Source organism: Amycolatopsis circi (assembly GCF_003385235.1).
In the GTDB taxonomy this organism is placed as follows: Bacteria; Actinomycetota; Actinomycetes; order Mycobacteriales; family Pseudonocardiaceae; genus Amycolatopsis; species Amycolatopsis circi.
In genome coordinates, this window is sequence record NZ_PQIA01000010.1 from 57,672 (window position 1) to 145,965 (window position 88,294).

Below are 88,294 nucleotides of genomic sequence, written 5' to 3' on the forward strand. Positions count from 1 at the left end.
GCACGACGACGCAGGCCGCGCTCGGCCGCGCGCTGCTCGACCTGACCCGCGAGGCGCCCGAAGCGGCGGAACGCGTGGTGACGCTGTGCCCGGACGTCTCGTCCAGCACCAACCTCGGCGGCTGGGTCAACAAGGTCGGCGTGTGGTCGCCGCAGGAACGCGTCGACTGGTTCGCCGACGACCCGGAGACGATCCTGCACTGGCGCGAGCGGCCCAGCGGGCAGCACCTGGAACTGGGCATCGCCGAAGTGAACCTGGTGAGCGCGCTCGGCGAACTGGGCACTACGTGGTCGCGCTGGGGCCGTCCGCTGCTGCCGATCGGGGTGCTTTACGACCCCTTCGTGGAGCGCGCGCTGGAGCCGTGGTCGTTCGGCATCTACGGCGGCGGACAGTCCATTTTGGTCGGTACGCCGTCCGGTGTCACGCTCGCGCCCGAGGGCGGTGCGCACCAGTCGGTGACCACGCCGTCGGTCGGGCTGGAACAGCCGGGTTGCGTGACGTACGAACCCGCGTTCGCCTTGGACGTCGAGTGGACCCTGCTGGCTTCCCTGTCGCGACTCGGCCGCCCCGACGGAACTTCCGCCTACCTCCGCCTGTCGACCCGCCCGGTAGACCAAAGCCTGGCTGCGGTGCCGACCGATCCGGCCGCGCGGGAACGCCGCCGTCGTCAGGTCGTGGCGGGCGCGTACCCGATCCGCACCGCCGCGGTGGCGCGGCCGGACGTCACGCTGGTGACGATGGGCGCGATGGTCACCGAGGCGCTGGAAGCCGCCGACCGGCTGGACGCGCTGGGCAAGCACGCCGACGTGGTGTGCGTGACGAGCCCCGGCCTGCTGTTCCGCGCAGTGCAGGCGCGGGCGGGGCAGGACACGGCCGATACGTGGATCCTGGAGTCGGCGCTGCCGTCCGAACGGTCCGCGCCGATGGTGACGGTCCTTGACGGGCACCCGCACACGCTGGCGTTCCTGGCGAACGTCCACCGCGTGCGGGCGGCGCATCTCGGTGTGACGCGGTTCGGGCAGTCCGGGGACCTGGAGAGCGTGTACCGGCATCACGGCATTGACACGGACAGCATTATCCAGGCCGCGCTGGACGTGGCCGACTGATCGAAGACGGCCGGGACGCACGATGTTGACGCGTTCCCGGCCGGTCCTTCAGTCCCCGATCCGGATCAGCGAGCGAGCGCCCTGCCCTTGCCGCATCCGGTCGAACGCCTCACCCACCTCGTCGAGCGAAATCCGGTGCGTCACCAAGGTTTCCAGATTGAGCGCACCTGAACGGACCTCGTCGGCCAGCACCGGGATGTCGACGTCCGGGTCGGAAGCGCCGTAGACGGTGCTGGTGAGCGTGCGGGCGAAGTGGAAGATCTCCAGCGGGTTCAGCACGACCTGCTGGTCCTTCCGCCCGACGCCGACCACCGTGCAATGCCCGCCGCGGCGCACCGAACTCCACGCGGCACGGATCGTCGTCGCCGCGCCGACGCATTCGAACGCATAGTCCGCACCACGACCCTCGGTCAGCGCGCGCACCTGCTTGGCGAGTTTGTCGTCGCTCACCAGGAAATCCGTCGCTCCGGCCGCGCGGGCGAGCGCCTCCTTCTCCGGCGAAAGATCGGCGGCGATGATCTGTCCGGCACCCGCGAGCTTCGCCCCGAGCACCACGCACAACCCGATCCCGCCGAGCCCGAGCACGAGCACGCTCTGTCCTTTTCGGACCTTCGCGGTGTTGCGCACCGCGCCGACGCCGGTGAGCACCGCGCAGCCCATCAACGCGGCCAGATCGAGCGGCACCCCGTCCGGCAGCGGCACGACGGACCGCCCGGGCAGCACGGTTTCCTCGGCGAATCCGCCGACGCCGAGCACGACGTTGAGCTGCCCGCCGTCCAGTTCTCCGCGCGGCAACGTGGTGACGCCCTCGATCGCCGAGCACAACCAGGGCTCTCCGGCCAGGCAGAACCAGCATTCCCGGCAGGCGGCGGCCCAGTTGAGCACCACCCGGTCCCCCGGCTTCACGTGCGCGACTTCGCCGCCGACCTCCGCGACCACGCCGGACGCCTCGTGTCCCGGCACGAACGGGTACTGCGGGCGCAGCGTTCCGTCCACCATGGACAGATCGGAATGGCACACCCCGGCGGCGGCGATCCGCACCCGGACGTCCTCCGGCCCGACCGGCGGCAGCACGATGTCGCAGACCTCCGGACGACCGCCCTGCTCGCGCACGACCACGGCTTTGACCACGGTGTCTTCTCCTTCGGGTCGCGCTAGAGCTGGATGGATTTGAGTTCGGTGAACTCGTCGAGCGCGGCGCGGCCCATTTCGCGGCCGAGACCGGACTGCTTGTAGCCGCCGAACGGGGCCAGCGGGTTGAAAGCCCCGCCGTTGACGTCGATCTGCCCGGTCCGGACCTTGCGCGCGAAGGCCAGCGCGCGGTCCTGGTCGGCGGACCACACCGCGCCGTGCAGGCCGTAGCGGGAGTTGTTCGCGATCCGGAGCGCGTCTTCCTCGTCGTCGAACGGGATGATCGACAGCACCGGGCCGAAGATCTCCTCCTGCGCGATCGTCGAATCCGGATCCACGTTCGCGAAAACTGTCGGTGCGACGAAGTACCCTGTGTCGGCAGGAGCTTCGATGCCACCCGTCACGAGAGTCGCGCCCTCCGCGATGCCCTTCTCGATGTAGCCGCGCACCCGGTCGCGCTGCGCCGCGGAGACAAGCGGGCCGAGTTTCGTCTTGGGGTCCAACGGATCGCCCGTTGTGAACCCTTCGGCGAACGTCTTCGCGAGCGCCACCGCCTCGTCGTGCTTCTCGCGCGGGACGAGCATGCGCGTCCAGGCCGTGCAGGTCTGGCCGCCGTTGAGGAACGCGTTGGAGACGCCGACTTTGACCGCCGTCGCCAGGTCCGCGTCGTCGAGGATCACGTTGGCGGACTTGCCGCCCAGCTCCAGCGTGACGCGCTTGACCGTGCGTGCCGCCAGCTCCGCCACCCGGGTGCCAGCGCGCACCGAACCGGTGAACGACACGACGTCGACCTCCGGATGCGTCGCCAGCGCCTCGCCGACCGCCGGCCCGTATCCGGTGACCAGATTGACCACCCCAGGCGGAAAACCAGCCTCGTGGACGGCGTCGAACAGCTGGTACGCGCTCAACGGCGCGACCTCGCTCGGCTTCACCACGACCGTGCAGCCCGCCGCCAGCGCCGGGGCGATCTTGCAGGTGATCTGGTGCAGCGGGTAATTCCACGGCGTGATCGCCGCGACCACGCCCGCCGGTTCGCGCACGATCAGCGAGTTGCCGACCTTCTCCTCCGGCTCGTCCTGGCCGAGCAGATCGACGTACGTCCGCACGTCGGTCTGCGGCAGCGCGGCCTGGATCCGGGTCGCGATCCGCAACGGGGTGCCGACGTCCTTCGCGATCGTCTCGCCGATCTCGTCGGCTCGTTTCGCCAGCCCGTCGAGGAGTTTGCGCAACAGCTCCGCGCGTTCCGCCCTCGCGGTCGCGGCCCACGCGGGAAACGCCTCGCGCGCCGCCCGGACCGCGCGGTCGACGTCGGCGGCCGTGCCCTCCGGGATGTGCGCCTGGACCTGCTCGGTGGCCGGATTTTCCACCGGGATCGCGGCTTCGGAGTCCGAGCGGACCCATTCGCCGCCGATGTACAGCACGTCGCGCTCAGCCACCGAGTCTCCTCCGACCTAGGTTCTCGCCTTCTCGCCGGATTCTATAGAAAACGCTCCCGCTGTCTAGTGCGCTGCCAGGACGCCCTGGGCCGCAAGGAAGTCGACCAGCAGGTCCCCCGCCTCGCGGATGTGCGCCGCCATCGCCTCCCGCGCCGCGTCCGGCTTGCGCTCGTTCAACGCGGCGAGCACCCGATCGTGGTCGTCGCGGGCGAGGAGCGGCCAACCGGGAATGTCCGCATACGCCGAGAAGGGCACGTACCTGAGCGTCAACGACAGCATCCAAGTGAACTTGGGCGCGGCGGCAGCGTGATTGACCATGCGATGCAACGCGAAGTCGGCCCGCTCGGTCGCGTCGAGGTCGCCGTCGCGGACCGTCTTCTCGATCTCGCGTTGAAGATCGTCCAACCGCGCCAGCCCCGCCGGATCGAAGGCCTCCGCCGCCCGCGCGGCCAGCTCGCCGGAGACGTAGGCCTGCATCGCGTAGACGTCCACGACGTCCCGGCGCGTCACCGGGATCACCCGGAATCCGCGCCCTGGACGGAAATCCACCATGCCCTCGCCCGCGAGCGCCATCAACGCCTCGCGGACCGGGGTGGCGCTGACGCCGAGCCGCTCCGCCAGATGCTCCGTGCGCAGCCGCTCGCCGCCGCGGACCGCACCGGTCATGATCAGATCGCGCACCTGCTTCGCGACCCGCGGACTCAGCCGTTCGCGCGCTTCTCCCGCCACCGTCACGAAAACTCCCCGCGAGCGTCGATTTCCCGCCATCGTAGCCTTTCTTCGCCAATGTGACCCCCGTCACTTTTTGCTGATTCGAGAACCTGCGGCAGGGGTCGCTTCGACTATCCGGACGAACCCCATGCACCGGGGTGAACCGCACGGTGTCCTCAATGGACACGTCGAGGGAGGGAAACGGAATGTCAGTGAAGTCTTCGGTTCTGCGCCACAGCCGCCTGGTCGTCGGAGCGGCAGCCGCCGCGGCCGTCATCGCAGGCGGAACGATCGGAGTCGCCGCCGCGGCTACCGGCGAGCACCCGGCGGCCCCCGTCGCCGCAACCGCTTTGGCCGCTGCCCAGCCGCCTGCCGCCGAGCAGCCGCCCGAGGGCGCCCGGGCGATCGTGAAGGTCGACCCCAACCCGGCCGCACCCGGCGGAGAGATCACGATCACCGGCAACTGCGGCGGAGGCAAGGGCCTGAAGAAGGTGATCGGCGGCTTCCCGGGGCACCAGATCCTCAAGGACGTCAAGATCGTCGACGCGAACCCGGAAGCCTTCAAGGCAACGGCAAAACTCACCACGAAGGTCGGCAACGGCGTCGGCCCCGTGATGGTCGACTGCGACGGGGAAGCAGGCGTCACCCTGCTGGTGACCCACACTCCCCCGGCGGGTGAGTAACGATGACAGGGAAATTCCGCGGCACAAGGGTGACTCGGCTCGGCACTGACTGATTCGGCCAGAGCCCAACGCTGGCTCTAGCCGAATCGGCCCGACTCATGGCCGAGCAGATCACGCACCCCGTGTTGCGAGGGATGACCATCCGGCCGGGCACCCAGCCCGGCCGGATGGCGCCGCCTGAGCAGAGTCCCCGCGAACCGCCCCCAGCACGGCCCGACTGCCGCCGGACGAGCCGATCGCCCCGTCACACGGGTGCTTCCAACTCGGCTGGGAGACAGCCTCGCCGGGAGGGTCACTGCCTGACGCTGGCCGTGCCCGATCGCCCTGCCACGCGGGTGATCGGGCACGGCTAGGGCACAGCGCCGCCGTGTGGATCGCTGCCTGGCGCTGGCCTGCCCGGCCACATCAACGACCGAGCAATCAGGTGCTCGGCGCATCCGTCCGAAAGGAGACCCAGTCGGCCGAACAGACCGCCCCGCCAATGCGGATGATCACCAACTCGGTTCAGCGGAATCCCACGGGCAGCCGCGCCTTCAGGTGACCGGCCAGTCCTCGATGCTGGCCAGTCCCGTCCCACTGCCCGATGCGCTTGTGCCGCGAGATGGACGCCACCCACCTCGCCACACAGCAGGCAAGTGACCAGCCAGTCCTCCGAGCTGGCCAGTCACGCCTCGCTGCCCGATGCGAATCCACGGAGAGATCGACGCCTCCACCTCGCCACGCAACAGCCAGACCGGCCCCCGGGCTGACCGTCATACCCCGCCGCCTAAGGCGAATGCACCGCGAGATCGACGCGACCCACTTCGCCACCCAGCAAACAAGTGACCGGCCCCCAGACCGGACAGTCACACCACGCCACCCGTCACGAGCGCGCCGCGAGATCGACGCGACCCACCCCGCCACACAGCAGGCAGGCGACCGGCCCATCCTCCAGACCGGCCATCCCCCAAGCTGGCCAGCCACGCCCCGCCGCCGATGCGAATCCACCGAGGGACGGACGCCACCCACCTCGCGGCACAGCAGGCAGGCCAATCTCCCAAGCTGGCCAGTCACGCCCGCTGCCGATGCGAATCCACGGAGAGACGGACACCACCCACCTCGCTCGCGGCACAGCAGGCAGGCGACTGGCCAGTCCAACCCCTGCCCGATGTAAGCGCGCCGCGAGGCCGCACCCCACCACCTCGTCGCGCGCCAGCTCACCCACCCCCGCCAGGGTGGAAAATCTCGGGCGCGCCAGATCGAATTCCCTGCTGTGAGGCGATGTGCAGGCGCTGTGAGGTTGCTGTGCATCCGGCCGCACGGGATGCCCAACCGGCGTCGGCATGGTCATCTTGAAGCGTGAGAATCAACGTTTCCCGGACAGCGCTGATCGTCTGCGCGGCGGCGGCGGTCGTGGCGACCGGCGGCGCCAACGCCGTCGTCGACACCGCTGACGTCACCAGCCCGGTCAGCCAGGCGAACGGCGCGGGCACCCCGGCCGTCTCGACCGGCGATGATTCGCGCAGCGCGGGGGCGAACACCGCATCCGGCGCTACCGGCACGTCCCCCAGCGCCACGGCGACCGGCAACACCGGCACTGCACCCGGCGCGGCGGCGACCGGCAACTCCGGCACTGCGCCCAGCGCCGCGCCGGCCGCGACGGCGAGTCCCACGGTCGGCGCGTTGTTCTCCGGCGGCAACCACTTCTGCTCGGCCAGCGTGGTGCACAGCCCCGCCGGCGACCTGCTCCTCACCGCCGCGCACTGCGTCAGCGGCGACATCTCCGGCGTCACCTTCAAGCCCGGCTACCACGACGGCATCGCCCCGTACGGCACCTGGCAGGTCACCGCCTCGATCACCGCCGACGGGTGGAAGTCCTCGTCCGACCAGGATCTCGACTTCGCGTTCCTCAAGGTCGCCCAGCCGGGTTCCGCGAGCCTCGAAAGCCTCACCGGCGCCAACCAGCTGGGCACGAACCAGGGCTTCTCGCACACCATCACCCTCACCGGCTACCCCGACGGCACCGAACAACCCGTCGTCTGCACCGGCACCACCACCCAGTCCGACACCTACCAGCAACGCGTCGCCTGCCCCGGCTTCCCCGACGGCACCAGCGGCGGCCCCTGGGTGATCAACCAGGACCCGAACACCGGTGCCGGCACCGTCATCGGCGCCATCGGCGGCTACCAAACCGGCGGCGCCACCGCGGACGTCTCCTACAGCGCCTATTTCGACGACGACATCGCCCAGCTCTACAACTCGGCGATCAAGTGAACCTGGCTCCCGGCAAAACCACGTAGGCAAAGGCCCGAAGGTCTCCGTCCAGGCGCATTGCTCCTCCTGTCCGGCTGCACTCGGGCAGGAATCTCGGCCACGCGTGTTGAGCATCTGCGACGGTCGTCATGGATAAGCGTCCATGGGCACCCGATCTTGTTTCGTGCCGCCGGTCCGCGTTTCCTGCGTACGCTTCCAGCGACGGGAACTGTGTTCTGGTTCGGGGAGGACTGCGGTGAGTTCCGGATCGGCGATGTCGGCGGAGGACTTCGACGAGTGGTACTCGAATATGCGAGGCAGCGTCGCCCACGATGACATTCACCAGCGGCGTCTGGGGCTGCCGCCGCGACTGCTGTCGACCAGTCTGCTCACCTGGGACGGCATCGCGGAAGTCGTCGAGGCTCTGCGGCTCGCACCTGGGCACCGGCTGCTGGATCTGGCGTGCGGGCGCGGCGGCACCGGCCTTGAGATCGCTTCGCGAACCGGGGCCCGGTTGACCGGTGTCGACTTCGCGCAGTCGGCGATCGACCAGGCTCGGACGCTGGCTGGCCAGTTCAGCTCGGTGGACGCGGAGTTCCGTCTCGGCGATCTTGCCGCCACGGCGTTGCCGCCCGGGTCAGTCGACGCGGTCGTGTGCGTCGACGCGATCCAGTTCCAGGCGACGGCCGAGTCGTTCGGGGAGATGCGCCGGGTTCTCCGTCCGGGCGGACGCGTCGCGCTGACGACCTGGGAGGCGGTCGATCGCGCGGACGAGCGCGTCCCGGCGCGGATCCGGGCGGTCGACACCGAAGCTGGCCTCGCGGCCGCGGGCTTCGCCGACGTTGTCGTTCGGGAGCGTCCGCAGTGGCGCGCCGCGGAGCGTGCGATGTGGGAGGAGGCCGCGGCGCTCGACCCCGGCGTGGACCCCGCCTTGCGGTCCCTGCACGAGGAGGGGCTCCATGTGCTGTCTGTCTTCGATCTGATGCGCAGAGTTCTCGCCACCGCGACCGCGACCGGCTGAGGCTCGGTCGAGACGGCCCGCCGGTCAGCCCGAGCTAGGCGGCGCGGCCGGTGCCTGGTGCAGCGCAAGATTCTGCCCGGCCTTCTCGTCCGCGGCCCACGCGCCCGAGTCCGCCGTCCACGTCTGGCCGGCGAAGCTCACCCGGTCCACGCCCAGTTTCGCGGCGCGCGCGACCAGCCAGCTCGCGATCCGCCAGCCCTCCGCGGCCGGGTGCGCACCGCTCAGGCGCGCCGTGCCCAGTTCGGCGTTCGCGACTGTCACCAGGTTCGCCGGCGGGTTCAGCGTCAGGTTGCGGCAGGTCAGCGCCGCCGGGTACTGGCCGGTCAGCGCGCCGGTCAGCGCGGTGGCTTCCTCTTCCCACTGGGCGTACGCGTCGGGGGCGCCGGAGCGCTGCACCGCCTGCGCCGCTTCGGTGATGGGAATCGTCTGCCAGTTGTCGAGTTTCGCCAGCTTCTTGTAGAACTCCGTCGCCGAATAGACCGGGTCCTGAAGCTGATCGGGCGTGCCCCAGCCCTGGCTCGGGCGCTGCTGGAACAGGCCGATCGAATCCCGGTCGCCGCCGCTCAGGTTGCGAAGTTTCGACTCCTGCAAGGCCGTCGCGAGAGCGACCGTGACCGCATGCGAAGGCAGGCCCTGCTTGACGCCGACGGCGGCGATGATCGCGGCGTTGTTCATCGGTTCCGGTTGCAGCGTGTACTGCGGTGCGGAAGCGTCGTTCGGTCCCTTCGGCAACGCGACCGTGCAGCCGGGGGTCTTCACCTCGTCACTGCTCGAGAACATGACGACCACGACGACCACCGCCGCGAGCGCCACGACGACCGCCAGGATCGCCGCTCGCACGCCACACCCGCGCACCCGTGCCCGCCCTTCCCCACTGCCCACTTTAAGTGCACAGTCTGCCCGGGCGTCCCGGTCGCGAGACGGTCGGGTCGGGTCAGCCGGCGTCGGGCGCGCCCAGGAAGATCGGGTTCGACATGGCGACCATGGCGTTCGGCGTCGTCGTCTTCGGGCCGCCCGACGGACGCCGCACCTCGACGCGGACCCAGCGGCTGTAGCGCGGGTACGTCGTCCACGTGACAGTCGCGGTGCCGGACTCCGGGACGGTCTCGCTGTGTTCCGGGCCGAGCTGGTCGAGGAAGTTCACGGTCGTGCCGGGAACTCCGCGAACGACGGCGCGCACCTCGATCGGCGTTCCGGTTCCCGCGACAAGTCGTCCGCCGATGCCCGCGGTGCGGCCCGCGCCGGAGACCGAGAACTCGAGCTGCACGTCCTTCGATTCGGCGAGCCACGACCGGCCTGCTTTGAGCCCGGCGAGCAGTTCGGCTCGGCCGAGCCGGTCCGCCTGGACGACCGTGTGCGGGAGCGCCACGGTCTGGTCCGGGTTGTGCGCGTCGGAATCGCCGATCGCCGGGATCCACCGGCCGCCGCGCAGCAGGCCGTCCCAGTGCGTGACGCTCGCTTCGTCGTCCGCGGTCCACGGGCCGTTCCAGACCTCGACGAGGTCGGCGATCTCGTACGCGAATTCGTAGGTGCAGCCGAAGCAGTTCGCGAACGGATGCGCGGCGGTGACCAGACCGCCCGCCCGGTGCACCTGGTCGGTGAACCGCCGGAAGTCGCGCGGGTCGGACGCGCGGTAGCGCCAGTCGATCCACGTGCCGGCCGGGACGCCGATCGCGGGCCAGTGCCCGGACCGCGTGGTGACCTCCTCGCCGTTCAGGATCAGCAGGTCGTCGGTCGCGTAATTGCCCCACACCAGCTGCGAACTGGACGTGTTGTGGTCGGTGGACACGATGAAGTCGAGACCGGCCGCCCGCGCGTCCGCGACCAGTTGCTCGGGCGTGCGCCTGCCGTCGGAGTGGACGGTGTGCAGATGGGAGTCGCCGCGGTACCAGGACCGGCCGCGGTCGCGCGCGGGTGCGGTCTGCGGGGCGGGGTTCGGCTGGAACGGCTTCGAGGTGTCGCGGCCGAACGTCAGCGTGACGTCGACGCGGTAGTTCAAGCCCTGCGGCGCGACCGTGTACGGGCCGAGGATGACGTGCCAGCGGCCGGGCGTGATCGGTCCGGCGAGGTAACCGGGCGTCGCCTCGGCGGCGCTGATCGAGAACCGGTCGCGGAAGCCGCCGGACCAGCCGCGGAAGCCGCGGCGCGTGCCCAGTTCGTGTCCTTCCGGGCCGAACATCCCGATGTCGCAAGCATTTCCGCGCGTTCCGGCGGGCACCGACGGCTTGTCGTAGGAGTAGACGACGTCGATCTGCTTCACGCCGCGCGGCACGTCGACCGGGAGGTAGTACCAGTCGGGCACGTCCGGCCGGAACGTGCCGGTGACGGTCTTCGTCTGCTGCCCGGCGCCGGGCGCGGGCTCGGCGAACGAGACGCCCGGCAGCATGCTCATCGCCGCTCCCGCCGCCACGACCCCGCCAGCCCGGAACAGGTTGCGCCGGTTGAGTTCCCCAGTGGACATGCCTACCTCCGCAGCAAAGAAGTCGCGCCGACGCTAACCGTCGGTGCACCCCTCTTCAACGACGCTGCGGTGAACACTCGGCGACCCGCGTCGTCCGGCGCCGACCCCGTCAGCTCACCGTGCATCCAACCGGCGAGGACAATCGGCGGCGCAGAACCGCTTGCCTCCCAAGGAATCGCCGAAAGGCACTCGACGCCCCGAACCCGGCGAACCTCACGCATCACTCCCCTCCACGACCCGGTCCAGCCATTCCTCCAGCAACGCCTCGAACAACACCGGCTGCTCGAACTGCAGGTTGTGCCCCGCCCGGTCGAGCACCGCGTAACTCGCCCGCGGATAGTGCCCCAGCAATCCGTACAGCTCCGCGAATCCCGTGGAAGCGTCCTGCCGACCGCACACGATCAGCGCGGGTTTCCGGTACGCCGGACCGCTTTCCGGATCGGCCGACAACGGCCACCCCGCCAGCATCCGCCGCAGCGCGCCCCGGTCGGCGGCCGCCAGCCCGGGCGCGACGTCCGCCCGGAAACGCGCCAGCGTCTCCGCGGACTGGACCACCGCGATCTCCCTGTACTCCGCCGCCTCCGCCGGATCGAGGCTCGCCAGCAGCTCCGGATCGGCGCGCAGCACCTCGTGGTCCGGCACGTCCCGCTCCAGCACCGGCACCGGGCGGCCGACCGGGCACACCAGGGCGAGACCGGCGACCTGCGCGGGCCGCGCGCGCACCAGCCCCCGCGCCAGGTAACCGCCGTACGACTCCCCGACCAGCAGGAACGGCTCGTCGCCGATCAGGTCGTCCACCAGGTCTTCCAACGCGGCGACGAGGTCGTCCGACCCGCGCTCGGACCCGGCAGGCGACTCGCCCATCCCGGGCAGATCCGGGTAAATCCTCCGGAATCCCGGCCGCCGCGCGAAGACCGGCTCGAGACAGCCGGTCATCAGGCGGTGGTCCGGCATCCAGCCGTGGACGGCCAGCACCGGCGTGCCGGAACCGTGTTCGACGTAATGCATCGTTCCCTCCCTCTTCGCCGGTCACCGTTGTACCGCACGGCACCGACAATTCCGGGACGCCGGCGGCCGGGAGGAGGGCGAGGCCGGCCGCCGGGCGGCATTTCCGGGGCAATTCCCCCGGAAAGTCAGCCGCGGGAGCTGATCAATTCTCTTTCGGGTGCCGGGCGCCCCGGAGCGGGACGGCGCGGAACACAAGCGAGCAGAAGGAAACCTGCCACGACGCCCAGGAGCACGTGGCCGGCGACGGCGCACAATCCGCACAATGCGGTCCATAGGACGATCTTCATCCACCGAGTGTAGGACCGCGAAGAATCGCCGTCGGCGGACTTGGGGAAGACTTAGGGTTCGGTTAAGCGGAATTCCCCGAAAGAAGCAGAAAGGAAAGGGTTGCCTTTCCTTTCCGGTTCCCCTCCGGCGCGGGAGGGCCCTTCCGGTGCGGCGGCGGGAGCGGTCCGGCAGGATCGAAGCCGTGCCCACGCCCGGAACCAGCGCGCTCGTCGTCACGCTCCCGTCCGCCGCCGTCCTGCTCGAAACCGCCGCGGCCGTCGACCCCGGACTCGTCCGGCCCGGCCTTCCGCCGCACGTCACCGCGTTGTACCCGTTCCTGTCCGCCGACCGGCTCACCGACCGGACCGATGCCGACGTCCGGCAGCTCGCCGCGAGCTTCCCGGTAACGGAAGTGCAGCTGACCGACCTGGTCGTCGCGCCCGGATTCGTCGCCGCGGCAACGCCGGCGCTGCAGCCCCTCGCCGACGCCGTGTGCGATCACTGGCCCGACGTGCCCCCGTACGGCGGCCGTTTCGGGGCGCACCCGCCAGCCCACCTGACGATCGCCCTCGGCGGCACTGACGACCAGCGCGCCGAGGTCGCCGAACGGGCACGCGCCGCGCTGCCGATCACCGTCCGCGCGGAAACGCTGCACCTCGTGGTGCTCACTGAACAGGGTTGGCAGCTCCGGCTGTCGGCTCCGCTCGGAACGCCTGTGCGATAGCGCGCAGCCGAGCCACGTCGGCCGCGAAAGCGGTCTCCTCAGACGGTTCCGCCGACTCGTCCGGCACCGCCGAGGCCGAGCTGCGCAGCATCTGCGCGGCCGCGCTCGGCGACAGCTCGGGACCGACGCCGGACAGCAGCAGCCCGTCGTTGATCTCGCTCATCATGGTCAGCAGCCGTTCCCGGCCGGTCCCCGACGCGTCATCGAGACGGACGACATCCGGATACCGCGAAGCCAGGTGCTGTCGCAACGGCCGAAGCACCGCCCGCGTCCGCGCGTCGCGCACCGCCCGCCCCAGCGCAGGCATCGCTGGCACCGTCAGCCCCACCACGATCAGCAGTACCGAAACCGCCGGAAAGCCGACCGCGAGCGAACACCGAACCGTCGAAAACGCGCCGCGACACAGCTTCGTGACCGGATGCTCGGCAGTCAGATCGCTGAGCAGATCGACGATCTTCCCGATTAGATAAGCGAAAGCGAACACACAAGCCACGAGCATGATGCCCAGCCCGGCTCGCAGCGCGCCGGTACCCGCGCGTACCGCGCCTGCCGACACCACCGCGATATCCGCGACCGCTAAACCCAGATACAGCGTGTAGACAACGATGTATACGACCAGTGACGGATTAGACCGGTACAGCTCGTCGAAGAGCCCGACACCGATCGGCAGCCCGCGCGTCGCGAAGAACGACGCAGTGAGAACGACGAGCGCGACAATCAACGCCCCAAGCCGCGCGCGCCGTCGACGCTCTGCCACGCCACCGATCTCCGCGACAGTCACCTCGATGCCGTACGCAGCCACCATCGTCGCGAGGTTCGACAGCAGCCGGCCTAGGCTCGGGTACAGCTGGCTCTCGATCGCCTGCGCGCTGTCGGCGAGCAAGCACAACGCGACGCCGAGGGCGATCAGGCTGGTCGCCAGACCCGCGCCCGCACCAGTACGCCGCGCGCGGACCACGCGCCAGATTCCGACCGCGAGGGCGAGCAAGCCGACCCCGAAGAAAAGAACGTCGATCATCCGCGCGCTATCCCAGCAGCGACGCGAAGCGCCGCGCGCGATCCGCTGCCGGACCGGATGCGCCTGGCCGCAACTGGGCACCGTCCGCCGTAGCGGCGCTCATCAGGAACACGGCAATGAGCTCCGCTTCGTACTCGTCGGAATTCGTCGTGACGCGGGTGAGCAGATGCGACAGCAGGTGCGCGCTGAGATCAGGCGCGACCGTCGCCGCTTCGGCGTCGGTGAGCACGCATTCGCCGCGGTGCTCGCACAGCAAGTGAGCGATTTCGTGGGCGATGATGTGGTCCTGGTGCAACGACGACGTGCCCGCCGCGTACGCGATGAGGTCGAAGTCTTCGTGCCGCTGCCACGCGCCGGAGGGCTGGCCGGGCGCGTAGTCGAGGCCGATCAGGTCGATATCGCGGCCGCGGTGCTGCTCCAGCCGGTCGATCCACGCGTTCATCGACCACGGCCGCGGGGCGGGCACGTGCCGCAGCAGGTCGCGCACCCGGTTGCGGGCGCGCACGCGCACGGTCGGGTCGATGTCCCCTCCCGAGGCGATCGGCGGCTGGACCAGCCTGGTGCACCAGGGCGTCCCCGGTATTCCGGCCGTCGCCAGCATAGCCGCCCGGCTCACTCCGGCTTGCGTCCGCGCCGGGTGCGGTCGCGTCCCTCGGTGTAGCTGTCGAGCTGGTCCATCAGGGCGGAAACGGTCTGCCGGTCGCGCTCGGAAAGCCGCATCGCGCGCTGCGCCAGGTCGCGGGCCTGGGTGTCGCGCCAGGCGACGACGTCGGCGACCTGCTCGTCGACCCGGCCGGCGACCTCGTCGTCGAAGAAGTAGGTGACCGGCACGCCGAAGAATCGCGCGAGCGCCTGGATGTGCGACCGCTTCGGGTCGCGCCGGGCGCCGACGGCCAGCTGCTGCACGTGCGTGGCCGACATGCTGACGCCGGTCACGTCGGCGACGCCCTGGGCGATCTCGCGGTAGGAGTAGGGCTTGCGGTCCGGCGGGTGCACGGTCGCGATCAGGTGCGCCAGCCGTTCCGCGAAGCTGCGCTCCTGGTCCTGCTCGGCCATGCCGCCCCCATCACCGTTCCGTCTCCGTAACAGCGTTCAGCATAACCGTCCCGAAAACTTGACACCAGCCGTCCCGTTCCGGCTACACTCGCCCCGCGCATCGTTTAGAAAACTAAACACCGGGATCCGCGTGCGGTCGCTGGGGGTGCCCGCACGCGGTCCCGCGCTCGCCTGTGCCTTGTCCAAGCGAGGGACGCACAAGTGCCGCACAGGCTGCGGAGGTAGGTTGTGCGCCATGACACTCCCCCACAGTCCCGAAAGGACACCCGTCGTCGTCACCGGCGGCAGCGGTTTCATCGGCCGCGCTGTCGTGCGCGAGTTCCGGGAGCGCGGCTATCCGGTCACTGTCGTGGACCGCGTGCGCTACGAGACGACGGACGAGGGAGTGCGCGTCGTCGTCGGCGATCTGCGCGACGCCGAGACCCGCGAAGCAGCTGTCGAAGCAGGCGTCGGCGGGATCGTGCACCTCGCCGCGCTGACGTCCGTACTGAAGTCTGTGGAGCTGCCGCGCGACACGTACGCGGAGAACGTCGCGGTGACACAAGAACTTCTCGAACTGTGCCGCGTACGCGAGGTGCCGCGGTTCATTCTCGCGTCGACGAACGCAGTGATCGGCGATGTCGGCACTAGCACCATCACAGTCGACCTGCCCACGAAGCCGCTTACGCCATACGGTGCCACGAAAGCAGCCTGCGAGATGCTGCTGTCTGGCTACGCGGGCGCGTACGGCCTTACGACGTGCGCGTTGCGCTTCACCAACGTGTACGGGCCGGGCATGTCGCACAAAGACAGCTTCGTCCCGCGCATGATGCGCGCGGCGTTGAATAATGAAGGCGTGCGGGTGTACGGCACCGGCGCGCAGCGTCGCGACCTCGTGCACGTAGACGACGTCGTGCGCGCGATCGTGCTCGCGTACGAGAGCGGCTACACGGGCCGCGCGATCGTCGGCGCCGGACATTCGGTGTCAGTACTGGAAATGGTCGAGACCGTGCGCGCGGTGACCGGGGCCGAGTTGCCGGTCGAGCACATTCCCGCGCCCGCCGGCGAGATGCCCGCGGTGGTGGTGGACGTGTCAGCGAGCGCGGAAACCATCGGCTACCGACCGGAAATCAGCCTCGCCGACGGCCTCGCCACGGCCTGGAAGTACTTCTCCGGCCTGGACCGGGCCGAGGCGCCGTGACCGGATTCCTCCGCCGCCACGCGTTCCTGCTGGTGCTCCTCGCCGCGGGAACCACGCTGCGGGCGCTGGCCTGGGTCGCCTACCGTCCGGCGCTGCTGTACATCGATTCCTTCCGGTACCTGGACAATCTGCACGGCCTGCGCGCCGACGGGATCAACCCGGTCGGCTACGACCTGCTGCTGAAGCCGCTGCTCGCGGTCGGCGGGCTGTCGTTCGTCGCCGCCGTGCAGCACCTGACTGGACTCGCGATCGCGGTCGGGATCTACGCACTGGCCCGGCGGCTCGGCGCGCGCAACTGGGTGGGCGCGCTGGCCGCCGCGCCGATGCTGCTCGACGCGTACCAGGTGCAGATCGAGCAGAACATCATGGCCGAGGTGCTGTTCGAGGCACTGCTGTTCGGCCTGCTGTGGCTGGTGCTGGCCAAGGGAAAACCGAGCTGGCGGCGGATCGCGCTGGCCGGGCTCGTGGTCGGGTTCGGGGTGCTGGTGCGGCTGATCGGCGTCACGATCGCCGTGCCGTTCCTGCTGTACGTCCTCGCCGCGGGCAGCGCGTGGCGTTCGTGGCGGGGCTGGCGCGACGCCGGGATCGGGCTGTTGGCGATCCTCGTCGTGGTGGCCCCGTACGCGGCGCAAGTCAAGGCAGAGACCGGAAAATGGGGGCTGAGCGGGCCGTCCGGCAGCATGCTCTACGGCCGCACCGCCGCGGTCGCCGACTGCGCGAAACTCCGGCTCGACCCGGTCGTGCGGCAGTTCTGTCCCACCGAACCGGTCGCGAACCGGCTGGTCGACAACTACACGCACGCCGATCTCGACCCGGCGTGGCCCGGTCCGCTGCCGCCCGGCGCGGACAAGGGCGCGCTGGCGCACGAATTCGCGATGACCGCGCTGAAAGCGCAGTGGTGGGACGTCGCGACGTCGATCCTCGGCGACTTCGGGAAGAGCTTCCAGTTCACCCGCGACACCGCGGCCACCGACGTGCCGATCGACCGGTGGCAGTTCCAGCTGACCTACCCGCAGTTCGCCGATCCCGCCGCGGTCAAGGCGGTCACGCAGCAGTACGACGGCACAGATCCCGAGGTCAATGAGCCGATCGCGGTGTTCCTGCGCGACTACCAGATCAACGGCGGGTTCGTGCCCGGCGCGGTGCTCGGGTTCTTCGCGCTGCTCGGCCTGTTGACCTTGCTGCGGCGCAAGAAACCCCGGCACGTCGCGCGCAGCGGTGCGCTGTTCGCTGCTGGGACTGGGTTGTTCCTGCTGTTCGGGTCCGCGGTGTTCGAGTTTTCCTGGCGCTACCAACTGCCTGCGCTCGTCCTGTTGCCGGTTGCCGGCGCGCTCGGGTTCACCACGCTCACCGTGGCGAGCCGTCGTCGGCTCGGCAGTTATCCGGACACGGTCGACGAAGGCGCGATCGCGGACTTCCACGACCGGCATCCCGGCGCGAAGCTGTCCGAACTGACCGTGGTGATCGCCGCGTACAACGAAGCCGGTGGCATCGGGCAGGTGCTGGAGAAGATGCCGGACGAATGTCTTGGGCTGCGAGTAGACGTCCTGGTGGTCGTAGACGGCGGTACGGACAACACTGCGGCCATTGCGGAGGACCATGGCGCGTACGTGTGCGTCGCGCCGACTAACCGCGGCCAGGGCGCCGCGCTGCGTCTCGGATATCACCTCGCTGCCGAGAACGGCGCGAAGTACATCGTCACCACCGACGGCGACGGTCAGTACGACAACAGCGAAATGGCCGAACTCCTCGCGCCGCTGCTGGACGGCACCGCGGATTTCGTGACCGGCTCCAGGCGGTTGGGCCACGAAGAGGCCGACAGCCGGATGCGCTGGGTCGGAGTGCGCGTGTTCGCGTGGCTCGCGTCGGTGCTGACGTGGCGGCGGATCACCGACACGTCGTTCGGATTCCGTTCGCTGCGCGCGGAACTAGCGTGCGCGATCCCGCTGAACGAACCGCAGTACCAGTCGTCGGAACTGCTGCTGGGCGCGACCGCGCGAGGCGCGCGCGTGCTCGAACGGCCGATGAGCATGCGGCTGCGCAAGGCGGGCAAGAGCAAGAAGGGCGGCAGCGTCGTGTACGGCGCGAACTACGCGCGGGTCATGACCGGGACGTGGTGGCGGGGCTACGTGCTGCGCCGCGGTCGAAAACGAACCGGTCGAGCATCGTGAACTTCGCGACGAACACCAGCGCGTAGCTGAGCACGTACGCCGCGTCGAGCAGCACGACCCACCAGAAATGCGGCAGGTGCAGCGGCGCGAGCAGACGCCCGGCGAGCGTGGTCAGGCCGACCGAGGCGAGGCCGCCGAGCGCGATGACGAGGACGTAGGGCAGCAGCTCGCGGACCGGTTCGGGACGGCCGCGGCGGCCCCACACCCAGCGCCGGGTGAGGAAGAAGTTCAGCACCGCCCCGGCCGCGAACGCGCACGTGCTGGCCAGCCACGGGGCCCCTTCGGCGGCGAGCACCGCGATCAGCGCGGCCTGGCTGAGCAGGGTCGCGGCCACCGAACTGGCGGCCGCGCGGACGAACCGGGCCAGGCCGCGGCGGCGCGGCTTGGGCGATTCTTCCGTCGTGCGCGGGTTCGCCGGGTTGGTTACCGTCGTCATAGTCCCCAGTCTCCCCTCGGGCCGCCGGCTCCGCCGCGCGACCCCCCGGCCCACAGCGGATTCACAGCTCACTGCCAGCCGGAGATCAGCGGCCGGCGGTTAGGTTCGGATCTGCCACCGCGACACCGGGCTTCGTGTTAGAACAGAAGGCCGCGCTGGTCGCGAAAACGAAAGGAAAGGGTGCTCCGGATGCGAGTGCTGGTTCTCGGCGGTGACGGTTACCTAGGCTGGCCCACTGCGCTCCACTTGTCGGACAAAGGCCACGAAGTGGCTGTTCTGGACAACTTCGCGCGGCGGCGCTACGACGTCGAACTCGGAGCCGAGAGCCTCGTCCCGATCGAAGACCTGGGCACCCGCGCCGACGCCTGGCGCGCGGTGTCCGGCAAGCGGATCGCCTGCTACGAAGGCGACCTGCTCGACGCGGAATTCCTCTTCGGCGCGGTGCGCGATTTCCGCCCGTCCGCGATCGTGCATTTCGCCGAGCAGCGGTCCGCGCCGTATTCGATGATCGACCGCGAGCACGCCGTCTACACGCAGCACAACAACGTCGTCGGCAACCTCAACCTGCTGTACGCGATCGCCGAGATCGACCCGGACATCCACCTGGTCAAACTGGGCACGATGGGCGAGTACGGCACCCCGAACATCGACATCGAGGAAGGCTGGCTCGAGGTCGAGCACAACGGCCGCCGCGACCGGATGCTGTACCCGAAGAAGCCGGGCTCGTTCTACCACCTGTCGAAGGTGCACGATTCGCACAACATCGAGTTCGCCTGCCGGATCTGGGACCTGCGCGCGACCGACCTCAACCAGGGCGTCGTGTACGGCCAGCAGACTCCGCAGACCGCGCTCGACCCCCGCCTGGCCACGCGGTTCGACTACGACGCGGTGTTCGGCACGGTGCTCAACCGGTTCGTCATCCAGGCCGTGCTGGGGCAGCCGCTCACGGTGTACGGCAAGGGCGGGCAGACGCGCGGGCTGATCGACATCCGCGACACCGTCGAGTGCATCCGGCTGGCCGTGGAGAATCCGGCCGACCGCGGCGAGTTCCGGGTGTTCAACCAGATGACCGAGAGCATGTCGGTGCGGGAGATCGCCGAACTCGTCGCCGACCGCTTCCCCGGGCCGGTGCAGATCGAGAACCTGGACAACCCGCGGGTAGAGCAGCCCGAGCACTACTACAACGTCAAGCACACCGGGCTGGTCGGGCTGGGACTGGAGCCGCATCTGCTGTCCGACACGCTGATCGAGTCGATGTTCGACATCGTGGGGGCGAACAAGCACCGGGTGAACGACGAGCGGCTGCGCCCGACGGTGCGCTGGCGCGGGGCCGTCGAAGCGCCCTGATGTCGCTTCCTGAAGTCCGTGAAGGGAACCTTCAGGGACTCTGAGTCCCTCAAGGTGGCCCTCACGGACCGAACCCAGCACGCCCGCGCAGGCAGAAGTGCCGAAATTGTCGGTGGCGGGTGGGATGCTCTTCGAGTCAGCCCCGGAGGGGACGGAACTGGGAGAGCGGCAAGGAAAACGTGGGGGACGAAGCAGCGGCGCGGTGGAGCCCGGAGCGGGTGCTCGAACTCGCGCCGGACGCCGCGTCGGCGAAAGCCGGGCGCGGGCAGGCGGCGCCGGCGAAGTGGTCGGACGCGGGCGCGTCGGGCCGCGCGGTCTGGGGCGCCTGCCAAGGCAGCGGGAAGCGGCCGTACCAGACGGCGGTGGAAACGGCCGGGCCCGCGTTCCGGTGCACCTGCCCGAGCCGGAAGTTCCCGTGCAAGCACTCGCTGGGGTTGCTGCTGCTCTGGTCGGAGGGGCAGGTCCCCCGCGCGGAGGAGCCCGGATGGGTGCACCAGTGGCTCGACGAACGGGCCGCGCGAGCGGAGCGCACCGAGAAGAAGACGGACGCGCCGAAGGATCTCGAGGCGGCGGCGAAGCGGGCGCAGGAGCGGCTCGCGCGCGTCACCGCGGGGGCCGCTGAGCTGCGCGGATGGCTCTCCGACCGGGTGTCCGCCGGGTTCGCGACGTTCGAGCGCGGCGGCGCCGACGAACTGTCCGCGGTCGCCTCGCGGATGGTCGACGCGCAAGCTCCCGGACTGGCGAACGGCCTGCGCCGGGCGGCCGGCTTCGTCGGCCGCGGCCGGGACTGGCCGGATCGGCTGCTGGCCGAGCTGTCGCTGCTGTACGTGCTCGCGGACGCGGCGAGCAGGCTGGAATCGCTGCCGACCGGCCTCGCCGACACCGTCCGGACCCGGCTCGGGTTCTCGGTGAGCAACGCGCAGGTGCTGGAGGCCGGCGAGCGGGTGCCGGACCAGTGGCTGGTCACCGGCGCGGTCGACGAGGAGCAGGACTCGCTGCGCAGCAGGCGCACGTGGTTGCGGGGCAAACGCAGCGGCCGGGACGCGCTGGTGCTGTCGTTCGCGCCGCCGGGGCGTCCGCTGGACAGTTCGCTGCCGCCGGGGTTCGAGGTCGCGGGAGAGCTGGTGTTCCACCCGGGCGCGGTGCCGCTGCGGGCGGTGTTCGACCATCGCGAGGAACCCATGGCTCCGGCGAGTGCACCGGTTGGCGGCACGTTCGCCGCGGCGCTCGCCGAGCATGCTGCCGCGCTGGCGGCTGATCCGTGGCTGGATCGATGGCCGGTGCTGCTGTCCGACCTCCGTCCGGCGCGGCAGGAAGACGGCTGGGCACTGTCCGATGTAGACGGTGCGGCGTTGCCGTTGGCGCCGACGGTGGATCCGTGGCCGTTGCTGGCGCTCGCGGCCGAACGGCCGGTGACGGTGGCCGCGGAGTGGACGACGGCGGGGTTGCGCCCGTTGAGCTGCTGGCATCGCGACGGGATGGTGCGGCTGTGATTGCTTGGGACAACCTCTTCGGCACCGCTGCTGTCACTCCCGCAGCGGCGCGACTCGACCTGCTTCACGACCGGATGGTGCGCCCGTGACCGCCTGGAACGACCTCGTCGGCACCGTCCTGCTCGGCACCCGCCGCAGGACCCTCGATCCCGCCGGATTGCCGCCCGGGGTAAAGGAAATCGCCGAACACCGCACCGAACCCGCCGACCAAGCGCTCGTCGCCGCGGCGGCGTACACCGGATACCGGCGCGCCGGACAGCAACCCCTCACCGGCGTCGAACCCGAACCGGCCGCGGCCGCGGACAACCGGCCGTTCATCCCGGCCGTGGCGCGGGCGCGGCTCGTGCACCTGCTGTCCGCCAACCGGCCCGAACTGGTGGAGGAATGGCTCGCCACGGTGGCGGACAAGGGATTCCGCGTCCCGCCCGAGCGGTTGCCCGCGCTGGCCGACGCGGCGCGGACCCGGGTGTCGTTGCGGGCGCCGCTCGCGACGGTCGCCGGGCCGGTCGGGGCGTGGCTCGGCGAACGGAATCCGGATTGGGCGTTCCTGGTCGCCCCCGCCGACGACACCAGCGACAACGCCTGGCAGTTCGGCACTGCCGCGCGACGGCAGGCCTGGCTCGAACGCGTGCTCGTCGCCGATCCCGCCCGTGCGCGGGAGGCGCTCGCTGCGGCCTGGAGCAACGAACCGGCCGACATCCGGGCGACATTCCTCTCCCTGCTTGGCGAGCACCTCGCCGACGAGGACGAGCCGTTCGTCGAAGCCGCGCTCGGCGACCGGGCGGCCGGGGTGCGCGAGATTGCGCTGCGGCTGATCGGCCGGTACCCCGATTCGGCCTCCGGCCAGCGGATGATCGAACGGCTGCGGGCCTGCGTCACCGTGCGCAGCCGCGCGCTGCGGGCCGATGTCCTCGAATTCACGCCTCCAGAGCCGGACGACAGCTTGATCGGCGACGGCATCCGCGTCCCTGCCGGGCCCGGGCAAGGCACCGCCCGGCTGCGCGCGATCATCGCCGCCACTCCCCTGCGATTCTGGGCCGAGTACGGCACCCCGGGCGAACTGGCCGGGATGCTCGTCGAAGGGCCGCCGCTGAACGTGGTGCGCGAAAGCTGGGCCACCGCCGCGCTTCGGCAGCGCGACGAGCGCTGGGCGCAAGCCCTGGTGGAGGCTGAACCGGGCGGACGCAGCACCGCCGCGCTCATCGGCGTGCTGTCGCCGGAGCAGCAGGCCGCCACGGTCGCGAAGCTGACTCGCGGGCTGCCGGTCGAAGCCCTCACCCGCCTCATCCTCGACCTGCCGCGGCCGTGGCCCGCCGCGCTCGGCACGGTGCTGCTCGACTGGGTCGCCGGCCAGCGCGACCACCGGCTGGTCGCGCACGCGGCCGCCCTGATCGCGAAAGCCGTGCCCGTCGCCTGCCTCGGCCATCCGCTGGCCGAGATCCCGCTTCCCGGCGAGGCCGCCCCGTGGCGGCGCGCGGTCGCCGAAACCCTGTCCTTCCGCCGTGAAATGCATAAGGAGCTCGCATGACGTCCCCCGTCCTCCGGCCGCACGCCGAACAGGAATACGCCGGCGAACTGGCGGCTCTCGCCGCGGCCGACGACCGGGCGAAACCGCCGTCGTGGCGGCTTTCCCCGTGGGCGGTGGTCACCTACCTGCTCGGCGGGAACCTCGACGACGGCACCGAGATCAGCCCGAAGTACGTCGGCCCGCGACGGCTGGTCGAGGTCGCGGTCGCCACCCTCGCCACCGACCGCGCGCTGCTGCTGCTCGGCGTGCCGGGCACAGCGAAAACCTGGGTGTCCGAGCATCTCGCGGCGGCGATCAGCGGAGACTCCACGCTGCTCGTCCAAGGCACCGCGGGCACCGCCGAGGAGCAGATCCGCTACGGCTGGAACTACGCGCGCCTCATCGCCGAAGGACCGAGCGACCAGGCGCTGGTCGAGAGCCCGGTCCTGCGTGCGATGCGGGACGGCAAGGTCGCCCGGCTCGAAGAACTCACCCGCATCCCGGCGGACGTGCAGGATTCGCTGATCACCATCCTGTCCGAGAAGACGCTGCCGATCCCCGAACTGGGCGCCGAAGTACAGGCCCGGCCCGGGTTCACGCTGGTGGCCACGGCGAACAACCGGGACAAGGGCGTCAACGAGCTGTCGAGCGCGCTGCGCCGCCGGTTCAACACCGTCGTGCTGCCGCTGCCGGACAGCGCCGAAGCGGAGGTGGAGATCGTCCGGCGACGGGTCGGTCAACTGGTGGCCGCACTGTCGCTGCCCGCCGAAGCCGCCGATCTCGCCGAAATCCGCCGCGTGGTCACGGTTTTCCGCGAGTTGCGGGCTGGCCGCACGGAAGACGGCCGCACCGCGGTGAAATCTCCGTCGGGCACGCTCTCGACGGCGGAAGCGATCAGCGTGCTCACCGGCGGCCTCGCGCTGGCCGCGCACTTCGGCGACGGCGTGCTGCGCGCGCAGGACGTCGCGGCCGGAATTCACGGTGCGGTCGTGAAGGATCCGGTGGCGGACAGCGCGATCTGGAGCGAGTACCTGGAGACCGTCGTGCGCGAGCGGGAGGGCTGGGCCGACTTCTACCGGGCAGGCCAGGAGATCGCCGGATGACCACTCACCTCCTCGGGATCCGGCACCACGGTCCCGGTTCGGCGCGGGCGGTGGCCGCCCGGCTCGCCGAGCTGGAACCGGACGTGGTGCTGATCGAGGGACCGCCGGAGGCGGACCAGCTCGTCGATCTCGCCGCGGACGACGACATGCGGCCGCCGGTCGCGTTGCTGGCGTACGCGTCCGACGATGTGTCGCGCGCGGCGTTCTGGCCGTTCGCGGTGTTCAGCCCGGAATGGCAGGCGCTGCGGTACGCCGCCGCGGCCGGCGTCCCGGTGAAGTTCTGCGATCTCCCCGCAGCGCACCAGTTCGCGCTCGGCGAGGAGCGGACCGCGCCCCGCGCCGACCCGCTCGCGGAACTCGCCGCGGCGGGCGGGTACGACGATCCGGAACGCTGGTGGGACGACTTCGTCGAGTCGCGCCGGGGCGACGAATCGCCGTTCGAGGTGATCGCCGACGCGATGACCGCGCTGCGCGAGGGCGAACGTCCGGACGATCCGCACGAGCAGCGCCGCGAGGCGTACATGCGGAACGTGCTGCGCAAGACCAGGAAAGAAGGCTACGAACGGATCGCCGTGGTCTGCGGCGCCTGGCACGTGCCCGCGCTGGCCGATCCGCTGCCGCCCGCTTCCCAGGACAACTCTGTCCTCAAAGGACTCCCGAAGCGGAAAGTCGTGTGCACGTGGGTCCCGTGGACGCACGGCAGGCTCGCGTCGGTCACCGGCTACGGCGCGGGCGTCCACTCCCCCGGCTGGTACCACCACCTGTTCAGCACCGCCGACGACGTCACCACCCGCTGGCTCACCGCTGTCGCCGGAGTGCTGCGCGAGGAAGACCTGCCCGTCTCGACCGCGCACGTGATCGAAGCGGTGCGGCTGGCCGACACACTGGCCGCGCTGCGCGGCCGGTCGTCCGCCGGACTGGCCGAGGTCGACGCCGCCACCCGCGCGGTCCTCTGCGGAGGCGACGACGTCCAGGCCGACCTGGTCACCCGGCGACTGGTGGTCGGCGAACTGCTCGGCGAGGTGCCCGACAGCGTTCCGCAAGCGCCGCTGGCCGCCGACCTGGTCGCCACCGCCCGGCGGCTCCGGCTCAAGCGCGAACCCCAAGCGCGCGAACTCGACCTGGACCTGCGCACCCCCGGCGGGCTGGACCGCTCCCGCCTGCTGCACCGCCTGCAGATCCTCGGCATCCCCTGGGGCGAGCCGGAACTGTCCTCGGTGCGGAACAAAGGCACCTTCCGCGAGACCTGGACCCTGTGCTGGGAACCCGGTTTCGAGGTCGACCTGGTCGCGGCCGCCGTACACGGAACCACCGTGCCCGCCGCCGCCACCGCGGTCGTGCGCGAAACCGTCGCCGAATCTCCCCCGCTCGCCGACATCACCGCCGCGGTAGAACGCTGCCTCCTGGCCGATCTGGGCGACGCCCTGCCGGAAACCCTCGCCGCCCTGGACACCCGCGCCGCCGCCGATGCGGACGTCGCGCACCTCATGGCGGCCTTGCCTCCACTGGCGCGGGCAACCCGCTACGGCGACGTCCGCGGCACCGACACCGCACGGCTGCGAGAAGTCGCCGACCGGATCCTCACCCGAGTCTGCGCCGGTCTCCCGCCCGCCGTGCACGGCATCGACGAGGAGGCCGCCGCGCAGTTCTGCGAACTGGTCGACGACGTCCACGAAGCCACCGACCTCCTTGGCGACGCCGCCCGCGACCGCTGGTTCACCGCCCTCGCCCGGCTGTCCGCTCGCGACTCCCTGCCGCCGCTGCTGGCCGGCCGCATCGTGCGCCTCCTGCACGACGCCGACCTGCTGGACGGCGCAGAGGTCGAACTCCGGCTGGGCCGCATGCTCACCCCCGGCATCGCACCGGCCGACGGCGCGGCCTACGTCGAAGGCTTCTTCTCCGGCGGCGCACTCCTGCTGGTCCACGACGAACGCATGCTGCGCGTCGTCGACACCTGGCTGACCTCGATCCCGCCGGAAGTCTTCACCGAGATACTTCCCTTGCTGCGCCGCACTTTCGGTGTCTTCGCCGCTCCCGAGAAACGCGCGATCGGCGAACGCGCCGCCACCCTGTCCGGCACTCGCCGGGTCGAAGCACCGGTCGCCGAAGACCTGGACGAAATCCGCGCCGCAGCCGCCTTGCCGGTCTTCGCCACCCTCCTGGGAGCCGCCCCGTGAGCGCCGATCCCGAACGCCTCCGCCGCTGGCGCCTAGTACTGGGCGGAGATTCCGACGGCACCGGCCACGCACTGTCCGAAGGGGACGCTCGCGTCGACAACGTGCTGGCCGCCCTCTACGACGAGCGCCCCAAGAACTCCCGCAGCAGCGGCGACCGCAGCGGCGGCCTGCAAGCCTCCGCCCCGCGCGTCGCCCGCTGGCTGGGCGACATCCGGAAGTACTTCCCCGGCTCGGTAGTCCAGATCATGCAACGCGACGCCGTGGACCGGCTGGGCATCACCCGGATGCTGCTGGAACCGGAACTGCTGAGCGCCGTGGAACCGGACGTCCACCTCGTCGGAACCCTGCTTTCCCTCAACAACGTTTTGCCGGAGGAGACGAAGGAAACCGCCCGCACCGTAGTGCGCAAGGTCGTCACGGAACTGGAGGAACGCCTAGCCGAACGCACCCGGGCAGCGGTGCGCGGCGCCCTGGACCGCGCGGCCCGCACCCAACGTCCGCGTGGCGCGGACATCGACTGGGACCGCACAGTCCGCCGGAACCTGAAACACTATTCCCCCCAGCTGAAAACCATTGTGCCCGAACAGCTTTTCGGCTTCGGCCGCCGGGAACAAAGCGTCAAGCGGGACGTGATACTTGCTGTCGACCAGTCCGGCTCGATGGCAGAATCCGTGGTGTACTCGGGTGTCTTCGGTGCAGCCCTGGCCTCGATGCGCGCGCTGAGCACGAAATTCGTCGCCTTCGACACCGCGGTAGCCGACCTGTCCGACCACCTGGACGACCCCGTCGACGTCCTGTTCGGCACCCAGTTAGGCGGCGGCACCGACATCAACCGCGCCTTGGCGTACTGCCAAGGACTGGTGGAGCGCCCCGAGCAAACGCTGTTGGTGCTGATCAGCGACCTGTACGAAGGCGGAGTGCGAGACGACCTGCTGCGCCGAGTCGCAGACCTGGTCGGGTCCGGGGTGCAGGTGGTCACGCTGCTGGCGCTGTCGGACTCCGGAGCGCCGTTCTACGACCACGAGAACGCGGCCGCGCTCAATGAGCGGGGAGTGCCCGCTTTCGCCTGCACGCCGGATCTTTTCCCGGACCTGATGGCAGCCGCACTCCGAAGGGAGGACTTGAGCCGCTGGGCGGCCGCAGCGACCGCGCAATGACCCGGAACGCCACGGCCGGGTTCGCAGGGAGCGATTCGCCCTGGCGCGGACTGGGACGCGAGGCGGAAATGCCGGTGGCGCTCCGCGGGATCCGGCCGCCGAAGCTTTGTCTTCTGCGCGCGGTTCCGTCGATGCCGCTTGGCTGATGGGTGCCTTTCGTGCTCCGCCGACGGACGTCGGGCCGCCGCTTGGCCTCATCCGCAGGCTTCCGTGCCCTGTGCTGCCCTGCCGAACGGAATGCGTTGCCCGGCCCGGATTTCAGCCCTGCGATGAAGCGGGCACCAGACTCGCCCACCACTCGCCAGAACAAGCCGGCCAGGACCGGCCCGAAGGATCTCGGCATGACTGAGGCGGCTCACCGTCAAACCGGCACGAAAGCCAGCCACAAACCCAAATCCGCACGTCAAGCGCTGCGCCACGACTCCGCCCTTCCGAAGCGCAGCACCCCGTCGTCCACCCGGCTCAGCCGCAGGTCTGCCGCGTCCAGTACGTAGTTCTGGCGCATCAGCCACGGCCGTCGGTCGCCCTGCCGCGGCAGTACTGAGGCGGCGCGCGTCAGGTAGCCCGACGTCAGGTCCATGATCGGCCGCCGCCGGGTGGCCGGGGTCGCGGGCGAGTGGGGCACGCAGGTGTCGAAACCGTTGCGGGACAGGTGGTTCAGCACCCGGCAGACAAACCGCGAAACGAGGTCCGACCGCAGCGTCCACGAAGCGTTCACATAACCGAGGCACCACGCGAAGTTCGGCACCCCGCCGAGCATCATTCCCTTGTACACCAGTTGTTCCGACGGTTCGATCATCTCGCCGTCGACGCTCAGCTCGATCCCGCCGAACGCGATCACCCGCAGGCCGGTCGCGGTGACGACGACGTCCGCGGGCAGTTCCGCGCCCGATTCCAGCGTGATGCCTTCGGGCGTGAAGCGGTCGATCCGGTCGGTGACGATGTCCGCTTTTCCGCTGCGGAGCGCCTGGAAGAAATCCGCCCCGGGCGTCAGGCACAGTCGCTGATCCCAGGGCTGGTACCGGGGCGAGAAATGCGGGTCGACAGGAATCGAGGCGGGCAACTGCTTCGCGGCGGCATCCCGCAGGAACGCCGCCGCGCGCCGGGGCTGGCGTCGTGCGAATTGGTACAGCAGCGTTGTCACCAGGACGTTCTTCGCCCGCACCAGGTGGTAGAGAACCCGCGAAGGCAGGATTCCCCGCAATCGGCGGGCGAGGGAGTCTGTCCACGACCGGGCCAAGACGTAGCTCGGCGAGCGTTGCAGCATCGTCACTGACTTCGCCGCGGAAGCCAGTTCCGGCACCAGGGTCACCGCGGTGGCGCCGCTGCCGATCACTACGACCCGTTTGCCCGACAAGTCCAGGTCCTCCGGCCAGAACTGCGGGTGCACGATCTCGCCGCGGAACGAGCCACGGCCCGGGAAATCGACGACGTGGCCGTTCTCGTAGCTGTAGTAGCCACTGCACAAATACAGGAAAGAGCAGGTGTAGGTGACAATCTCGCCGTGGTGCGAAACTTCCACTGTCCAGCGGGCCGAGGCTGACGACCAGGTCGCGCGCACCACCCGGTGGCCGAATCGGATGTGCCGGGAAATTCCGTACTGTGCGGCGGTCTCCCGGAGGTATTCGAGGATCTCGGCGCCGGTCGCGATGGCCTGTTCCTTGCGCCACGGCCGGAACGGGTAGCCGAGCGTGAACATGTCCGAGTCGGAGCGCACGCCCGGGTATCGGAAGAGGTCCCAGGTTCCGCCGATCGAGCCTCGCGCCTCGAGGATGGCGTACGTCCGGCCCGGCGCCTGCTGCTGCAGCCGGCACGCCGCGCCGATGCCGGACAGACCGGCTCCGACCACTAGGACGTCGAAATGCGCCACAGATTCCTCCTGCGAGAGACGACCCCGCACACCTTACGGCCGGAGCCGCCTCAAGTGGGGCCCCGCCGGGCCAGGCCGGGAACCACCGGCCCGGCGGGGAAAACCGTGCTCACCGCAGGGAAACGACTTTCGTGGCGCCGAAGGTGTCCTTGAGGGGAACCTCCACCGTGCGCCGCCGCACCGTCACGCGGACGCTGTCCTGCAGCTGCGTCGGGTCGGAAACAGCGAGGCTGGTCCGGCCGAGCGCCACCGAAGCGGGGCCTGAGACGGATACTTCGTCCACGGTACCCGCACTGTAGAAGTTTGCGAGCAGTGTGTTATCCCACAGCCGCAAGGCCTGGACAGCGGCCGTGTTCGCCCGGACGCGCCACGAGAGCACCGACGCGACGGTCCCCATCACCGACGCTCCGGGCAAAACGGCGTACGCGTACTTCGCATCCGCCAGCTTCGCGCCGTGCTCGATCACCAGCTTTTGGTACCGCCGCGTGTTCGGCGTCGTGGTGCCCTTGGTGTTGGCGCCGGTGTCGACGTCGCGCCACGCGCCGGTCCGGTCTTCGCGCAGTGCGGTGACCTCGGCGTTGTCGAGCAGGACGTACCCGCCGACGCGGTCGAGGTGCAGCCAGCGCGGCCGGTGCAGCGCAGCCGAATCGCCGACGACACGCGCGTCGGCCAGCAGCGTGCCGCGTCCGTTTTCGCCGAGGTTGCGGTTTTCGATCGTGGTCCGGACCGCTTGCCCGGACGTGTCGGTGATCCCCGCGCCGAGGCAGACGATGCCCGCTGGAGTGAAGAACCACGACTTCTTCGCCGTCAGTGAACCGTCTTCGGAGACGAAATCCATCGCGTACGCGCCGTGCCGGGCGTCCCAGCGCACGCCGCCGACGTGCGCTTTCGTCGTCAACGGCGTCGCCGCCAGCGGTCCCGGCGGACCGGCCTTCGCGGTGGTGCCGGGCAGCAGGGACGGATCGACGGTCGGCCAATAGGCGTCCGAGTAGTGGCCTTTCGCGTTGGGAAGGAACAGATACAGCACACCGTCGCCGACGTGCCAGCCGTGCAGGTTCATCCCGTTGATCGACTCGTACCGCGAGATCCGCGTGGAGCCGACGCCGAGCGACGCGGACCAGCCCTCGGTCACGTGCACCATCCGGTCCTGCTGGCCGAAGATCCGGTGCGTCGCGACGATCGGCGCGGGCCGCACGCGTCCGGCGAGCATGTCCTGGGCGAACTCGATGCCCGGCGTGGCGACGAGGTCCGGCCCCGGCGCGAACCGTTCGGGATCGGGGATTTCCAGGAACGGCGCGTACGTGCCTTCCTTGATCCACTTCGCAGCGAGGCCGGACAGTTCGGTCTTCACGGTTCCGGTCGCCGACCGCGCCAGGATCAAAGTCGCGACGGTCAGCTGATGTCCGATGTCGTGCGCGGTTTCGCCTTGGCGCGACAGCATCCGCCCGCGCACCGGCTCCATCAGCGCGCCCGCGTAGACGAACGGCGCGAACGTGTCGCCGACCAGCGCGTACACCTTCTGCTTGAGGTCGTCCGGCAGCGCGTACTCGGTGCCTTCGGTGACGTGGATCGTCCCGGCGAGCGCGGTCAGCAGGACGATGCCGTAGTGGCCGGGGTACGGGATGGTGTCGTGCTGGATGAACGAGCCGTCGGCGTGGAAGCCGTCGCCCGCCGCGCGGTCCAGCTTCGCCAGGACACTGGCCGCTCCCCCGCCGGCGACGTCGGTGATCGCGTCGATGCCGGTGCGGATCCACGCGGTGTCGCCGGTCAGCGCGCCGGACACGATCGAGATCAGCGCCTTGTCCGCCCGGTTCGCACCGGTTTCGACGACCTTCGGGTTGTTCGCGCGCAGATTCGGATTTCCGACGAACCGCTTGACCGGGCTGACGTACCGCGCCAGCTCGTCGGCGGTCAGCTGGTCGGCGACCGTGACGAGGGTGTGCAGCAGGTAGTACGGCACGCCGATCTCGTAGGTGTACCAGTTCCCGATCTCGCCGACCTGGGGGTTGTACTGGCTGGTGTAGATCAGCTCCAGCGCCTTTTTGATCCTGTCGAGCACCTTCGGGTCACCGGACAGCGTGCTGCCGGGTGTCCCCCAGTCGACGGCGATCGCGCGCAGCCGGGCGTACATCGACGTGGTGTAGTCGCTGCCGGGGCCGAGCGGGAGGTCGGTCCACAGTGGACCGTTTCCGGAGACCGTCATGCTGTCGTAGTACGACTTCGCGACTCGGCCGAGGTTCTTCAAGGCGGCCGAGCGTTCCGGCGACGGACGGTTGATGCCTGTCTGCAGCTCGCGGTAGCCAGCCACGATGCTCTTCAACGGATCAGCGGAAGGTGCGGCGAAGGCCGGGCGCGCGGTGCCGACCAGCGCGGCCGACGCGGCGGCGATGGCACCGCCACGCAGTGCGGTTCTGCGGTTCACGGGCATGACGGTGCCTCCCAGTGGGGTTGGTTGTGAGTGGCGATCCCGGTTAGAACCGGGATCGCCACTCACGAGGGGGTCTGCTCAGCGCGCTCCGTCGACCCGGCGCGGCAGCTGCCACGGGTTCGCTTCCTGCAGGGCTTCCGGCAGCAGCGCGTCCGGGAAGCTCTGCCACGCCACCGGGCGGAGGAAGCGTTCGATCGCGGCGGTGCCGACCGAGGTCGTGGTCGGCGCGGTGGTCGCCGGGTACGGGCCGCCGTGCTGCTGCGCCCAGCTGACCGTGACGCCGGTCGGCCAGTCGTTCCACAGCAGCCGTCCGGCCAGCCGGGTCAGCGAAGGCAGCAGCGGACGCACGAAGTCGGCGTCGCTCTCCTCGCCTTGGACCGTCGCGGTGAGACCGGGTTCGAGGCTGTCGAGCACCTCGACCAGTTCGGCCTGGTCGGAGTAGGTGACGATCAGCGACGCGGGCCCGAAGTGCTCCTCGCGGACAGCCTCGCCGCCGACCAGGAATTCCTTCGCGGTGGTCGCCAGCAGCGAAGGCGTGAACGCGTCGCCGTCCTGTGCGCCTTCCACGACCGACTCGACGCCGGACACCGCGCGCAGGTCCGCAAGCTTCTGTGCGAACCCTGCCGCGATGCGGTCGTTCAGCATTTCCTGCTGCGCCACCGCGCTGACGGCTTCGCGCAGAGTGTCGTCCAGCTCGTGGCCCTCGGGCAGGAACAGCAGGCCCGGCTTGGTGCAGAACTGGCCCGCGCCAAGGCTGAACGACCCGGCGTAGCCCTTCGCCACCGCTTCCCCGCGCGCCGCGACCGCACCCGGCGTGACGACGACCGGGTTGACGCTGCCCAGCTCGCCGTAGAACGGAATCGGCGTCGGCCGCGACACCGCGATGTCGAACAGCGCCCGCCCGCCCGGCACGGAACCGGTGAACGCGGCGGCGGAAATCCGCGGGTCCTTGAGCGCTGTGACGCCCTGCTCGACCCCGTGGATCACCGCGAACGCACCCTCCGGCGCACCCGCATCCGTCAGCGCCTGCGCGACGATCTCGCCGGTCCGCGTCGAAAGCTCTTCGTGGCCCGGGTGCGCTTTGAGCACCACCGGACAGCCGGATGCCAGTGCCGAAGCGGTGTCGCCGCCCGCGACGCTGAACGCGAACGGGAAGTTGCTCGCGGCGAACACCAGCACCGGCCCGATCGGCACGAGCACCCGGCGCAGGTCCGGACGGGCGCCCATCGGCCAGGCCGGGTCGGCGTGGTCGACGGTCGCGCCCAGGAATTCGCCGTCCCGCAGCACTTCGCCGAACAGCCGCAGCTGGAACGTGGTGCGCGCGAGTTCGCCCTTCAACCGCGGCGCGGCAGGGAGACGGGTTTCCTGGTGCGCCAATGGGATCAGCTCTTCGGCAGCGGCGTCGAGCGCGTCCGCAGCGGCGGCCAGCCAGCGCGCCCGCTCGGCAGGCGTGCTTTCGGCGAACGGCCGGGCGGCTGCCGCGGCGGCGGCCAGGACGCTTTCGAGTTCCGTGGCGGAAGTTTCGCGGCTCAATGGATCTCCTCGTCAAACAAGTTCAGTACGCCAAGTGCGCGGGAGCGGCCAGCCGCTCGGCACGGTCGGCCGGAGCACTTCCGACGAACGGCCCGGCAGCCGTCGCAGTGGCGGCCAGGACGCTTTCCAGTTCCGTCGCAGAAGTTACGCGGCTCAACAGATCTCCTCAGACAAGCTCAGGACCCCAAGTGCACGGGCAGCGGCCAGCCACTCGGCACGGTCGGCCGGAGCACTTCCGACGAACGGCCCGGCAGCCGTCGCAGTGGCGGCCAGGACGCTTTCGAGTTCCGTGGCGGAAGTTTCGCGGCTCAATGGATCTCATCGTCAAACAAGTTCAGTACGCCAGGTGCACGGCGGCGGCCAGCCACTCAGACCGGTCGACCGGGCGGCCAAGACGCTCCCCAGTTCCGTGGCAGAAGCTTCGCGGCTCAAAGGATCTCCTCGTCAAACAAGTTCAGGACGCCAAGTGCGCAGCAGCGGTAGCAGCGTGCAAGTCCGGCCAGCGGGCAGGCCCGGCGAGGCCCAAGTGGTACAGGTGCAGTTCGGTCGCCCCAGCCTTCGCCAGTTCGGCCACGTACGCCTCGATGTCCGGCACCGCGCTCGCCGCGACCGCGGTGATGTAGCTGCCGATCGCGACCCGTTCCGGCAACGCCCGCCGAGCGGCGGCGACCGCATCGACACTGGACTGACCGGGTGCCCAGTTCTGCAGCACCACTGTCTCGGCGTCGTCGGCGGCCGTCGGGGTCAGCCCCGGCAGCGCGCCGGTGACCCACGGGTCGAGCGCGCCGTGCAACACGATCCGCGTACCCGGCTCCAGCACAGCCAGAACCGCGGCGCGCAGCGCATCGGTCGACTGCTGCCGTCCGGAAAGCAGTTTTTCCTTCAACTCAGCCGGAAGTCTATCCTCGACCACCGACAAATCCGCGGTCGCGATCAGCCGCTGCACCTCAGCACGCAAGGTTTCCCGGACGTCCGACGGGTCGAGCCCGGTCCAGCCCTCCGCGCAAGCGTCGCAGCAGCAGATCGACAACAGCCGCGCGGTGGCCGGAGCCCACACTCCGTCGGTCTTCTCGTGCTGGTGCTGGTGCACGCCGCCGAGCGGGCCGCACGCCTCCAGCAGAACCGACGAAAGATGAAGTCCCGCAACGGATTCCGCGGTCAGCGTCGCCGCGTACTCGCGTACCGCGGGCTGCGCCGGGCACAGCGCCCACGGATACGTCTCGTCAAAGCAGTTGCGCACGGCGTACTGCGGGAATTCGGTACCCAGCTGAGAGTTATGCGTGAGCACGATCCACGCGGCAGCCGGGATCCCGGCGTCGTTGAGCCGCCGGACGGCGTCACCGCCGCTGTCCTCCGCCGAGACCCAGTCCGGCGTTGCAGGGACGAGATCCCGGCCCGCCCATGCCTCCGCGCGCACCGGCCGATAGAGCGCGGCGGTCCGCGCGACCACCGACGTCTGCTCGGTCGACCACGGCGTCGCGGCCCGGGCGCTGTGGTAGGCCAAGGCCACCGCGACCTCGTCCACGCCGAGATCCCGCACCCGCTCCGCGAACGCGGTCTCGCCGAGCACGTCCCACGGATACGCGTATCCGGTCACCTTCACCGGCTCACCACCTCGCCGTGTTCGGTTCGAAGCCGGGCGTGTACTTGCGCATGTACGTCACATCGTCCCGTTTGGTCAGTCCACATCGGACATAGTCCTCATGCGCCCTGGCGAGCGCGTCCTGGTCCAGCGTGATCCCGAGCCCGGGACGGTCCGGCACCGCCACCGCTCCGTCGACGAAGTCCAGTGCTCCCGGTTCGATCACGTCGGCAGTCTTCCACGGCCAGTGCGTGTCGCAGGCATACGTCAGATGCGGGGTCGCCGCCGCGACGTGCACCATCGCGGCGAGGCTGATGCCGAGGTGGCTGTTGGAGTGCATGGACAGGCCGACCCCGAAGCTCTCGCAGGCCACCGACAGCGCCTGGGTGTCGCGCATTCCGCCCCAGAAGTGGTGGTCGGACAACAGAACGCCGATCGCCCGCGCCCGGAACGCCGGCTCCAGGTCGCCGAAGTTGACCACGCACATGTTGGTGGCCAGCGGCATGCTCGCCTCGCGCGCGACCCGCGCCATGCCCTCGATACCGGGCGTCGGGTCTTCGAGGTACTCCAGGACGCCGTCGAGTTCGGCGGCCACGCGGACGCTCGTCTCAGGCGTCCACGCCGCGTTCGGATCGATGCGCAGCGGGTGCCCGGGGAACGCTTCGGCCAGCGCGCGGATCCCCTCGATCTCTTGCTCTGGCGCGAAAACCCCGCCCTTGAGCTTGATCGAACGGAACCCGTACTCCTCGACCATTCGCTGAGCCGAACCGACCAGCGCTTCCGGAGTGAGGATGTCGCCCCAGCTGTCTTCGTCCGCCCCGATGTGCGCGCCGTACTTGTAGAACAGGTACGCGGAGAAGTCGACGGCGTCGCGGGCTTTCCCGCCGAGCAGGTCGGCGACCGGACGGCCGAGGAACTGCCCTTGCGCGTCCAGGCAGGCGACCTCGAACAGCGAGTACACGCTGGCGATCGTCTTGCGGATGGAGAACCCGCCGATCAGGCCGTGTTCGTCGGTCAGCACGGTCCCGGCCAGTTCACGCGCGACGATCCGCTTGAGGCCCGGCAGGTCGAAAATGTCGTGTCCGGCCAGTTCCGGCAGCACCTTGCGCACCTCGCCGAGGAACGCCGCGTCGCCGTACGACTCGCCGAGGCCGACCACGCCGTCGTCGCACACCACCTGGACCACGCTGCGCAACGCGAACGGCTCGTGCACGCCCATCACGTTGAGCAGCGGTGCGTCCGCGAAGGCGACCGGGGTCAGCACCACGTCCCGGATCTTCATCAGAGGCCTTTCAGCACGGCGAAACCGTTCTCGACGACCTTGCCCAGCCGGTCGATCTGCTCGGGCGTCGGCTCGATCAGCGGCGGCCGGACCGTGCCGACCTTGTCGCCGCGCAACCGGGCGGCGGCCTTCACCAGCGACACCGCGAAGCCGGGCGTTTCGTCGCGCAAGGCCACCAGCGGCAGGTAGAACCCGGCGAGCAGCGCGTCCATCGTCGCGTTGTCGTCCTCGGCTAGCGCGCGGTGGAAGCGGTGTGCGATCTCCGGCGCGAAGCAGTGCACCGCCGAGGAGTAGCGCGCGACGCCAGCCGCCGCGTACGCCTTCGCGGACACCTCCGCGGTCGGCAAGCCGTTGAAGAACAAGAAGTCCGCGGAACGCTGCGTGCCGAGCGCGCGGATCGTCGTGACGATCCGGGTCATCGCTTCGACGTCGCCGTAGCCGTCCTTGATCCCGACCACCGACGGGATGTCCAGCAGCTTCGCCGCGGCCGGCGCGGTGAACACACCGGTGCTGCGGTGGTAGACGATCACCGGCACGGAGGTGTCGCCGACCGCGTAGCGCACGTAGTCGACCAGCCCCTCCTGCGGCCCCGTGACCAGGTACGGCGGAAGCAGCAGCACGCCGTCGGCGTTCCCCGCCTGCGCCGCCGCGACGCCCGCGCGCGCAGTGGCCGCGCCGCCGCCCGCGCCGACCCACACCGGCACGCGACCGTTCACGACTTCACGCGCCTTCGCCAGCAGCGCGGCGACCTCGTCGACCGACAGCGAGCTGAATTCCCCGGTGCCGCACGCGACGAACAGCGCACCCGCACCGGCGGCGACGTGGCTCTCCACGTTCTCCGCGAACCCGTCGAGGTTGATCTCGAGGTCTTCGGTGAAGGGGGTCAGCGGGAACGCCAGCAAGCCGTCCAGCTCGATTTCGGTCTGCACCATCAGTTTCTGCTCCAATGTTCACATTCTTGAATGGAGTCTGTTATCGTGACCATGTTCACCCACAAGAACGCTGTTCGGGACGCTAATATGGCCGGACTCACAAGTCAACGGCCCGGTTGGAGGACGCGCATGGCGCAGAAGACAGACCCCGCCACCGCTCCCGCGGAGTCCGCGGGCGTGAAGTCGGCGCGGCGCGCCATCGACCTGATCGAGACGTTCGCCGCGAACGACGTGTGGCTGTCGCTGTCTGATCTCCATGCGCGCACCGGGTTCCCTCGCTCCAGTCTGCACGGTCTGCTGCGCACCCTGCTGGACGCGGGCTGGCTGGAGGCCGACGCGAACTCCGCGCGCTACCGGCTCGGCGTGCGCGCGCTGATCTGCGGCACCGCCTACCTCGACCGCGACGCGATCGTCCCCTACGCCACCGAAGCGCTGGAGCGCATCCGCGAGAAGACCGGCTTCACCGCGCATTTCGCGCGCCGCAACCGGACCGAGGTCGTCTACCTGGAGACGCGCGAGTCGCAGCACTCCACGCACCTGATCTCGCGCGTCGGGCGCACCCTGCCCACGCACGCGACCGCCCTGGGCAAGGCGTTGCTAGCCGAGCTGACCCACGAAGAGGTCGAGGCGCTCATGCCCGAGGAGCTGGTCGCACTCACCCCGAACACCATCACCACGCTCGACGCGCTGCACGCGGACCTCGCGCGCACCCGGGAACGCGGGTACGCCGCCGAGATCGAAGAGGGCACCCTCGGTGTGCGCTGCGTGGCCGCGGTCATCCCGTACCGCATTCCCGGCACCGACGCGATGAGCTGCTCGATGCCGCTGGGCAAGGTCACCGACGCCGACGTCGAGCGCGTCGGCGAACTGCTGGCCGAGACCACCGCCGAGCTTGGCCAGCAACTGCGCCGCGCCGGAATCCGCTGACCGCCGCCACCCGTGCCCCTCGTGAGTGCCTATCGCGGTTCTAACCGTGATCAGCACTCACGAGCTTTTATGGAAGGAACCCCATGCCAGACCAGCGTGTGCTGATCACCGGATCGGCCGGCGTCGTCGGCACCCTGATGCGGCCGCGGCTGCGCCGTGAAGGCCGGGTGCTGCGGCTGCTCGACCTGGCCGAGCAGCCCGCCGCCGAGGACGGCGAAGCGGTCGAGATCGTGACCGGCTCGGTCACCGACCCCGAGGCGATGGCCGCGGCCTGCGCGGGTGCCGACGCGTTGATCCACCTGGGCGGGCTCAGCCGCGAGGCGTCGTGGGATGCCACCCTCGACGTCAACATCAACGGCACGCACACCGTCCTCGAAGCCGCCCGGGAGGCCGGGATCCGCCGGGTCGTGCTCGCCTCGAGCAACCACGCCGTCGGCTTCCGCCGGAACGCCGACGCGGGCGAGAGCGGCCTGCCCGCCGACTCCAGCCCACGGCCGGACACTTATTACGGCGTAAGCAAAGCCGCCATCGAAGCGCTGGGCAGCCTGTACGCGTCCCGCTTCGACATGGACGTGATCGTCATCCGCATCGGCTCGTGCTTCGAGACCCCGCTTCCGCTCGGCATCCGCGGCCTGACCAGCTGGTTGTCGCCGGACGACGGGGCGCGGCTGTTCGAGGCCTGCCTGAGCGCGCCGTCGCCGGGCTACCGGCTGGTCTGGGGCGTCTCGGACAACACCCGCCGCGTCTACTCTCTCGCCGAGGCCGAGGCGCTGGGCTACAAGTCCCACGACAACGCCGAGGTCTACGCCGAGCAGCTGGCGGACAAGCCCGCGCCGACCGGTGCGGCCGCCGAGTACGTCGGCGGGCCGTTCTGCACCGCACCGCTGGGCGTGTTCAACCCGCTCTGAGAGGTACTCTCGCGCACGGGACCCTCGAAGAGGAGGACGCCGTGGGCGAGCTGGGGCCTGCCGACACGAACGGCATCCTTTCTCTGCCGTGGATCCGCCCGGAACGCACCAGCGCGGGTCTCGGCTGGGACCGGATCTACCTGTCCAAACAGCGCGAACGGCCGTACCGCGCCGAGTTCGGGCCCGCCCGCACGCACCAGCTGATCCTGCACCTCGCCGGTCCGGTCACGGTCCGCCGCGGCGTCGGGTCGCCCGGCGAACGCAGCCGCCGGATCCCGGCGGGCGGGCTCTTTCTCCAGCCGTCGCAGCAGGAGCTGTCGGTGGAACTCGGCGGCGAACTGGACACGCTGCACGTGTACCTGCCGGATTCGGCGGTGCAGGAGGCCGCCGCATCGGACGCTCCGGTCCGGCTGGCCGACGAACTCGGCAGCGTCGACCCGCTGCTCGAACAGCTGGTCCTCGCGCTCGACAGCGTCGTGCGGGAATGGGAGCCGGGCGCTCGCGCGTACGCGGATCAGCTCGGCGCGCTCGTGGCGGCGCAGCTCGCGCGGCAGCACCGGTCCGGGCGGAGTACCCCTGCAGCACCGCAGCCTGCGGAAGCCCTGACTGATCGGCAGTTCGCCCAGGTGCGCGAGCTGATGGACGAACGCCTCGCCGAACCGCTCGGGCTGGCTGAGCTGGCAGCGGCGGCCGGGTTGAGCGTCAGCCGGTTCGCCCGGCGGTTCAAGGCTCGCACCGGGTTGCCGCCGCACCGGTACCTGCTGCGGCTGCGGGTGAATCAAGCCGGGTTGCTGCTGCGGACCGGCGCCGAGCCGATCGCGGACATCGCCGTGCGCTGCGGTTTCTCCCATCAGGAACACCTCACCCGAGTCCTGCGCGCCCACCTGGGCACCACGCCCGCCGCGCTTCGCCGGGACGGCTGACGCGCGCGTTTCGTGCAGCCCGCTCAGCACGTCTGTGCAGGCGCTGGGTCTTCGCCACCCGGATACTCGACGTACCCGCGTGGAAGGACCGTCGATGTTCACCTACACCGCCAACCCGGCCCGGGTCGGGTTCGGCAGCGGCACGCTCGCCGTCGTCCCCGACGAGGTGCAGCGGCTCAATGCCAGCCGGGTGCTGCTGGTCGCCGGAAAGTCCGCGGCTAAGGCGGCCGACCGGACCGCCCAGGCGCTCGGCCCGCTGCTCGCCGCCCGCTTCGGCGAACCCACCATGCACACCCCGGTCGAGGTCACCGAACGCGCGCTCGCACTGGTCGCCGAGCGTTCGGTGGACTGCGTCGTCGCGATCGGCGGCGGGTCCGCGACCGGGCTGGCCAAGGCACTCGCGCTGCGCACCGACATTCCGCAGATCATCGTGCCGACGACCTACGCCGGGTCCGAGATGACGCCGGTGGTCGGCCAGACCGAGAACGGCCGCAAGACCACCCAGTCGTCGCCGAAGGTGCTGCCCGAGGTGGTCGTCTACGACGTCGACCTCACCCTGGGCCTGCCCGTGCCGACCTCGCTGACCAGCGCTGTCAACGCGATGGCGCACGCGGTCGAGGCGCTCTACTCGGCGCAGGCCAACCCGATCGTCGACCAGTTCGCCCTGGAAGCGATCCGGTTGCTCGCCGCCGCGCTGCCGAGGATCGCCGCCGATCCGTCCGATGTGGACGCTCGAACGGACGCGTTGCGCGCCGCGTGGCTGGCGGGTTCGTGCCTCGGTTCGGTTGGGATGGGCTTGCATCACAAGCTGTGCCACACCCTCGGTGGCAGTTTCGGTTTGCCGCACGCGGAAACGCACACGATCGTTCTCCCGCACGCCATGGCGTACAACGCGCCAAACGCTCGGGAGGCGATGCGACGGATCGCCGAAGCGCTCGGCGCACCAGACGCGCCAACAGCAGTGTTCGACCTGATCGCCAGCCTGCCGGTACCGCATTCGCTGGCCGAAATCGGTCTGGCCGAAGGAGATCTCGCCAAGGCCGCCGAGCTGGCCACTGCCGCGCCGTATCCGAACCCGCGCGAACTCACCCGGGACGGCATCGAGGACCTGCTGCGACACGCGTGGTCCGGCACTCGCCCGGCACCCGCTGAAGGCACGCCGCCGGATCTGCGCGGGCTCACCCAGGAAGTGGTGGACAGCTTCGCCAGCACACCGGACCCTCGGTTGCGCGAACTGCTGTCCGAGCTGGTCCGCACACTGCATTCGTACGTCGTGCGCACCGATCTCACGCAGGAGGAGTGGGAATACGCGATCGGGTTCCTCACCCGCACCGGGCAGATCAGCTCGGACACGCGGCAGGAGTTCATCCTGCTGTCGGACACCCTCGGCGTTTCGAGCGTGGTCGACGTGCTCACGAACTCGCGCACGCCGGACACCACTCCGTCGGCGGTGCTGGGCCCGTTCTACGTCGAAGGCCCGCCGGAAACCGAGCAGGGCGCGGATCTCGCCGAAGGGCTGCCCGGAACTCCACTGTGGACGGATGTCCAGGTGACCGAGCCGGACGGAACCCCGGTGCCGGACGCGGTCGTGGACGTCTGGCAGTCCAATGAGGACGGTTTCTACGACGTCCAGCTGCCCGACGTGGACGGTCCGGTGCTGCGCGCCCGGTTCCGCACCGACGCCGAAGGCAGGCTGCGGTTCTGGACGATCGTGCCGTCGGCGTACCCGATCCCGGACGACGGCCCGGTCGGCCAGATGCTCACCGCCGTCGAGCGGCATCCGTTCCGCGCGCCGCACGTGCACTTCATGATCGCCAAACCCGGCTACCGCACACTCGTCACACAGTTGTTCGTCCGTGGCGGCGACTACCTCGATTCGGACACCGTGTTCGGTGTGAAGGACGGCCTGATCGTCGACTTCGCCGAGCAGACCGGCCCCGCGCCGGACGGGCGCGAACCCTGGCGCCGCCTCGAGTTCACCTTCCGCGTCTCCCCCGCCTGACTTTCCGGGAATCCCACCATGACCAGTTATGACACCGATGTCCTCGTGGTCGGCAGCGGCCCGGCGGGCGGTTCCGCCGCGCTGCTGCTCGCGACCTACGGCGTGCGCACCGTGCTCGCGACCAAATACGGCTGGATGGCGCACACGCCACGCGCGCACATCACCAATCAGCGGACAATGGAGGTCCTGCGCGACCTCGGCATCGAGGACCAGGCGCTCGCACAGGGCACTCCCCCGGAGCTGATGGGCGACACCGTGCTGTGCACGTCGCTCGCCGGGGAGGAAATCGGCCGGATCGCCAGCTGGGGCACCGCGGATCGCTCCGCCACCGAGTACGCGTCGGCGAGCCCGTGCCACATGATCGACCTGCCGCAGACCTACCTCGAACCGATCCTCGCCACGAATGCCGCCGCGCGCGGAGCGAGACTGCGCCTGGACACGGAATTCCTCGACTTCACCCAGGACGCCGACGGAGTGACCGCGCGGCTCCGCGACCGAGTCCGCGGCGACGAGTTCACGCTCCGCGCCCGCTACCTGATCGGCGCGGACGGCGCCCGCAGCCGCGTCGCCGAGCAAGCCGGGCTGCCTATCGACGGCCGGTCCGGCAAGGCCGGAAGCATGAACATCACCTTCACCGCCGACCTTTCCGAGTACGTCGCGCACCGGCCGAGCGTGCTGTACTGGGTGATGCGGCCGGGCGCACATCTCGGCGGCATCGGAATGGGCCTCGTACGAATGGTCCGGCCGTGGAACGAATGGTTGCTGACCTGGGGTTACGACATCGCCCAACCACCGCCCGAAGTGGACAGTGCGGAGGCGACGCGGATCGTCCGGGACCTTGTCGGCGATCCGGGTCTGCCGGTGGAGATCACCTCGACTTCACTGTGGACGGTCAACCACAGCTACGCCACGCGGTACTCGTCCGGGCGCGTGTTCTGCGCGGGCGACGCGGTGCACCGGCATCCGCCGTCCAACGGGCTCGGGTCCAACACCTCGGTGCAGGACGCGTACAACCTGGCGTGGAAGCTGGCGATGGTCGTCCGCGGCGAGGCGGGCGAAGGGCTTCTCGACAGCTACAGCGCCGAGCGCGCCCCGGTCGGCAAGCAGATCGTGGACCGGGCGAACCTCAGCCGCGACCAGTTCGGGCCGATCTTCGCCGCGCTCGGCATCGACGGCGACACCGATTCGGGCGCCATCACCGCTGGTCTCGCTGCTTGCACGGCCGCTACTGAGGACGGGGCGTTGCGGCGGAAGCGACTGCAGGAAGCGATCGAGCTGAAGAACTACGAGTTCAACGCGCACGGCGTGGAGATGGATCAGCGGTACGTCTCGAACGCCGTGCTTCCGGATCGTGCGGAAGCTGTTGCTGCTAGGGATCCTGAGCTGTATCACCGTCCCACGACCACGCCGGGCGCGAAGCTGCCGCACGTCTGGCTCGTCGGCCCGGACGGTCGCCGAGTGTCTACATTGGATCTCGTCGGCCGTGGCCAGTGGACTGTCCTCACCGGACTCACCGGCGGCGCCTGGTGCGACGCCGCCGCGAAAGCCGGTGCGGACCTCGGACTGGACCTGAGGGTCGTGACCATCGGTGCGCCCGAGGCCCGCGATTCCTACGGAGATTGGGCGCGCATCAGCGGCATCGAAGAAGACGGCTGTCTCCTGATCCGGCCGGACGGTTACATCGCGTGGCGTCATCCCGCTGCCGGAACCGGTTTGGTGGAAGCACTTCGCAGTCTCCTAGACCGCTAGCTCACGGCATCCCCCACGGATCGCTCGCGCCGCCCGGAGCGACTGGCCGGACCGTGAAGTCCGGCCGGTCGCCGCGGCGGTACACATACGCGTCCTGACCGCGCCCGAGGTCAACCTGCACGTCTCCGTTCGCCAACCTCCGCCACTGTCGCGGACGACCATAAGCGTCCGTCACGGTCAGCTCGCCGTCGATCCCCGGCCGCAGGACACACGGTGCACCGGCCTCGCTGTGCACCTTGAGCCAGCGCGTTTTCCCATCGGAACGGGAAGCGCTGAGCAGGAACGCGCCTTCGGTCCGGAAGTCGCGCAACGCGATGTCACCCCACGCAGCCGGTACTGCCGGGAACAGCCGGATGACGCCGCCCCAACTCTGCACCAGCATGTCCTGCATGGATTTCGCCGCCGACAACGGCGTTTCGATGACCGGGCCGGATTCCTTGTACGTCGTATTCGGCTGGATATAGCGCTTCTGGAGTTCACCGAGGTAGTACGCGGCTTTCTCGCCGCGCAGCATCTGCGCGGAGATCGACGCGGCACCGGTGAACGTGTAGCCCTGCAACGCTCCTTCGAAGCCGACCCAATGGTTGAGCGAGGTTTCGATGATCTTGCGATGCTCCGGTTGTTCCCAGGTGATCTCGTAGAGCGGGTAGATCTGCAGCAGATGCGAGTAATGCCGGTGCGATTTCGCGAACGGCACGCCCGCACCGATCATGTAGCCGTTCTCGTCGGCCGGGTAATCGGTGAGCGTGGCGAGCACCTGCTGCCATTTCCCCGCCAGCGGATCGGCGATGCGCAGCTCGCGCGCGGTGTCCAGCAATGTCTTGCAGCCCCAGCGGATCAGGGCGAGGTCGTAGTTGGTGTCCGGCGCGTTCACGCCGTACTCGGGCGAGAAGGTCGCGGGGAGATGCAGTCTCCCGTCTGATCCGAGAGCGAGGAAATGCAGGTAGTAGTTGATCGCCTTGCGCAGCAACGGGAACAGCGTGTCGCGCAGCAGCTGGCGGTCCATGGTGTGCCGGTAGGTCAGCCAGACGTTGTGCAGCGCCCAGGTGAGGTTGCCGACCTCGGGCGTCGGAGTGTCCTGGCCTGGAATGCCGACCGGGTAGCCGCTGGTCGAGTCGGCGAGTCCGTTGAGCAACGTCATGTCGGTGGTGCGCGGGATGCCCGCGGAATCGGCTTGGTACGGCTTGGCGACCTGGCTGGTCAGGCGATCCCGGTACTTGCCGAGCGCGTAGCTGACCGCGTCGAGTTCGAGGTGGTTGGAGCCCTGGATGAGCCAGTACTCCAGCTGCACGTTGAGGTTCCACCACGTCGCGGGCCACGGCGTGTTTTCCAGCCAGGGACCGGAAGTCGCCATCACCGGCGCTTCCCGGCGGGCGGCCGACGCGACTTTGTACAGCTGGATCCAGTAGAAACTCTGCAGCCGAGTGTCCGGAATGGACAGGAAACTGCGCCGGTAGTAGTCGTGCCACCAGCGGCGGTGGTCCCAGGTCAGCACGTCCAGCGCGGCAGCCCGCCGGACCGTGTGCAATGCCCGGGCTGCCGAGGTTTTCTCCGGATGCGACCATGCGACCGATGTATACAGAGTCCGCGCGCTGCCCCGGGTCACCTCACGCCAAGCCGTCACGTGCTCGCCGCCCGCCAGCAGAGGCTGTACCGCGAGATGTGCGTCGCCTGCCTGTTGGAGCTGGACCGGCGGATTCTCCAGATACCCGTCCGGCGGCGGCTTCTTCCAGACCGGGTCAGCTCGCGGACTGATCGCCTTAGCCGGATGGAACACCCACCGGAACCCGTGTTCGCCCTCCGAGGGCCGTACTTCCACCGCGAGCAACGACTGTCCGGTGTGGACGATCGCGCGCAGCTCCAGACTGCCCGCCGCGGTGGTGATCGTGCCGGTCAGTTCGGCGTTCCAGACGTCGAGCCGCCAGTCGAGGCCGGTGATCGCGCCGACCGGTTCGAGCGTGAAGTACCCGATCGGCAGCCGCGCCAGGCCGAACAGAGACCCGAACTGCGGGCGGTGGTCCTGCACCTGGCTGTGCTGGACGTTGAAGCGGACGGCGTTGCGACCGGGTTCGGCGTAGATGCCGGAGCCGAGGAAACCGTTGCCCAGGAACGGTCCCTCGTACCAGGTCTTCGGCATCCGCCGCCAGCGCAGGTCCGCGGTGGCCAGGAAACCCGCCCAGTCGACGCTGTCGCCGCTCATCTCCCCGGCGCCGGCCGGGGACAGCCCGACCGCTCCGGCGGCGATCCCGGCGAGCGCTCCGCCGAGCACTGTCCGGCGCGAGATGTCCATGTCCGCCAACCTCCTCGTTTCTAGTCAGGCAAACCCCACGCCGGAGCCGCACCGAGCGAAGGAACGTCACGCGGCCCGAAGTCCGGCCGGGCACCGCGCGGGGTGACGGTGACCGTGCTGCCCCGCCGCAACTCCAGCGTGATCCGCCGCGGCCCCACCGACCGCCACGACAACCGCCGGCCCCATTGGTCGCGCACGTCGATGTCGCCGTCGATACCGTGGTCCAGCACCAACGGCGCACCGGCTTCGCTGCGCACCCGCACGAACTCCGTCGCTCCCCGCCGCCGCGACGCGTCCACCAGGAACGCCCCCTCGGTGCGCAGCCCGGCGATCGACGCGTCCGGCCACTTCGCCGACACCGACGGGAACGCCTTCACCACTCCCCCGGAACCCTGCAGCACCATGTCCACAACGGACTGTGCGGCGGTGATCGGGCTTTCGATGGCGAAGTTCGAACCCTCCCGGTACATGGTGTTCGCAGTCAGCTCGGTGTCCGCGACGATGTTGCGGTCGAGGAAGAACTTCAGGTACCGCAACGCTTCCTCGGGCTGGTCCATCACCGAGTTCATCGACGACGCGGCCGCGTAGCTGTAACCGTGCCAGGCCGATTGGTCCGCCGACCAATGCCGGAAGGTGCGCGTCATGAGGTCCCGATCGGCGGGACGCTCCCAGTTCCGTTCCCGCAGCGGGTACAGCCAAAGCAGATGCGAGAAGTGCCGGTGCGAATCAGCGAGCCGGACGCCGTCGCCGATCAGCACGCCATCGGCCGGATCCTCGTGGTACGGAACGAGTTTTGTCGCGATCTCCTGCCACATCGGCACGCGCGGTTCGTTCAGCCGCAAGATCCGTGCGGAGTCGACCAACGTCGTCGCAGCCCAACGGATCAACGACAAGTCATACGTGCAGTCAGTCGCATCGGCGTACTCCGGCGACCGCGTGAGCGGCAGGTGCAAGAGCCCATCGGGACCAGTGACGAGGAAGTGCCGGTAGAAGTTGAGCGCCTTCGCCAGCGTCGGGTACAGCACGTCGCGCAGCACCGACTGATCGAGGTGATGCCGGTACGCGAGCCAGACATTGTGCAGGCCCCACAACAAGTTCCCGGTCTGGTCCGTTTTGGACGTCGTCCCCGGAACGCCGACCGTCCGGACGCCGCCGGGCCGCAGCCGCCAGTCCCCCGGATGCGAAAGAGCATAGGTATCACCGTCCCGATAGGCAGGCGGAACCGACACCTCCAGGTTCGCGTGGTCGCGACGGAAGGTCTCGGTGACCGCGTCCAGCTCCGGATGGTTGGTGCTGTTCACGATCGGATAGGTGACCTGGACGTTGAGGTTCCACCACACCGCCGTCCAGCTGTTGCCGACCTCCGGGAACCACGGCCCCCATTCGGCGGTCACCGGGCCGTCCTTGCGGGTCGCCGAGGCGATCTTGTACAGCTGAATCCAGTAGAACCGCTGGACCTGCTTGTCCGGCACGGACACGAAACTGCGCTCGTGGAAGCTGTTCCACCAACGGCGATGCCAGGCGAGCAGCAGATCCGGATTCATCGCGAGCGTCCGCCCGACCAGCGATACGGCGTCGCGGGTGTGCGTGGAACGCGGGAACGAATACGCGACCGTCGCCGCGAACAACCGCTTCGTGCCGACTCGCTTCTCCCGCCACGCCGTCGTATACCCGCCACCCGCGGTCAACGGCTGCGCGCAGTAACCGTTGGCCTGCTCGGGCTCCGGATTCGCGGTGTACTCCGGCGGCTTGCGCACTGTCCGGGTCGTCGCCGACACCAACGGCGCGAAGCCCCACACCGCACCGGATTCACCCGCGCTCGGGTCGAGCGAGACGAGCAGGACGCCGAGATCGTTGTGCACCACGGCGGAAAACGCGACCTGTCCGCGTGTGGTGGTGATCGTGCCGCCAAGTTCGGCGTTGTACAGATCGAGCGTCCAGTCGACGCCGGTGATCGCTCCGGCGAAGGTGAGCGTGATCGCGCCAATCGGCAACCGCGACAGCCCGATTCCCGCTTCCCACTGGTTGCGCTGGTCCTGGACCTGCGTGTGGTTGAGCATGAACTTCAGCACCTGCGGCGCCTGCCCGGCGTAGGCCTGCACGCCGAGGTAGCCGTTGGCCAGGAACGGCGCTTCCTGCCAGTTCTTCGGCAACCGCTGCCAGCGCATCCGCGCGTCCATGGCGACATCCCGATGCGGACTCCGCTGCGCGGCCAACCCGGGCGGCGCGCCCTCCGCCCAAAGCCCGCCGAACGCCGCCGCCCCCGCGGCGATGGATACGGATCGAAGCACCGTCCGCCGCGACACCCCGACCATGACGCTCCTCTGGATTCATATTACGTTTCGCTCCCGCTGGCGCGAGGTGAGCGGAATATATCCAGACAGAGCAGGCGAAAGCCAGAGTTGTTCACCCGGAAAGCCGCACAGACATCCGATGACTGGGATCTGGCGGGTGCGCGTTCAGATACGTGAAGTCCGTGAGGGCCACCTTCACGGACTCAGAGTCCCTCAGGGTTCCCCTCACGACCCATCCCAGGCGCCGCCCCCGTCCGTGAGGGGCCCCTTCACGGACCCAGATTCCCTCAAGGAGCCCTTCACGGACCACCCGCCCACCGGTCGGCACCCGCGAACCGACCCAACCAGACATCAAAACCGCGCGCCCACCCGCACCACCAAACCGCAGCCGGTGCACCCAACCAGCGAGGCACCCACACCACCCCCGCACCCCGATACGAAGCCAAAAACGCGGCGCGGGGATGTTTGTCAAGGCATCTTTCCCGCCTTGACAAACATCCCCGCGCCGTAGTCACAATCAACTTCGGGGTGCCCCACGCAACCCGCGTGCGCAATGTCGCCGCCAGGCGACGAGCCGCCCACACCAACGACTCACAACGACGGCAACGCCACCCGCTCCAACCAGTCAGCGAAAAACGACCGCAAAGACCGCCCCGCATAAGACTCCGCCAACGCGACGAACTCCTCCGTAGTCACCGCGGCATGCCGGTTCTCCACCGCCCAAGCCTTAACCAGCGCGAAAAACGCCGGATCCCCGATCTCCCCGCGCAGCGCGTGCAGCGTCAACCCACCACGCTTGTACACCCGCTCGTCAAACATCCGCGCCACACCGGGATCACCGATCGTCACGTCCGCCGGCTTAGCCAGCACCCGCGCGTACCACGCCCGGGCCAACGCCTCCGTCGGCTCTCCGCCGGACCGCTCCGACCACAACCACTCGGTGTAGGTAGCGAAGCCCTCGTTGAGCCAAATGTGCTGCCAGTCCGCGACAGTCAGGCTGTTCCCGAACCACTGGTGCGCCAGTTCGTGCACCACAAGCCGCTCGTGGGTGCGCTTGCCGTCCACGTGGTTGGCGCCGAAGATCGCCATCCCCTGCGCCTCGATCGGGTCGTCGAGGTCGTCGTCGGTCACCACCACCACGTACTCGCCGAACGGGTACGGCCCGAACCACTCCTCCAGCGCGTCCATCATCCGGCCCTGGCGGCCGAAGTCCCGCGCGAACGCCCGCCGCAGCCGGGGCGGCACCGCGGCTCGCTGCACGACTCCGCCCGGCCGGTCGACCGCGATCTCCGGAACCCAGGCTCCGGAAGACAATTCGAGGTCCTCGTACCGGCCGATCTGGACGCTCATCAGGTACGTCGAAGTCGGCTCCGGCCGTTCGAACACCCATTTCGTGGTGCTCGCCGACTGGTAGCGCGACACGAGATTCCCCGTCGCCGCAACGAGATACGGCGACGAGGTGGCCACGGCGATCCGGTAGCTCGCCTTGTCCGCCGGATGGTCGTTGCACGGGAACCACGACGGCGCGCCCACCGGCTGGCTCGCCACCAGCGCGCCGTCGGTCAGTTCGTCCCAGCCGATGTCGCCCCACCGGCTGCTCACCGGCCGCGGGTTGCCCGCGTAGCGGATCTCCACCTCGAACTCGGTCCCGGCCGGTATCGACCGCGCCGGTTTGACCTGCAGCTTCAGCCCGCGCCGTACGTACTTCGCCGGTTTGCCCTCGACCAGCACGCGCGACACCCGGAACTCGCCGAAGTCGAGCGTCAGCCGCGAAAGCGCCTGGGTGGCCTCGCATGTGAGCACCGCGGTGGCGGACAGCCGGTTCGGCCCGATCCGGTAGTCGAGATCGAGGTCGTAATGCCGGACCCGGTAGCCGCCGTTCCCGTGCGCGGGGAGGTACCCGTCGCCCGAGGTCTCCGCTCCGGGCGCGGCCGCTTTCCCGTTCACCCGCACCGAAACCCGCCTTCGCCCGCCGCCGTGATCTTTTCCAGAATGAGGCACTCCGGCAGGGACCGCAACGCTTCTGCCCTCACCGCCGCCAGGCCGAGATCGGATTGCCGAGCCAGCGGCTGTCGGCGGGCACCGCGTCGCCGCGCGTCACGAGCGAGCCGGGGCCCACCGTGGTGCGTGCGCCGATGCTCGCGCCCGGCAGCACGATCCCGTGCGGGCCGAGCGTCGCGCCCTCTTCCAGCGTCACCCGCGACATGGTCATGATCCGGTCGTGGAACAGGTGCGTCTGCACCACGCAGCCGCGGTTGATCGTCGCGCCGTCTCCCAGCGCGACCAGGTCCGACTCGGGCAGCCAGTAGGTGTCGAGCCACACGCCGCGGCCGATCTTGACGCCCATCGTGCGCAGCCACGCGGGCAGCAGCGGCGTGCCGCCGAGCGACCCGATCAGCCACGGCACCGCGAGCGCCTCGACGAACGTGTCGGCCAGCTCGTTGCGCCACACGAACGAACTCCACAGCGGATGGTCGATCTCGCGGAACTTGCCGACCAGCAGCCACTTCGCGGCGGTCGCGGTGAGCGCCGCGACGATCCCGGCGGCCAGCAGCACCGGCCCGGCCAGCAGCGCGGCTGCCCAGAAGCCGCCCCACGACGCCAGCGCCAGCAGCGCGAACGCGACGCCGACGGTCAGCGCGACCGCACACATCACCGGCAGGATCCGGCACAGCTCGACCAGCGCCCGCGCCGCCTTGAGGTGCAGCGGCGGCGTGTAGGTGCGGCTGGTGTCGCTCTCTCCCACCGCGCGGCGCACCGGCAGCGGCGGCATGCCCAGGTACGACGAGCCCTTCTTCGCCTTCGCCGGCGTCGAGGACAGCACCCCGACGAGCCCGCGCTTCGGCACCGAACGGCCCGGCGCGGTCATCCCCGAGTTGCCGAGGAACGCCTGCTTGCCGATCCGCGCCGGGGCGGCGTGCAGCCAGCCGTGGCCCAGTTCGTAGGTGGCGACCATGGTGTCGTCGGCCAGGAACGCGCCACTGTCCACTTTGGTCATCTTCGGCAGCGCGAGGACTGTGGACGCCTCCACGTTGCGGCCGACCTTAGCGCCGAGCAGCCGCAGCCACACCGGCGTGAACAGGCTGGCGTACAACGGGAACAGGCCTTCGCGGGCCATCCCCATCAGCCGCTCGGTGGCCCAGACCTGCCACGCGACGCGACCGTGCACCGGGTGGTAACCCTCGACCATGCCGACGCCGAGCGCGCGGACTCCGGCCAGCACGAGCAGCGCGTACGTCAGGAAGTATGCGACGGTGGCGACCGGCACGAACAGCAGCGCCTGGCCCAGCGCGGCGCTCAAGCTGGAAGTGCCGGAAACCGCGTAACCGATCACCGCGACGCCGGGCAGCGCGGCGATTCCGGGCAGCAGCCCGAGCAGCACCGAGGTCACGCCGTACACCGAGGCCCAGAACCGCGACCGCGGCGGGCGGCTCGACGGCCACTTGAGCGCGTCCTTGACGTCCGAGCGCACCGCGGGCGAACCCGCCCAGCGCTGGCCAGCGGGAACCGCGCCGCGCACCGTCGACCCGGCGGCGATCTCCGAGCCCTTGCCGATCCGGGCGCCGGGGAACAGCGTGCTGCGCGCGCCGACCCGGGCCTCGGCCCCGATCCGCATCTTGCCGATGTGCACGACGTCGCCGTCGACCCAGTGGCCGGACAGATCGACCTCGGGCTCCACCGCGGCGCCGCGGCCCACCTTGAGGAAACCGGTGACCGGCGGCGGCGAATGCAGGTCGACGTCCTTGCCGATGCGCGCGCCCAGCGCCTTCGCGTACGTCGTCATCCACGACGCGCCCGCGACACTGTCCGCACCGCTGAACTCAGCCAGCTTCTCGGCGGTCCACAGTCGCAAGTGGACACTGCCGCCACGCGGGTACGTGCCCGGGCGCACCCCGGACAGCAGCACGCGCGCACCGCCCGCGGCGATGGCGATCCGCCCCGCCGGGGTGAACAGCACGAGCCAGGCGAGCACCAGCCACGCCCAGTTGAGCGTCGGCGCCCAGGAAACGCCCAGCAGCGCCAGCACGTTCGAGCAGGCAGCGGCGAGCGTGGTCCAGCGCAGCCCGACGAGGCCCATCAGCGGGACCATCAGCAGGGACTGCACGAGCCCGGCGCGACGCGGCGTCGGTGCGATTTCGCGGCGCTCGGTCTCCTCGCCGCGCAGCGCGTCCAGCTTCGCGGCCAGCGCGCCGAGCTTCGGATGCTGGTAGATGTCGCTGACCGACACCTCGGGGTGCCGGGTGCGGATGCGCGCGATCAGCTGCGCCGCGGTGAGGCTGCCGCCGCCATTGGTGAAGAAGTCGGCGCCGGCGTTGCTCACCGACACGCCGAGGATTTCGCTCCAGCCTTCGGCGAGCCACGCCTCGGTGGGCGACAGCCCGGCCGCGCTCGCGTCCACAGTGGACAGCGGCCACGGCAGCGCGGCGCGGTCGACCTTGCCGGACGTGCGGGTGGGCAGGTCGTCGATCACCGCGAGCAGCGGCACCAGCGCGGCGGGCAGCTGCGCGCGCAGCTGGGTGGCGGCGTCGTCCGAATCGACGGTCGCGCCTTCCTCGGGCACGAGGTAGCCGACCAGGACCTGGTTGCCCGCCTTGGTGCGGCGGACGGCCGCGGCCGCGCCGCGCACGCCGGGCAGCGCCTGCAGCGCCGCGTCGACCTCGCCCAGCTCGATCCGGCGGCCGCCGAGCTTGATCTGCTCGTCGAGCCTGCCGAGGAACAGCAGGCCTTCCGGTTCCGCGCGGACCATGTCGCCGCTGCGGTAGGCGCGCTCCCAGCCCATCGACGGCAGCGGCGCGAACTTCTGCGCGTCCTTCTCCGCGTCGAGGTACCGGGCGAGCCCGGCGCCGCCGATGACCAGCTCGCCGGTGTCGCCCATGGCGACCGGCTCGCCCTCTTCGTTGACCACGACGAGCTGCCAGCCGACCAGCGGCAGCCCGATCCGCACCGGACCCTCGCCGGTCATCTGCGCGGCGCAGGCGACGACGGTCGCCTCGGTCGGGCCGTAGGTGTTCCACACTTCGCGGCCTTCGACGGCCACGCGCTCGGCCAGCTCCGGCGGGCAGGCTTCGCCGCCGAAGATGAGCAGGCGCACGTCTTCCAGCGCGTCCGCCGGCCACAGCGCGGCCAGCGTCGGCACCGTCGACACGACGGTGATGCCCTGCGCGACCAGCCACGGGCCGAGGTCGACGCCGGTGCGCACCAGCGCGCGCGGCGCGGGCACCAGGCAGGCGCCGTGCCGCCAGGCCAGCCACATCTCTTCGCAGGAGGCGTCGAACGCGACGCTCAGCCCGGCCAGCACCCGGTCGCCGGGGCCGATCGGCTCGTCGGTCAGGAAAAGCTGTGCTTCGGCGTCCACGAAGGCCGCCGCCGAGGCGTGCGTGACCGCGACGCCCTTCGGCTTGCCGGTGGAACCGGAGGTGAAGATGATCCACGCGTCGTCGGCCGGGCCGGGCTTGCCGGTAGCACCGCTCGGCGTTCCGGCGGCGATGATCTCGCCGTCGGTGGCGATCGCGGCGACGCCTGCCTCGCCGAACACCAGCTCGGCGCGCTCGTCGGGGTCGTCCGCGTCGACCGGGACGTACGCCGCGCCGACCGTCAGGGTCGCCAGGATCGCGACGTACAGCTCGGCGGTGCCCGACGAGATCCGGATGCCGACGCGGTCGCCGAGGCCGACGCCGTGCTCGCGCAGCTTGCGGGCGTACGCGTCGATCTCTTCGGTCAGCCGGCGGTAGCTCAGCGGGCCGGTGCCGTCGTCGAGCGCGGCGGCGTTCGGGTGCTTCTCCGCGGTGGCGGCGAGGATGTCCAGGAGGGTGCGCTCGGCGGCCGGGGCGGCGGTCTCGAACAGAGCGGGCGAGAACGCGGCCTCGACGGCGAGAGTCAGGGCTTCGGAGCTGCCGGAATCGGCGGTCAGCGTCACCGGGCCGCCTCGGCGGCCGGGCGCGTTCCGGAATTGCGGAACGGGGCGGACAGGATCGAAGTCTGGGCGCGCAAGCCCATCACTCACCTTTCGCGAGCGTCATTCGGGCTTGCCGTCCGAATGAGGCGCCCGTAGCGACCGTCTACCTTACGCGGCAATCAAGCCCAGGTCGCGTCCGGGTAACGGCGGCGTGTCGGACGTCACCACGCGCAGGTCCGGCAAGGGAATCCCCGGGCATCGGATTCGCCGGGAATTCCCTCGCCGGGAAAGAAATCAGCGGGTGCGGGCCGCTTTTCCGCCCGCCTTCGGCCGCTGCTTCTTTTCGCGGACGCGCACATTCACCCGGACGGGACTTCCGGCGAAGCCGAACTGCTCGCGGAATTTCCGCTCGATGAACCGGCGATAACCGGCCTCGAGGAATCCGGTGGTGAACAGCACCAGCGTCGGCGGGCGGATGCCCGCTTGCGTCGCGAACAGCACCTTCGGCTGCTTGCCGCCGCGCACCGGCGGCGGCGTGGCCGCGACGAGGTCGGACAGCCAGCCGTTGAGCTGACCGGTCGACACGCGCTGGTCCCACGACGACAGCGCCGTGCGCAGGGCGGGCGCGAGCTTGCGCACCGCGCGCCCGGTGAGCGCGGAGACGTTGACCTTCTCCGCCCACGGCACCCGCACGAGGCCGCGGTCCAGCTCGCGCACCATCGCGTACCGGCGGTCCTCGTCGACCAGGTCCCATTTGTTGAACACGAGCACGCACGCGCGGCCCGCCTCGACCACCATCGTCAGCACCCGCAGGTCCTGCTCGGACAGCGGCTCCGAGGCGTCCAGCAGCACGAGTGCGACCTCGGCCGCGTCGATCGCGGTCTTGGTGCGCAGCGAGGCGTAGTACTCCGCGCCGTCGGCGAAGTTGACGCGCTTGCGCAGGCCCGCGGTGTCCACGAACCGCCAGACCTCGCCGTCCAGCTCGACCAGCGAGTCGACCGGGTCGACCGTGGTGCCCGCGACCGAGTCGACCACCGAGCGCTCCTCGCCGGAAAGCCGGTTGAGCAGGCTGGACTTGCCGACGTTCGGCTTGCCGACCAGCGCCACGCGGCGCGGCCCGGCGGTCACCGTTCCGGCTTCGCGCGGCGCCTCGGGCAGAGCGGCCATGATCGCGTCGAGCAGGTCGCCCGAACTGCGGCCGTGCAGCGCGCTGACCGGGTACGGCTCGCCCAGGCCCAGCGACCACAGCGACGCCGTGTCGGCCAGCAGCCGGTCGTCGTCCACCTTGTTCGCGGCCAGCAGCACCGGCTTCTTCGAGCGGCGCAGCACCCGCGCGACGGCCTCGTCGGTGGCGGTGGCCCCGACCGTCGCGTCGACGACCAGCAGCACCGCGTCCGCGGTCTGCATGGCCATCTCGGCCTGCACCGCGACCGAGGCCTGCAGACCGGTGGCGTCGGGCTCCCAGCCGCCGGTGTCGACGAGCGTGAACCGGCGCCCGGCCCAGAACGCGTCGTAGGCGACGCGGTCGCGCGTCACGCCCGGCACGTCCTGCACGACCGCCTCCCGGCGGCCGAGGATGCGGTTGACCAGCGTGGACTTGCCCACGTTCGGCCTGCCGACCACGGCGAGCACCGGCTGCGCGGCGGCCGCCCGGCCGTCCGCTTCCTCGGCCTCGATCCGTGCGTCGAGCGCGGCGAACTCGGACTCGTCCGACCAGCTTCCGTCGACCTCGCCGAGACCGTCCACCGCACTGTCGGCGGCGGCGTCAAACCCTGTCATCGTTTCCCAACTTCACCTACGGCGTGGCGAACCCGTGTTCGCCGCGCCAGTCGTCCAAAGACTGCACGAGCGCCGAGAGCTGCGTGCGCAGCTCCTCGGTGCCCTGGTCCAGGCCCTTGCGGCCCGGACCGACCTTCAGCGCGAACGGCTCCCCGAAGAGGAGGTCCACGCGCGGGCGCCACCGCCGTTTGCCGTCGGCGGGCTTGCGCGTCCCGCGGATCGCGATCGGCAGCACGGTGGCTCCCGAAGCGCGCACGAGCCACGCCGCGCCGCGTTCGGCGGCCCCGACGTCGCCCTCGCCTCGGGTGCCCTCCGGGAAGATCCCGATCGCCCCGCCCGCCTTGAGCACCCCGACCGCCGTGGTCAGCGGCGTCCGGTCGATCTCGCCCCGGCGCACGGGGATCTGGCCGATCGCCCGCAGGAACCAGCCTCCGATCCCTGTGAACAGCTCGGCCTTCGCCAAGAACGCGCTGCGCCGCGGAAGCATTCCGATCACCAGCTGCGGATCGGCGTTCGAGCTGTGGTTCGAGATCACCACGAGCGGCCCGTCGGCGGGCACCCGGCCGCCGCCGTGCACCCGGATTCGAAACGCCGGACGCAGATAATACCTGCCGGAGATCCGGCCGATGTCGTGCAGGAGGCCGTTCGCCCCCTCGGGGAGGGCGCCGCTCATCGGCTGACCCCGGCTTCGGCGGCCGCCGGTTCGGCCGGGCAGTCGCCGAGCAGGCCCCGGCCGCGGGCGAGTTCGGCCAGCGCGACGATCACCTGGTCGATCGTCAGCTCGGAGGTGTCCACCTGGACCGCGTCCCCGGCCGCGCGCAGCGGCGAGGCGGCGCGGGTGGAGTCGATCCGGTCGCGGCGCTCCACCGACGCGCGGGCGGACTCGACGCTGGAGTCCCGGCCCGCCGCGGAGTCCTGGGTGTTCCGCCGCGCGGCGCGGACCTCGGCCGAGGCGGTGAGGTAGATCTTGAGCGGCGAGTCCGGCGCGACGGTGGTGCCGATGTCGCGGCCCTCCACCACGATCCCGCCGTCGTCCTCGATCGCGTCGGCGATGATCCGGCGCTGGCGGGCGACGAGCACCTCGCGCACCTGCGGCACGGCCGACACCGGCGACACCGCGCCGGTCACCTCGGGGCCGCGGATCTCGGCGGCCACGTCCTCGCCGGACAGCCGCACGTCCGGCCGCTCCGGGTCGGTGCCGAGCGAGAAGTCGACGTCGTGCGCGAGCGCGCCGACCGCGTGTTCGTCGGCGAGGTCGACCCCTGCCCGCAGCACGGCGAGCGTGACGACGCGGTACATCGCTCCGGTGTCGAGGTAGCGGGCGCTCAGCCGCCGGGCGAGCTTGCGCGCCACCGTGGTCTTGCCGGTTCCCGACGGGCCGTCCAGCGCGACCACCCCACGTAGGGCTCCCGTCACCGATGTTCTCCTCACGTTCGTCCCGCACACCCAGTCCGGTTCATTCTGCCCGTAGCCGGTCTCGCCACCTCAGGCGGTGTCCGCGGCGCAAGTTCAGGCAATGCTAGACAAGCTAGCGCCGCTAAGTTAGCGTTGCACTTGTTCCTAGCACTGCTAACTTCCCGGAAGGTCCCCCATGCTGATCACCGCTTACCTCCTCGCCGCCATCCCCGTCCTCGGCATCATCTACGTCGGCTTCACCTACCTGTTCGCCCCGGCGAAGACCGCCGCCACGTTCGGCCTGCGGGAGATCCCGACCGGTTCGACGGCGTTCTTCGAGATCAAGGGAGACCGCGACCTCGGCACCGGGCTGATCCTCGGCGTCGCGATGCTGGCGGGCAGCCCGCAGCTGGTCGGCTGGCTGCTGCTGGCCGCGACCGTCATGCCGGTCTGCGACATGCTGATCATCCTGCGGCACAAGGGGTTCAAGGGGATCGCCTACGGCGTCCACGGCGGGACCGCCGCACTCATGGTCGTCACCTCGGCCCTGTTCCTCTTGGGCTGAACTCCGCGAATCGGACAATGAGTTACCGTGGCTGACGTGAACGTCGAAGTCACCCCTCTTCCCGGAATCGGTGTCCGCAAGGACTTCGCCACCCGCGCGGGACGCCGCATCGGCGTCGTCACGCAGCGGGACGGCAAGATCGAGCTGATCGTCTCCAAATCGGATGATCCGGACGCCTGCCTCGCGTCGCTGCCGCTGACCGCGGACGAGGCGGGCGCGCTCTCGAACCTGCTGGGCGCGCCGCAGCTGGTGGCGCAGCTGAACGAGGAGCACCGCGAGCTGCCGGGGATCAACACGAAGCAGCTGCCGATCACGCCGGACAGCCCGTTCGACGGCCGCTCGCTCGGCGACACCGCGATGCGCACGCGCACCAGCGTCTCGATCGTCGCGGTGATGCGGGCCGGGCAGGTGCACCCGTCGCCGACGCCGGACTTCCTCTTCACCGCGGGAGACCTGCTCGTCGTGGTCGGCACGTCCGAGGGCCTGGAAGCCGCCGCCAAAATTCTCAAGCACGGCTGATGGATCACACCGCACTTTCGCTGGTCGAACTCGGCGCGGTCTTCTTCGTGCTCGGCGCGCTGGGCAGGCTCGCCGGCCGGATCGGCCTCTCCCCCATCCCCCTGTATCTCCTCGGCGGCCTGTGCTTCGGCTCCGGCGGCTTGATCCCGCTCGCCGACATCGGCGATTTCGCCCACCTCGCCAGCGAAATCGGCGTGGTGCTGCTGCTTCTGCTGCTCGGCCTGGAGTATTCCGCGGCCGAACTGTTCACCGGGATGCGGCGGTCGTGGACCGCCGGCCTGGTGGACATCGTGCTCAACGCCGCCCCCGGCGCGGTGGTCGCGCTGATCCTGGGCTGGGGCCCGATCGGCGCGGTCGTCATGGCGGGCGTCACGTACATCTCGTCGTCCGGCATCATCGCGAAGGTCCTCGGCGACCTGGGCCGGCTCGGCAACCGCGAAACGCCGGTGGTGCTGTCGATCCTCGTGTTCGAGGACCTCGTGATGGCGCTCTACCTGCCGATCCTCACCGCGATCCTCGGCGGAGTCAGCCTGCTCGGCGGGCTCGAAGCGGTCGGCATCTCGCTGCTGGTGATCACCGTGGTGCTGGTGATCGCGCTCAAGTTCGGCCGGTACGTCTCGGCGCTGGTGGACAGCGACGACCGGGAAGTGTTCCTGCTCAAGATCCTTGGCGCGGCGCTGCTGGTGGCCGGGATCGCGTCGGCGCTGCAGGTGTCCGCCGCGGTGGGCGCGTTCCTGCTGGGCATCGCGGTGTCCGGGTCGACGGCGCACAACGCGACCCGGCTGCTGGAGCCGCTGCGGGACTTGTTCGCGGCGATGTTCTTCGTGGTCTTCGGGTTGAACACCAACCCGGCGTCGATCCCGCCGGTGCTCGGGTGGGCCGCGGTGCTCGCGGTGGTGACGACGCTGACGAAGGTGGCCACCGGATGGTGGGCCGCGCGCAGACAGAAAATCGGGAGGCTCGGCCGGGCCCGTGCCGGGGCGGCTTTGGTTGCGCGGGGCGAGTTTTCGATCGTCATCGCCGGGCTGGCGGTCACCGCTGGGGCGGTCGACGGCGAACTCGCCGCGCTCGCTACGGCGTACGTCCTGCTGATGGCGATCCTCGGCCCGACCGCGGCCCGTGTGGTCGAGCCGGTCGCGAAAGCCTTGCAGCGCAAAGCAGCCTCGAAGGAAACCGTCACCGCCAGCTGACGTCCGTGAGGGGAACCCTGAGGGACTCAGAGTCCCTCAGGGTTCCCCTCACGGCTTTTGGTCAGCGCAGGTCGAAGCGAGCGGCGGCGGGAACGTGCGCCAGCGGACTCGCCGGGGCGGATTCCGTCCGCGGACGCGCCGGGACCGTGCCTGTCAACGGAACCTGGGCCGAGGTCTTGGCCAGGTCGATGGTCAGCTTCGGCGGGTTGGCGGGCGCGGTGATGAAACTGTTGTCAGTCCCGCCGATCACCAGCGCCAGCCGGTGTCCGGCCGGGACGATGTGGTCCGTGCTCGCGAGCCGGAACGTCATCGTGTAGGCCTTGCCCGGCGTGAGCCGACCTTCCCGGCTCAGGGACTGGTAGTTCGCCAGGTCCGCCCAGCCTCGGCTGATGATCGTGTAGTCCACGTTCTTCGTGTCCGCGCTGGTCGTCTTGTAGCAAGCGCTGTCGCCGTCCGTGCTCGAACCCCAGCACGTGCGGTCCGTGCCGGTCACGATTCCTTCGCCAGGGCCCGAGAAATTGCGGATCGTCGCCGGGCCGTAGTCCACCAGCATCGCCGACAGATGCGCGGTCGAAGTGCTCGGCGTGGCCGTCACGGTGACCGACGAAGTGCCCGAGACCTGCACCGGCGAAGCGAGCGCGGCGGTGCTGTAGAGGACGCGGTTCGCCGACGTGGCCGACGGATTCGCCGCCCACTCGTTCTCCCCCGCCTGCGGGTTGTCGGTGAACGACGCGGTGCCCCGGCCGCCCGCGGTGCCGAGCGTGCCGACGCCGGGGATACGGCCCGGTTGCGGACGCAGCACCGTCGCCTTCGTGCCCGGCGCCGGGTAGGTCGCTTCGTCCGCCCACTGGTCCGGCTGCCGCTCGACAGTCGCCATCGGTTCCTTCTCGATGCCGTTGTCGATGCCCATCAGGTAGTGGTCGAACCACCGGTGCAGGGTGTCGACCCACTCGGTGCGGCGGTAGTCGAACGGGTCGACGTGGCCGGTCTGGGCGAGCCAGATCTTGCGCTGCACGCCCTTCGCGGCGAGCGCGTCCCACCATTGGCCGTAGTTGATCGGCATGACGTTCAGGTCGTTCACGCCGTGCGAGATGAACACGCTGGCGCGCACGTTCTTCGCGTTCGCGACGTAGTCGCGCTCCGCCCACAATGGCCCGTAGTCGCCGTTCGCGGTCGCGCCGTCGGCGAGTTTCCGGTTCTGCGCCGAACAATCCTGGCCGCCGTTGCGGCGTTCGACGGTCTGCGCGAGCCCGTCCGGGTCGAAGCCGAACGAGACGCCGTCCGAGCGGTAGTAGTCGTACCAGGAGCTGATCGCGGAGATCGGCACGATGGTCTTGAGTCCCTCGACGCCGGTCGAGGCGACGCCGTTGGCGATGGTGCCGTCGTAGGACTTGCCGATCATCCCGACGCCGCCGTCGCTCCAGCCCGCCGACATCTTCGTGCCGCCGGTCTTAGCGGTGTAGCCGGTCGCGCGGCCGTTCAGCCAGTCGACGACCTTCTTGGCCGACTGGACGTCCGAGGCGCCGCCGACGTCGACGCACCCGGTCGACCGGTTGGTGCCCGCCAGGTCCACGAGCACCACCGCGTACCCGCGCGGCACGAAGTAGTTGTCGTAGAACAGCGGGAAACCGACCGGGCGCCCCTGCGCGTCGTACGTCTTGAACTGGGTTTCGTTGCCGCGCCCCACCGAGGAGTAGTACGGGCTGGCGTCCATGATCACCGGGATCTTCTTGCCCGCCTCGGCCGGTTCCTTCGGCCGCACGATGTCGGCGGCGACCCGGTCCGGGACGCCGTCCCCGTCGCCGTCCCGGCCGAGGTCGACCCACACTGTCTCGCGGATCGCCCCTGCGTAGTCGTACTGCGGTTCGCTCGCGGTTCTCGCCGGCGCGGCCGTCGCGGCCGCCGGCACCACCACTCCCGCGGCCAGCACCGCGGCGGCGCACAGCCCTGTCAGCACACGCATTCCCGTTGCCCTCCAGAGTCGTCGTCGGGTGCCGACAACTCAACCGGGCGGCCGGTGCCCGGCATCAGGGCCGAAAGTGGGGAACCGGTCAGAGTCCCACGGTGCGGTACAGCGTGCCGACCTCGCCGCGGTTGAGCCGGCGGATCGTGCCCTGGCGCTGGTTGCCGAGCTGCACGTCGCCGACCGCCGTGCGCACCAGCTTGCGCACCGGATGCCCGGTGGCCGCCAGCAGCCTGCGCACGATGTGCTTGCGGCCCTCGTGGATCACCAGCTCGATCATGCTGCGGCCGGAATGCATGTCCTTGACCCGGAACTGGTCGACCTTCACGATGCCGTCCGGCAGCTCCCAGCCCGCGCGCAGTTCCTTGCCCAGCCCGCGCGGCACCAGGCCCTCGACCTCCGCGAAGTAGGTCTTGAGCACCCGGTACGACGGGTGCATCAGCCGGTGCCCGAGGTCGCCGTCGTTGGTGAGCAGCAGCAGGCCCTCGGTGTTCTCGTCGAGCCGCCCGACGTGCACGACGCCCGGGGTCTCCTCCCACCGGCCGCGCAGGTAGTCGCCCACGCACGGGCGGCCCCGGTCGTCCGACATCGTGGAGTGCACGCCCTTGGGCTTGTTGAACGCGAGGTACACGAGGTCGTCGCGGAGGTTGACCCGCGTGCCGTCGACGTGGATCACCGCCTCGTCCGGGTGCACGCGGCGGCCCAGCTCGGTGACGACCTCGCCGTCCACCTCCACCCGGCCGGCCGCGATCAGGTCCTCGGCCGCCCGGCGCGACGCCACGCCTGCCTGCGACAGGACCTTCTGCAGGCGGATGCCGTCGGGGTGTTCGTCAGATGTCATCGATGGTGTCCACTTCGGGTAGCAGCGGAGCGATCGGGGGAAGGTCGTTCAGCGACGACAGCCCCAGTCGCTCCAGGAACAGCTCGGTCGTCACGTACAGCGTGCCCGTGGTCTCCGGGTCGGTGCCCATCTCCTCGATGAGCCCCCGCGCCAGCAGGGTCCGGATCACGCCGTCCACGTTCACCCCGCGCACCGCGGCGACCCGGGCCCGGGTGACCGGCTGCCGGTACGCGATCACGGCGAGGCTCTCCAGCGCGGCCCTGGTCAGCTTCGACCGCTGGCCGTCCAGCAGGAGCTTCTCCACGAACGGGGCGTAGGTGTCCCTAGTGTAGAACCGCCACCCTTCGCCGACGCGCCGCAGGTCGATCCCGCTGGCCCGCTCGGTGAACTTCTGCGCCATGGTGCGCAGCGCGACGGTCACCCTGGCGACCGGCTGCCGCAGCGTGTCGGCGAGAGAATCCTCCGCGATCGGCGAGTCCACGACGAGCAGCAGCGCTTCGAGGGCGGCCTCGAGCGCCTCGTCGTCCTCGACGCTGGGCAGGCCGCTGTCCACGGCGACCAGGCCTTCGTCGTCGGCTGGCTCCGCGGCTTTCGCTTCTGCTTCCGGCGCGGCTTCGGCGGTCTCCGGCTCAGTTTCGGCTGGGTGCGCGGCTTCGGCTTCCGGCGCGGGTTCCGGCTCGACGGACTCCGCGTCGGCCTCGTTTTCCGGCTGCGGCGCGGTTTCCGGCTCAGCCTGCTCGGCAGCGACCGGCTCGGCCGCGGCTTCGGCCTCGACCTGAGCCTCTTCCGCCGGAGCAGCCGTAGCCCCCTCCGCCGTCGCGGCCGGAGTTTCCTCCTCCGCCGGTGCGCGGTCGTCTTCGGTGCTCACCCGTATTCCTCCTCCTCGGCCGCCGCGCGGTCGTGCTCGGCGGCGACGGACGCCTCGGCCACGCTGCCGCCGGTCCAGCGGACGTGCAGTTCCGCCAGTGCCTCCAGCTGGTCGAACTGCACCGTCGACTCGCGGTACAGCTCCAGCAGCGCGAGGAACCGGGCCACGATCTCGACCGTGTGCTCGCAGTCCGAGGTCAGTTCCTTGAACGTCGCCTGCCCGGCCTCGGCGAGCTTCAGCCGCAGCAGCGCGGCGTGCTCGCGCACGGACACGCGTCCCATGTGGATGTGCGCGATCGACACCTGCGGCGGCGGTTTCGGCCGGAACACCGCGACCGCGATCTCCGCGAACCGCTCCGGGGTTACGCCCAGCATCACCTCCGGCAGCAGCCCGAGATACCGCTCCTCCAGCGCCACCGACCGCGGGTACCGCCGCAGCGCGCCTTCTTCCAGCTCGCCGAACAGCGCGGCAACCTGCTTGTACGCGCGGTACTGCAGCATCCGCGCGAACAGCACGTCGCGGGCTTCCAGCAGGGCGAGGTCGTCCTCGTTCTCGACCTCGGCCGAGGGCAGCAGCCGCGCGGCCTTGAGGTCGAGCAGGGTCGCCGCGATCACCAGGAACTCGGTGGTCTCGTCGAGGTTCCAGTCCGGGCCGAGCGCGCGGGTGTAGGCGATGAAGTCGTCGGTGACGGTGTGCAGGGCGACCTCGGTGACGTCCAGCTGGTGCTGCGAGATCAGCTGCAGCAGCAGGTCGAACGGGCCCTCGAAGTTCTGCAGCCGCACCTTGAACTTGGAGGCGTTCTCGTCGGCGGCGTATCCCTCGGGGATGGTGCCGCCGTGCACCGTCTCGTGCTCGGCCGGAGCGGGCTCGGGAGCCTCCGGAGCAGCGGTCCCCTCCGGAACTTCCGCGGCCGCCGTGTTCTCCGTGCTTCCGGTGCTGTCCGTGCTCGCAGCGCTGTCCGAGACTGCCGCTTCCGGCTCCGGCAGCTCGGCCGATGCCGGTTCGTCCATCAGCCCTCGGTTCCGCCGTCCTCGCCGTCGGACCGCAATCGCTGCACCAGCACGGACTCCTCGCCGCGCTGGTCGAAGTCGGCGAGCAGCACGGCGACCGCCTCGCGGACGAGCCGGCCGCGGTCGACGACCAGCTCGTGCTTGGCGCGCAGGTTCAGCCGGGCCTGCTCCATCGCGAGCAGTTCCTCGCCGGACACGTAGACGGTGATCTTCGCGTCGTGCTTGGTGCGCCCGGACCCGCTGCGCGCCGCGTTGCGGGCCAACTGGTCGGGGTCCGCCGGGGCGCTCGGCTTGCCGCGCGGGGCCACCGGTTCCGCCGGAGCGGGCACGGAGGGGCGTTCGAGTGCGGGGGTCGCCGGGCTGGAGGTGAGGCGGAAGAGTTCCGACGCTCCGGGCAGGGAAGCGCGCCTGCTCACCGGGCGATCACCTCGCGGGCCAGCGCACGGTAAGCCGCGGCGCCGGCGGACTTGGGAGCCCAGGTCGTGATGGGCTCGCCCGCGACCGTCGTCTCGGGGAACCGCACGGTGCGGTTGATCACCGTGTCGAACACGGTGTCGCCGAATGCCTCGACCACGCGAGCCATGACCTCCTTCGAGTGCAGGGTTCTCGGGTCGTACATCGTGGCGAGAATCCCCGTGATGTCCAGTTTGGGGTTGAGGCGTTCCTGCACCTTCTCGATCGTGTCGATCAGGAGCGCGACGCCTCGCAGACTGAAGAACTCGCACTCCAGGGGGATGATCACACCGTCCGCGGCGGTCAATGCGTTCACCGTCAACAGGCCGAGCGAGGGCTGGCAGTCGACAAGAACATAGTCGTAGTCGTTCATCACCGGACGAAGGACCCGTAACAACGTGTGCTCGCGCCCTACCTCTGCGACGAGCTGGACCTCCGCCGCGGACAGGTCGATGTTGCTCGGCAGCAGGTCAACGCCGTCGACGCGCGTTTTGCGGAGCACGTCCCCGATCTGCACCGAGCGCTCCATGATGACGTTGTAGACCGTCTGGTCCAGTTCGTGCGGCTGGATGCCGAGCCCGACCGACAACGCGCCCTGGGGGTCGAAGTCGACCAGCAGCACGCGGCGGCCGCATTCGGCGAGCGCGGCGCCGAGGTTGATCGTGGACGTGGTCTTGCCGACCCCGCCCTTCTGGTTGCACATGGCGAGCACCTTCGCCGGGCCGTGGCGCTCCAGCGGCGGCGGCTCGGGGATCTCGCGCAGCGGGCGCCCGGTCGGCCCGATCCCGCTCTCCGCGCGCTCTTTCGCCCGCATCCGGGCGCGTTCGGCGCGGGTCAGCGGCCGTTCCGGCTCGTCGCCCTCGTGGTCCGCCGGGGTGGCGATCCGCGCGTGCTCGAGGTTCGCCGCGGCCGAACCGGAGGTCCCGGCGGAACCGGCTGGCCCGGCGGACGCTGCCGGGTCCTCCGGCTGGTTCGGGGTCGGTGTCGACATGGCGCGAAAGCTCCTTGTTCGGCGGGGTCTCCGGCAGCCTATGCGGATTTCCGGAGCCCCGGCAAAGCGCCGCGCCGGGCCGCACGGGCCAAGTCACCGCAGCGTGGGAAGGCTCTATGACGCGTTGAGCGTTCAGCCGAGAGCGCGCGGATGCGCGGTGGCATAGACCTCTCGCAGCGTCGTGACGGTGACGAGCGTGTACACCTGGGTCGTGGTCACCGAGGCGTGGCCGAGCAGTTCCTGCACCACGCGGACGTCCGCGCCGCCTTCGAGGAGGTGGGTCGCGAACGAATGGCGCAGGGTGTGCGGCGAGACCGCGGCGGTGATCCCGGCTCGCTCGGCGGTGTCCTTGAGCACCTGCCACGCGCTTTGCCGGGAAAGCCTGCTGCCGCGGGCGTTGAGGAAGATCGCCGAGGTGCCGCGCCCGTTCGCGGCGAGCGCGGGACGGGCCCGGACCAGGTACGCGTCGAGTGCTTCCAGCGCGGGACGGCCGATCGGCACCAGCCGTTGTTTGCCGCCCTTGCCGTCGAGCAGCACGGTTCGCTCGTTGTCGTCGACATCGTCCACATCGAGCCCGACCGCCTCGGAAATCCGGGCACCGGTCGAGTACAGCAGCTCCAGCAGCGCACGGTCGCGCAGGGAGCGCTCGCCGTCCGGCGGCGGGGTGTCGAGCAGCTTGAGGACGTCCGCCACCGGCAACGCCTTGGGCAGCCGTTTCGCCGCGGCCGGCGGACGGACGTCGCGGGCCGGATCGTGTTCGGTGAGACCGTCGGCGTGCGCGAACTTGTGCAACCCACGGACGGCGACCAGCGCCCGCGCGGCCGATGACGCCGCCAGCGGCTGATGTTCTTCGTCGCCCTCGCGCAGCGCGGCACCGAACGACGTGACGTGCGCGGGCGTGACCTCGGTCAGCCGCGCGACCCCCGCCGCTTCCAGATGGGCGGCGTAGCGGCGGAGGTCGCGGGAGTAGCTGTCAAGGGTGTTGCGGGCGGTGCCGCGTTCGACGACGAGGTGGTCGAGGTACGTGGCTATCGCGCCCCGCACCTCGACACCCGCGTCATTCACGCCGCCACTCTAGGACGGCGCACCGACAGAACCGAGAATTCAGCCCTCGGCCAGTCGGCGAGCGAACCGCGACGGCCGGTCCTGCCACGGCGCGTCGGCCGGGCGAGTCTTCGCCGCACCGGTCACGACCGCGTGCGCCGACAACACTCCCGACACGGTCGCCCCGTTGACCAACTCGCCCGCCAGTGCCATCCGGACCGCCTCGGCGAGCGGGAATTTCCGCACCACCAGGTCGGCCTCTTCCTCGCCGAGCACGTCACGGTCCACTTCGGACAGATCGCGCGCGAGGAACACCCGCACCACCTCGTCGGTGAACCCGGGCGAGGCCGCGACGTCGACCAGCGTGTCCCAGCTGCCCGCCGCCAGCCCGGCCTCCTCGGCCAGTTCGCGCCGGGCCGCGTCGACCGGGTCCTCCCCTTCGTGGTCGATCAGCCCGGCGGGCAGCTCCCACAGCCTGCGCCCGAGCGGATGCCGGTACTGGTGGACGAGCGTGACGTTGTCCTCGCCGTCCAGCGCCGCGATCACCACCGCGCCGAGGTGCTCGACCACCTCGCGCTTGGCCGTTTCCCCGCCGGGCATCACGACGTCGTCGACCCGGAGGCCGACGACGCGTCCCACGTGGACGACCGTGCTGCCGGCGACGGAGAACTCGTGCGTGCCGGGCGTGGTCACCGGGCCGCCACGGGCGTCTCGGGCAGTTCGACCGGGAGCCGCTCGGCGACCTTGCGGTCCACGACGGCCTTCACGAACGCGCTGAACAGCGGGTGCGGCCGGGTCGGGCGGCTCTTCAGCTCGGGGTGCGCCTGGGTGCCCACGAAGAACGGGTGCACGTCCGCGGGCAGTTCGACGAACTCGACCAGGCGGTCGTCCGGCGAGGTGCCGGAGAAGACCAGGCCGGCGTCGCCGATCTGCTTGCGGTAGGCGTTGTTCACTTCGTAGCGGTGCCGGTGGCGCTCGGACACCTCGGTGCTGCCGTACGCCTTGGCGACCTGCGAACCGGCCTTGAGCTTCGCCGGGTACGCGCCGAGCCGCATCGTGCCGCCCATGTCGCGCTCGCCCGCGACGACGTCGCGCTGGTCGGCCATGGTGGAGATCACCGCGTGCTTGGTGCCCTCTTCGAACTCGGCCGAGTTCGCGTCCTCAAGGCCCGCCAGGTTCCGGGCGCTTTCGATGACCATGCACTGCAAGCCGAGGCAGAGCCCGAGCAGCGGCACGCCGTGCGTGCGTGCGTAGTGGATCGCGCCGACCTTGCCCTCGATGCCGCGGATGCCGAACCCGCCCGGGATCAGCACACCGTCCACATCGGACAGCACCGAAGCCGCGCCGGACTCGGTCTGCGCGTCGTCCGAGGCGACCCAGACGATCTCGACCTTGGCCCGGTGCGCGAACCCGCCCGCGCGCAGCGCCTCGGTGACCGAGAGGTACGCGTCCGGCAGGTCGATGTACTTGCCCACCACCGCGACCCGGACGATCTCGCTCGGGTTGTGCACGCGGTCGAGCAGGTCGCCCCACACCGTCCAGTCGACGTCGCGGAACGGCAGGCCCAGCCGGCGCACCACGTAGGCGTCGAGCGCCTCGCGGTGCAGCACCTTCGGGATGTCGTAGATCGAGCGCGCGTCCGGGCAGGCGATGACCGCCTCCGTGTCGACGTCGCACATCAGGCCGATCTTGCGCTTGAGGTCGTCCGGGATCTCCCGGTCCGCGCGGCACACGAGCGCGTCCGGCTGGATGCCGATGTTGCGCAGCGCCGCGACCGAGTGCTGGGTCGGCTTGGTCTTGAGCTCGCCCGAGGGGGCGAGATACGGCACCAGCGACACGTGCAGGAAGAAGCACTGGTCGCGGCCGACGTCGTGGCGCACCTGGCGGCACGCCTCGAGGAACGGCAGCGACTCGATGTCGCCGACCGTGCCGCCGACCTCGGTGATCACCACGTCCGGCGCGACGCCGTTCTCGTCCGGCCCGGCCGCCGCGGTGATCCGCGCCTTGATCTCGTCGGTGATGTGCGGGATCACCTGGACGGTGTCGCCGAGGTACTCGCCGCGGCGTTCCTTGGCGATCACCTCCGAGTACACCTGTCCGGTGGTGACGTTCGCCTTGCCGTCGAGAGAGCGGTCGAGGAAGCGCTCGTAGTGCCCGATGTCGAGATCGGTCTCGGCGCCGTCGTCGGTGACGAACACCTCGCCGTGCTGGAACGGGTTCATCGTCCCGGGGTCGACATTGAGGTACGGGTCGAGCTTCTGCATCGTGACGCGGAGTCCGCGCGCGGTGAGGAGCTGTCCGAGGCTGGACGCCGTCAGACCCTTACCCAGAGAGGAGGCAACGCCTCCGGTGACAAAGACATACTTGGTAGCCCGCGACTGAAGTCCCACGGGCCGCCAGCATATCCCACTCCCGGCAGATCGCTCGCCGACGCCTCTTCCCGGCGCGGCGGAATCGGTTCGCCCGGCCCGCGCTAGGCTTCGCGGCGTGCCGAACATCCGCGATGACCACTGGACCGCCCCGGTCGCGGGCGCCTCTCTGGACGCCGCGGTGCGCGTCCCCGGATCGAAGTCGATCACCAACCGGGCCTACGTGCTCGCCGCGCTCGCGAGCGCGCCCACCCGGGTGCGCCATCCGCTCGATTCGCGCGACACCCGGCTGATGCTCGGCGCGCTCGCCTCCCTGGGCGCGCGGTCGGAAGAGACCATCGACGGCTTCCTCGTGCACCCGCTCGGCACCATCAGCGGGCGCGGCGACGAGGCGACCGTCACCCTCGGCAACGCCGGGACCGTCGCCCGCTTCACGCCCGCCCTCGCCACGCTCGGCGACGCCTCGGTGCAGTTCGACGGCGACGAAGCGATCCGCCGCCGTCCGATCGACCCGCTGCTGGCCGCACTGCGCAAGCTCGGCGCGCGGATCGACGACGGCGGCCGCGGCGCGCCGCCGTTCACCGTGCACGGCACCGGCGGGCTGCGCGGGGGCCGGGTGGACCTCGATTCGTCGGCCTCCAGCCAGTTCCTGTCCGCGCTGCTGCTCGCCGGTCCGGCGTTCGAGCAGGGCGTGACGGTGCGGCTGGTCGGCGGCGCCCCGCCGAGCGAACCGCACATCGCGATGACGCTGGACATGCTCCGCCGGTTCGGGGCCACTGTGGACCGTTCCGGCACGGAATTCCATGTGGAACCGGCGAAACTCTCGTGCCCGGAGTACGTCGTGGAACCGGATCTGTCCACCGCGGCCCCGTTCGTGGCCGCCGCGGTGGTCGGCGGCGGGACCGTCCGGGTGCACGGCTGGCCGAAGCAGACCACGCAGCCGGGCGATTGGCTGCGCGGCCTGGTGGCCGAACTGGGCGCGAAGGCGACGCTGGACGCCGACGGCCTGTCCGTCACCGGCGGCGGCGCGTTCCCCGGCATCGACCTCGACCTGCACGAGGTCGGCGAGCTGACGCCGGTCATCGCCGCGATGCTGTGCTTCGCCGAGAGCCCGTCGAGCATCACCGGCGTCGCACACCTGCGCGGCCACGAGACCGACCGGCTCACCGCGCTGGCCACCGAACTGTCCGGCCTGGGCGCGGGCGTGACCGAGCTTGAGGACGGCCTGGAAATCACCCCGGCTCCGATGCACGGCGGCGTTTTCCACACTTACGAAGACCATCGGCTGGTGATGGCCGCCGCGGTGCTCGGTCTGCGCGTGCCCGGCGTGCTCGTCGAGAACCCGGACACCGTCGGCAAGACGTTCCCGAAGTTCGTCGACACCTGGACCGATCTCGTCAGCTGAGCACCCGGCGGCTCGTGAGTGCTGGCGCCGGTTCTAACCGGCATAAACACTCACGAGACTCCCGCTCAGCCCGCCGGACGCTCGTCCCGCTCGTCGTCCCCGAAGAGGTCGCGCAACGTCACCGCGCGGTTGACCCGGACGTGCTCGGCCGCGTACTCGCGCGCCCGTTCCACCTCGCCGGAGCCGATGGCGTCCACCAGGCGGCGGTGCTCGTCAAGCAGTTCGTCCCAGTGCTCGTTCTGGCTGGTCAGCCACCGCAGCTGACCCTCGAGCGGATGCAGCATCGTGGTGAGCAGACGGTTGCCCGCGATGGCGATGATCTCGTCGTGCAGCCTGCTGTTGACCTCGGAGATCCGCGCGCCGTCGCCACCCTGGGTAACCCGCGCCGACTCGGCGAGCAGCCGCTCCAGCCGCCGCATCTCCGGCTTCCCGGCCCGTTCCGCCGCCCGCGCGGCGGCGAGGCTTTCCAGCGCCTCCCGGACGTCGAACAGCTCCTCGACATCCACCCGCGCCAACTGCCGCACCACCACCCGCCGAGGCGAGGGCACGACCACGAACCCCTCGGATTCCAGGCTGCGGATCGCCTCCCGCACCGGCACCCGCGACACCCCGAGATCCTCCGCCAGTTCGCGCTCGACCAGCCGATCCCCCGGTCGCAGCCGCCCGGTCAGGATCCGCTCGCGCAGCTCCTCGAGCACCCGGGCGCGCGTCGCCGCCAGCGGCTGCCGGTCCTCCGTGGCACCCACCGTTCCCCCTCTCGCCGACATCGGACCTCGCCGAGTTTATCGGGAAGAGGGTTGACTCAGCAGCCAAGCGGAGCGATATTTGGGATCCCAAGTTTGGGATCCCAAAGCTGCCGGCACGTCGACCGGAGGTCAGCGATGACGCACGCCCCGTCCACCGAAACCAGCGCGACCGTCCAGACCGAACCCGACCCCCGCCTGTGGAACGAGGACCTCGCACCCGCCAAAGAGCGGCGCTGGAAGGTGTACGACATCTTCGCGCTCTGGATGTCGGACGTGCACAACCTCGGCAACTACACCTTCGCCGCCGGGCTCTTCGTGCTCGGGCTGTCGGCCTGGCAGGTGTTCACCGCGCTGCTGTTCGGGTTCGTGGTCATCTTCTTCGGGATGAACCTGATGGGCCGGATCGGGCAGCGCACCGGCGTCCCGTTCCCGGTGGTGGCGCGGATCAGCTTCGGCACGTTCGGCGCGAACCTTCCCGCGCTGATCCGCGCGGTGATCGCGATCTTCTGGTACGGCATCCAGACCTATCTCGCCAGCGTCGCCATCACGCTGCTCGTGCTGGCCATCGACCCCGGCCTGAAACCGTTGACCGAGCACAGTTTCCTCGGCCTGCACGCGCTCGGCTGGATGTGTTTCGTGGCGCTGTGGCTGGTGCAGGCGTTCGTGCTGACCCGCGGCATGGAGGCGGTGCGGAAGTTCCAGGACTGGTGCGGCCCGCTGATCTGGGTCGTGATGATCGCGCTCGCGGTCTGGATCCTCGCCGCGAGCCACTGGCACATCTCGTTCACCAGCAGTCCGCGGCACCTCTCCGGCGGCGAGCAGGTGCGGCAGTGGTTCGGTGCCGCCGGGCTGATCCTGTCCACCTACGGCACGCTGATGCTCAACTTCTGCGACTTCTCCCGCAACGCCCCCGACCAGAAAACGGTGCGGCGCGGCAACTTCTGGGGCCTTCCGGTGAACTCGACGGCGTTCGCGCTGCTGTCGGTGATCGTCACCGCGGGCAGCCTGCAGGTGTTCGGCGAGGCGATCACCGACCCGGCCGAACTGCTCGCCCGCGTGCACAACACGCCGGTGCTGGTCATCGGCGCGCTGACCTTCGCCATCGCCACCATGGGCGTCAACATCGTCGCGAACTTCGTCTCCCCCGCCTACGACCTGGCCAACATCTGGCCGAAGCGGATCTCGTTCACCATCGGCGGGATGATCAGCGCAGTCGCCGCGCTGTGCGTGCTGCCGTGGAAGCTGTACTCGTCGCCGGTGGTGGTCAACTACTTCCTCGGCGGGCTCGGCGCGTTCCTCGGGCCGCTGTTCGGGATCATGATCGTCGACTACTACCTGATCCGCCGCGGCGAGGTCGACGTCGAGGAACTGTTCGTGCGCGACGGCAAGTACCCCAAGGTGAATCCGCGCGCGATGGCGACTTTCGTGCCGTCCGCCGTGCTGTCCGCGGTGATCGCGCTGGTGCCGTTCTTCGCCCCAGCCGCGCCATACTCCTGGTTCCTCGGCACCGCCAGCGCCGGATTGCTCTACTACGCTGTCTCGTACCGCCAGCGGAGGGCTTGATGCGGATCCTCGTCACCAACTGCAACACCACCGAGTCCATGACGAAGGAGATCGAGACCGGAGCGCGGGCCGCGGCCAGCCCGGGCACCGAAATCGTCGCTCTGACGCCGAAGTGGGGCCCGGAATCGGCCGAGGGCTGGCTGGACAGCTTCCTGTCCGCCGCGGCGGTGCTGGACCTGTTGCGCACCACCGAGGAAACGTTCGACGCGGTCGTCCTCGCCGGTTTCGGCGAGCACGGCCGCGAGGGCGCGCGGGAACTGCTGGACGTGCCGGTGGTCGACATCACCGAGGCCGCGGCGCATCTCGCCGGGCTGCTCGGCCGCCGGTACGGAGTGGTGACGACGCTGGACCGCACGTGCGGGCTGATCGAGGACAGCCTGCATTCGGCCGGAGTGGACCGGAACTGCGTCGCGGTCGTCGGCACCGGGCTGGGCGTGCTGGACCTGCGCGACGAGGAACGCACCGAATCAGCCCTGCTCGCCGCGGGATTGCGGGCCCGGGACGCCGGGGCCGAGGTGCTCGTGCTCGGCTGCGCCGGGATGACCGGACTGGACCGCAAGATGTCAGCGATGCTCGACGTGCCGGTCGTCGACGGCGTCGCCGCCGCGGTCCGGCTCGCGGAATCCCTGGTGGCGCTGGGATTGCGCACCAGCCGCGCCGGGTCCTACGCCCGCCCGCTCGACAAACACCGGACCTGGCCCGGGGAATGACTGCTTGCCGCAGCCTCTCGCCTTCACGTCCGTGAGGGGGACCCTGAGGGAATCAGAGTCCCTCAGGGTTCCCCTCACGGACGTTTGCCGCTCAGGCGCGCACTGGCACCCGGGCCCGACCGGTCAACGCCTTGCTCCACGGCAGCCGCCGCAGCACCTCGACGATCGCGAAGGTCAGCGCCACCGTCGCCGGGTACGCCACCAGCGTCGTCCACGGCGCGCCGAACCGGTCGCCGACGAAGACGAACAGCGGGTCCAGCACAGCGATCGCGATGGGGTGGGTCAGGAACACCGCGAACGACCGGTTCACCGCCCAGGACACGAACCGCCCGCCGCGCTGCCTGCTCTCCGCCCAGCGCGCGCCCGCGAGGTAGATCCCGGCGATCGCCGCGACGAACCACGGGATCAGGTAAGGGCGGAAGGCGTCCGACGCCATCTCCGGCCACTCTCCGAAGTGGACACTCACGAAGTAGCCGGTCTCCGCGAGCACGAGCCCGCCCGCCATCGCCAGCAGCACCCAGCGCGAATGCGTGCGCAGCCAGGCGTGCACGGCCTCGAAGTGCAGCGCCGCCGCGGTGCCGAGCAGCATGTAGAACTGGTAGACGACGAAAGTCGCGAAGAACTGGCTCACGAAGCCGTAGCCCAGCACGGCGGGCGGGTAGCTCATGAAAAACGCCACCGCCGCCTGGATCGCGCCGGAGACCGCCAGCACCGTCCACGGACGGCGGCGGATCAGGTCGAACATCTTGGCCAGCAGCGGGAAGAGCAGGTACACCTGCAGCGTCACCAGCATGAAATACATGTGGTACCAGGCGTTCCCGGTGAGCAGGTCCAGCCCGAGCGTGCGCAGCTGCGAGCCGACCGACCCGAACGGCTGGCCCGAGGTGATCAGCGAATAAACCCGGTAGATGACCGTCCACACCACGTACGGCACCGCGACCAGCGGGAACCGCCTGCGCCAGAACTTCCCGGCCAGCACCGGCCGGTCGCGGTAGCCCAGCACGAGCACGAACGCGGTCAGCGCGAAGAACGCCTCGCGGGTCAGGTGCAGCGGCGTCTGGATCGCGTCGGCGACGACGTCCTGCGGAAACGTGGTGGAGCCGATCACGTGGATGAGGATGACCAGGCCGAACGTGACGACGCGGTACAAGTCGAGCTGCCGCAGGTGCGTCGGCCTGGCGGGCGCCGGCTCGTCCGCACGGACGAGCGGGATCTCGGTAGTGGTCATCGTTCGGCCGTGCTCCCGGGGTCGTTGGCGCTCATGGTGCCAGGCTCTCGTGGGCAGCTGTGAGCCACCCATGATCTTCCTGAGACTCGCCTGATGCCGCACGGGACGGGTGTCGGGTCAGCCACACCCGTACGGGTGAACCGGCGCCACCGGACCACTCGCCCCGCTTGGAACAGGCCGTTCGTCGGGCGTTTCCGGACACTTCACCACAAATCGCCCCAGGCTGGAAATTGGTCTAGTCCACAGTATTGACTCCGGCTGTGCCCTGGTTCACATTCGAATGCGGGCCGGCCCCCGCTCCTGCAGTGATCACCCGTCGTCCGACGCTTGCCGCGCATTCCCGTGCGGCGGGCGGACTTCGCTTGTGCGAGGGAGAAAAGCTTATGCCCCACCGGACCTTGAGACCGCTGGCCGTGGCCTGCGCCGCCTTGGCCGCCGTGGTCGTGGCCGGTCTCGCCATCCTGGCCCGGCCCGCCCCGGCCACCGCGACGCCCGCGCCCTCCTCGGGAGGGATGCGCGTCGCCTACTTCGACCAATGGAGCATCTACCAGAACGCCTACTACCTCAAGAACGTCGACAAGGTCGCCGACAACATCGACTACCTGCTCTACGACTTCGAGAACATCGACCCGAACAACCTCACCTGCTTCGAGACGACCAAGGCGACCACCCCCGACCCGGGCGGCGAGGACGACCCGAACGCGGGCGACGGAGCGGGCGACCAGTTCGCCGACTACCAGAAGTCGTTCGGCTCGGACATCAGCGTCGACGGCTCCGCCGACACCTACAACATGCCGATCGTCGGCAATTTCCACCAGTTGCAGGAACTCAAGGCACGGCACCCGAACCTGAAGGTGCTGCTGTCGCTCGGCGGCTGGACGTATTCGAAGTACTTCTCCGACGCCGCCGCCACGGACGCCTCGCGCAAGAAGTTCGTGAGCTCCTGCATCGACATGTTCATCAAGGGCAACATCCCGAACGCGGGCGGCTTCGGCGGCCCCGGCACCGCCGCGAACATCTTCGACGGGTTCGACATCGACTGGGAGTACCCGGCGCACCCCGGCGGCCACACGGGCAACCACTACAGCCCGAACGACACCCAGAACTTCACCTCGCTGCTCGCCGAGTTCCGCAGCCAGATGGACGCGCTGGGCAAGCACTACGCGCTCTCGGCCGCCCTGCCCGGCGGCCAGGACAAGATCGCGAAGATCCAGACCGACAAGATCCACCAGTACATGGACTTCGCGGACCCGATGACCTACGACATGCACGGCGCGTGGGACAAGACCGGTCCGACGAACTTCCAGGACCCGCTCTACCCCTCGCCGAACGACCCGTCCACGCCCATCCCGCCGGGCACCGAGAAATACACCATCGACCAGGTGATGAAGGCGTACACGCAAGGCGATCCGGCGTACGGCATCCCCGGCGGGTTCCCGGCGTCGAAGCTGACCTTGGGCATTCCCTTCTATTATCGCGGCTGGACAGGCGTGCCCGCGGGCTCGAACCACGGGCTGTACCAGACAGCCACCGGTCCGTCCGCTCCGCATCCGTTGAGCGGCAACGTGCCCGGGGTCGCGATGTACAAGGAACTCTCCGGAGTCGTCGACAACCCAGCGGACACATTCTGGGATCCGACAACGCAATCCGCGTGGTTCTACGACGGGACGAGCTTCTACGGCGGTTCGTCGAAACAGTCGATCAAGGCGCGCACCGATTACATCCATTGCAACGGCCTCGGCGGCGCGATGATGTTCTCGCTCTACGACCTCGACCCCGATTCGACGCTGTTCCACGCCGTCGTGGACGGGCTCGCCGCGCCGACGGAGGGCTGTTCCGGCCCGCCGCCGACCACTCCGACGACGCCTACCACGCCGACCATCCCCACGACCCCGACCACGCCGACGATCCCGACCACTCCCACTACGCCGACCACTCCGACGACTCCGCCGGGCGGCCAGTGCACGGCGGCGGCCTGGGATTCCGGCAAGGTGTACAACGGCGGCGCGGTCGTGTCGTACAACAACCACACCTGGACGGCGAAGTGGTGGACGCAGGGCGAACAGCCCGGCAGCGCCGACGTCTGGACGGACAACGGAGCCTGCTCCGGCGGCGGCGGTCCCACGACCGCGTGCCCGGCGGCGTGGAACACCTCCCAGTCCTACAACGCGGGCGCGGTGGTGTCCTTCAACGGCCACCGCTGGTCCGCCAAGTGGTGGACGCGGGGCGAACAGCCCGGCAGCGCCGCGGCCTGGGCCGACAACGGCACCTGCTGACCCCCGCAGCAGGCGCATGAATATCGGCGGCGGCACCGGAATTCCCTACCCCGAAGGGAACCCGGCGCCGCCGCCGACTTCTTGTCCGCATTGCCGAGATCCACCCGATCGCGGCGGGCGCAATAAAGTCAGCGGCGGTGCCGGATTCCCCCACCCTCGAAGGGAATCCGGCACCGCCGCCGACTCTTGTGCGGGAGGCGGAAAGTCTCAGTTCCCCGAAGCAGCCACACCCGGCGCGATCGCCTGCGCATTGCCCGCGGTCCCGTAACGACCCGAACCACCGTTGAGCTGTTCCTGCAACGCCAGCACCGTCGCCACCCGACCAGCCGCCGAATCCGCATTGTCCACAGTAGACAAAATCGACGTCGCCGAAGTGTCCGCGCGCACGACACCGATCGGCCCGGCGCCCTCCGCCGAACCCGGGTCACCGGCAAGGACAGTGCCCGCACCGGAACGGTCCATCTGCGCCGCGAAGCGCGCGATCGTCGCCGCCCGGTCCCCCGCGCCGTCGCCGGTCTCCTGGGCGCCGGTCAGCACGATCGCGAGCTGCGCGGGCTGCACGCCCTGGCTCGGCTTCACGAAACCGCCGTCGGTCAATCCACCGAGCGCGGCGGCGAGTTCGTCGCCGCTCGACTGCGGCTTCGCGCTCGCCTTGTCCAGCAGCAGCGTCGAACCGAGCAGCGCGCCGGCGAGCGTGCCGGAGTCGCCCGCGGTCGGGAACTTCGCCCCGGCCGGCTGCAGCCGCGTGACGACGTCGCGCAGCTGGTCGGCCTTCGCCGGGTCGGTGAACGCGTTGGTGAGCTGCAGTTCGCCGGTCACCGAGGCGCCGGACTGGCCGACGAGCTTCTTGAGCGCGTCGCGGTCGGCCGGGCGCGCGTCCTGCGTGGTGACGATGACGACGCTGCGCTTGTCGAGCGCGCCCGCGACGACCTTCGGGCCCATGGTTCCGGCGAAGGCATCCGCGTCGGCCAGCCGCGCTTTGAGCGCGTTCCGCTGTGCCTCCAGGTCGGACACCTGCGTGCCGAGGTCTTTCTTCTGGTCCGCGAGCCCGGACAGCAGCGAACCGTTGAGCGCGGTCGAGCCCAGCACCACGCCGACGGCCAGCGCCAGGAAGCACGCGGTGATGGAAACGATGTGGTACCGCAGGGAAATCACGTGAAGAGACCCTTCACCCAGGCGACGAACGTGGACCAGGTGTGCTGGATCCACTCGAGATAGACCGAGCCGACGTCGGAGACCAGCAGCGCGGCCACGACGACGACGATGGCGGCGAGGACGAGCAGCGCGACGGCGCCGAGCGACACCCGGCTGCGGTGCAGCGTCGCGACGGCCTTGCCGTCGACCAGCTTGGTGCCGAGTTTGAGCCGCGTGAGGAACGTGGACGGGTTCGACCCGGACCGGCCGTGGTCGAGGAATTCCCGCAGCGTGGCCTGGAACCCGACGGTGACGACGAGGCTCGCGCCGTGCGCGTCGGCCAGCAGCAGGGCGAGGTCCTCGGCGTTGCCGGACGCGGGGAAGGTGACCGCGCCGATGCCGAGGTCCTGGATCCGCTCGACGCCCGGCGCGTGCCCGTCCGGCTGCGCGGGGACGACGACCTCGCCGCCGCTGCGCAGCGTCGCGGTGCCGATCCCGGTCGGGTCGCCGACCATGACGTCCGGCTGGTAGCCCTGCGCGCGCAGGGTGTCCGCGCCGGCGTCGACGCCCACCAGCACCGGCCGGTGCTCGCCGATGTACTTCTTGAGCTTCTTGAGGTCCTCGGCGTGCCCGGTCCCCGCGGCGACGACCAGCACGTGCCGGTCGCGCACCGGGACCTTCAGGTCCGGGACGCCGACGCCGTCGAGGATCAGCGTGCGCTCGCGGCGAAGGAACTCGATCGTGTTGGCGGAGAAGGCTTCCAGCTGGGTCGACATCCCGGCCTTGGCCTCGATCATCTGGTCGGCGACGCTTTCGGGGGTCTGCTCGTCCCCGGTCGCCAGCTGCCGCTCCCCCAGGTACACCGCGCCCTCGTGCACGCGCAGCTTCGTGCCGTCCTTGACGGTGCGCAGCAGCTCGCCGCCGACCGAGTCGATCAGCGGGATCCCCGCCGCCACCAGGATTTCCGGGCCGAGGTTGGGGAACCGGCCGGAAATCGACGGCGAGGCGTTGACCACCGCGGCGACCTCGGCGGCGACCAGCGCGTCGGCGGTGGCCCGGTCGAGGTCGAGCTGGTCGAGCACGACGACGTCGCCGGCGCTGACCCGGCGCAGCAGCTCCCGCGTGCGCCGGTCGACCCGCGCGACACCGATGACGCCGGGAAGGGCTTCGTGGTTCCGCGCGAGAAGACCGGTGAGCTTCATGTGGCTGATGGTGACAAATTTGTGCGTGGCTACAGAGCCGACGCGCCGAAGCGGACATGACTCGTTGTGGTGAGCCATGTCGCGCGGGGCGCGGAGCCGGGGTTAACTGTGCGGTCCGCCCGCTCCGAAATCGAGGTTGGACCAGGGGCTCGCGGGATCGTTCAGCAGTCGGTGGCGGACCCGGGCGGCGCAGGCGTATTCCGGCCCGAATTCCTCGCCGTCGAGCGCGAGCAGCCTGCCCAGCACGTAGCCGGTGGACAATTCCGCCCACGATTCGTGGTAGCGGCGGGCGATCGCCCCGGCCTCCAGCACCATCAATTCCGCGGTAAGCGCGTCGCAATAGCCGACTGCCAAACCCCAGCGGGCCAGTTCGACCGCGCGGCCGACGTCCCAGCCGATGATGCTGTCCACCACGCCGTCCGGAGCGAGCAGGCCGTCGGCGCGGAACCGCTGTTCGTACCGCACGATCCGGCGCACCGCGTCGACGAGCGGCTCGGCTTGGTCCTCCGCGTCGTTGTCGGCGCACCACTGCCGGACCAGCTCGACCCAGCCGTACACGTCCAGCGCCAGCCCGCTGCGGGCGCGCAGCACGAGCACGAGATTTCCGGTGGTGAGCTGGTAGGAATCGCCGAGCAGCCGGTCCATCGCGGCCCGCCAGCTCGCCGCGTCCGCGACGCCCCACCAGTCGCGCAGGCCGCGGACTTCGGCGACGTAATCGTGGTAGCGCGCGTCAAGGACATTCCACGGCTCGGCCGACAGCACCGCCTGATGCGCGCCGCACGCCAGCGCGTGCGCGACCGGACCGTCGAGAAGTCCGTACCGTGCCGTGTAAAGCCGCTCGACCTGCTGCTCCACCGCGGTGACCCGATGCGGATTCGCGTCGACCCAAGGCAGCACGGCGTTCGCGCCCACCCGCCATTCGGCGAGCGTGCCGCGATTGAACACGACCTGTTCCTCCGGGCCGAGACCGTGCGTCGCCCAGTCGAGATCGCCGCTGAGAAAGACCACGTCCGTACCGAAATCCGGCAGCGCGCCGCGGGTGAACACCTGCAGCGAGGATTCGCCGCCGTGCGCACAGCAGACTTTCGCGGGCGACCAGGTCCGCTCCCGCGCGAGCTGCTGCGCCTCGTCCCGGTGGATCGGCACGAACAGCTCCTCGTCGCCGAGGAGTTCGAGGAAGCGGTCGAGATCGTCCTCCCGCCGCGCGCGGGCGAGTTCGGCTTCGACGTCGGCCAGCGTGGCCCAGGTCATGGAATCCGGTCAGCCCTTCTTCGCGCGCTTGCGCTTCGCGCCGGTGTTCTTCGCTTTGTCTTTTTCCGCGGTGGCAAGCAACTCCTCGGCGTGCGCGCGACCGGTCTCGGTGCCGTCCATGCCCGCGAGCATCCGCGCCAGCTCGCGCACCCGGTCGCCCTGGTCGAGCGTCTTCACGCCGCTGCGCGTGACGCCGCCGCTGGTTCCCTTGTCCACCACCAAATGCTGATCGGCGAACGCGGCGACCTGCGGCAGGTGCGTGACCACCAGAACCTGGTGCGTGCGCGCGAGCCGCGCCAGCCGCCGTCCGATCTCCACTGCGGCCCGGCCGCCGACCCCGGCGTCCACCTCGTCGAACACCAGCGTCTGCACGGTGTCCGCGTGCGCCAGCACGACCTCGATCGCCAGCATCACGCGCGACAGCTCACCGCCCGAGGCGGCCTTGTGCACCGGCAGCGGCGGCGCGCCGTTGTGCGCCCGCAGCAGCAGTTCCACTTCGTCGACGCCGTCCGGGCCCGCGTGCACCGCGTGCCCGTCGATCGCGAGCGCCTGCCGGTCGCCGTGTTCGGCCGGACGCTGTTCGACGGTGATCTCCAGCTCCGCCTGGCCCATCGCGAGCCCGGACAGTTCCTTGGTGATCGCCGTGGCGAGTTCAGCGGCCGCCTTGCCGCGCGCGGCGGAGACCTCGGTGGCGTGCGCGACCAGCTGCACGGCCAGCTCGTCCCGGCGCAACGCCAACGCGCCCAGCGCCTCTTCGGAGGTGTCCATCGATTCGAGCCGTCGCCGCGCGTCATCCGCCCACGCCAGCACTCCGTCGACGTCCGCGGCGTACTTGCGGGTGAGCCGTTTGAGATCGGCCTGGCGCGCGAGCACCTTCTCCAGCAGCGCCGGGTCGGCGTCCAGGTTCTCGACGTAGCCGCCCAGCTCCGCGCCGACGTCGTTCAGCAGCGTGGAGGCTTCCTCCAGCCGCGGCGCGAGGTCGCGCAGCGCGGAGTCCTCCGCCGAGGCGAGCCGCCGCACCGCTTCGCCGATCAGGCCGAGCGCGCCCGGGGCGTCCGGATCGCCGTCCTGCGAGCCGGACACCGCCGCGTGCGACTCGGTGGCCGTCGCGCGGAGTTCGTCGACCGCGGCGAGCCGCTTGATCTGCTCGGTCAGCTCGACGTCCTCGCCCGGTTCGGGCGCGACCGCGTCGATCTCGTTCAGCCCGTGCTTCAGCAGGTCCGCCTGCTGCGCCATCTCGCGGGAGCGGTTGGAGCGCTCGCTCAGCTCGGTGAGCACGGCCAGCCATTCCTCGCGGACCTGGCGGTACCGCGCGAGCGGCCCGCCCACGTCCTCGCCGGCGAACCGGTCGATGACCGCGCGCTGCTCGGCCGGGCGCAGCAGCCGCAGCTGGTCGTTCTGCCCGTGCACGGCGATCACCTGCTCGGACAGCTCGGACAGCACCCCGACCGGCACCGACCGGCCGCCCAGGTGCGCCCGCGAGCGTCCGTCGGCCGCGACCGTGCGCAGGGCGATGACGCTGCCGTCCTCGGCGACGTCGGCCCCCGCGTCGGTGACGATGCGAGCGGCCGCGTCGTCCTTGCCCACGGTGAACCGGCCCTCGACGAATGCCTTCAGCATCCCGTTCCGGACCTTCGACGCCTCGGCCCGTCCGCCCGAAAGCAGATGCAGCCCGGTGACGACCATGGTTTTTCCCGCACCCGTCTCACCGGTGACCACGGTGAAGCCCGCGTGCAGTTCCAGCAGGGCTTCCTCGATGACTCCGAGGCCCTGGATGCGCATCTCGGCCAGCACGACGCATACGGTAGCGGCCCGCACCGACGTTCTGTGCGTCCGAGGTCCGCTAACTCTTCTTTTCGCTGGTCGAACACTTGTGCGGGCGCGTCGCGGATCAGCCGCCCGGACGCTCCCCGCCGCGCCGGTCGCGCCAGCTGCGCACCGGCAGGCCGAACTTGTACACCAGCCGGTCGGTGAACACGCCGTCCCACAGCCGCACCAGCCGCACCGGCCGCGTGCCGCACACGACGCGCACCAGCGCGCCCGGCGGCAGGTCGAACGACCGCAGCCCGTCGCAGGTCAGCACCGCTTTCGGGCCGGTCGGGTCGATGCCGACGGCGATCACCGACTCGGGCGAGACGACCAGCGGCCGGGAGAACATCGCGTGCGCGTTGCTCGGCACCACGAGCAGCGCCTCGACGTCCGGCCACAGCACCGGCCCGCCCGCGGAGAAGGCGTACGCGGTGGAGCCGGTCGGCGTCGCGCACAGCACGCCGTCGCAGCCGAAGGACGACACCGGGCGGCCGTCGACCTCGATCAGCGCGTCGAGCACCCGCTCGCGGTTGAACTTCTCGACGCTGGCCTCGTTGAGCGCCCAGGTCCGGTAGATCTCCGCGCCGTCGGCGGTGACCGTGACGTCGACCGTCATCCGGTCCTCGACGTGGTACTCGCGGTCGACCACGCGCTGCACGGCGTCGGCGAGCGCGTCCGAATCGGCCTCGGCGAGGAAGCCGACGCGGCCGAGGTTCACGCCGAGCACCGGCACCTCCGCCGGGCGGGCGAGTTCCGCCGCGCGCAGCAGGGTTCCGTCGCCGCCGAGCACGAACACGAGTTCGGCCCCTTCGGCCGGATTGTGCTCGGGCGCGACCACGGTGCACGGCTTGGCCATGCAGCCGTCCGGGTCGATCAGCTGGAGAACGTCCTCGTCGAGCACGCGAAGCCGGATCCCGGCCTTCGCGAATCGCTGGGACACCTCGCGGGCGGCCTCCCGGGTGGTGTCCCGGTCGGGGTGCACCACGAGGAGCACTTCACGTTCGGCGGTCACTGGGGTCCTTCCTGGACTGCGGCGCGAACGAGCCGCTCGGCATCCTCGATGTCGTCGACGCCGGCGTCTTCCGACCCCGCTTTCCGGAGCCACACAAAGTATTCGACGTTCCCGGACGGCCCCGGCAACGGGCTCGCGACAACCCCGCGCAGCGACAGCCCGAGCTTGGCGGCTTCGGCGAGCACGCCCAGCACGGATTCGGCGCGCAGTTCGGGATCGCGGACCACGCCGCCGCTGCCGAGCCGGTCCTTGCCGACCTCGAACTGCGGTTTGACCATCGGCAGCAGATCCGCGCCGTCGCGGGCGCATTCGGCGAGCGCGGGCAGCACGAGCTTGAGCGAGATGAAGGAAAGGTCGCCGACGACGAGATCGACCTGGCCGCCGAGGACGTCCGGCGTCAGGTTGCGGACGTTCGTGCGGTCGAGGACCACGACGCGATCGTCGGTCTGCAGCTTCCAATCGAGCAGGCCGCGCCCGACGTCCGCGGCGATGACCTTCTCCGCGCCGCCCCTCAGCAGCACATCGGTGAACCCGCCAGTGGATGCGCCCGCGTCGAGACAGCGGCGGCCTTCGACGGTCAGCCCGTCGGGACCGAAACGGTCAAGCGCGCCAAGGAGTTTGTGCGCGCCGCGCGACGCCCAGCCCGGATCGTCCTCGTCCTTCACGACGATCGGCGCGTCGTTTTCCACGCCGGTGGCGGGTTTCGTGGCGACCATGCCGCGCACGGTGACCTTGCCGCCGGCGATGAGCGCGGAGGCTTGTTCGCGGGAGCGGGCGAGTCCGCGCCGCACGAGTTCCGCGTCGAGCCTGGCCCGTTTGGCCACGCCGGTCAGACCTTGTCGATGCTGGACAGGGCCACGGTCAGCTCGGTGTGCACGGCCTCGAACCGGTCCACGTGCTCGGCGGGCGGCAGCGTGTCGAGGTCGTCGAGCCCGGCGACGGCCTCGTCGATGCCCGCCCGCGGGTCAGTCTGCTGCGGGCCGGGTCCGGGGATCGGCGGGGGTCCGGGAACCGGCCGCGGAACGTTCGGGTGCACAGGCCCAAACTACCAGTCAGGCCAGCCCGAGCCCGGCTACTGCCGCCGCGGCCGCGTCGCCTTCCGCGCGCACCTGCACGACCCCGGTCCGCCACGCCGAATCGCACAGCGCGCGCAACAGGTCGAGCTTGTCCCCCTCGCCGCGAACGGTCAGCACGTCGCCTTCATTGATTTCCCAGCCGGTCCGCTTTCCAACGCGCAATTCGTCCACCGGCTGCGCGAGCGCGGTGAGATCGGCGCCGAGATGCGTCGGCCTTTCCGCCGGAATCGCGGTGAGCAGCGTCGCCGGAGTCGCGATGCCGGTGAGGACGCACAGCGAGTCGAGGCTCGCCGCGACCGCACCCGCGATGTCGGTGTCGAGCCGATCCCCGACCACCAGCGGACGCTTCGCCTTCGCCGACCGCGCAGCCGTCTCGAACAACAACGGCTGCGGCTTCCCTGCGACCACCGGCTCCGCGCCGGTCGCGATCTTTAGCGCCCCGACCATCGAGCCGTTGCCCGGCATCAGCCCGCGCTCGGTCGGCAGCGTCGTGTCGGTGTTCGTCGCGACCCACAGGCCGCCCGCCCGGATCACGATGCTCGCCTCCGCGAGGTCCGCCCATCCGGTTTCCGGCGAATGTCCTTGCACCACCGCGGAAACGTCGTCGCCCGCGGTCCGCACCGGCTCCAGTCCCGCGTCGGCGATCTGGTCGCCGAGCGCGGCCGTGCCGACGATGAGCACCTTCGCCCCGGCGGGCAGCCGGTCCCGCAGGAGCGCGGCTGCCGCCTGAGCGCTCGTGTGCACCTCTTCGGTGTCCGCGGAGATGCCGAGGTCCCGGAGGTGCTCGGCGACGGCGGACGGGGCCTTTGACGCGTTGTTGGTCACGAACCGGACCGCCGTGCCTTGCTCGCGCACGGCGGTCACGGTTTCCGCGGCCCCGTCGATCACCTGCGGCCCGTGGTACACGGTGCCGTCGAGATCGAACAGCAGCGCGTCGTAGGCCACGTCAGTCATCCGACCCGGTCGGCTCGTCTGACGCGGTCGGCTCGGCCGGCTCGTTGGACGCCTTCGCCTCGTTCGACTCGTTCGCGAGGTCCGCGGCGCGCTCGGCGGCGTCGGTCTCGTCCTCGGCGTCGGCCTCAGCGGCGTTCAGGAACCACTGCACGGCCTCTTCCTTGCGTCCGGCAGCCTCGAGGTTGTCGGCGTAGGCGTAGAACAGGCGCGCGCTCCACGGGTCGCGCTTGGCCGCCTGGAGGTCCGGCCCCTGCAGCGAGACGACCGCCGCGTCCAGCTGCCCGAGGTCGCGCCGCGCACCCGCCGCGACGATCGCCAGCTCGACCTGGGTCCCCTTGGTGAGCCGTTCCTTGTCGGTCTCCTTGGCGAGGTCCAGAGCGCGCTCCGGACGGCCCAGCGCGCGCTCGGCGTCCGCGATGATCGCGATGTGCTCGTCGCTGCGCGTCATCCGCCGGACGGCGCGCAGTTCGGACAGCGCTTCCTGCCAGTTGCCCGCGTGGTAGGCGACCAGCCCGAGCCCTTCGCGCACGATCGGCACGCGCGACGCCTTGGTCTTCGCGTACCGGGCGTGCTCGAGTGCGGCCTCCGGGTCTTCGTCGACCAGCCCGCCGGCGGCGACCAGGTGCTTCCCGACGGTCTCCGCGAGCCCCTTCGGCAGGGTCCGCAGCTCGCGGCGGACCTCTTCGTCGAGGTCGGAGAACTCGATGTCCTCGGGCAGGTCCGGTGCTTCGAGCAGCTCGCGGGCGAGAGCGGCGTCCTGTTCCTCGACGGTCACCGGCCGCTTGGTGCGGGGACGGTCGTCCCTGCGGTCGCGACGGTCGCCTCGATCGCCACGGCTGTCGCGGTCTCCACGGTTGTCGCGGCTGGGACGGTTGTCGCGGTTGTCGCGGTTGTCGCGGTTGTCGCGGTTGTCGCGCTCCCGCCGGTCCGACCGCTCGCCCCGGTCGTCGCGGTTGTCCCGCGAGTCGTCCGCGTCGCGCCGTTCCTGGCCCTCAGCGGCCTCGACGCTTTCGACCCGGTCCGTCGCGCCCGATACGACCTCAGCGCCGCCCGAGCCCGCAGTCACCTCGTCGACGACCGCGGATTCCTCGGCCGATGGGGTCTTCTCGACCTCGTCACGCCGCTCCCGGTAACCGTCGTCCTGACGGTCCTTCCGGAAACCGCTGTCGCGCTGGTCCTTGCGGAACCCGCCGGAGTCGCCGTCCCGGTCACGCCGGAATCCGCCCGAACGCTCGTCCCGACGATCCCCGCCCGGCCGCTTGGCACCGGACCGGTCGTCACGACCGAACCCGCCGGACCGGTCGTCCCGACGGTCGCCCCGGTAGCCGCCCTCGTCGCGTCGCTCGGTGCGGAAGCCGCCCGAACGATCGTCTCGCTTGTTGTCGCGGAACCCGCCCGGACGGTCGTCCCGACGGTCCCCGCGGGGACCGCCTTCGTCGCGCCGGTACCCGCCCGGCCGGTCGTCCCGCTTGTTGTCGCGGAACCCGCCGGAGCGGTCGTCCCGGCGATCCCCGCGGTAGCCGCCGCGCGAATCGCGATCGCCCGGCTTGCCGCCGCGGTTGTCGCGGTCGCCGTAGCTGCCGCGGTTGTCCCGGTTGTCCCGGCGGTCGTCGCGATCGTTGCGGAACCCGCGGTCGTCGCGCCGGTCTCCCCGGTTTCCGCCGGAGCGGTCGTCCCGGAATCCACCGGAACTCCGGTTCCCGCCACGGAATCCGCTGTCGCGCGAACCGCGGTCGTCCCGGTCCCGGTAGCCGCCGGGCTTGCCGCCGCGGTCGTCGCGGTAGCCGCCGCGCGAACCGCGATCGCCCGGCTTGCCGCCCCGGTTGTCGCGGTCGCCGTAACCGCCACGCCGGTCGTTGTCGCGGAATCCGCCGGATCCGCGCCGATCGTCGCGGAAACCGCCGCCCTGGGAGTCCTTGCCGCGGTACCCGCCCGACTCGCGCCGGTCGTCGCCGCCCGAGTGACCGCCACGCCGGTCGCCGCCGCCGCGCCGGTCGTCGTTCCAGCGCCCGCCGGAGCGCTCGCCGTAAGAGGACTTGCCCTGCGGACGCCCGCTGCGGTCGCCGTAGGACTTCCCTTCCGGACGTCCCGAACGGTCGCCGTAAGACTTGCCGGGCCCGCCCGAGCGCTCGCCGTACGAGGGCCGCCCCTCGGAACGGTTGCCGTAGGACGAGCGTCCCTCCGGACGCCCGGAGCGGTCGCCGTAGGAGGGCTTGCCGCCGGGTCCGCCGGAGCGGTCGCCGTAGGACTTGCCCTGCGGACGGTCGAACTCGCGCTTGCCGCGGGGGCGGAAGTCGCGGTCGTCGTCGCGTTTGCCGGCGTATCCGCGCTGTTCGCGGGGGCCGTCGTCGCGGCCGGGGCGGCCGGCGAAGCCGCCGGAACCGCGCGCGCCGTGATCGTCTCGACGGGGCCGGCCCTGGTGGGCGTTGTCCCGTCCGCCGCGGTCCTGCCGCGCGCCGCGCCGGTCTCCCCGGGGCGCGTCGGACCTGCCGCCGCGGGAGTCCTGGTCGCGGCGAGCCGACCGACCGGACCCCTCATCCGCTGAGTCTCGTCGACCGAACTCGGACACCTGGCCTCCTGCCATAGACAACTCTGGAATTCTGAGGACGGCCCTCCGTACGAGGGCCGATTGACTATCCTACGGGCCCGTTCGGAGCAACCTCGCGCGGGCGGACCTGTGGCCGGCCCGCGCGCTGCCCGAGCGGACGCGAACATGAGTCTGGGCCCCGGGAGAACCGTGAGGGTTCTCGACCGGGGCCCAGACTTCTCAAAGTAAGTTCGGCGGTGTCCTACTCTCCCACAACCCTTCGGTTGCAGTACCATCGGCGCAGTCAGGCTTAGCTTCCGGGTTCGGAATGGGACCGGGCGTTTCCCTGACGCTAAAACCACCGAAACACTCC

Annotated in this window: 69 protein-coding genes and 1 rRNA gene (1 of these 70 running past the window's edge); 25 read left to right on the forward strand and 45 right to left on the reverse strand. The window is 70.3% G+C overall.

Annotated features, from left to right (window positions below; genetic code table 11):
* Nucleotides 1-1,106: the 3' end of a transketolase-like TK C-terminal-containing protein gene (locus D0D37_RS05000; protein ID WP_116199329.1), read on the forward strand. Its footprint begins 1,210 nt before the window's first position; only the last 1,106 of its 2,316 coding nucleotides appear in the window; its start codon lies off the left edge, out of view; its stop codon occupies nt 1,104-1,106.
* Nucleotides 1,107-1,154: 48 nt separating this feature from the next.
* Here the strand turns inward: D0D37_RS05000 and D0D37_RS05005 are convergent, their stop codons facing one another.
* The 3 genes from D0D37_RS05005 to D0D37_RS05015 form a co-directional block, all read right to left on the reverse strand.
* Nucleotides 1,155-2,237 (reverse strand): alcohol dehydrogenase catalytic domain-containing protein, encoded by a 1,083-nt coding sequence (locus tag D0D37_RS05005; RefSeq protein WP_116199330.1) that lies wholly within the window; start codon nt 2,235-2,237, stop codon nt 1,155-1,157.
* A gap of 23 nt (nt 2,238-2,260) precedes the next feature.
* On the reverse strand, nt 2,261-3,673 hold the full coding sequence (locus tag D0D37_RS05010) for an aldehyde dehydrogenase family protein (protein ID WP_116199331.1): 1,413 nt from the start codon (nt 3,671-3,673) through the stop codon (nt 2,261-2,263).
* A 63-nt stretch (nt 3,674-3,736) separates the two neighbouring features.
* Nucleotides 3,737-4,408, reverse strand: a complete 672-nt coding sequence (locus tag D0D37_RS05015; RefSeq protein ID WP_162834083.1) for a GntR family transcriptional regulator — start codon at nt 4,406-4,408, stop codon at nt 3,737-3,739.
* Nucleotides 4,409-4,590: 182 nt separating this feature from the next.
* Here D0D37_RS05015 and D0D37_RS05020 point away from each other — a divergent pair, with 182 nt between their 5' ends.
* The 3 genes from D0D37_RS05020 to D0D37_RS05030 all read left to right on the forward strand — a co-directional run bounded on the left by D0D37_RS05020 (nt 4,591) and on the right by D0D37_RS05030 (nt 8,320).
* Entirely contained in the window at nt 4,591-5,067 is a 477-nt protein-coding gene (locus D0D37_RS05020; protein ID WP_116199333.1) for a hypothetical protein, read from the forward strand.
* 1,338 nt (nt 5,068-6,405) lie between these two features.
* On the forward strand, nt 6,406-7,320 hold the full coding sequence (locus D0D37_RS05025; protein ID WP_167493495.1) for a trypsin-like serine peptidase: 915 nt from the start codon (nt 6,406-6,408) through the stop codon (nt 7,318-7,320).
* 235 nt (nt 7,321-7,555) lie between these two features.
* Entirely contained in the window at nt 7,556-8,320 is a 765-nt protein-coding gene (locus tag D0D37_RS05030; protein WP_162834084.1) for a class I SAM-dependent methyltransferase, read from the forward strand.
* Between the two features lie 24 nt (nt 8,321-8,344).
* On the opposite strand, the gene D0D37_RS05035 is transcribed toward D0D37_RS05030, so the two are convergent.
* From D0D37_RS05035 to D0D37_RS05045, 3 genes are all read right to left on the reverse strand, one after another.
* On the reverse strand, nt 8,345-9,160 hold the full coding sequence (locus D0D37_RS05035; protein ID WP_116199335.1) for a hypothetical protein: 816 nt from the start codon (nt 9,158-9,160) through the stop codon (nt 8,345-8,347).
* Between the two features lie 94 nt (nt 9,161-9,254).
* Complete coding sequence (locus D0D37_RS05040) at nt 9,255-10,781, reverse strand: CehA/McbA family metallohydrolase (protein ID WP_116199336.1); 1,527 nt, start codon at nt 10,779-10,781, stop codon at nt 9,255-9,257.
* A gap of 213 nt (nt 10,782-10,994) precedes the next feature.
* Nucleotides 10,995-11,789, reverse strand: coding sequence for an alpha/beta fold hydrolase (locus D0D37_RS05045; RefSeq protein WP_116199337.1), 795 nt, complete (start codon nt 11,787-11,789; stop codon nt 10,995-10,997).
* A gap of 469 nt (nt 11,790-12,258) precedes the next feature.
* Between D0D37_RS05045 and D0D37_RS05050 the strand changes: the two genes are divergently transcribed.
* Nucleotides 12,259-12,780 (forward strand): 2'-5' RNA ligase family protein, encoded by a 522-nt coding sequence (locus tag D0D37_RS05050; protein ID WP_208719809.1) that lies wholly within the window; start codon nt 12,259-12,261, stop codon nt 12,778-12,780.
* On the opposite strand, the gene D0D37_RS05055 is transcribed toward D0D37_RS05050, so the two are convergent.
* From D0D37_RS05055 to D0D37_RS05065, 3 genes are read right to left on the reverse strand one after another with little or no spacing between them, the layout of a single operon-like run.
* Nucleotides 12,722-13,798: a hypothetical protein gene (locus D0D37_RS05055; RefSeq protein WP_116199339.1), complete on the reverse strand. Its 1,077-nt coding sequence runs from the start codon at nt 13,796-13,798 to the stop codon at nt 12,722-12,724. The genes D0D37_RS05050 and D0D37_RS05055 overlap by 59 nt on opposite strands.
* A 7-nt stretch (nt 13,799-13,805) precedes the next feature.
* Complete coding sequence (locus D0D37_RS05060; protein ID WP_244223388.1) at nt 13,806-14,414, reverse strand: hypothetical protein; 609 nt, start codon at nt 14,412-14,414, stop codon at nt 13,806-13,808.
* Entirely contained in the window at nt 14,411-14,854 is a 444-nt protein-coding gene (locus tag D0D37_RS05065) for an XRE family transcriptional regulator (protein WP_116199340.1), read from the reverse strand. Before D0D37_RS05065 ends, D0D37_RS05060 begins: the two co-directional genes overlap by 4 nt.
* Before the next feature lie 235 nt (nt 14,855-15,089).
* On the opposite strand from D0D37_RS05065, the gene D0D37_RS05070 reads away from it, so the two are divergent.
* Both D0D37_RS05070 and D0D37_RS05075 read left to right on the forward strand, forming a co-directional pair.
* Entirely contained in the window at nt 15,090-16,034 is a 945-nt protein-coding gene (locus tag D0D37_RS05070) for an NAD-dependent epimerase/dehydratase family protein (protein WP_116199341.1), read from the forward strand.
* On the forward strand, nt 16,031-18,205 hold the full coding sequence (locus D0D37_RS05075) for a glycosyltransferase (protein ID WP_116199342.1): 2,175 nt from the start codon (nt 16,031-16,033) through the stop codon (nt 18,203-18,205). Before D0D37_RS05070 ends, D0D37_RS05075 begins: the two co-directional genes overlap by 4 nt.
* On the opposite strand, the gene D0D37_RS05080 is transcribed toward D0D37_RS05075, so the two are convergent.
* Nucleotides 18,135-18,641: a GtrA family protein gene (locus D0D37_RS05080; protein ID WP_167493496.1), complete on the reverse strand. Its 507-nt coding sequence runs from the start codon at nt 18,639-18,641 to the stop codon at nt 18,135-18,137. The two genes, D0D37_RS05075 and D0D37_RS05080, sit on opposite strands and share 71 nt — an antisense overlap.
* Before the next feature lie 189 nt (nt 18,642-18,830).
* Between D0D37_RS05080 and D0D37_RS05085 the strand changes: the two genes are divergently transcribed.
* From D0D37_RS05085 to D0D37_RS05110, 6 genes are all read left to right on the forward strand, one after another.
* Nucleotides 18,831-19,988 carry an NAD-dependent epimerase/dehydratase family protein gene (locus D0D37_RS05085; RefSeq protein WP_116199344.1) on the forward strand — a complete coding sequence of 386 codons (1,158 nt, stop codon included), beginning with the start codon at nt 18,831-18,833 and terminating at the stop codon, nt 19,986-19,988.
* 179 nt (nt 19,989-20,167) lie between these two features.
* Nucleotides 20,168-21,481 carry an SWIM zinc finger family protein gene (locus D0D37_RS05090; protein ID WP_167493497.1) on the forward strand — a complete coding sequence of 438 codons (1,314 nt, stop codon included), beginning with the start codon at nt 20,168-20,170 and terminating at the stop codon, nt 21,479-21,481.
* Between the two features lie 85 nt (nt 21,482-21,566).
* Nucleotides 21,567-23,009 carry a DUF5691 domain-containing protein gene (locus D0D37_RS05095; RefSeq protein ID WP_116199345.1) on the forward strand — a complete coding sequence of 481 codons (1,443 nt, stop codon included), beginning with the start codon at nt 21,567-21,569 and terminating at the stop codon, nt 23,007-23,009.
* Complete coding sequence (locus D0D37_RS05100; RefSeq protein ID WP_116199346.1) at nt 23,006-24,091, forward strand: ATP-binding protein; 1,086 nt, start codon at nt 23,006-23,008, stop codon at nt 24,089-24,091. Before D0D37_RS05095 ends, D0D37_RS05100 begins: the two co-directional genes overlap by 4 nt.
* A complete protein-coding gene (locus D0D37_RS05105; RefSeq protein WP_116199347.1) occupies nt 24,088-26,268 on the forward strand; it encodes a DUF5682 family protein in 2,181 nt (726 codons plus the stop codon). The genes D0D37_RS05100 and D0D37_RS05105 overlap by 4 nt, the downstream gene beginning before the upstream one ends.
* Nucleotides 26,265-27,425: a VWA domain-containing protein gene (locus tag D0D37_RS05110; RefSeq protein WP_116199348.1), complete on the forward strand. Its 1,161-nt coding sequence runs from the start codon at nt 26,265-26,267 to the stop codon at nt 27,423-27,425. Before D0D37_RS05105 ends, D0D37_RS05110 begins: the two co-directional genes overlap by 4 nt.
* 403 nt (nt 27,426-27,828) lie before the next feature.
* On the opposite strand, the gene D0D37_RS05115 is transcribed toward D0D37_RS05110, so the two are convergent.
* The 7 genes from D0D37_RS05115 to D0D37_RS05140 all read right to left on the reverse strand — a co-directional run bounded on the left by D0D37_RS05115 (nt 27,829) and on the right by D0D37_RS05140 (nt 37,052).
* Nucleotides 27,829-29,295, reverse strand: coding sequence for a flavin-containing monooxygenase (locus tag D0D37_RS05115; RefSeq protein WP_116199349.1), 1,467 nt, complete (start codon nt 29,293-29,295; stop codon nt 27,829-27,831).
* Between the two features lie 109 nt (nt 29,296-29,404).
* Nucleotides 29,405-31,723, reverse strand: a complete 2,319-nt coding sequence (locus D0D37_RS05120) for a polysaccharide lyase 8 family protein (protein WP_116199350.1) — start codon at nt 31,721-31,723, stop codon at nt 29,405-29,407.
* A 78-nt stretch (nt 31,724-31,801) separates the two neighbouring features.
* Complete coding sequence (locus D0D37_RS05125; RefSeq protein WP_116199351.1) at nt 31,802-33,256, reverse strand: aldehyde dehydrogenase (NADP(+)); 1,455 nt, start codon at nt 33,254-33,256, stop codon at nt 31,802-31,804.
* Between the two features lie 22 nt (nt 33,257-33,278).
* Nucleotides 33,279-33,413: a hypothetical protein gene (locus D0D37_RS48420; protein WP_279630255.1), complete on the reverse strand. Its 135-nt coding sequence runs from the start codon at nt 33,411-33,413 to the stop codon at nt 33,279-33,281.
* 297 nt (nt 33,414-33,710) lie between these two features.
* Nucleotides 33,711-34,859 carry a cupin domain-containing protein gene (locus tag D0D37_RS05130; protein ID WP_116199352.1) on the reverse strand — a complete coding sequence of 383 codons (1,149 nt, stop codon included), beginning with the start codon at nt 34,857-34,859 and terminating at the stop codon, nt 33,711-33,713.
* Between the two features lie 4 nt (nt 34,860-34,863).
* Nucleotides 34,864-36,120 carry a glucarate dehydratase family protein gene (locus D0D37_RS05135; protein ID WP_116199353.1) on the reverse strand — a complete coding sequence of 419 codons (1,257 nt, stop codon included), beginning with the start codon at nt 36,118-36,120 and terminating at the stop codon, nt 34,864-34,866.
* Nucleotides 36,120-37,052, reverse strand: a complete 933-nt coding sequence (locus D0D37_RS05140; protein ID WP_116199392.1) for a 5-dehydro-4-deoxyglucarate dehydratase — start codon at nt 37,050-37,052, stop codon at nt 36,120-36,122. Before D0D37_RS05140 ends, D0D37_RS05135 begins: the two co-directional genes overlap by 1 nt.
* 129 nt (nt 37,053-37,181) lie before the next feature.
* Between D0D37_RS05140 and D0D37_RS05145 the strand changes: the two genes are divergently transcribed.
* From D0D37_RS05145 to D0D37_RS05165, 5 genes are all read left to right on the forward strand, one after another.
* Complete coding sequence (locus D0D37_RS05145; protein ID WP_116199354.1) at nt 37,182-37,979, forward strand: IclR family transcriptional regulator; 798 nt, start codon at nt 37,182-37,184, stop codon at nt 37,977-37,979.
* 83 nt (nt 37,980-38,062) lie between these two features.
* The gene (locus D0D37_RS05150; protein ID WP_116199355.1) at nt 38,063-38,887 is read left to right on the forward strand and encodes an NAD-dependent epimerase/dehydratase family protein; all 825 of its coding nucleotides are present in this window, start codon (nt 38,063-38,065) and stop codon (nt 38,885-38,887) included.
* A 41-nt stretch (nt 38,888-38,928) separates the two neighbouring features.
* Nucleotides 38,929-39,810, forward strand: coding sequence for a helix-turn-helix domain-containing protein (locus D0D37_RS05155; RefSeq protein WP_116199356.1), 882 nt, complete (start codon nt 38,929-38,931; stop codon nt 39,808-39,810).
* A 94-nt stretch (nt 39,811-39,904) separates the two neighbouring features.
* Complete coding sequence (locus D0D37_RS05160; RefSeq protein WP_116199357.1) at nt 39,905-41,812, forward strand: maleylacetate reductase and hydroxyquinol 1,2-dioxygenase domain-containing protein; 1,908 nt, start codon at nt 39,905-39,907, stop codon at nt 41,810-41,812.
* An 18-nt stretch (nt 41,813-41,830) separates the two neighbouring features.
* Entirely contained in the window at nt 41,831-43,561 is a 1,731-nt protein-coding gene (locus tag D0D37_RS05165) for an FAD-dependent oxidoreductase (protein WP_116199358.1), read from the forward strand.
* 1 nt (nt 43,562) lies between these two features.
* On the opposite strand, the gene D0D37_RS05170 is transcribed toward D0D37_RS05165, so the two are convergent.
* From D0D37_RS05170 to cmk, 7 genes are all read right to left on the reverse strand, one after another.
* The gene (locus D0D37_RS05170) at nt 43,563-45,851 is read right to left on the reverse strand and encodes a glycosyl hydrolase family 95 catalytic domain-containing protein (RefSeq protein ID WP_116199359.1); all 2,289 of its coding nucleotides are present in this window, start codon (nt 45,849-45,851) and stop codon (nt 43,563-43,565) included.
* Between the two features lie 20 nt (nt 45,852-45,871).
* Nucleotides 45,872-48,166, reverse strand: a complete 2,295-nt coding sequence (locus tag D0D37_RS05175; RefSeq protein WP_116199360.1) for a glycosyl hydrolase family 95 catalytic domain-containing protein — start codon at nt 48,164-48,166, stop codon at nt 45,872-45,874.
* 570 nt (nt 48,167-48,736) lie between these two features.
* A complete protein-coding gene (locus D0D37_RS05180) occupies nt 48,737-50,092 on the reverse strand; it encodes a M1 family metallopeptidase (protein ID WP_116199393.1) in 1,356 nt (451 codons plus the stop codon).
* 82 nt (nt 50,093-50,174) lie between these two features.
* On the reverse strand, nt 50,175-54,062 hold the full coding sequence (locus D0D37_RS05185; RefSeq protein WP_116199361.1) for a Pls/PosA family non-ribosomal peptide synthetase: 3,888 nt from the start codon (nt 54,060-54,062) through the stop codon (nt 50,175-50,177).
* Between the two features lie 273 nt (nt 54,063-54,335).
* Entirely contained in the window at nt 54,336-55,820 is a 1,485-nt protein-coding gene (gene der, locus D0D37_RS05190; RefSeq protein ID WP_116199362.1) for a ribosome biogenesis GTPase Der, read from the reverse strand.
* 16 nt (nt 55,821-55,836) lie between these two features.
* Complete coding sequence (locus D0D37_RS05195; RefSeq protein ID WP_116199363.1) at nt 55,837-56,493, reverse strand: lysophospholipid acyltransferase family protein; 657 nt, start codon at nt 56,491-56,493, stop codon at nt 55,837-55,839.
* Complete coding sequence (gene cmk, locus D0D37_RS05200; RefSeq protein ID WP_116199364.1) at nt 56,490-57,215, reverse strand: (d)CMP kinase; 726 nt, start codon at nt 57,213-57,215, stop codon at nt 56,490-56,492. The genes D0D37_RS05195 and cmk overlap by 4 nt, the downstream gene beginning before the upstream one ends.
* Before the next feature lie 196 nt (nt 57,216-57,411).
* On the opposite strand from cmk, the gene D0D37_RS05205 reads away from it, so the two are divergent.
* Genes D0D37_RS05205 through D0D37_RS05215 form a run of 3 tightly spaced genes read left to right on the forward strand, consistent with a single transcriptional unit; the run spans nt 57,412 to nt 59,489 of the window.
* Nucleotides 57,412-57,780, forward strand: a complete 369-nt coding sequence (locus D0D37_RS05205; RefSeq protein ID WP_116199365.1) for a DUF4267 domain-containing protein — start codon at nt 57,412-57,414, stop codon at nt 57,778-57,780.
* Between the two features lie 36 nt (nt 57,781-57,816).
* Nucleotides 57,817-58,299, forward strand: a complete 483-nt coding sequence (locus D0D37_RS05210) for a cation:proton antiporter regulatory subunit (protein WP_116199394.1) — start codon at nt 57,817-57,819, stop codon at nt 58,297-58,299.
* A complete protein-coding gene (locus D0D37_RS05215) occupies nt 58,299-59,489 on the forward strand; it encodes a cation:proton antiporter (RefSeq protein ID WP_116199366.1) in 1,191 nt (396 codons plus the stop codon). Before D0D37_RS05210 ends, D0D37_RS05215 begins: the two co-directional genes overlap by 1 nt.
* Before the next feature lie 61 nt (nt 59,490-59,550).
* Here the strand turns inward: D0D37_RS05215 and D0D37_RS05220 are convergent, their stop codons facing one another.
* The 9 genes from D0D37_RS05220 to D0D37_RS05260 all read right to left on the reverse strand — a co-directional run bounded on the left by D0D37_RS05220 (nt 59,551) and on the right by D0D37_RS05260 (nt 69,049).
* Complete coding sequence (locus D0D37_RS05220; protein ID WP_116199367.1) at nt 59,551-61,452, reverse strand: Xaa-Pro dipeptidyl-peptidase; 1,902 nt, start codon at nt 61,450-61,452, stop codon at nt 59,551-59,553.
* An 88-nt stretch (nt 61,453-61,540) separates the two neighbouring features.
* Nucleotides 61,541-62,293: a pseudouridine synthase gene (locus D0D37_RS05225; RefSeq protein ID WP_116199368.1), complete on the reverse strand. Its 753-nt coding sequence runs from the start codon at nt 62,291-62,293 to the stop codon at nt 61,541-61,543.
* Nucleotides 62,283-63,161: an SMC-Scp complex subunit ScpB gene (gene scpB, locus D0D37_RS05230; protein ID WP_208719810.1), complete on the reverse strand. Its 879-nt coding sequence runs from the start codon at nt 63,159-63,161 to the stop codon at nt 62,283-62,285. The genes D0D37_RS05225 and scpB overlap by 11 nt, the downstream gene beginning before the upstream one ends.
* Nucleotides 63,158-64,171, reverse strand: a complete 1,014-nt coding sequence (locus tag D0D37_RS05235; RefSeq protein ID WP_244223389.1) for a segregation and condensation protein A — start codon at nt 64,169-64,171, stop codon at nt 63,158-63,160. The genes scpB and D0D37_RS05235 overlap by 4 nt, the downstream gene beginning before the upstream one ends.
* Nucleotides 64,171-64,587 carry a cobyrinic acid a,c-diamide synthase gene (locus tag D0D37_RS05240; protein WP_116199369.1) on the reverse strand — a complete coding sequence of 139 codons (417 nt, stop codon included), beginning with the start codon at nt 64,585-64,587 and terminating at the stop codon, nt 64,171-64,173. Before D0D37_RS05240 ends, D0D37_RS05235 begins: the two co-directional genes overlap by 1 nt.
* Nucleotides 64,584-65,615, reverse strand: a complete 1,032-nt coding sequence (locus D0D37_RS05245) for a ParA family protein (protein ID WP_116199370.1) — start codon at nt 65,613-65,615, stop codon at nt 64,584-64,586. The genes D0D37_RS05240 and D0D37_RS05245 overlap by 4 nt, the downstream gene beginning before the upstream one ends.
* 132 nt (nt 65,616-65,747) lie before the next feature.
* Nucleotides 65,748-66,680 (reverse strand): site-specific tyrosine recombinase XerD, encoded by a 933-nt coding sequence (xerD, locus tag D0D37_RS05250; RefSeq protein WP_116199371.1) that lies wholly within the window; start codon nt 66,678-66,680, stop codon nt 65,748-65,750.
* A gap of 39 nt (nt 66,681-66,719) precedes the next feature.
* Nucleotides 66,720-67,352, reverse strand: a complete 633-nt coding sequence (locus D0D37_RS05255; RefSeq protein ID WP_116199372.1) for an NUDIX domain-containing protein — start codon at nt 67,350-67,352, stop codon at nt 66,720-66,722.
* On the reverse strand, nt 67,349-69,049 hold the full coding sequence (locus D0D37_RS05260) for a CTP synthase (protein ID WP_116199373.1): 1,701 nt from the start codon (nt 69,047-69,049) through the stop codon (nt 67,349-67,351). Before D0D37_RS05260 ends, D0D37_RS05255 begins: the two co-directional genes overlap by 4 nt.
* 97 nt (nt 69,050-69,146) lie before the next feature.
* Here D0D37_RS05260 and aroA point away from each other — a divergent pair, with 97 nt between their 5' ends.
* On the forward strand, nt 69,147-70,433 hold the full coding sequence (gene aroA, locus D0D37_RS05265) for a 3-phosphoshikimate 1-carboxyvinyltransferase (protein ID WP_116199374.1): 1,287 nt from the start codon (nt 69,147-69,149) through the stop codon (nt 70,431-70,433).
* Between the two features lie 65 nt (nt 70,434-70,498).
* Here the strand turns inward: aroA and D0D37_RS05270 are convergent, their stop codons facing one another.
* Nucleotides 70,499-71,179, reverse strand: coding sequence for a GntR family transcriptional regulator (locus tag D0D37_RS05270; protein ID WP_244223390.1), 681 nt, complete (start codon nt 71,177-71,179; stop codon nt 70,499-70,501).
* A gap of 135 nt (nt 71,180-71,314) precedes the next feature.
* Between D0D37_RS05270 and D0D37_RS05275 the strand changes: the two genes are divergently transcribed.
* Both D0D37_RS05275 and D0D37_RS05280 read left to right on the forward strand, forming a co-directional pair.
* Nucleotides 71,315-72,742 (forward strand): NCS1 family nucleobase:cation symporter-1, encoded by a 1,428-nt coding sequence (locus D0D37_RS05275; protein WP_116199376.1) that lies wholly within the window; start codon nt 71,315-71,317, stop codon nt 72,740-72,742.
* Complete coding sequence (locus D0D37_RS05280) at nt 72,742-73,452, forward strand: aspartate/glutamate racemase family protein (RefSeq protein WP_116199377.1); 711 nt, start codon at nt 72,742-72,744, stop codon at nt 73,450-73,452. The genes D0D37_RS05275 and D0D37_RS05280 overlap by 1 nt, the downstream gene beginning before the upstream one ends.
* A 91-nt stretch (nt 73,453-73,543) precedes the next feature.
* Here the strand turns inward: D0D37_RS05280 and D0D37_RS05285 are convergent, their stop codons facing one another.
* A complete protein-coding gene (locus D0D37_RS05285; RefSeq protein WP_208719812.1) occupies nt 73,544-74,680 on the reverse strand; it encodes an acyltransferase in 1,137 nt (378 codons plus the stop codon).
* Nucleotides 74,681-75,063: 383 nt separating this feature from the next.
* Between D0D37_RS05285 and D0D37_RS05290 the strand changes: the two genes are divergently transcribed.
* Nucleotides 75,064-76,956 (forward strand): glycosyl hydrolase family 18 protein, encoded by a 1,893-nt coding sequence (locus D0D37_RS05290; protein WP_116199379.1) that lies wholly within the window; start codon nt 75,064-75,066, stop codon nt 76,954-76,956.
* A gap of 207 nt (nt 76,957-77,163) precedes the next feature.
* Here the strand turns inward: D0D37_RS05290 and D0D37_RS05295 are convergent, their stop codons facing one another.
* From D0D37_RS05295 to rrf, 10 genes are all read right to left on the reverse strand, one after another.
* Nucleotides 77,164-78,111, reverse strand: coding sequence for a copper transporter (locus tag D0D37_RS05295; protein ID WP_116199380.1), 948 nt, complete (start codon nt 78,109-78,111; stop codon nt 77,164-77,166).
* Nucleotides 78,108-79,292 carry a putative cytokinetic ring protein SteA gene (steA, locus tag D0D37_RS05300; protein ID WP_116199381.1) on the reverse strand — a complete coding sequence of 395 codons (1,185 nt, stop codon included), beginning with the start codon at nt 79,290-79,292 and terminating at the stop codon, nt 78,108-78,110. Before steA ends, D0D37_RS05295 begins: the two co-directional genes overlap by 4 nt.
* A 102-nt stretch (nt 79,293-79,394) precedes the next feature.
* The gene (locus D0D37_RS05305; protein ID WP_116199382.1) at nt 79,395-80,543 is read right to left on the reverse strand and encodes a DUF1266 domain-containing protein; all 1,149 of its coding nucleotides are present in this window, start codon (nt 80,541-80,543) and stop codon (nt 79,395-79,397) included.
* 9 nt (nt 80,544-80,552) lie between these two features.
* Entirely contained in the window at nt 80,553-82,337 is a 1,785-nt protein-coding gene (recN, locus tag D0D37_RS05310; protein WP_162834085.1) for a DNA repair protein RecN, read from the reverse strand.
* Between the two features lie 97 nt (nt 82,338-82,434).
* A complete protein-coding gene (locus D0D37_RS05315; protein WP_116199383.1) occupies nt 82,435-83,364 on the reverse strand; it encodes an NAD kinase in 930 nt (309 codons plus the stop codon).
* Nucleotides 83,361-84,188, reverse strand: coding sequence for a TlyA family RNA methyltransferase (locus D0D37_RS05320; RefSeq protein WP_116199384.1), 828 nt, complete (start codon nt 84,186-84,188; stop codon nt 83,361-83,363). The genes D0D37_RS05315 and D0D37_RS05320 overlap by 4 nt, the downstream gene beginning before the upstream one ends.
* A gap of 5 nt (nt 84,189-84,193) precedes the next feature.
* Nucleotides 84,194-84,400 carry a hypothetical protein gene (locus D0D37_RS05325; protein ID WP_009079580.1) on the reverse strand — a complete coding sequence of 69 codons (207 nt, stop codon included), beginning with the start codon at nt 84,398-84,400 and terminating at the stop codon, nt 84,194-84,196.
* 16 nt (nt 84,401-84,416) lie between these two features.
* The gene (locus tag D0D37_RS05330; RefSeq protein ID WP_116199385.1) at nt 84,417-85,394 is read right to left on the reverse strand and encodes an HAD-IIA family hydrolase; all 978 of its coding nucleotides are present in this window, start codon (nt 85,392-85,394) and stop codon (nt 84,417-84,419) included.
* Nucleotides 85,387-87,963: a hypothetical protein gene (locus tag D0D37_RS47775; RefSeq protein WP_244223391.1), complete on the reverse strand. Its 2,577-nt coding sequence runs from the start codon at nt 87,961-87,963 to the stop codon at nt 85,387-85,389. The genes D0D37_RS05330 and D0D37_RS47775 overlap by 8 nt, the downstream gene beginning before the upstream one ends.
* Before the next feature lie 207 nt (nt 87,964-88,170).
* Nucleotides 88,171-88,287 (reverse strand): 5S ribosomal RNA (gene rrf, locus D0D37_RS05340).
* Between the last annotated feature and the right edge of the window lie 7 nt (nt 88,288-88,294).

Coding starts and splice junctions, on each gene's coding strand:
- D0D37_RS05020 (WP_116199333.1), top strand. CDS start 4,591: ATGTCAGTGAAGTCTTCGGTTCTGCGCCACAGCCGCCTGGTCGTCGGA.
- D0D37_RS05040 (WP_116199336.1), bottom strand. CDS start 10,781: ATGTCCACTGGGGAACTCAACCGGCGCAACCTGTTCCGGGCTGGCGGG.
- D0D37_RS05045 (WP_116199337.1), bottom strand. CDS start 11,789: ATGCATTACGTCGAACACGGTTCCGGCACGCCGGTGCTGGCCGTCCAC.
- D0D37_RS05055 (WP_116199339.1), bottom strand. CDS start 13,798: ATGATCGACGTTCTTTTCTTCGGGGTCGGCTTGCTCGCCCTCGCGGTC.
- D0D37_RS05065 (WP_116199340.1), bottom strand. CDS start 14,854: ATGGCCGAGCAGGACCAGGAGCGCAGCTTCGCGGAACGGCTGGCGCAC.
- D0D37_RS05070 (WP_116199341.1), top strand. CDS start 15,090: ATGACACTCCCCCACAGTCCCGAAAGGACACCCGTCGTCGTCACCGGC.
- D0D37_RS05080 (WP_167493496.1), bottom strand. CDS start 18,641: ATGACGACGGTAACCAACCCGGCGAACCCGCGCACGACGGAAGAATCG.
- D0D37_RS05085 (WP_116199344.1), top strand. CDS start 18,831: ATGCGAGTGCTGGTTCTCGGCGGTGACGGTTACCTAGGCTGGCCCACT.
- D0D37_RS05100 (WP_116199346.1), top strand. CDS start 23,006: ATGACGTCCCCCGTCCTCCGGCCGCACGCCGAACAGGAATACGCCGGC.
- D0D37_RS05105 (WP_116199347.1), top strand. CDS start 24,088: ATGACCACTCACCTCCTCGGGATCCGGCACCACGGTCCCGGTTCGGCG.
- D0D37_RS05120 (WP_116199350.1), bottom strand. CDS start 31,723: ATGCCCGTGAACCGCAGAACCGCACTGCGTGGCGGTGCCATCGCCGCC.
- D0D37_RS05135 (WP_116199353.1), bottom strand. CDS start 36,120: ATGAAGATCCGGGACGTGGTGCTGACCCCGGTCGCCTTCGCGGACGCA.
- D0D37_RS05140 (WP_116199392.1), bottom strand. CDS start 37,052: ATGGTGCAGACCGAAATCGAGCTGGACGGCTTGCTGGCGTTCCCGCTG.
- D0D37_RS05145 (WP_116199354.1), top strand. CDS start 37,182: ATGGCGCAGAAGACAGACCCCGCCACCGCTCCCGCGGAGTCCGCGGGC.
- D0D37_RS05150 (WP_116199355.1), top strand. CDS start 38,063: ATGCCAGACCAGCGTGTGCTGATCACCGGATCGGCCGGCGTCGTCGGC.
- D0D37_RS05160 (WP_116199357.1), top strand. CDS start 39,905: ATGTTCACCTACACCGCCAACCCGGCCCGGGTCGGGTTCGGCAGCGGC.
- D0D37_RS05165 (WP_116199358.1), top strand. CDS start 41,831: ATGACCAGTTATGACACCGATGTCCTCGTGGTCGGCAGCGGCCCGGCG.
- D0D37_RS05170 (WP_116199359.1), bottom strand. CDS start 45,851: ATGGACATCTCGCGCCGGACAGTGCTCGGCGGAGCGCTCGCCGGGATC.
- D0D37_RS05175 (WP_116199360.1), bottom strand. CDS start 48,166: ATGGTCGGGGTGTCGCGGCGGACGGTGCTTCGATCCGTATCCATCGCC.
- der (WP_116199362.1), bottom strand. CDS start 55,820: ATGACAGGGTTTGACGCCGCCGCCGACAGTGCGGTGGACGGTCTCGGC.
- D0D37_RS05195 (WP_116199363.1), bottom strand. CDS start 56,493: ATGAGCGGCGCCCTCCCCGAGGGGGCGAACGGCCTCCTGCACGACATC.
- D0D37_RS05205 (WP_116199365.1), top strand. CDS start 57,412: ATGCTGATCACCGCTTACCTCCTCGCCGCCATCCCCGTCCTCGGCATC.
- D0D37_RS05215 (WP_116199366.1), top strand. CDS start 58,299: ATGGATCACACCGCACTTTCGCTGGTCGAACTCGGCGCGGTCTTCTTC.
- D0D37_RS05220 (WP_116199367.1), bottom strand. CDS start 61,452: ATGCGTGTGCTGACAGGGCTGTGCGCCGCCGCGGTGCTGGCCGCGGGA.
- D0D37_RS05225 (WP_116199368.1), bottom strand. CDS start 62,293: ATGACATCTGACGAACACCCCGACGGCATCCGCCTGCAGAAGGTCCTG.
- D0D37_RS05235 (WP_244223389.1), bottom strand. CDS start 64,171: ATGGACGAACCGGCATCGGCCGAGCTGCCGGAGCCGGAAGCGGCAGTC.
- D0D37_RS05245 (WP_116199370.1), bottom strand. CDS start 65,615: ATGTCGACACCGACCCCGAACCAGCCGGAGGACCCGGCAGCGTCCGCC.
- D0D37_RS05275 (WP_116199376.1), top strand. CDS start 71,315: ATGACGCACGCCCCGTCCACCGAAACCAGCGCGACCGTCCAGACCGAA.
- D0D37_RS05280 (WP_116199377.1), top strand. CDS start 72,742: ATGCGGATCCTCGTCACCAACTGCAACACCACCGAGTCCATGACGAAG.
- D0D37_RS05285 (WP_208719812.1), bottom strand. CDS start 74,680: ATGACCACTACCGAGATCCCGCTCGTCCGTGCGGACGAGCCGGCGCCC.
- D0D37_RS05290 (WP_116199379.1), top strand. CDS start 75,064: ATGCCCCACCGGACCTTGAGACCGCTGGCCGTGGCCTGCGCCGCCTTG.
- steA (WP_116199381.1), bottom strand. CDS start 79,292: ATGAAGCTCACCGGTCTTCTCGCGCGGAACCACGAAGCCCTTCCCGGC.
- D0D37_RS05305 (WP_116199382.1), bottom strand. CDS start 80,543: ATGACCTGGGCCACGCTGGCCGACGTCGAAGCCGAACTCGCCCGCGCG.
- D0D37_RS05330 (WP_116199385.1), bottom strand. CDS start 85,394: ATGACTGACGTGGCCTACGACGCGCTGCTGTTCGATCTCGACGGCACC.